Origin of the sequence: Micromonospora sp. NPDC048986, assembly GCF_040649335.1 — a bacterium.
In the GTDB taxonomy this organism is placed as follows: Bacteria; Actinomycetota; Actinomycetes; order Mycobacteriales; family Micromonosporaceae; genus Micromonospora; species Micromonospora alfalfae.
Window position 1 is genome coordinate 94,702 of the sequence record NZ_JBEZFJ010000002.1, and the last position, 113,692, is coordinate 208,393.

At 70.4% G+C, this 113,692-nt stretch carries 102 protein-coding genes and 1 pseudogene (1 of these 103 cut by a window edge); 46 read left to right on the top strand and 57 right to left on the bottom strand.

The annotated features are described in order from the left end of the window. From AB0B94_RS05500 to AB0B94_RS05510, 3 genes and pseudogenes are all read left to right on the top strand, one after another. Positions 1–451 (top strand): hypothetical protein (locus AB0B94_RS05500; protein WP_357268602.1); only part of this gene is annotated, 451 nt, incomplete at its 5' end. 627 nt (positions 452–1,078) lie between these two features. Further along, positions 1,079–1,631, top strand: a pseudogene (locus AB0B94_RS05505) (transposase); the annotation flags it as partial. A gap of 238 nt (positions 1,632–1,869) precedes the next feature. Beyond that, on the top strand, positions 1,870–2,736 hold the full coding sequence (locus AB0B94_RS05510; protein ID WP_357268604.1) for an aldo/keto reductase: 867 nt from the start codon (positions 1,870–1,872) through the stop codon (positions 2,734–2,736). Positions 2,737–2,795: 59 nt separating this feature from the next. Here AB0B94_RS05510 and AB0B94_RS05515 read toward each other — a convergent pair whose 3' ends face one another. Together AB0B94_RS05515 and AB0B94_RS05520 are read right to left on the bottom strand one after the other, a co-directional pair. Next, complete coding sequence (locus AB0B94_RS05515) at positions 2,796–3,968, bottom strand: beta-propeller fold lactonase family protein (protein WP_357268606.1); 1,173 nt, start codon at positions 3,966–3,968, stop codon at positions 2,796–2,798. A gap of 200 nt (positions 3,969–4,168) precedes the next feature. Beyond that, positions 4,169–4,840 carry a class I SAM-dependent methyltransferase gene (locus AB0B94_RS05520; protein WP_357268608.1) on the bottom strand — a complete coding sequence of 224 codons (672 nt, stop codon included), beginning with the start codon at positions 4,838–4,840 and terminating at the stop codon, positions 4,169–4,171. Positions 4,841–4,901: 61 nt separating this feature from the next. Between AB0B94_RS05520 and AB0B94_RS05525 the strand changes: the two genes are divergently transcribed. Further along, on the top strand, positions 4,902–5,540 hold the full coding sequence (locus tag AB0B94_RS05525; protein ID WP_357268610.1) for a helix-turn-helix domain-containing protein: 639 nt from the start codon (positions 4,902–4,904) through the stop codon (positions 5,538–5,540). An 18-nt stretch (positions 5,541–5,558) separates the two neighbouring features. On the opposite strand, the gene AB0B94_RS05530 is transcribed toward AB0B94_RS05525, so the two are convergent. After that, complete coding sequence (locus tag AB0B94_RS05530; RefSeq protein WP_357268612.1) at positions 5,559–6,308, bottom strand: glyoxalase; 750 nt, start codon at positions 6,306–6,308, stop codon at positions 5,559–5,561. Between the two features lie 166 nt (positions 6,309–6,474). Between AB0B94_RS05530 and AB0B94_RS05535 the strand changes: the two genes are divergently transcribed. The 4 genes from AB0B94_RS05535 to AB0B94_RS05550 are packed head-to-tail and all read left to right on the top strand — an operon-like array spanning position 6,475 to position 9,710. After that, a complete protein-coding gene (locus AB0B94_RS05535; RefSeq protein WP_357268614.1) occupies positions 6,475–7,401 on the top strand; it encodes a hypothetical protein in 927 nt (308 codons plus the stop codon). Continuing rightward, complete coding sequence (locus AB0B94_RS05540; RefSeq protein ID WP_357268616.1) at positions 7,398–7,838, top strand: ABA4-like family protein; 441 nt, start codon at positions 7,398–7,400, stop codon at positions 7,836–7,838. Before AB0B94_RS05535 ends, AB0B94_RS05540 begins: the two co-directional genes overlap by 4 nt. 10 nt (positions 7,839–7,848) lie before the next feature. After that, the gene (locus AB0B94_RS05545) at positions 7,849–9,087 is read left to right on the top strand and encodes a histidine kinase (protein WP_357268618.1); all 1,239 of its coding nucleotides are present in this window, start codon (positions 7,849–7,851) and stop codon (positions 9,085–9,087) included. Further along, a complete protein-coding gene (locus tag AB0B94_RS05550) occupies positions 9,084–9,710 on the top strand; it encodes a response regulator transcription factor (RefSeq protein ID WP_357268620.1) in 627 nt (208 codons plus the stop codon). The genes AB0B94_RS05545 and AB0B94_RS05550 overlap by 4 nt, the downstream gene beginning before the upstream one ends. A 3-nt stretch (positions 9,711–9,713) precedes the next feature. Here the strand turns inward: AB0B94_RS05550 and AB0B94_RS05555 are convergent, their stop codons facing one another. Continuing rightward, positions 9,714–10,430 (bottom strand): YoaK family protein, encoded by a 717-nt coding sequence (locus tag AB0B94_RS05555; RefSeq protein ID WP_357268622.1) that lies wholly within the window; start codon positions 10,428–10,430, stop codon positions 9,714–9,716. A gap of 70 nt (positions 10,431–10,500) precedes the next feature. Here AB0B94_RS05555 and AB0B94_RS05560 point away from each other — a divergent pair, with 70 nt between their 5' ends. Beyond that, positions 10,501–11,181 (top strand): GntR family transcriptional regulator, encoded by a 681-nt coding sequence (locus tag AB0B94_RS05560; protein WP_357268624.1) that lies wholly within the window; start codon positions 10,501–10,503, stop codon positions 11,179–11,181. Here AB0B94_RS05560 and AB0B94_RS05565 read toward each other — a convergent pair. From AB0B94_RS05565 to AB0B94_RS05600, 8 genes are all read right to left on the bottom strand, one after another. Then, positions 11,178–12,968 carry a gamma-glutamyltransferase family protein gene (locus AB0B94_RS05565; protein WP_357268626.1) on the bottom strand — a complete coding sequence of 597 codons (1,791 nt, stop codon included), beginning with the start codon at positions 12,966–12,968 and terminating at the stop codon, positions 11,178–11,180. The two genes, AB0B94_RS05560 and AB0B94_RS05565, sit on opposite strands and share 4 nt — an antisense overlap. Further along, entirely contained in the window at positions 12,965–13,966 is a 1,002-nt protein-coding gene (locus tag AB0B94_RS05570) for an oligopeptide/dipeptide ABC transporter ATP-binding protein (RefSeq protein WP_357268628.1), read from the bottom strand. Before AB0B94_RS05570 ends, AB0B94_RS05565 begins: the two co-directional genes overlap by 4 nt. Next, positions 13,963–14,979 (bottom strand): ABC transporter ATP-binding protein, encoded by a 1,017-nt coding sequence (locus AB0B94_RS05575; RefSeq protein ID WP_357268630.1) that lies wholly within the window; start codon positions 14,977–14,979, stop codon positions 13,963–13,965. The genes AB0B94_RS05570 and AB0B94_RS05575 overlap by 4 nt, the downstream gene beginning before the upstream one ends. Then, positions 14,976–15,863: an ABC transporter permease gene (locus tag AB0B94_RS05580; protein ID WP_091399349.1), complete on the bottom strand. Its 888-nt coding sequence runs from the start codon at positions 15,861–15,863 to the stop codon at positions 14,976–14,978. The genes AB0B94_RS05575 and AB0B94_RS05580 overlap by 4 nt, the downstream gene beginning before the upstream one ends. Further along, positions 15,860–16,816, bottom strand: coding sequence for an ABC transporter permease (locus tag AB0B94_RS05585; protein ID WP_357268633.1), 957 nt, complete (start codon positions 16,814–16,816; stop codon positions 15,860–15,862). The genes AB0B94_RS05580 and AB0B94_RS05585 overlap by 4 nt, the downstream gene beginning before the upstream one ends. A gap of 6 nt (positions 16,817–16,822) precedes the next feature. Continuing rightward, positions 16,823–18,499, bottom strand: a complete 1,677-nt coding sequence (locus AB0B94_RS05590) for an ABC transporter substrate-binding protein (protein WP_357268635.1) — start codon at positions 18,497–18,499, stop codon at positions 16,823–16,825. Between the two features lie 117 nt (positions 18,500–18,616). Beyond that, positions 18,617–19,828 carry an MFS transporter gene (locus AB0B94_RS05595; protein ID WP_357268638.1) on the bottom strand — a complete coding sequence of 404 codons (1,212 nt, stop codon included), beginning with the start codon at positions 19,826–19,828 and terminating at the stop codon, positions 18,617–18,619. A gap of 150 nt (positions 19,829–19,978) precedes the next feature. Further along, complete coding sequence (locus tag AB0B94_RS05600) at positions 19,979–20,560, bottom strand: TetR family transcriptional regulator (protein WP_357268641.1); 582 nt, start codon at positions 20,558–20,560, stop codon at positions 19,979–19,981. Positions 20,561–20,625: 65 nt separating this feature from the next. Between AB0B94_RS05600 and AB0B94_RS05605 the strand changes: the two genes are divergently transcribed. Continuing rightward, positions 20,626–21,321 (top strand): NAD(P)H-binding protein, encoded by a 696-nt coding sequence (locus tag AB0B94_RS05605; protein WP_357268644.1) that lies wholly within the window; start codon positions 20,626–20,628, stop codon positions 21,319–21,321. A 65-nt stretch (positions 21,322–21,386) separates the two neighbouring features. On the opposite strand, the gene AB0B94_RS05610 is transcribed toward AB0B94_RS05605, so the two are convergent. Next, positions 21,387–25,415: a discoidin domain-containing protein gene (locus tag AB0B94_RS05610; RefSeq protein WP_357268647.1), complete on the bottom strand. Its 4,029-nt coding sequence runs from the start codon at positions 25,413–25,415 to the stop codon at positions 21,387–21,389. A 161-nt stretch (positions 25,416–25,576) separates the two neighbouring features. Further along, complete coding sequence (locus AB0B94_RS05615; RefSeq protein WP_357268650.1) at positions 25,577–26,143, bottom strand: helix-turn-helix domain-containing protein; 567 nt, start codon at positions 26,141–26,143, stop codon at positions 25,577–25,579. Positions 26,144–26,255: 112 nt separating this feature from the next. Here AB0B94_RS05615 and AB0B94_RS05620 point away from each other — a divergent pair, with 112 nt between their 5' ends. After that, positions 26,256–27,656, top strand: a complete 1,401-nt coding sequence (locus AB0B94_RS05620; protein WP_357268653.1) for an MFS transporter — start codon at positions 26,256–26,258, stop codon at positions 27,654–27,656. A 567-nt stretch (positions 27,657–28,223) separates the two neighbouring features. Here the strand turns inward: AB0B94_RS05620 and AB0B94_RS05625 are convergent. Beyond that, on the bottom strand, positions 28,224–30,158 hold the full coding sequence (locus AB0B94_RS05625; RefSeq protein ID WP_357268656.1) for a Na+/H+ antiporter NhaA: 1,935 nt from the start codon (positions 30,156–30,158) through the stop codon (positions 28,224–28,226). A 205-nt stretch (positions 30,159–30,363) separates the two neighbouring features. Between AB0B94_RS05625 and AB0B94_RS05630 the strand changes: the two genes are divergently transcribed. From AB0B94_RS05630 to AB0B94_RS05650, 5 genes are all read left to right on the top strand, one after another. Beyond that, on the top strand, positions 30,364–30,762 hold the full coding sequence (locus AB0B94_RS05630; protein WP_357268659.1) for a YbaB/EbfC family DNA-binding protein: 399 nt from the start codon (positions 30,364–30,366) through the stop codon (positions 30,760–30,762). Further along, positions 30,749–31,069, top strand: a complete 321-nt coding sequence (locus AB0B94_RS05635; RefSeq protein WP_357268662.1) for a type VII secretion target — start codon at positions 30,749–30,751, stop codon at positions 31,067–31,069. The genes AB0B94_RS05630 and AB0B94_RS05635 overlap by 14 nt, the downstream gene beginning before the upstream one ends. Continuing rightward, entirely contained in the window at positions 31,066–32,349 is a 1,284-nt protein-coding gene (locus AB0B94_RS05640; RefSeq protein WP_357268665.1) for a WXG100 family type VII secretion target, read from the top strand. The genes AB0B94_RS05635 and AB0B94_RS05640 overlap by 4 nt, the downstream gene beginning before the upstream one ends. A gap of 4 nt (positions 32,350–32,353) precedes the next feature. Continuing rightward, the gene (locus AB0B94_RS05645) at positions 32,354–32,584 is read left to right on the top strand and encodes a hypothetical protein (RefSeq protein WP_357268668.1); all 231 of its coding nucleotides are present in this window, start codon (positions 32,354–32,356) and stop codon (positions 32,582–32,584) included. A gap of 169 nt (positions 32,585–32,753) precedes the next feature. Beyond that, entirely contained in the window at positions 32,754–32,975 is a 222-nt protein-coding gene (locus AB0B94_RS05650) for a hypothetical protein (RefSeq protein ID WP_357268670.1), read from the top strand. A 219-nt stretch (positions 32,976–33,194) separates the two neighbouring features. On the opposite strand, the gene AB0B94_RS05655 is transcribed toward AB0B94_RS05650, so the two are convergent. The 4 genes from AB0B94_RS05655 to AB0B94_RS05670 form a co-directional block, all read right to left on the bottom strand. Beyond that, positions 33,195–33,611, bottom strand: coding sequence for a DUF2267 domain-containing protein (locus AB0B94_RS05655; RefSeq protein WP_357268673.1), 417 nt, complete (start codon positions 33,609–33,611; stop codon positions 33,195–33,197). 843 nt (positions 33,612–34,454) lie between these two features. Then, entirely contained in the window at positions 34,455–35,303 is an 849-nt protein-coding gene (locus AB0B94_RS05660) for a hypothetical protein (protein ID WP_357268676.1), read from the bottom strand. Between the two features lie 95 nt (positions 35,304–35,398). Further along, the gene (locus tag AB0B94_RS05665; RefSeq protein ID WP_357268678.1) at positions 35,399–35,650 is read right to left on the bottom strand and encodes a hypothetical protein; all 252 of its coding nucleotides are present in this window, start codon (positions 35,648–35,650) and stop codon (positions 35,399–35,401) included. Continuing rightward, positions 35,647–35,949 (bottom strand): DivIVA domain-containing protein, encoded by a 303-nt coding sequence (locus AB0B94_RS05670; RefSeq protein ID WP_357268681.1) that lies wholly within the window; start codon positions 35,947–35,949, stop codon positions 35,647–35,649. Before AB0B94_RS05670 ends, AB0B94_RS05665 begins: the two co-directional genes overlap by 4 nt. A gap of 230 nt (positions 35,950–36,179) precedes the next feature. Between AB0B94_RS05670 and AB0B94_RS05675 the strand changes: the two genes are divergently transcribed. Both AB0B94_RS05675 and AB0B94_RS05680 read left to right on the top strand, forming a co-directional pair. Beyond that, a complete protein-coding gene (locus AB0B94_RS05675) occupies positions 36,180–37,067 on the top strand; it encodes a helix-turn-helix transcriptional regulator (RefSeq protein ID WP_357268684.1) in 888 nt (295 codons plus the stop codon). Continuing rightward, entirely contained in the window at positions 37,060–37,263 is a 204-nt protein-coding gene (locus tag AB0B94_RS05680) for a DUF397 domain-containing protein (RefSeq protein WP_357268687.1), read from the top strand. The genes AB0B94_RS05675 and AB0B94_RS05680 overlap by 8 nt, the downstream gene beginning before the upstream one ends. A 45-nt stretch (positions 37,264–37,308) precedes the next feature. Here AB0B94_RS05680 and AB0B94_RS05685 read toward each other — a convergent pair whose 3' ends face one another. From AB0B94_RS05685 to AB0B94_RS05715, 7 genes are all read right to left on the bottom strand, one after another. Then, positions 37,309–37,614, bottom strand: coding sequence for a winged helix-turn-helix domain-containing protein (locus AB0B94_RS05685; RefSeq protein WP_357268690.1), 306 nt, complete (start codon positions 37,612–37,614; stop codon positions 37,309–37,311). 80 nt (positions 37,615–37,694) lie between these two features. Further along, on the bottom strand, positions 37,695–38,273 hold the full coding sequence (locus AB0B94_RS05690) for a hypothetical protein (protein ID WP_357268693.1): 579 nt from the start codon (positions 38,271–38,273) through the stop codon (positions 37,695–37,697). A gap of 16 nt (positions 38,274–38,289) precedes the next feature. Further along, positions 38,290–39,060: a hypothetical protein gene (locus tag AB0B94_RS05695; protein ID WP_357268696.1), complete on the bottom strand. Its 771-nt coding sequence runs from the start codon at positions 39,058–39,060 to the stop codon at positions 38,290–38,292. Positions 39,061–39,124: 64 nt separating this feature from the next. Continuing rightward, positions 39,125–42,295 carry a type I restriction endonuclease subunit R gene (locus AB0B94_RS05700; RefSeq protein WP_357268699.1) on the bottom strand — a complete coding sequence of 1,057 codons (3,171 nt, stop codon included), beginning with the start codon at positions 42,293–42,295 and terminating at the stop codon, positions 39,125–39,127. 53 nt (positions 42,296–42,348) lie between these two features. Then, on the bottom strand, positions 42,349–43,554 hold the full coding sequence (locus AB0B94_RS05705; protein ID WP_357268702.1) for a restriction endonuclease subunit S: 1,206 nt from the start codon (positions 43,552–43,554) through the stop codon (positions 42,349–42,351). After that, positions 43,547–45,169: a class I SAM-dependent DNA methyltransferase gene (locus tag AB0B94_RS05710; RefSeq protein WP_357268705.1), complete on the bottom strand. Its 1,623-nt coding sequence runs from the start codon at positions 45,167–45,169 to the stop codon at positions 43,547–43,549. Before AB0B94_RS05710 ends, AB0B94_RS05705 begins: the two co-directional genes overlap by 8 nt. Before the next feature lie 11 nt (positions 45,170–45,180). Beyond that, complete coding sequence (locus AB0B94_RS05715; protein WP_357268708.1) at positions 45,181–47,031, bottom strand: hypothetical protein; 1,851 nt, start codon at positions 47,029–47,031, stop codon at positions 45,181–45,183. Positions 47,032–47,507: 476 nt separating this feature from the next. Between AB0B94_RS05715 and AB0B94_RS05720 the strand changes: the two genes are divergently transcribed. The 12 genes from AB0B94_RS05720 (at position 47,508) to AB0B94_RS05775 (ending at position 60,708) form a co-directional block, all read left to right on the top strand. Continuing rightward, entirely contained in the window at positions 47,508–48,038 is a 531-nt protein-coding gene (locus AB0B94_RS05720; RefSeq protein ID WP_357268711.1) for a DUF4352 domain-containing protein, read from the top strand. A 95-nt stretch (positions 48,039–48,133) separates the two neighbouring features. Beyond that, positions 48,134–49,894, top strand: coding sequence for a DUF6119 family protein (locus tag AB0B94_RS05725; protein WP_357268714.1), 1,761 nt, complete (start codon positions 48,134–48,136; stop codon positions 49,892–49,894). 51 nt (positions 49,895–49,945) lie between these two features. Then, positions 49,946–50,563: a hypothetical protein gene (locus AB0B94_RS05730; protein ID WP_357268717.1), complete on the top strand. Its 618-nt coding sequence runs from the start codon at positions 49,946–49,948 to the stop codon at positions 50,561–50,563. A 38-nt stretch (positions 50,564–50,601) separates the two neighbouring features. Further along, on the top strand, positions 50,602–51,420 hold the full coding sequence (locus AB0B94_RS05735; RefSeq protein ID WP_357268720.1) for an RNase H family protein: 819 nt from the start codon (positions 50,602–50,604) through the stop codon (positions 51,418–51,420). Between the two features lie 93 nt (positions 51,421–51,513). Continuing rightward, positions 51,514–53,967: an AAA family ATPase gene (locus AB0B94_RS05740; RefSeq protein WP_357268723.1), complete on the top strand. Its 2,454-nt coding sequence runs from the start codon at positions 51,514–51,516 to the stop codon at positions 53,965–53,967. Next, positions 53,964–54,365: a hypothetical protein gene (locus tag AB0B94_RS05745; RefSeq protein WP_357268726.1), complete on the top strand. Its 402-nt coding sequence runs from the start codon at positions 53,964–53,966 to the stop codon at positions 54,363–54,365. Before AB0B94_RS05740 ends, AB0B94_RS05745 begins: the two co-directional genes overlap by 4 nt. Positions 54,366–54,483: 118 nt before the next feature. Beyond that, a complete protein-coding gene (locus AB0B94_RS05750; RefSeq protein WP_357268729.1) occupies positions 54,484–55,179 on the top strand; it encodes a DUF6218 family protein in 696 nt (231 codons plus the stop codon). A 14-nt stretch (positions 55,180–55,193) separates the two neighbouring features. Continuing rightward, complete coding sequence (locus AB0B94_RS05755; protein ID WP_357268732.1) at positions 55,194–56,408, top strand: exonuclease domain-containing protein; 1,215 nt, start codon at positions 55,194–55,196, stop codon at positions 56,406–56,408. 125 nt (positions 56,409–56,533) lie between these two features. After that, positions 56,534–57,220: a hypothetical protein gene (locus AB0B94_RS05760; protein WP_357268735.1), complete on the top strand. Its 687-nt coding sequence runs from the start codon at positions 56,534–56,536 to the stop codon at positions 57,218–57,220. Between the two features lie 243 nt (positions 57,221–57,463). Then, positions 57,464–57,940, top strand: coding sequence for a hypothetical protein (locus AB0B94_RS05765; RefSeq protein ID WP_357268738.1), 477 nt, complete (start codon positions 57,464–57,466; stop codon positions 57,938–57,940). A 69-nt stretch (positions 57,941–58,009) separates the two neighbouring features. Next, the gene (locus AB0B94_RS05770; RefSeq protein ID WP_357268741.1) at positions 58,010–59,809 is read left to right on the top strand and encodes a glycoside hydrolase family 15 protein; all 1,800 of its coding nucleotides are present in this window, start codon (positions 58,010–58,012) and stop codon (positions 59,807–59,809) included. A gap of 62 nt (positions 59,810–59,871) precedes the next feature. Further along, a complete protein-coding gene (locus tag AB0B94_RS05775; RefSeq protein WP_357268744.1) occupies positions 59,872–60,708 on the top strand; it encodes an aldo/keto reductase in 837 nt (278 codons plus the stop codon). A gap of 139 nt (positions 60,709–60,847) precedes the next feature. Here the strand turns inward: AB0B94_RS05775 and AB0B94_RS05780 are convergent, their stop codons facing one another. Continuing rightward, on the bottom strand, positions 60,848–62,917 hold the full coding sequence (locus tag AB0B94_RS05780) for a phosphocholine-specific phospholipase C (protein WP_357268747.1): 2,070 nt from the start codon (positions 62,915–62,917) through the stop codon (positions 60,848–60,850). Positions 62,918–63,051: 134 nt separating this feature from the next. Continuing rightward, positions 63,052–63,978, bottom strand: coding sequence for an AraC family transcriptional regulator (locus AB0B94_RS05785; protein ID WP_357268750.1), 927 nt, complete (start codon positions 63,976–63,978; stop codon positions 63,052–63,054). 103 nt (positions 63,979–64,081) lie between these two features. Here AB0B94_RS05785 and AB0B94_RS05790 point away from each other — a divergent pair, with 103 nt between their 5' ends. The 5 genes from AB0B94_RS05790 to AB0B94_RS05810 all read left to right on the top strand — a co-directional run bounded on the left by AB0B94_RS05790 (position 64,082) and on the right by AB0B94_RS05810 (position 68,118). Further along, positions 64,082–64,912 (top strand): NAD(P)H-binding protein, encoded by an 831-nt coding sequence (locus AB0B94_RS05790; RefSeq protein WP_357268753.1) that lies wholly within the window; start codon positions 64,082–64,084, stop codon positions 64,910–64,912. Between the two features lie 93 nt (positions 64,913–65,005). After that, positions 65,006–66,046 (top strand): SEC-C metal-binding domain-containing protein, encoded by a 1,041-nt coding sequence (locus AB0B94_RS05795; RefSeq protein ID WP_357268756.1) that lies wholly within the window; start codon positions 65,006–65,008, stop codon positions 66,044–66,046. Positions 66,047–66,135: 89 nt separating this feature from the next. Next, positions 66,136–66,882 (top strand): metallophosphoesterase, encoded by a 747-nt coding sequence (locus AB0B94_RS05800; protein WP_357268759.1) that lies wholly within the window; start codon positions 66,136–66,138, stop codon positions 66,880–66,882. A 2-nt stretch (positions 66,883–66,884) separates the two neighbouring features. Next, positions 66,885–67,520, top strand: coding sequence for a LysE family translocator (locus AB0B94_RS05805; protein ID WP_357268762.1), 636 nt, complete (start codon positions 66,885–66,887; stop codon positions 67,518–67,520). Positions 67,521–67,614: 94 nt separating this feature from the next. Beyond that, positions 67,615–68,118, top strand: coding sequence for a DUF2231 domain-containing protein (locus AB0B94_RS05810; RefSeq protein WP_357268765.1), 504 nt, complete (start codon positions 67,615–67,617; stop codon positions 68,116–68,118). 59 nt (positions 68,119–68,177) lie between these two features. Here AB0B94_RS05810 and AB0B94_RS05815 read toward each other — a convergent pair whose 3' ends face one another. From AB0B94_RS05815 to AB0B94_RS05865, 11 genes are all read right to left on the bottom strand, one after another. Further along, positions 68,178–71,519, bottom strand: a complete 3,342-nt coding sequence (locus AB0B94_RS05815; protein WP_357268768.1) for a S8 family peptidase — start codon at positions 71,517–71,519, stop codon at positions 68,178–68,180. 102 nt (positions 71,520–71,621) lie between these two features. Continuing rightward, entirely contained in the window at positions 71,622–72,614 is a 993-nt protein-coding gene (locus AB0B94_RS05820) for an LLM class flavin-dependent oxidoreductase (protein WP_357268771.1), read from the bottom strand. After that, positions 72,611–72,937 (bottom strand): TIGR04076 family protein, encoded by a 327-nt coding sequence (locus AB0B94_RS05825; RefSeq protein WP_357268774.1) that lies wholly within the window; start codon positions 72,935–72,937, stop codon positions 72,611–72,613. The genes AB0B94_RS05820 and AB0B94_RS05825 overlap by 4 nt, the downstream gene beginning before the upstream one ends. Beyond that, positions 72,934–73,305, bottom strand: coding sequence for a nuclear transport factor 2 family protein (locus tag AB0B94_RS05830; RefSeq protein ID WP_357268777.1), 372 nt, complete (start codon positions 73,303–73,305; stop codon positions 72,934–72,936). Before AB0B94_RS05830 ends, AB0B94_RS05825 begins: the two co-directional genes overlap by 4 nt. Continuing rightward, complete coding sequence (locus AB0B94_RS05835; protein ID WP_357268781.1) at positions 73,295–74,986, bottom strand: DUF885 domain-containing protein; 1,692 nt, start codon at positions 74,984–74,986, stop codon at positions 73,295–73,297. Before AB0B94_RS05835 ends, AB0B94_RS05830 begins: the two co-directional genes overlap by 11 nt. Then, the gene (locus AB0B94_RS05840) at positions 74,983–76,215 is read right to left on the bottom strand and encodes an amidohydrolase family protein (RefSeq protein WP_357268784.1); all 1,233 of its coding nucleotides are present in this window, start codon (positions 76,213–76,215) and stop codon (positions 74,983–74,985) included. The genes AB0B94_RS05835 and AB0B94_RS05840 overlap by 4 nt, the downstream gene beginning before the upstream one ends. A 14-nt stretch (positions 76,216–76,229) precedes the next feature. Further along, on the bottom strand, positions 76,230–77,201 hold the full coding sequence (locus AB0B94_RS05845; RefSeq protein WP_357268788.1) for an ABC transporter ATP-binding protein: 972 nt from the start codon (positions 77,199–77,201) through the stop codon (positions 76,230–76,232). Further along, positions 77,198–78,175, bottom strand: coding sequence for an ABC transporter ATP-binding protein (locus AB0B94_RS05850; protein WP_357268791.1), 978 nt, complete (start codon positions 78,173–78,175; stop codon positions 77,198–77,200). The genes AB0B94_RS05845 and AB0B94_RS05850 overlap by 4 nt, the downstream gene beginning before the upstream one ends. A gap of 1 nt (position 78,176) precedes the next feature. Beyond that, positions 78,177–79,076, bottom strand: a complete 900-nt coding sequence (locus AB0B94_RS05855) for an ABC transporter permease (protein WP_357268794.1) — start codon at positions 79,074–79,076, stop codon at positions 78,177–78,179. Next, entirely contained in the window at positions 79,073–80,158 is a 1,086-nt protein-coding gene (locus AB0B94_RS05860) for an ABC transporter permease (RefSeq protein WP_357268797.1), read from the bottom strand. The genes AB0B94_RS05855 and AB0B94_RS05860 overlap by 4 nt, the downstream gene beginning before the upstream one ends. A gap of 10 nt (positions 80,159–80,168) precedes the next feature. Then, complete coding sequence (locus AB0B94_RS05865; protein ID WP_357268800.1) at positions 80,169–81,773, bottom strand: ABC transporter substrate-binding protein; 1,605 nt, start codon at positions 81,771–81,773, stop codon at positions 80,169–80,171. Positions 81,774–82,064: 291 nt separating this feature from the next. Between AB0B94_RS05865 and AB0B94_RS05870 the strand changes: the two genes are divergently transcribed. The 5 genes from AB0B94_RS05870 to AB0B94_RS05890 all read left to right on the top strand — a co-directional run bounded on the left by AB0B94_RS05870 (position 82,065) and on the right by AB0B94_RS05890 (position 88,372). Beyond that, on the top strand, positions 82,065–82,601 hold the full coding sequence (locus tag AB0B94_RS05870) for a helix-turn-helix domain-containing protein (protein ID WP_238669543.1): 537 nt from the start codon (positions 82,065–82,067) through the stop codon (positions 82,599–82,601). Between the two features lie 124 nt (positions 82,602–82,725). Further along, positions 82,726–84,609 carry a Xaa-Pro dipeptidyl-peptidase gene (locus AB0B94_RS05875; RefSeq protein WP_357268803.1) on the top strand — a complete coding sequence of 628 codons (1,884 nt, stop codon included), beginning with the start codon at positions 82,726–82,728 and terminating at the stop codon, positions 84,607–84,609. A 1,279-nt stretch (positions 84,610–85,888) separates the two neighbouring features. Further along, positions 85,889–86,548: a C39 family peptidase gene (locus AB0B94_RS05880; protein ID WP_357268806.1), complete on the top strand. Its 660-nt coding sequence runs from the start codon at positions 85,889–85,891 to the stop codon at positions 86,546–86,548. 242 nt (positions 86,549–86,790) lie between these two features. Further along, a complete protein-coding gene (locus tag AB0B94_RS05885; protein ID WP_357268809.1) occupies positions 86,791–87,705 on the top strand; it encodes a DUF1996 domain-containing protein in 915 nt (304 codons plus the stop codon). Between the two features lie 70 nt (positions 87,706–87,775). Beyond that, a complete protein-coding gene (locus tag AB0B94_RS05890; RefSeq protein ID WP_357268812.1) occupies positions 87,776–88,372 on the top strand; it encodes a DUF305 domain-containing protein in 597 nt (198 codons plus the stop codon). 145 nt (positions 88,373–88,517) lie between these two features. Here AB0B94_RS05890 and AB0B94_RS05895 read toward each other — a convergent pair whose 3' ends face one another. The 13 genes from AB0B94_RS05895 to AB0B94_RS05955 all read right to left on the bottom strand — a co-directional run bounded on the left by AB0B94_RS05895 (position 88,518) and on the right by AB0B94_RS05955 (position 103,059). Beyond that, a complete protein-coding gene (locus AB0B94_RS05895) occupies positions 88,518–89,339 on the bottom strand; it encodes a CoA ester lyase (protein ID WP_357268815.1) in 822 nt (273 codons plus the stop codon). Then, positions 89,339–90,526: a CoA transferase gene (locus tag AB0B94_RS05900; RefSeq protein ID WP_357268818.1), complete on the bottom strand. Its 1,188-nt coding sequence runs from the start codon at positions 90,524–90,526 to the stop codon at positions 89,339–89,341. The genes AB0B94_RS05895 and AB0B94_RS05900 overlap by 1 nt, the downstream gene beginning before the upstream one ends. Beyond that, positions 90,523–92,481 (bottom strand): SUMF1/EgtB/PvdO family nonheme iron enzyme, encoded by a 1,959-nt coding sequence (locus tag AB0B94_RS05905; RefSeq protein WP_357268821.1) that lies wholly within the window; start codon positions 92,479–92,481, stop codon positions 90,523–90,525. The genes AB0B94_RS05900 and AB0B94_RS05905 overlap by 4 nt, the downstream gene beginning before the upstream one ends. After that, a complete protein-coding gene (locus AB0B94_RS05910; protein ID WP_357268824.1) occupies positions 92,478–93,416 on the bottom strand; it encodes a ribokinase in 939 nt (312 codons plus the stop codon). Before AB0B94_RS05910 ends, AB0B94_RS05905 begins: the two co-directional genes overlap by 4 nt. Then, the gene (locus AB0B94_RS05915; protein ID WP_357268827.1) at positions 93,413–94,774 is read right to left on the bottom strand and encodes an ADP-ribosylglycohydrolase family protein; all 1,362 of its coding nucleotides are present in this window, start codon (positions 94,772–94,774) and stop codon (positions 93,413–93,415) included. Before AB0B94_RS05915 ends, AB0B94_RS05910 begins: the two co-directional genes overlap by 4 nt. After that, on the bottom strand, positions 94,771–95,940 hold the full coding sequence (locus tag AB0B94_RS05920; protein ID WP_357268830.1) for an ADP-ribosylglycohydrolase family protein: 1,170 nt from the start codon (positions 95,938–95,940) through the stop codon (positions 94,771–94,773). Before AB0B94_RS05920 ends, AB0B94_RS05915 begins: the two co-directional genes overlap by 4 nt. A gap of 4 nt (positions 95,941–95,944) precedes the next feature. Next, positions 95,945–97,237, bottom strand: a complete 1,293-nt coding sequence (locus AB0B94_RS05925) for a sugar ABC transporter substrate-binding protein (protein WP_357268833.1) — start codon at positions 97,235–97,237, stop codon at positions 95,945–95,947. A 45-nt stretch (positions 97,238–97,282) separates the two neighbouring features. Continuing rightward, complete coding sequence (locus AB0B94_RS05930; RefSeq protein ID WP_238667634.1) at positions 97,283–98,122, bottom strand: carbohydrate ABC transporter permease; 840 nt, start codon at positions 98,120–98,122, stop codon at positions 97,283–97,285. A 1-nt stretch (position 98,123) separates the two neighbouring features. Next, positions 98,124–99,059 carry a sugar ABC transporter permease gene (locus AB0B94_RS05935; RefSeq protein WP_357268835.1) on the bottom strand — a complete coding sequence of 312 codons (936 nt, stop codon included), beginning with the start codon at positions 99,057–99,059 and terminating at the stop codon, positions 98,124–98,126. After that, the gene (locus AB0B94_RS05940) at positions 99,056–100,150 is read right to left on the bottom strand and encodes a LacI family DNA-binding transcriptional regulator (protein ID WP_357268838.1); all 1,095 of its coding nucleotides are present in this window, start codon (positions 100,148–100,150) and stop codon (positions 99,056–99,058) included. The genes AB0B94_RS05935 and AB0B94_RS05940 overlap by 4 nt, the downstream gene beginning before the upstream one ends. A 209-nt stretch (positions 100,151–100,359) precedes the next feature. Next, positions 100,360–102,003, bottom strand: a complete 1,644-nt coding sequence (locus AB0B94_RS05945; protein ID WP_357268841.1) for an ABC-F family ATP-binding cassette domain-containing protein — start codon at positions 102,001–102,003, stop codon at positions 100,360–100,362. A gap of 211 nt (positions 102,004–102,214) precedes the next feature. Further along, entirely contained in the window at positions 102,215–102,394 is a 180-nt protein-coding gene (locus AB0B94_RS05950; protein WP_357268844.1) for a hypothetical protein, read from the bottom strand. A 59-nt stretch (positions 102,395–102,453) separates the two neighbouring features. Next, positions 102,454–103,059 (bottom strand): TetR/AcrR family transcriptional regulator, encoded by a 606-nt coding sequence (locus tag AB0B94_RS05955; RefSeq protein WP_238667639.1) that lies wholly within the window; start codon positions 103,057–103,059, stop codon positions 102,454–102,456. A 133-nt stretch (positions 103,060–103,192) separates the two neighbouring features. On the opposite strand from AB0B94_RS05955, the gene AB0B94_RS05960 reads away from it, so the two are divergent. Further along, the gene (locus tag AB0B94_RS05960; RefSeq protein ID WP_357268848.1) at positions 103,193–104,281 is read left to right on the top strand and encodes an aldo/keto reductase; all 1,089 of its coding nucleotides are present in this window, start codon (positions 103,193–103,195) and stop codon (positions 104,279–104,281) included. A 176-nt stretch (positions 104,282–104,457) separates the two neighbouring features. Here AB0B94_RS05960 and AB0B94_RS05965 read toward each other — a convergent pair whose 3' ends face one another. The 4 genes from AB0B94_RS05965 to AB0B94_RS05980 all read right to left on the bottom strand — a co-directional run bounded on the left by AB0B94_RS05965 (position 104,458) and on the right by AB0B94_RS05980 (position 109,419). Beyond that, positions 104,458–105,432, bottom strand: a complete 975-nt coding sequence (locus AB0B94_RS05965) for an alpha/beta fold hydrolase (RefSeq protein WP_357268851.1) — start codon at positions 105,430–105,432, stop codon at positions 104,458–104,460. Positions 105,433–105,507: 75 nt separating this feature from the next. Next, a complete protein-coding gene (locus tag AB0B94_RS05970) occupies positions 105,508–106,404 on the bottom strand; it encodes an acetyltransferase (protein WP_357268854.1) in 897 nt (298 codons plus the stop codon). A 158-nt stretch (positions 106,405–106,562) separates the two neighbouring features. Further along, positions 106,563–107,762 carry a low temperature requirement protein A gene (locus AB0B94_RS05975; protein WP_357268856.1) on the bottom strand — a complete coding sequence of 400 codons (1,200 nt, stop codon included), beginning with the start codon at positions 107,760–107,762 and terminating at the stop codon, positions 106,563–106,565. Between the two features lie 115 nt (positions 107,763–107,877). Further along, a complete protein-coding gene (locus tag AB0B94_RS05980) occupies positions 107,878–109,419 on the bottom strand; it encodes an NAD(P)/FAD-dependent oxidoreductase (protein ID WP_357268859.1) in 1,542 nt (513 codons plus the stop codon). Positions 109,420–109,643: 224 nt separating this feature from the next. On the opposite strand from AB0B94_RS05980, the gene AB0B94_RS05985 reads away from it, so the two are divergent. The 4 genes from AB0B94_RS05985 (at position 109,644) to AB0B94_RS06000 (ending at position 112,678) form a co-directional block, all read left to right on the top strand. Further along, entirely contained in the window at positions 109,644–110,597 is a 954-nt protein-coding gene (locus AB0B94_RS05985) for an AraC family transcriptional regulator (protein ID WP_357268862.1), read from the top strand. A 91-nt stretch (positions 110,598–110,688) separates the two neighbouring features. Continuing rightward, a complete protein-coding gene (locus tag AB0B94_RS05990) occupies positions 110,689–111,072 on the top strand; it encodes a MerR family transcriptional regulator (RefSeq protein ID WP_357268867.1) in 384 nt (127 codons plus the stop codon). Beyond that, positions 111,051–111,398: a thioredoxin gene (gene trxA, locus AB0B94_RS05995; RefSeq protein ID WP_238667652.1), complete on the top strand. Its 348-nt coding sequence runs from the start codon at positions 111,051–111,053 to the stop codon at positions 111,396–111,398. Before AB0B94_RS05990 ends, trxA begins: the two co-directional genes overlap by 22 nt. Before the next feature lie 251 nt (positions 111,399–111,649). After that, on the top strand, positions 111,650–112,678 hold the full coding sequence (locus AB0B94_RS06000; protein ID WP_357268873.1) for a glycoside hydrolase family protein: 1,029 nt from the start codon (positions 111,650–111,652) through the stop codon (positions 112,676–112,678). A gap of 1 nt (position 112,679) precedes the next feature. On the opposite strand, the gene AB0B94_RS06005 is transcribed toward AB0B94_RS06000, so the two are convergent. Beyond that, positions 112,680–113,573: an NAD(P)-dependent oxidoreductase gene (locus tag AB0B94_RS06005; protein WP_357268876.1), complete on the bottom strand. Its 894-nt coding sequence runs from the start codon at positions 113,571–113,573 to the stop codon at positions 112,680–112,682. Positions 113,574–113,642: 69 nt separating this feature from the next. Between AB0B94_RS06005 and AB0B94_RS06010 the strand changes: the two genes are divergently transcribed. After that, on the top strand, positions 113,643–113,692 hold the start of the coding sequence (locus tag AB0B94_RS06010) for a VOC family protein (RefSeq protein ID WP_238667655.1). 361 nt of this gene lie beyond the right edge of the window; only the first 50 of its 411 coding nucleotides appear in the window; the start codon lies at positions 113,643–113,645; its stop codon lies beyond the right edge, outside the window.

The window sequence follows — 113,692 nt, forward strand, 5'->3', positions numbered from 1 at the left end:
GACGTTGTGGGTGCTTCCTTCCACGGGTAGTGCGTTCACCGCACCACAAGCCTGGTGGAGGTCCAGCCCGGGGAATTGGTCGTGGTCGAGCAGCAAAGTTGTCGCTGGGAACTTCACGAACGACGACATCGCCGACGTGGCGATCATGTACGACTACGGCGGCTCCACCACCACGCTGTGGGTGCTTTCCTCCACCGGAAGTGCGTTCACCGCCCCGCAGGCTTGGTGGAGGTCCAACACCGGCAACTGGTCATGGACGAGCAGCAAGATCACCGTAGGCAACTACACCGCCGGTGACACAACGACCGACGTGGCCATCATGTACGACTACGGCGGCTCCACCACCACGCTGTGGGTGCTTCCCTCCACCGGAAGTGCGTTCACCGCCCCGGAGACCTGGTGGAGATCAAACACCGGAAGCTGGTCCTGGTCCAGTAGCAAGACCACCTAGCACCACCCGACACAGGACAGATATCGCTTCCGCTTGAATAGGGGGTGTCGGCCCGGGTGCCCGGGCCGACACCCCCTACCGGACTGACCCTGCCGGTGCTGGCACACCGGGCCACTGTCTGCCGACCCAAAGCGGCGCGGGTGGGCATCCAGGTTGAGTGACGTCGTCAAGATCGACGAGGAACGCCCTCCGACTGCTTCCTCGCCTCGACCGCGAGCGGAACCGTCCGCCACTAGCGCACTGCGGTCGAGCCTGTTGACGCCGCCGCGGGTGGGCCCGGTTCGCTTTCGCTTTGTACGCCTAATGAGCGTGCAAGGGCTGGTCCTGCTGGGCTCGTCCGGAGGTCTCGGGTAGTAGCTGACGCCGGTGAGCGCTTCGACAAGACCGATCCGTCACGGCGGGTCTTGGCCGGGCCGGTCCTTGTGCAGTGGTAGTCCCTTATTGAAGCCGCTCGTGTGGGCCACCTCTGGACAAGGCTGGATCATCGAATCCTTCGAGAAGGTGGAGGGCCACGCGGGCGTCCACGGTCACTGGACGCTGGTGGGATGGTGGACCGAGAGTCCTTTCAGTAGGTCGCGGCGTGATCGTGGCAGGCTTGCCCGAATTTCAGCTCGTCCACGAGGGTTGATGCCTCTGACCGTGTACTGCGGAATCGACTGGGCCGAGGATCGCCACGACGTTGCCATCGTCGACGACAGCGGCGTGTTGGTCGCGCGGCTGAGGATCGGTGATGACGCGGTCGGCTACCGGCAGCTGATCGACCTGCTCGCCGACGCCGGTGACAACCCACAACAGCCGATTCCCGTGGCGATCGAAACCGCCCGAGGCTTGTTTGGTGGCGTGCCTGCGGGCGACCGGTCGACGGGCCTACGCGATCAACCCGGTTGCGGTCGCTCGTTAGCGAGGCCGATACACCGTCTCACGCAGCAACTCCGTCCACGTCGACGCGGTGGTCATGGCTAACATCCTGCGTACCGACGTGGCCGTGCACCGGCCGCTGCCCGACGACCCCGAGCTGGTAAAGGCAATCGCAGTCCTCGTCCGTGGGCAACAGGACGCCGTATGGGACCGCACCCAGGCCCACAACAAGCTGCGCGAGTACTACCCGACGTTCCTGCTGGCCTTCCGCGACGTCCGCGCGGTTGGGGGGATCACCCGTCCCGAAGCCCGTGCCGTGCTCGCCCCACCGCAGCTTGACAGCTGAATGCGTGGGATGCCTTGTCGGCCAGGACTCAGTCGGGGCCTCGTCTTCGGGGCGGCCTGTCGTGAGGCGCGAAACGCGAATGCGGTCAGGATCCGTTTGAACCGCGCGCCGGCAAAGCGTTTCCCACGATAGATAACCTAACAGTGATCCTTCCCGATCGGTATCGGGCAGACGCCCGACTGCGCAGGTCAGCGGCGGTGGCTAGGTTCGCCCAATGCCCACCACCACAATCAGTGCGGTATCCGCTGGTACCTGGACGCTCGGCGATCTCACCGTCAATCGGATCGGATTCGGCGCGATGCGCCTGACGGGTAGCGCCGACGCGGCGAGCGACCGCGCGCGGGTCATCGGATTGCTACGCCAGGCGGTCGACCTCGGGGTGAACCACATCGACACGGCGGCGTTCTACTTCTCCCCGCTCCGGTCGGCCAACGAGTTGATCAACACGGCGCTGTCGCCGTACCCCGATGATCTGGTCATCACGACGAAGGTCGGACCGGGCCGCGACCCCTCGGGCGAGTGGCAGCCGCTGGCCCGGCCGGAGCAGCTGCGTGGGCAGGTCGAGGAGAACCTGCGCCAACTCGGCCGCGACCAGCTGGATGTCGTGAACCTGCGCCAGGACGGGCTGGACTCGGTGGCGGAGCACTTCGGCGCGCTGGCCGAGCTCCGTGACGCCGGACTCATCCGGCATCTCGGCCTGTCCAACATTCGACCGCACCACCTCGGGCAGGCGCAGGCGATCGCCCCGGTGGTCTGCGTGCAGAACACGTACGGTGTGGACACCCGACGGACGCAGGATCAGCTCGTGCGTAGCTGCGGTGAACAGAACGTCGCGTTCGTGCCGTTCTTCGCGATCGCCGGCGACCGACGTGAGACCGGCGGCGTGGCCGCCAACCCGGCGGTGGAGGCCATCGCGCGCACGCACGGCGCGACGCCGGCACAGGTGCGGATCGCATGGACCCTCAGCCGCGGTCCGCACCTGCTGGCCATCCCCGGTACCGGCAACCCCGATCACCTGGTCGAGAACCTGGCCGCCGGGGCGTTGGTCCTGTCGCCTGACGAGTTGGCCAGCCTCGACTAGCGACCTCCGACAGGAGCTGGTCCCGGTCGACGAGCGACCGGGACCAGCGGGTGGCGCGCTCAGGAGGCGGCGATGCCCTCCATGCCGATGCCGTCGGTGAACTTCGGCAGACCCTCCACTGTGGTGACGAGCTTCAGAGAGCCGTCGTCGTTTACCTCGTAGCCCTGCACGTTGCCGGCGGTGGCGTTCTGCACGTACAGGAAGCCGTCGCTGGTGGTCATGTCGATCGACCCGCCGTTGGTGTCGGCGGCGACGTTCTTGACGATTTCCAGCTTGCCGTCGTCGTTGACCCGGTAGGAGCTGATGGTGGAGCTGCCGGCGTTGGCGACGAAGAAGTAGTCGCCGACGCGCTGGATCCAGCACGGCGCCTGCTGGCCGTTGGGCACCGACGGGCCGACCTGGTCGAGTGCGCCGTCGTCCTCCAGCTCGAACCGGCTGACCGCGTTCGCGCCCGACTCGGTGACCAGCAGCGAGTCCTCGCTGTCGAAGGTGAAGCCGAACGGGGTGTTTCCCGCGTCGCTGATGACGGGGTTGCGGGACAGTTCGCCGTGGCGACCGATCTCGTAGCTGAACATGACGTTGGCGCCCTTGGTGGACACCAGCACGAACTCGCTGTCCGGGTCGATCTTGACCTGGGCCGGGGCGGTTCCGAACGCGGGCGGGTTGCCGTTGTGCAGCCCGAGCGACCGGTTGGCGTCCTCGATCCGGGACAGCCGCCCCTTGTGCAGCTCGAAGCCCTGCACCGAGCCCTCGCCGCCGGCGTTGAGCACGTAGACGAGGTCACCACGGGCCGCGACGCTGACCGGCAGGAGACCGCCGGACCAGATGACCTGGAGCTTGTGCAGCCGGGTGCCCTCGACGCGGAAGACCGTCACGGTGTTGCTGCCGGCGTTCACCGCGAACAGCAGCCCCTTGTGGTAGGTCAGGGAACCCTGCGAGGCCAGCGCGTCGAGTGGCGCGCCGATGGTGAAGCCGCCCAGCCCGCCGGTCTCGTACTCGCCGGCCTTGGTGAGACGGCCGTCCTCGTCGCGGTCGTACACCTTGATGGTGTTGCCCTCGGCCTTGTTGGTCTGGACGAAGACCGCTCCCTCGTCGCCGTGGTGGTGATCACCCCCCTTGCGGTCGTCGTGGTACCCAGGGCCGCCGCCATCGGCGAAGGCGGTCCCCGGGATCGATCCGACGCTGGTCAGGCCTGCCAGGAGGGCTGCCGCGAGCGCGACACTGCGCTTCATCTCTGACTCCTTATGCACCCGAAGGGAGGAATACGAGTTTTCCTCTCCTTGGAAAGGTATCGGAGCAGCTAGGCGTGTTGGCCTTACTTACCCTAAAGCGGTAATTTCGTGCCGTTCTGTGGAATCCCCGGACGGGCAGGCGTGCGTTGGCCTAGGGCGAAGCGGACCTTCGGCGCGTCAGGGCGGAATTCCGCAGGGTGCTAGGCGACGTCGCGGCTCAGCGTGAACCAGAAGGTCGGCACCGAGTTGGTGCCCGGCGTGACGTCGATCAGTTCCCAGCCGGTGAACCTGGCCCGGAGCTCGTCGGCGGTGACGCCCGCCGCCCACGAGGTGATCTCGGGGATCGGATTACCGAGCGGCTCGGGGCCGTACCCGAACATCAGCAACAGCGCTCCGGGAGCGGCGCGCCGGGTGAGCCCGGCGGCGTAGGCGTCGCGGCGGTGCAGTGGAACCCCGCAGTAGCAGCTCAGGTCGAAGAACAGGTCGAAGGGGCCCGGCAGGTCCAGCTCGTCGAGGCGGGTGGCGTCTCCGTGCAGCAGCCGTACGGCCACTCCCGCCGCCGCAGCCTTCTCCCTGGCCCGATCGACGGCGCGGTCGATCAGGTCGACGGCCGCCACGTCCCAGCCGTGCCCCGCGAGGTAAATGGCGTTGGTCCCCGTGCCGCAGCCGAGTTCGAGGGCGCGGCCGGGCGGTAGTGCGCCGCGCCCCTCCACCAGGTCGATCAGCTCGGGCGGTGTCACGCCGGTGTCCCACGGTGGCTTGCCGGTGCGGTAGTAGCCCTCCAGAGCGCGGTGGACGGACTCCTCCTCCCTGTCGCGCCGCGTCGAGGCCAGGTCCGGTCCCGGCTTCGGGGTGGCGTGGGGCTGGTTCATCGTCTCCTCCAAGAATTTAGAGTGCAACTCTAGCGAATGACTCTAAAGGTAGGCTCGCAATGTGGACAGAGTCAAGCGGCCTGACAAGCGAGCCGAGCGCTCCCGCCGCACCCGTGAGAAGGTCGTCGAAGCGGCTCGCGAGCTGTTCGTCGCGCAGGGCTACGGGGCGACGAGCCTGCAGGAGGTCGCGGACCGGGCGGGCGTCGCCGTCCAAACTGTCTACTTCGTCTTCCGCAACAAGCGCACGCTGTTCAAGGACGTCGTCGATACGTCCATCGCCGGGGACACCGAGCCGATCGCCACAATGGATCGGGAGTGGTTTCGCGCCGCGTGCGCCGAGCCCACCGCAGCCGGGCAATTGCGCGCGCACGTCCACGGCACCCGCGAGATCCTGGGCCGGGTCGCCCCGATCATGCCGCTGATCGCGGCTGCCGCAGCCACCGACCCGGAGATCGCCGCACAGTGGCCGGACGGTCCCGACCCGCGTTACACGGTGCAGTACGCAGCGGCCGAAGCCCTGGTCGGCAAGCCCGACACCCGTCCCGGCCTCTCCGTCGAGATGGCGGCGGACCTGCTGTTCGGACTGCTCAGCCCGCAGCTCTACCTGATCTTCGTCCGGGACCGCGACTGGTCACCGGACGCGTGGGAAGAGTGGGCCCGCACCGCCCTGACCTCCCAACTCTGCGCCGACGGCGGGTGAGGCGCGGGAGGTCAGGGGTCAGCGCGGGTCGGGCCACCACGGTTCGAGGAGGGTGGGGTCGGCCACGTACTGCGCCACCTGCGTCCGCTGCTCCGGGGTCAGGGACAGCGCCCGGAGCAGGGCACCCCACTCGGGCACCCGGTCGGCCTTGTCCAACGCGGTGGCCAGCTCGATCAGGCCGGCCAGCGCCGTCGCCCGCTCGACCACCGGGGCGTCCTCGGCGCGGCGGCGAATCCCCGAGTCGAGCGCCCGGTAGGCCGCCCGGTCGTCCATCTTGAACTCGCGCAGGATCCGCGCGTTGTCGAGCACCCGGGCCAGCCCGTCAAGCTCCTTCGACCCGCCGTACTCCACCTCCATCGGCTCGTCCCGCTGGATGAAGACGATGGTGTTGCCCGACGGGTCGACGATGCTGAACCGCGACGCCCCGGCGCGGTAGCGGGTCATCCGGGGAAGGCCCTTGACGAGCACCTTGCCGTAGCTGCGGCGCATCGCCTCGGTGAACACCGCGTGGTACGACGCCACCGCGTCCACCATCACCAGGCAGCCGCCGGAATGCTCCTTCGCCGGGTCCAGGTCCTTGGGCGCCGGGCCGTAGTGCAGCTGGAACCCGCTCCAGGTGAAGGCCAGGTACACGTAGGGCTTGAGCTGCTCGTAGGCCACCTCGAACCCCAGCGCCCGCCAGAACGCCAGGGTCTCCTCCGGGGCCGGGCAGTGCAGCAGCGGCACTGTTGTCTCGTTCGGTTGGACACGGTCCGCGTTGGTCGTCATCATCGATCCCCGTCCGGTCGGCAGGCCGGCCATTGTGCCAGCACCAGCGAGCGGCCTCGACGGGTTTCGTCTCCTACCCAGGGAGGAGGCGGGCTCCGACCAGCGGCCGCAACCGGGGCTCGGGGTCGGACGCGAGCAGCGGGCGTGGCTACGAACATCTACAGACATGACTACCGTTGTGCGCCGGGCGACGCGCTGGAACCGCCCACTGATGTTCCTGGTATCCGTGATGGCGGTGCTCGGCGTCGTCGCCGTCGTCGGCATCCTCGTCGACCCCCGCGTCCTGACCGGGGCGCCGATCTGGCTCAAGCCGTTCAAGTTCGCTGTGTCGTTCGTGCTGTACGGCGCCACGCTCGCCTGGATGCTCTCCCTGCTGCCGCGACGCAGCCGGGCCGTCGAGAGGGCGGTCGTCGTCATCGTCGCGGTGGCGGTCGTCGAGAACGCGTGGATCGTCGGTCAGGTGATACGCGGGCAGACCAGCCACTTCAACGACACCACACCCCTGAACACCGCGCTGTTCGCGGCGATGGGCGCGGCGATCATGGTGCTGTTCTTCGCGCACCTCGTCATCGGGATCGTGGTCCTGATCCAGCGGATCCCCGATCGGGTCGCCGCGACCGCCGTCGGCTGGGGGCTCGGCCTGTCCCTGCTGGGCATGCTCGCCGCGGTGCCGATGGCGCTGCCGATGCAGGACCCGGGGATCGAGGGGATCGGTGGGGCGCACAGCGTCGGCGTGCCCGACGGTGGGCCGGGGTTGCCGGTGGTCGGCTGGAGCACCACGGGCGGTGACCTGCGGATCGGGCACTTCGTGGGGCTGCACGCCCTCCAGGCTCTGCCGATCCTGGCGATCCTGCTGAGCCGGTTCGCGACCCGGTTGGACGAGCGCACCCGCGCCCGGCTGCTGGTCGTCGCGGGCGGCGCGTACGGCGTACTCACCGTGCTGTTGACCTGGCAGGCCCTGCGCGAGCAGCCGCTGCTGCGGCCGGACGGCGTCACGCTCGCCGTGGTCGCGGCCCTGGTGGTCGTGACGGCGACCGCGACCGGCCTGGTGCTGGCCCGCCGACGTCGCCCGGAACTGGCGCTGGCCGCGTGACCGCGACGCTGTTCTCCCTGACGTTCGCGGTGGCCGCGCCGTTCTGGGCGCTGATGATCCTGCTGCCGCGGTGGTCGTGGACCGCCCGGATCATCGCCTCGCCGCTGATCGTGGCGCCGGTCGTGGTGATCTACGCGCTGCTGGTGCTGCCGGCGTTCGGCGACGTGCTGCCGGCAGTGGCGTCGCCGACCCTGGCCGGGGTACGCGACCTGCTCGGCACCTCCGCCGGGGCAGCGGCGGGTTGGGCACACATGATCGCGTTCGATCTGTTCGTCGGGCGGTGGGCGTGGTTGGACAGCCGCGATCGGGGGGTGCCGGCGCTGGTGATGGCTCCGGTGCTGCTGCTGACCATCCTGCTCGGACCGCTCGGTCTGGCCGCGTACCTGGCGGTCCGGACCCGGTGGCGGCGGCCGTCGCCACCGGCCCGCAGCGCCTAGGCTGACCACCGTGAGCTGGCCGGGGCGACTGTTCGACATGCGGGACACGCTCGTGCGGATGGTGCTGCTCGACCTCGCCGGGCTGGGCTACCTGCTCTTCGTTCCGCACTCGAGCAGCACGCCCACGACGACACAGTGGATCCTCGCGGTGCTCGCGTTCACCGTGGGGCTGGCGGTGCACCGCTGGCCGGTGGTCAACCTGCTGGCGCAGGCCGCCCTGCTGACGGTCGCGATCCGCCTGGTCGACGACTTCACCATCAACCAGGTTGGCGCGAGTTGGGCACTGCTCGAGATCACCATGCGGGCACGCCGCCCCCGGATTATCTGGCTGTCCGCCGCGCTGCTGGTCGTGGTGGACCTGACCGACTCGGTCGACGACACGGCCCGCCAGGTCGCCTCGGGCGTCGTCGGCCTGGCCCTGGAGGTCGGTGTGCCGGTGCTGCTCGGCCTGGTCATCCGCACCAACCGGGAGCTGAGTCGGCAGGCCGTGGAGCGGGCGGTGGCCGAGCAACGCCAGCACGCCTCGGAGAGTCGCGCGGCCCGCGCCGACGAACGCAGCGCCATCGCCCGCGAGCTGCACGACGTCATTGCGCACCATGTGGCGTCGATGGTGCTGCGGGTCGGCGTGGCCCGGCACGTGCTCACCGACCTGGACCCGCGGGTGGGCGAGGTCTTCGACGACGTGCACGGCACCGGCACCGCGGCCCTCGCCGAGCTGCGCCGGCTGGTCGCGGTGCTGCGCAACCCCGACGGGGTACGCGGCGACGCGGCGCTGACCGCCATCGAACCGTCCGCGCTGCCGGCGGCGATCGGCGCGTCCATCGACCGGGCCCGGCAGGCGGGTGTCACTGTGGAGGCCGATCTCGACCCGGCGATCGGTTCACTCGACGCGGTGCGCGGCATGGCGGTGCTGCGACTGACCCAGGAGGCGCTGACCAACGTGGCCAAACACGCGGGGACGTCAGCGCTCGCGCAGCTCGTGGTCGCTGTCCGGGACGGCGCCGTGCACTGGGAGGTCACCGACAACGGGCGCGGCGGGGTGCCGGCGGGCGTGCCGGCCGGTGGCGGGCACGGCATCACCGGAATGCGCGAGCGGGTCGAGGTCCTCGGCGGCCGGTTGGAGGCGGGCCCGACCGACGCCGGATGGCGGGTACGGACCGTCCTTCCGGCAGTGTCCGCCGCGCCGGTCGGGTCGGTGCCCCGCGAGCGGGAGGCCCCGGCCGGGTCACCCGCGCCGGAGCCGGCGTGATCCGGGTGCTGCTGGTCGACGACCAGCACCTCATCCGGGCCGGGCTGCGCATGCTCTGCGACGCCCAACCCGACATCGAGGTCGTCGGGGAGGCCGACAATGGCCGGGAGGCGATTCCGCTGGCCGGGCGGCTGCTCCCCGACGTCGTCGTCATGGACCTGCGGATGCCCGGTGTCGACGGGATCACCGCGACCAGCCGGATCCTCGCCGAACGCCCCGCCACCCGAGTCCTGGTGCTGACCACGTTCGGCGACGACGACCACCTCTACCCCGCGCTGACCGCCGGAGCGTGCGGGTTCCTGCTCAAGGACGCGCCCCCGACCGAACTGCTGGACGGCATCCGCCGGGCCGCCGTCGGTGACAGCCCGTTCAGCCCGGAGGTGCTGCGTCGCCTCGTGCAGCGCGCGGTGCACGCCCGCCCGGGGTCAGCACCGGCCCTGCCGGGCCTGACCGCCCGGGAACGGGACGTGCTCGACCTGGTCGCCGAGGGCCTGTCCAACACCGAGATCGCCGATCAGCTCCACATCGGTGTCACCACCGTCAAGACCCACATCACCAGCCTGATGACCAAGACCGACAGCCCGAACCGGGTACGCCTGGCCCTGTTCGCTCGCGGCGTCTGACGCTCAGGCCCGCATCCGCGCGGACACGGCGATGACGAGCACCAGCGGCACGATCAGCAGTGCCGGGGCGACGACCGGCAGGTGCACGGCGACAAGGGCGCCGACCGCCGCGCCGACCATGAGGGCCAGCAGCACCTGGGCCTTGGGGCGCAGGCTGGCCCACGGGCTGCGGGCGGCGACCCCGGCGATCAGGCTGGTGAGCGTGCCGGTCAGGTACGTGGAGGACAGGCCGGAGACCCCGAAGCGTTGGATCGCACTGCTCTGCACGCCCAGCGCGACCGCTGACAGCATCAGCAACGCCAGGTGGACACCCGCGTCGGGGGTGTGCAGGGTGACCTCCCAGACAACGGCGAACACCACGAACACCGACAGCTCCAGGACCAGCGCCCAGGTGACCCGCCGGGGCCAGACCGGATCGTCGGGCTGTGCCGAGCCGACGACGCGGGCACCCGCGAGGACACCGACGATGAAGCTGGCGATGGCGCAGCCCGACGTCAGAGCCAGGTCGGCTTCGCCCCGGCCGGCCGAGAGCCCGAGCAGGACCATGTTGCCGGTCATCACGCTGGCGAAGGCGCCGCCGAGGGCGAGGAAACCGAGAGCGTCGGCGCTCCCGGTGAGGAAGGTGAGGACGACGACGAGCGCCTGCCGTCGCCGCAGCAGGCGCTCGTCTCGGCGCGGGGCGACGTGGGGGTGGGTGACGCGGGGCGCTGTGCTCGACACTGTCGGCCACCTTCCAATAATTGTTCTTCGTATACACTTTGTCCGGACACGTTCACGGAGAGGCGACCAGGTGGCTGAAGACCTACGGGACAAGCTCGGCGCGCAGCACCTGCCGCTACGCGATCAGGTCCTCGCCGCGCTGCGGACCGCCATCATCGACGGCGACTACCTGCCCGGGGAACGGCTGACCGAGGACCGGCTCGCCGAGGACTTCGGCGTCTCCCGCAACCCCGTCCGGGAGGCGCTGCGCGTCGCCGAGGCCGAGGGGTTCGTCGTGATCCTCCCCCGTCGGGGAGCGGTCGTCGCCTCACCGAGCAGCGGGACCATCACCGACATGTTCGCCGTGCGCGAGCGGCTGGAGACACTGGCCGCCCGGCTGGCCGCCGAGCGGGCCACAGCGGCCGACGTGGCGTCCCTGCGCGCCCTGCTCGACCAGGGCCGCGAGGCGACGCAGCGCCACGACCTGGCCCGCGTCGCCGAACTGAACAGCACGCTGCACCTGCGCATCCTCCAGATCAGCGGAAACCCCTGGCTGTCGTCGATCGCCAAGTCGCTCTACCTCCATGTCCAGTGGGTCTTCCGGCTCGGGGCGGCCGAACGCGCGCCACACTCGTGGGCCGAACACATCCAACTCGTCGACGCCATCGAGTCGGGCGACGGTGACCGCGCCGAGCGGGCCGCGCTCGACCACCTCGACGCGGCATCCGCGGCGGCGTACGAGAACGCCGAAGGCGGCTACGGCGCCCGCTAACGACCGCACGCGTAGCCCTGCATCCCCCGGGGGTTCGCACCGGCCGCCAGCACGCCCGTCGCCGGGTCACGGGTCACCGCGCAGAGCCGACCGAGGCTCCACCCATCGGTGACCCGCACCTCGTGCCCGTACGCCCGCAGGGCCGCCAGCACGCCCTCGTCGAGCCGGTCCTCCACCACCAGGACACCGGGCTGCATGTCGCGGGGATAGAACGACCCCGGCAGGCTGACCGTGTGCCACGCCGGCGCGTCGATGGCCTCCTGAAGGCTCTGCCCACCGACGAGGTGCCGCAACAGGAACGGCAACTGCCACTGGTCCTGCTGGTCGCCACCGGGGGTGCCGCAGGCCAGCACCGGCTCGCCGTCGCGGTGCACCATGGTCGGGCTCAACGTCGTCCGCGGGCGGCGGCCCGGCGCCAGCGACGAGGCGAGCCCTTCCTCCAGCCAGAACATCTGCAACCTGCTGCCCAGCGGAAAGCCCAGCTCCGGGATCGTCGGGGAACTCTGCAACCAGCCGCCGCTGGGGGTAGCGGAGATCATGTTGCCCCACCGGTCGACCACGTCCACGTGACAGGTGTCGCCCCGGGTGACCCCGTCAGACTGGACCGTCGGCTCTCCCGTGGTGGCATCCGTCGGCCCGGTACGCCGACCGGCACCGGGTCGGACGTGGGCGGGCAGGCGCGGCTGCGCCCCGTCCGGACGCCCCGGCCGCAACTCCGCCGACGCGCGATCACCGATCAGGGCGGCCCGCTCCCTGGCGTACTGCGGCGAGAGCAGCGCCTTGGCGGGCACGTCGGCCCCGTCGCCGTACCAGGCCTCCCGGTCGGCGAAGGCGAGCTTGAGCGCCTCGACCTGGGCGTGCACGCCCGCCGCGGTCGCCGGGTCGTACGCGCCCGGGTCGTCGAGCGCGTCCAGTGTGGCCAGGGACTCCAGCAGCACCGGGCCCTGACCCCAGAAACCGGTCTTCGCCACCGAGTAGCCGTGCCAGTCGAGGGTGGCGGGCGGCTCCCAGCTCGCCGAGTACGCGGCCATGTCGTCGCCGGTGACCAGCCCGGCGTTCGGGCGGCCACTGGAGTCCTGGAACGGCCGCCGGCTGAACGCGTCGATCGCCTCGGCGACGAAACCCGCGCTCCAGGCCCGGCGGGCTGCCTCGATCTGGGCCTCCCGGTCGGCACCGGCCGCCCGTCCCGCCTCGACGAGTCGGCGCAGGGTGTCCGCGTACGCCGGGTTGGTGACCACCTCCCCCGCGGCCGGCGGCCGGCCGCCGCGCAGCCAGAGCGCGGCGGAGGTGGGCCAGTGTTCCTCGAACAACGACCGGACGGCCGCCACCGTGTCACCGACCCGGCCCACCAGCGGGTGCCCGGCGCCGGCGTAGCCGATCGCCGGCTCCAGCACCTCGGCGAGGGTGAGCGTGCCGTGCTCGCGCAGCAGCAGGAGCCAGGCGTCCACCGCGCCGGGCACGGCCGCCGCGAGCGGCCCGGCGCCCGGGATGAGGTCCATTCCGAGGGACCGGAAGTGCGCGATGGTGGCGCCGGCCGGGGCCGGGCCCTGCCCGCACAGCACCTTCGGTCGGGGGTCCCGTGCGGTGGCCACGATGGCCGGCACCTCGCCGCCCGGCCCGTTCAGGTGCGGCTCGACGACGTGCAGGACGAAACCGGCGGTGACCGCGGCGTCGAAGGCGTTGCCCCCGCGTTCCAGGATGCCCATCGCCGACTGGCTGGCGAGCCAGTGGGTCGAGGACACCATGCCGAAGGTGCCCTGCAACGTGGGTCGGGTGGTGAACGTCATGACAACACCTCACTGGGATCTGCGGTACGAACGTCGGGACCGGTGCCGTCCGGCCGGACCAGGTGGCACGCGGCCATGCCGTCGCCGATGGCGGTCTGCGCCGGCACCTCCGTCGCGCACCTGTCGAAGGCGAGCGGGCACCGGGTCCGGAACCGGCAGCCGGACGGCGGGTCGAGTGCGGACGGCAGGTCGTCGCCGAGCAGCACCGGCTGACGGTGGCGCTGACGCACCGGGTCGGCCACCGGCGCGGCGGAGAGCAGCGCCTGCGTGTACGGGTGTGCGGGGCGGGCGAAGATCCGCTCTCGGCTGCCGGTCTCGACCAGTTGACCGAGGTACATGACCGCGATGTCGTCGGCCAGGTACTCGACAGCGGAGAGGTCATGGGTGATGAACAGGCAGGCGAACCCGATGTCGCGTTGCAGGTCGGCGAGGAGGTTGAGCACCGACGCCTGCACTGACACGTCGAGCGCGCTGGTGGGTTCGTCGGCGATGAGCAACATGGGCTCGGAGATCAGGGCCCGCGCGATGCTGACCCGTTGGCGTTGCCCGCCGGACAGTTCGTGGGGGTAGCGGCGGGCCACCTCGGCGCGCAGGCCCACCCGTTCGAGTTGGGGGGCGACGCGGGCGTCCTGGTCGCGCCGGGAGATCCGCTTGCCGGCCAGCCGCAGCGGCTCGGCCACGATCTCGCCCACCAACATGCGCGGGTCCAGTGAGGCGGCCGGGTCCTGGAAGACGATCGACACCGCGCCGCGATGGGGACGCAGCCGCCGTCGGGACAGGTGGGTGACGTCGGTGCCCGCGATCCGGACGGTTCCCGCTGTCGGCTCGACGAGCCGCACCACGCATCGGCCCACTGTCGACTTCCCGGAACCGCTCTCGCCCACCAGGGCCGTGACCCGGCCTCGCGGGATGGTCAGTGACACCCCGTCCACGGCGCGCACCGGGCCGAAGTGCATCACCAGGTCCGCGATCTCCAGGGCGTTCGGGTGCGGCGTCATCGGTTCGCCTCCTGAGGTGCCGTCGGTGCCGTCGTGCAGGGGTGCCAACAGGCCGCCAGATGGCCGGGGCCACCGATCCCCTCCAACGGCGGGGCGGCGGCCCTGCACTGCTCGTCGGCGGCCGGGCAGCGATCCGCGAAGGTACAGGCGTCGGGCTGGTTGGCCAGAACGGGCACCAGCCCGGGGATCTCGGTCAACCGGTCGGTGCCGGCGTGCCGGCCCGGCTGCGGTGACGCCGACAGGAGCCCGGCCGTGTACCGGTGCCGGGGGTGGGCGAACAGGTCGTCCACCGGCGCCCGTTCCACCACCCGGCCCGCGTACATCACGACGACGCGGTCCGCGATGTCGGCGATCACGCCGAGGTCGTGGGTGATGATGAGGACGCTCGTGCCGAGCCGGTCGCGCAGGTCCCGCAGCACCTGGAGGATGCCGGCCTGGACGGTGACGTCCAGCGCGGTGGTTGGCTCGTCGGCCACCAGCACCTTCGGGCCGCAGGCCACCGCCATCGCGATCATCACGCGCTGGCGCATGCCGCCGGAGAGTTGGTGCGGATAGCTGTCGACCCGCTGGGCTGCGGACGGGATCCCGACGAGCGTCAACAGTTCGACGGCGCGGGCCCGCGCCGCCCGTCGGGACATCCGTTCGTGGACCTGGAGCACCTCCGCGATCTGCCGCCCGACGCTGAGCACCGGGTTCAACGACGTCATCGGCTCCTGGAAGATGTAGGCGATCTCCCGACCCCGGACCCGGCGCAGTGCCGACTCGCGGGCCCCGACCAGTTGGGTGCCGTCCAGGCGGACCGACCCGGTGACCCGGGCGCTGCCCGGAAGCAGCCCGGCGAGGCTCATCGCCGTGACGCTCTTTCCGCACCCCGACTCGCCCACCATCCCGACGATCTCCCCGGCTGCGAGGTCCAGGCTGACCCCGTCGACCGCCGAGACGGTGCCGGTCTCGGTCGGGAACGACACCGACAGGTCGCGGATCTCCAACACGGGCGCGGAGGCGGTGGTCATCGCCGGTCTCCCTTCGGGTCGAGGGCGTCGCGCAGGGCGTCACCGAAGACGTTGAACGCCAGCGCCAGACCCATGATCACCACACCGGGGAAGACGGCGGCCCACGGTGCGCGGGCGGCGAACTGCTGGGCGGTGGCCAGCATGGTGCCCAGACTGGGCGCCGGGGGCTGGATGCCGAGGCCGAGGAAGGACAGCACCGCCTCGCCGAGGATCGCGGCCGGGATGGCGACAGTGGCCTGCACCAGGATCACCGAGGTCGCGTTGGGCAGGATGTGCCGGGCCAGCACCCACAGGTCGCTCGCGCCGTCCACGACGGCCGCCGCGACGAAGTCCAACGACTTGAGGCGCAGCGTGTCCGAGCGGACGACCCGGATCACCCCGGGGATCTGGGCGATGCCGATGGCCACCGCGGCGTTGCCGAGGCTGGCGCCCCGGATTGCCGCCAACCCCACCGCCATGATCAGAAACGGGAACGCCAGCAGCAGGTCGGTGAAGCGTGAGATCACCGCGTCCCAGGCCCGGAAGTAGCCGGCGGCCAGCCCGAGCGGCACCCCGATGACCAGTGACGTGGCCACCGCCAGGAGCCCGACCTGCAACGACGCCCGCGCGCCGAGCATGATGCGGGAGAGGACGTCCCGACCGAGGTCGTCGGTGCCCAGCAGGTGCCCGGCGGTGCCCGGAGGCGCGAACGTGCGGGCGAAGTCGGTCTGGTCGACGGAGTAGGGCGCGAGCCAGGGTGACAGCAGCGCGATGACGCCCGCCAGCGCGAGCACGACGAAGCTCACCACGGCGAGCGGGTTGCGCCGCAGCCGCCGCAGCACCCGGGTACGCCGGGTGATGCTGGCGGTGCCGGTCTCCGCCATCGGTACGGTGAGGACGGTCATGCCGGATCTCCCGTCACCCGGATGCGTGGATCGATGACCGAGTAGAGCAGGTCCACGAAGAAGTTGATCACGATGTAGGCGGCCGCGGTTAGCAGGACGACGGCCTGGATCACCGGGTAGTCCCGTTGGAACACCGCGTCGATCGTCATCTTGCCGAAGCCCGGCAGCCCGAAGATCTGTTCGGTGACGACAGCGCCGGAGATCAGCCCGCCGAGTTGGAGACCCACGACGGTCACCACCACGATGAGGCTGTTGCGCAGGGCGTGCCGGGTGATGACGGCGCGCGGTCGCAGGCCCTTCGCCTTCGCCGTGCGCACGTAGTCGGAAGAGAGCGAGTCGAGCATCGCCGACCGGGTCTGCCGCATGATGATCGCGGCCAGGCCGGTGCCGAGGATCACCGCCGGCAGGACGATGTGGTGCAGGTTGTCCACGGGGTCCTCAAGGATCGGCACGAAGCCGGAGGCGGGGAAGAGCCCGGTCGCCACTGACAGGTAGAGGATCGCCAGCAGCCCCAGCCAGAAGTGCGGCACCGACAGGCCGATCAGGGCCAGGCCGTTGGCGAGCCACTCCGCCGGGCGTCCACGACGGACCGCCGCGAGCACCCCGGCGCCGACGCCCAGCGCCGACGCGATGAGGATCGCCAGGACGGACAGCTCGACGGTCACCGGCAGGGCGGTCGTGAGCATCGACGAGACCGGCGTGCCGGTGCGGATGGACACCCCGAAGTCGCCCTGTGCCATGCGCTCCACGTACTGGGCGAACTGCACCGGCAGCGGCTGGTCCAGCCCGTAGTGCCGCCGGATGGCCTCCAGTGCCTCCGGCGACCGGTCCTCGCCGGCCAGGGCGAGGGCCGGGTCGCCGGGCAGCGCCCGTACGCCGACGAAGACCACTATCGTCGACATCAGCAGGGTCAGCGCCGACTGCCAGGCGCGGGTGAGCAGATAGCGGGCCACGACTGCCTACTTGCCGAAGCCGGCGAAGGCCGCCCGGATCACGCCGTCCGGGTAGACCTGCAGGCCCTGGATCTGCTTGCTGACGGCGGTCAGGTTGCGCTGCCGGTAGAGGTAGATCAGGGCGTCGTCCTGCTGGAGCAGCGTGACCGCCTGCCCGTACAGCTTCTTGCGCTCCTCGACGTCGCCGGCCTGCCGGGCCTGGGTCAGCACTGTGTCGAGCTGCGGGTTGCTGTAGCCGGCGACGTTCTGGCTGGCGCCGGTGCCGACGAAGTTGGTGATGTTGGCGTCCGGGTCGATCCGCCCGCTCCAGCCGAGCTGCAGCAGCTCGAAGTTGCCACGGTCCTGCTCGTCGAGGAGCGACGAGTACTCCACCGGGTTGATCTTCAGGTCGAACCCGCCGTCCTTGACCATGGACTGCAACGCCTGGGCGAGGCGCAGCGTGTCGGGCGTGTTCGAGGCGAGCATCGAGACCGGGTACGGCGTCTGCACGCCGGCCTCGGTGAGGAGTTGCTTGGCCTTGGCGGGGTCGTGCGCCGGGCAGGTCTGCGCCTCGGGCGACGAGAACGGGCTGGCGGGTGAGATGGGCGAGCAGGCGGCGGTGTGCACGCCGTTGAAGACCGCGTCGACAAGGGCCTTGCGGTCGATCGCGTGCTCGAAGGCCTGCCGCACCTTGGCGTTCTGGGCGAGGGGTCGGTTGATCGGCTTGGCGGCGGTGCCGACACCGTCGACGTTGCCGACGTTGATGGTCAGGCCCTGGTAGCCGAGCGACTGCGACTGGAGGACGGTAAGCGCCGCGTCCTGCCGGAGCGAGGCGACGTCCTGGGTGGAGACGGAGTCGGCGACCTGGGCGTCGCCGGAGCGCAGGTTGGCGGCGCGGATGCTGGCGTCGGTGAGGATCCGCCACGAGATGGCGTCCAGGTGCACCTTGCTCGCGTCGTAGTAGTTGGGGTCCCGCACCACCTCGATGGAGTTCTGCGGCACCCGCTTGGCGAACTTGAACGGGCCGACGCAGACCGGCGCCGAGGCGAAGTCGTCGCCGAGGCTCTGCAACGCCTTGGCGCTCATGATCATGCCGGCCCGGTCGGCGAGGGCCCCGAGCAGCGGTGCGAACGGCTGCTTCAGCCGCAGGACGACGGTCTGCGCGTCCGGGGTGTCGACGCCGTCGATGGGACCGAGTTCGCTCTTGCGCGCCGACCGCTCGTTGCTGAGGTGGCGTTGCAGTGTCGCCTTCACCGCCGCCGAGTCGAACGCCGTGCCGTCGGCGAAGCGCACGCCGGGCCGCAGCGGAATGGTCACCGTCCGGCCGTCGCCGCTCGTGGTGGGCAGGGCCGTCGCGAGCTGCGGTACGACCTGGGCCTGCTCGTTGACGTCGTAGAGCTTCTGGCACATGGCTTGGAAGACGTAGCGGGAGTAGAGGCTTCTCGACAGCGTCGGGTCCAGCGCGTCGGGCTCGGCGGAGAGGGCGATGACCAGCTTGCCGCCCTGCTTCACGGCGGCGGGGTCGGCGGGCGTACCGAAGGAATCCTGGCCCGCCGCCTGGTCGCCGCCGGACGGGTCGCCGCCGTCGTTCTTCGACACCGGTGAGCAGGCGACGACCGTGCAGACGACGGCGGCCGCCGCCACGGCGGCCCCGAGCACCCGGCGGCGGGGCAGGTTCGTGTCGCGGACGGAGAGGTTCGTCATGGAGAGCTCCTCGAGTGGGCGATTCGGGGAGCGTATGTTGTATACGATGACCGCCGCAAGACCTCAGTGAATGGCCCGCCAGGCACCCCGGGCACCCTGAACAGGCCCGGTCGGTGATCAGCTCGCGGGCCGGGTCCGGCCGCCCCGAACCAGGCTGAGCAGGACGACCAGCGCGAGCACCGCCACCACCGCGCTGAAGACCTCGCCGGCCGGGCGCAGCCCGATCGTCTGGATCAGCAGACCAACCCCGACCGCCGGCACACCGAGCATGGCGAACAGGATGGCGAAGAACGTCGACACCGTCTCGGCCCGGTGCCGCGGTTCGGTCTTCATCGTGATCGTCGCGATGCCGTCGCCGACCGCCACCCCGGACGCGACCCCGATGATCGCCGCGCTGAGCAGCAGCGTCGCCAGCAACGCCACCCACATGCTGAACGCCAGCAGGCCCGCTCCCACCACCAGACCGACGCAGGCGCTGGCCAGCGCGGCGCGCGAGGACAACACCCGGGTCAGCAGCTGACCGAACGCCGCGCCGGTGAACGCCACGAACACCACGAGCGCGGCCAGGGTGTGTGAGGTCTCGTGCAGGACCATGCCGAGGAACAGCCCGCTCACCGACGTGAGCACCCCGAGGGCGGCGAAGCCCGCGCCAGCGGTGATCGCCGAGCGGACGAAGGCGCCGCGGATGCTCGCCGGCACGTACAACCGCTGCACCCGCACCGTCACCGGCGAACGTTCCCGGACCGTCTCCGGCACCCCGCGCAGCGCAACGATCGCGATCAACGCCAGGATCAGCACGATCACCCAGGGCAGCCGCAGCGGTTCGGGTGCCACGTCCGACACGATCCCGGACAGCAGGGTGCCGGTGGCCAGGCCGCCCAGGTTCGCGAAGATCGACACAGTGGCGGCACGCTTCGGGTGCCGAGGGTCGATCAGCTCCGCCAACGCCGCTGTCGCCGTGCCGATGATCAGCGCGGCCGACAGCCCGGCGAGGATCCGACCCACGATGATCATCGCCAGGTCCACGGCGGCGAGGAACACGGCGTCGGCGGCGACCGAGAGCAGCAGCGCGATGAGGATGACCGGGCGTCGACCGATCTGATCGGAGAGCCGACCGAAGACCAGCAGCCCGACGACCACTCCCAGCGCGTACAGCGCGTAGACCACTGTCACCGTCAACGACGCGAAGCCGAACTCCTCCTCGTAGAGCGGGTAGAGCGGCGTCGGCACCGTGGTGCCCACGAGCGTGATCCAGAACGCGAACGCCACCCGCACCGCGCCGGACGTCGACCGAGGCGTCGCGCCCCCGGCGCGGCTCGCGTCGGACATGACCAGTCTCCCCGGGATCGGACCCCTGCCTGCGCGCCGCCGACTCCCGCACCCTCACCGTCGCGGCTCCCTGCCCGCGTACAGCATGGGTCTCGACCTTGGCGGAGATGCGGTAACAGCCCGAAACGACCAGATCAGGTGGCCGCGCGCTCAGCCCAGGGCTCGGCCGGACAGGGCTGCACGCAGCGCCGGCCCGAACACCCGCCGGACGTCGACCGGTGAGAGCCCACCGATCGAACGGATCGGGTTCAGGTAGCGCGTGAAGATCAGCCCACCGAGCACGCCGACAGCGGCGGTGGCGCGTCGCGTGGCGTCGGGCCCGCCGAGAAATTCAGCGACGCGGAGGCGTAGCTCACCGTCCAGGTAGTCCCGCAGGGCGCGCATCGTGTCGTCATCCCGCACCGCCATCCGGCTCTGCACCGGCCCGGTGGCGTCCCACAGGCCGGTGACGGAGTCGAGCAGGCGGTCGGCCAGTTGGTCCCGGTCGCCCCGCAGAGCCTGGTCGAGCGCTGTGGGATCGACGCACAGCAGGTTCAGTGACTGACTGAAGAGGCCCTGCTTGGAGCCGAAGTGGTAATTGATCAACGCCGGGTCGACGCCAGCGGCGGCGGCGATGGCCCGAACCGTCGTGCCCGGATAACCGTGCTTCAGGAACAGCTCGCGGGCGGCCTCGGCGATGCGGGCCTTGGTGTCGGGGTTGCCGCGGGGCCGACCCCGCGTTTTATTCAACACGGTTGAATAATGCTCTCCCCCGCTGGCACGGTCAACGCCGTCAACCCCCAGCGAGGAGCGAACACATGCGCACTGTCGTCTTCGGCGCCACCGGCCCCACCGGCCGTCAGATCACCGGGCAGGCCCTGGCCGCCGGCCACGAGGTCGTCGCGGTCACCCGCCGCCCGCACGCCGTACCACCCCGCCCCGGCCTCACAGTGGTCAACGCGGACGTCGCGGACCCCGACGCCGTCGACCGGGCCGTGGCCGGCGGCGACGCCGTCCTGTCCAGCCTGGGCGTCCCCCTCACCCGAAGGCCGATCACCGTCTACTCCCGGGGCAACGCGAACATCATGGCCGCCATGCACCGCCACGGGATCAAGCGCCTGATCACCGTCAGCTCCAGCGTGCTGGACCCCACCTGGCGCCCGACCGGCGAGTTCTTCTTCAACAACGTGCTCGACCCGCTGTTCAACCGCAGGGCAGGCCGCACCGCGCACGAGGACATGCGGCGGATGGAGTCCCTCGTGCGCGACAGCGACCTGGACTGGACCATCACCCGGCCGTCCGGGTTGTTCGACCACCCGACCGTCACCCGCTACGAGGTGGCGCAGGACGTCGCGGACGGCCTGTTCACGGCGCGCGCGGACCTGGCGGCGAGCATGGTGGCGCAGCTGACCGATGACCGGTACGTCCGGCGGGCGATGGCGGTGATCACCACCGAGGTGAGGCCGAGCATCGCCGGTCTGATCTGGCGCGAAGCCGTCACGAAGAAGAAGTGACCCTCCCCGCCGGTGGGGACGCGGTGGGAAGCGGCCGGCACCGCGCCGCTTCCCACCGCGTACTCCTAGGAGTTGTACGCCTGCGCGGTCACCGTGACCTGGCGGGCGAGGCCCGACCGGGCGGGCCAGGAGATCCGCACCTCGCGGCTCTCCCCCGGCAGCAGCCAGAAGTAGTTGTCGTCGTAGCGGGCCGGCAGGACCCGCTCACCGCGCTGGTCGCGCACGGCGAGCCGCACCAGGGCGGCGACCGTACGACCCTGGTTGCGGACCGTCGTGGTGACGGTGTTGCGCCCGTCCACGACGCGCACGGTGCTCGACGACGTCGACAGTCGGGTGCTCGGCACATCGTTGAGCGCCCGCAACTGCTCGGCCTTGTCGTAGCGCCAGTAGGTGTTCTCCGCCAGCAGCCGGTCCCGGCCGTCCCGCAGCTCCAGTCGCACCAGGTGCAGCCCGCCGCCGTCCGGCGCGGCGAGCGCAAAGGCCGCCGTGGTGGCCGAGCGGGCCACGTCCACCCGCTGCCGCTGGGGCGAACCCAACGACCTGCCGCTCAGGTCGTGGCGTCGGGCGCTCACGGTGACCCCGCTGAGCGGCGCGGCGGTGTGGTTGACCACCCGAACCTGCCAGGTGCCCGGGTCGGCCTGGACGTGCACCGGCTCGCACCCCTTGCGGGCGCCGTAGTAGGCGCCGTTCACGTCGAGGTCGTAGTCGTAGGTCTGCCAGACCGTGCTGTGCCACGCCGGGTGCGACATCCACAGCAGCAGACCGGTGGCGTCCTGCCACAGGTTCGCGTTCCACGCCTCGAACATCGCGCGGTGGCTCTCGTAGTTGACGAACTGCGCCCGGGTGGCGAACTCGTCGAGCGACGCGGACTCACCGAGCCGCGCGTCGATCGCCGCCTGGTACGTGCCGACACGCTGGTTACCGATGGTCGACCAGTCGTGGTAGTTCCACACCTCACCGATCGGCCACTGCGGCGCGTCACCCACGAGGTTGCGCATGCTCTCGACCACCGACACCACCGGCATGCCGATCTCGGTGTGGAAACCGAACGCGCCAGTGTCGTAGGTGTTCCTGTTGTTGTACGTCGCCGGCTCCACCCAGTGGTACGGGCCGTGGCCGCTGACGATGCCGCCGGCCGAGTTGGGGATGTAGAGGATCTCCGGGTGCTCGGTGGCCGCTGCCTGCTTGAGCCCGGCGTCCACGATCGGCGGCGGGTCACCCTCGTTCGCGCCACACCACACCACGATGCTCGGGTGGTGGCGGAACCGCCGGATCGTGTCGGCGGCGATGTCGACGTAGCCGGGCGGGTTGGGCAGGAACGCGCCCGCCTGCCAGAAGTCGTTCCACACCAGGATGCCCTGCTCGTCGCAGGCCTGGTACAGCTCCTCGCGGTTGCTGCTGCCGAGCCAGTTGCGGATCATCGTGAAGTTCATGTCACGGTGCATCTCGACGGTGTCGGCCAGTCGGTCGGGCAGCACCCGACGCAGCAGCTCGTCCCAGCCCCAGTTGCCGCCCCGGGCGAGCACCGGCACACCGTTCACGCTGATCTTGAGTTGGGTGACGGCATTGCTGACCGACTTCACGTCGGTCCACCGCTGCCCGTCGTTCGAGACCTGGATGACGAAGTCGCGGGCGTACGCCTGCTCCCAGACGATGCTGACCTGGTCGAAGCTGACCGGAGCGCCGAGGTCCACCTGGATCCACTGGTTGTCCTCGAACGTCGACGACCAGCGGGTGCGGGGGTTGCCGTCGACGGCCCGGTCCGGGCCGTTCGAGTCGCTGTCGGACGACGACGCGGTGGCCGTCCGGCCCAGGGCCAGGTCGAGGTCCGGCTCGGCCTGCCGCTGCACGGAGAGCGCCCACATGGACACGCCCCACGAGGTCACCCGCGCGCCGGTCTGGATGCGCAGGTGCTGGGCGGTCTGGCTGGCGAACGTCTCGACCTGGGTGGCGCGGCTGCCCAGCGGGGTGTCGTTGCTGACCGACGTCACGTCGGTCCAGGCGTCCCCGTCGGCGGAGACCTGGACGCGGTAGTCCAGCGCGTACGCCTGCTCCCACACGATGGTGACCCGGTCGAAGTCGACAGCCGCGCCGAGGTCGACCTGGATCCACTGGTTGTCCTCGGTCTGCGAGGCCCAGCGGGTCGTCGCGTCGCCGTCCACGGCCTTGCCGGGCCCGTTGCCGTCGTTCTCCGAGGACGACGCGCTGGCGTCGCGGCGCAGGGCGAGATCCGGGCCGGCGCCGTCGGCCACCGACAGCGAGAACATCGAGATTCCCCAACCGGTGGCGCGCTGGCCGGCCTGGATGCGCACGTGCTGGGCGTGCTGCCGGTCGAACGTGACGCTCTGGGTGGCCGCGCCGTCGACGAACTCCAGCGGGGGCTTTCCGGGCGGCGAGATGACGATCGGCTGGTGCCAGTCGTAGGCGAACTCGCGGACACCGAAGCGCAGCGCGCGCCGGTCGCTGACCGAGCGCTTCACGGTGGCGGTGAGCGTGAGGTCGTACAGGTGGGGGTCGCCGTAGCCGTTGGGCCACCAGAGCCGGGGGTTGCGCAGCCGCAGCGCGCGGAAGCGCTCCGGTGTGAAGGTGACTGTGGTGCTTCCGCCGGCGGGGACTGTCACTGTGGACTCGACGCGTACCTTGTCGAACTCCGCGCGGACGGTGACAGTGGTGGCGCTGGCCGCCGCGTTGCGGACCGGCACCCGGATGGTGACCTCGGCGGTGTCGGTGCCGGGCAGGTCGGGCAGCGTGGTCTGCACGTGCGGGTCGCCGATGACCACGGCGCCGGTGCTGCGCAGGCGGACGTGGTCCCAGAGGCCGGTGACCCGGTCACGGACGGCCGGCATCCAGTCCCACCCGGACACCGCCAGGTAGGTCGGTGCGTCAAGGTAGTGGTGGGCCGACTGGAGGAAGGTACGACCGTCGGGGCCCTTGTCGCCGGGGGTGCCCGGGTGCGGCATCGGGGTGACCCGGACGGCGAGGACGTGCTCGCCACGGTGACCGGCCAACGCGTCGGTGATGTCGAAGGCAGCCCGCGCGAACGGGTGCTTGACGTTGCCGACCTGCACGCCGTTGACCCAGGCGGTCGCCTCGTGGTTGATCCCGTCGAACTCCAGCCAGATCCGTCGACCGGCCGAGGTGTCCAGGTCGCGCGGCAGCCGCAGCGCGCGCCGGTACCACCAGGTGTGCCGGGACAGCGCCTCCGGGATGCGCATGTTGTTGAAGCCGGCCACCGGGTCGGGCAGGTGGCCCTGCTCGACCAGGGTGCCCAGCACGGTGCCGGGCACCGTCGCCGGCAGCCAGGACCGGACGTCGACGCCGGCCCGGGAGAGTTCGGCGCCGTCGGCGGTGCCGGCGAAGTCGTCCATCGTCAACGACCAGCCCGACTCCAGCGGCACCGTGCCGTCGGCGGCGACCCTCAGCTCGGGGGCCGGGCCGGTGTTGCCACCTTCCCAACTGGTCCAGCCCTCGGCCTTCGGCCGGCCCGCCAGGGGTACGCCGTAGACCTGGAAGCCGTTGAGGCCCACCGGGTTGCTGTTCGAGCGCTTCGTGGCGGTCATCCGGATCCACCGGGCGGTGACCGGCTCGGGAAGCTTGATGGTCTGCGTGCCGCCCTGGCCGTCGCTGGTCTCGTACACCGACCGCCAGGCACTGCCGTCGGTGGAGACCTCGATCCGGTACGCCGTGGCGGCGCTGGAGAGGATCTCGTCACCGTCGGTGTCGGTGTAGTTGCCGTCGAACGGCCCGTCGGTGAGGGTCGCCTCGAAGACCAGGGAGACGGCCTCGATCCGGCACAGCGCCTGGAGGTCCACCGAGATCCACTGTGGATCGCCGTTGGCGGCGCGCCATCCGCTCCCCCGGACGCCGACCTGCGGCAGGCCGTCCACGGCGAAGGTGGCCGGCGTCGGCGCGTAGTCGGTCGAGGAGACCGTCACCGGGCGGTACCGGGCAAGGTCGGTGGCGGTGGCGGTCGGTGCCGGATCGGCGGCGAACGCGAGGGCGTCCGGGAGGGCCGCGGTCACCCCTACCGACGCCAGCAGCGTCGCGCTGGCGGAGAGGAAGGTACGCCGTGAGATCGGCGATGGCTCGGACATCTTGCCTCCAGAGATGACAACGTTGTCAGATGGCGGGGGTCTGTGACAACGTTGTCAGATGGTGGCCCGATGTTTCCCGAGAGTCAAGGTCCCGAGTCCATCGTGATTCCCTGAACACGTTCCGCGACTGTTCCACTTCGGACATCGACGCGCGGGAGTCGTCACTCCGGCCGCGCACTCAGCCCGTCCAGGGCGACAGTGAGCACGTGATCGCGCTGGTCGGCGCGGGGGAAGTGCCCGGAGGCGATGGCGCTGGCCAGGCGCATGACGTCGTCGATCGTCACGTCGGCGCGCACCTCGCCGGCCCGCTGGGCCCGATCCAGCAGCGGCCCACCGGCGGCGTAGAGCGCCCGCCGACACTCCAGGTAGGCGGTGGACTCCCGGTTCAGGCCGGCGGCCAGGGGTTGTTTCGCCCCGATGTACTCCACGAAGCGCCGCAGCCACGCGTACAGGCCGTCGCGGGGGGCGAGCCCCTCGGCCTCCCCGGCGGTCGCACACACCGCCTCGACCTCGGTGACGTAGACGTTCTCGATCAGCACCTCCCGGGTCGGGAAGTTGCGGTAGAGCGTCGCGATGCCCACTCCGGCCCGGCGGGCGATCTCCTCCAGCGGAGCCTGCGCGCCCTGCTCGGCGAAGGCGACCCGGGCAGCCTCCAGGATCGCGTCGTAGTTGCGGGCGGCGTCGGCCCGGTGCGGGCGGGCCACGCGCAGGTGGGTGAGGGCCGTCACGATGCCGATGTCTCCCAGCGCTAGCAACCGGAGGCCGACTATCACTAGAGTGATAGTGCGCCTCCATTTATTCGGAGGTCTCCTATCAGTCTAGCCCGAAAGAAGGCGGACCATGTCCCCGACTCCCGCTTCCCGACGCGGGATCGCCCTGGCGCTCATCCTCGGCTCGCAGCTGATGATGACGCTGGACACCTCGATCATCACGACCGCGTTGCCGCACGTGCAGCGGCAGTTCGGCTTCTCCCAGTCCGGGCTCTCCTGGGTGCAGAACGCCTACGTTCTGGCGTTCGGCGGCCTGCTCCTGCTCGGCGCCCGAGCCGGTGACCTGCTCGGCCGCCGCCGCGTCTTCCTCGCCGGGATCACGGTGTTCACCGCGGCGTCCCTCGCCGCCGGCCTCGCCCAGAGCGGCAGCTGGCTGATCACCGCCCGCGTCGTGCAGGGTCTGGCCGCCGCGTTCGCGGTGCCCTCCACGCTCGCGCTGCTGGTCGCCGACCACCCCCAACCAGGGGCCCGAGCCAGGGTGATCGCCCTTTACAGCGCGGTCATCGGCGCCGGCGGCAGCGTCGGCATCGTCATCGGCGGCGTCTTCACCGACCTGCTCTCCTGGCGCTGGGGAATGCTCGTCAACGTTCCGATCGGCATCGCCATCGCGCTGCTCGCCCCACGGTTCCTGGTCGAGACCGAACGCCGCGCCGGCACGTTCGACCTCGGCGGGGCGCTGACCTCCACTGGCGGCATGACCGCCCTGGTGTACGGCTTCATCCAGGCCGCCGCGGCCGGTTGGAGCGCACCGGGCACCGTTGTCCCGTTGGGCCTCGGCGCCATCCTCCTGAGCGCCTTCGCGCTGATCGAACACCGGGCAGCGCAGCCGATCACCCCACTGCGACTCTTCCGCAGCCTGGAGCGCTCCGGGGCGTACGCCGGGCGGATCCTCATCGTCGGCGCGACCTTCTCCACCTTCTACTTCCTCAGCCAGTACCTCCAGGAGGTCCTGCACCTCAGCGCCCTCCAGACCGGCTTCGCGTACGTGCCCATCACCGGCATGTTCTTCGCCATGGTGTACGCCATCCGGCCCCTGCAGAACCGGCTCGGCCGGCCTGTCCTGCTGGTGGCGTCCCTCGTTGTCGCGCTGGTCGGCATGGCGTGGCTGTCGCGGATCTCGACCGGCTCCAGCTACTTCCCGGACGTGCTGCTGCCCCTGCTGGTGATCGGAATCGGCCAGGGCCTCGCCATCATCCTGATGACCCAGGGCGGCGTCGCCGGAGTCGAACCGCACGACGCCGGTGCCGCGTCCGGCCTCGTCAACGTCGCCCACCAACTCGGTGGCTCACTCGGCATCGCGATCCTCACCATCGCGTACACCCGTGCCAGCTCCGCCACCGACCCGACGGCGGGCTTCCACGCGGCCTTCACCGGCGCGGACGTCTTCTTCCTGATCGCCCTGGCCCTCGCGGTCGTCGTGGCCGTCGCGGGCCGCCGCGCCAACCGGCCGGCCGCCCTCCCGGTCACCTGACCGCCCGCAGCGCCTGGGCCGCGCGGGCTGTGGCGCGGGCTGCGGGGCCCAGGGCTGCCCGGCCCCGGGCTGCCGGGCTGGGCTGTGGGGCGGGGCTGCCGGGCAGGGCTGCCGGGCAGGGCTGCCGGGCAGGGCTGCCGGGCTGGGCTGCCGGGCTGGGCTGCCGGGCTGGGCTGCCGGGCGGGGCTGCCGGGCTGGGCTGCGGGGCGGGGCTGCGGGGCTGTAGGGCTGGTGCGCTGCCTTTGGAGCTGATGCCGCAAACGAATCAGACCGAATGCCCGCCGCTTCCGCCTCCCGGCTGCAAACCCGCAGTCGGCAGCGCCGCCCGTCGGTGATGTCGCAAACGATTCAGCTCCAAAGGAGCCGACCAACACTCCCGCACCCCGCGACGCCGGGGCGGATCGGAGGGCACGGCGGCGGATCGCGTTGATCCGGCGAGCCGTGACTGCCGGAGGGTGAGCGAGGCGTCCACCCGTACCCGTGATCGTGACGGCACCGCCGACGGCCGGGAGGTGCCGCGGCGCCCGGCGACCACCTGGCCCGGTGACGACCGCACGGACCGCGTGGTCAGCTCGCCGGCCCGGTCTCGCGGCGGCCGGGGTCCCGAGGGTGGTACTCGGGGCGGAGCTTCGCGCTCGCGAACGCCGACTTCACCGCCGCCGAGAGCGCGGTGATGTCGTACGCGCCGTGGTGCCGCCGGCCGTTGATGAAGAAGGTCGGGGTGCCGGTGACGCCGCTGAGGTCGGCGGAGTCGACGTCCTCGGCGATCCGGTCCACGCCCATCCGCTTCACCATGTGCTCCCGGAACCCGTCCAGGTTCAGGCCGAGCTGTTCGGCGTAACCGAGCACGTCGGTGGGGTTGAGCGCGTCCTGGTGGGCGAGCAGCAGGTCGTGCATCTCCCAGAACGCGCCCTGCTCCCCCGCCGCCTCGGCCGCCTCGGCGGCGAGTTGGGCATGCGGGTGAACATCGGTGAGCGGCAGGTGCCGCCAGACGTAGCGGACGTTGGCGAAGTCCGCCAGCAGCTCCCGGACCACCGGCTCGGCCTGCCCGCAGTAGGGGCACTCGAAGTCGCCGTACTCGACCACAGTCACCGGCGCCTCAAGCGACCCCCGCATGTGGTCGCGATCCCCGTCGACCGGCAGCATCAGGTCGACGATCCCCTCGGTGACGCCCAACAGCGCGCGGGTCCGCCGCGCCGGCGAGAGCCGTCCGACGGAGCGGAACACCAGCCAGGTGACGAGTGACGCGCCGAGCGTCGCCACGAGGATGCCGAACTTCGCCTCGTCGAGGGCAGGGCCGCTCAGGGCATGGGTGGCGATCAGGAGCGCGACGGTGAACCCGATGCCGGAGATCGTGCCGACGCCCACGACGGCAACCCAACCCACTGGCGGCCGGAACCGGTTGCCGCTGAGCCGGGTCACCAACCACGCGGTGGCCACGATCCCGGCCGGCTTGCCGACGACGTACGCGACCACGACCCCGAGCGTGACCGGAGAGGTCACGGCCCTGGCCAGCAGGTCGCCGTCGATCACGATGCCGACGTTGGCCAGCGCGAAGAGTGGCACCACCACGTAGCTCGCCCACGGGTGGTAGAGCGTCTGCAACCGTTCGTTCGGCGACAGCGCCGAAGTGAGGCCCGCCCGGGCCATCCGGGCGAGTTGCGGGGTGGGTTGTTCCCGGAAGAGGCGAAACTGGTCGCTGGCCCGCTGCAGGTCGCCTCGGCCGGGAGCGTAGGCGTAGCTCAGCAACCCCATCACCAGGCCCACCGCGACCGGGTCGACACCGGACATCGAGACGGCGAGCCAGGCCGCCACCCCGAGCAGCGCGTAGACCGGGCCGAACCGCACCCCGCAGCCCCGGACGAGCAGTACGACGCCGAAGATCGCCGCCGCGACGATCAGCGCCGTCAGCGAGGGGTGATGCGGGTACGCGATGGCCAGCACCGCGATCGCCACCACATCGTCGACGACGGAGACGGTCAGCAGGAAACCCCGCAGCCGTTCCGAGAAGCGTGGCCCGAATACGGCCAGCGCGCCAAGCGCGAGCGCCGTGTCGGTGGCCATCACCGCGCCCCAGCCCGCCGCCGTGGTGTGCCCGGCGTTGATGGCGAGGTAGATCGCGATCGGCACCAGCATGCCGCCGACCCCGGCCAGCATCGGCAACGCCAGGCGACGCCGCTCCCGCAGCTCACCGATGTCGAACTCGCGGCGCAACTCCAGCCCCGCGACCAGGAAGAAGAACGTCATCAGGCCGCTGTTGATCCAGGTACGCCCGTCATGCTCCACCTGCCAGTCGCCGAGCCGGACCGACAAGGAGGTGTTCCAGACCGACTCGTACGACGATGCGCTGAGGTTCGCCCAGACGAGAGCCGCCACAGCGGCGATCAGCACCACCCGCGCGCCGCCGGTCTCGGTACGCAGGAACGAGCGCAGCGGGGCGTTGAACCGCCTGTCCCAGACGGTCCGGCTGGTCCAGCCCCGGGGCGTGTTGTCGCTCGTCACGGGGACAATCTTCGTCGACCTGACCGTCACGTGGTTCGGATTGAGACTCCTCGGCGAAGACGACACTCCTGTGGCCGCTTCGCTGCACCTGGTGCAAGGTCCTTGGCGTTCCCCCCGTGGGCATGCACGCAGGGCGACCGGTTGGTAGCGTGCCGGTGATGTCGCGCCGGTTGCCGCCGGCGGTGGTCCCCTGGGGAGGGTCGACATGTGGGCGGACGACGCTGCGCTCGACGCGGCGGAGCGCCGACTCGACGAGTGGGAGTCATCGCTCGCCGAGCGGGCCGAACGCGCGAAAACGCTGTCGGCGACGATGCGCGAATTGACCGGCACCGCACACAACGCCGACCGGACTGTCGATGTCACAGTCGACTCGGCCGGCCTGCTGATCGACCTACGGCTCGACGAGCGCGTCCGGCAACAATCCGCCGTGCACACCGCCCGACAGATCCTAGAGACCACCACCGCCGCGCGCGCCGACCTGCTCCGACAGGTCAGCGACGCGGCCACACAGTCATTGGGCGACGACCCGAGCACCCAGGCCATCGTCGACTCGTACCGCAGCCGGCTTCTCCCCGACCAGGGATCGAAGGATGCCCGGCGGTGACGGCATCCAGGTCGACCCGGACGACCTGACCGCCCACGCCGCACGCCTCGATCGCTGCGCCAGCAGCCTCGACACCGCCCAGCAGGCGGGCCAACACGTCCGATTGGGCACCGACGCCTACGGGCAGCTCTGCGCGATGATGCCGGTGCTGCTCGACGGCCTGCAACGAACCCTTGTCGACGGCATCGGCGGCGCCGCCGCGTCGGTGCGGGACACCGCCGGCAGGCTGCGGGTCGGCGCGGACCGGTACCGAGAGTCCGACGCCCACGCCAAGCACCTGCTCGACGGAGTGCGGCAGCGACCGTGACGGCCAACCCGCTCGTCGCCGCCGCTGTGGACACCCCGCCCAGCGCCTGGGCGGGCGTGTGGATCTGCGAGGACATCGAACTCATCGCCCAGGGCGTCCGCACCGGCAGTTGGATCGACGGCAGCCTCGGCGTCGTGAGTGCCAGCCTGGACGCTCTCGCGTTCGTCTCCGACCCGGTCGGCGCCCTGCTCCAGTACGGGATCGCCTGGCTCATCGAACACGTCAAGCCACTCAGCGAGGCGCTGGACTGGCTCGCCGGCGACCCGGCGCAGATCACCGCGCACGCCCAGACCTGGCGCAACGTCGCCGGCTCCCTCCGCGACGACGCCGCCGAACTGGCACGCGCCGTCCGCACCGACGTCGCCGGCTGGGGCGGCAGTGCCGGACCCGCCTACCGAGCCTGGGCCAACGAACAACACCAGGCCATCACCGGGCTCGCCCAGGGCGCCGACACCATGGCCGCGATCACCGAAGGCGCCGCCGGCCTGGTCGCCGCCGTCCGGCTCCTGGTCCGCGACGCCATCGCCACCTGCGTGTCCCGCATCATCGTGTACGCGGGCGAACTCCTCATCACCGGCGGGCTTGCCGCGCCGCTGGTCGTGGAGCAGGTCACGACCCTGGTGGCGTCGTGGGGTGCGCGGATCGCGCGGTTGTTGCGCGGGCTGCTGGCCAGCCTGCGACGGCTGATTCCGGAGATGCGCCGGCTCGGCGACCTCATCGAGAAACTCAAGCAGGCCCTGGGGCGACTTCGCGACAAGCCGCACCCGCGCCCAGGGAGCGCAGGAGATGAAGCGCGAGGCATTCATGGCGGCCACACCACACGACCTCGTGATCTCGCAGACTACGCAGGGCAGGACCGCTGGGCGGAGGAGGCGTACGAGGCGATCCGCCAGCAGGCCGACGCCGACGTCATAGCTGACCACGTCGGAGACGCGCCCCGCCTGGACGGTTCCCGAGGTTTCTCTCGGGAGGAAATCGAGCAGGTCCGCCGGCATGTCTTCTTCGACGCCCACCCGATGGATGACTATGCGGGCGGGGTCATCCATCAACGATACGATCCGAGCCCGCCCATGGCTGAGGCATGGCTGCGTTTGCGACGCGGTAGCCCGTTGCCCGAGGATTACGCACTACTGGAGCACGAGTTGGCAGAATTGCAGTACTACCGCGCGCACCCGCAGGCGGCATACCGGGAAGCACATCTTGCCGCCAACCAGGTGTCCGATTGGGAGGCGTCCATACCCGGGCCGACCTACGAGGACTACTCGAACATTGGAGGCTAGGGACATGGGAATGATGGTGACCGCGCGGCGTATCGAGGCCGCCGCGGACGAGGTCCGATACGAGTTTGGCTTGAATGACAAGTTCGACCGAATCCTGACAATCGACCCACGCACCCTCGACGCCCGCGTCGAAGATGGTGATTTCAATACCGCCGCAGGTGCCATCGCGGCAAAAATCGTAAAAGCGTGGCGGTCCAGCGGCGAGTTCCCGACGAGAATGCTGTTCGCAAGCTGAACCCGGTCCGACTACCCGAGCTACCGTCGGCGGTCGACGTCGTCAGCGACCCTCATGAACTGGTGGACGCAACTGAGGCTATGCGGCTCCGCCACCGCCGGAGCCGGCTGGCGAACCGGTCGATGCGACCATGAGCCCGGAGGCGGTTGGCAGGTATATGCCCCCGGTCGTGACGCTCGATGACCTGACGGCGATGATGGCCGCAGACGAGAACCACCGGTATGAAATCAGCCCCGAGGGAGTCGTCTCGATCATGCCGCCGCCGGGCTACAACCACGCGATCATCGCGACCCGGCTCATGGTGTGGCTTGCCCAGGGTGGAGTCCCGGCAGAGCACATCGCCCAAGCAGTCGGGTTACGCATACCGGGCCGCAACGGCGGCGTGAGGTGACGGACCAGCGGCACCCGGTTGTGCACCAGGGCGGCGTTGATCGCCCGGCTGCACGAGCAGCCCACCTTCGAGCTGTCGTCGGCGGCGGTGAACTGCGCGAAGACGCTGTCGGACATGGGCGTTTCCCCAGGTGGCACGACCAGGGAGAGCCATCCTACTGGTCAACCGGCTGGTGGAGATGGCTCGGCCGTACGACGGCCGCGCTGCCGCCTGGGCGTGCTACCCGGGACGCCGCCGGCTATCGGCACCCACCGGTTCGATCACCTGCCGGAATTCCTTTGGAAGCTGGGCCACCGCGTCGTCGAACTCGTCACGGGAAACAGCCTCACGCAACGTGGTGAGCACCGCGCGGACCCCGGCACCGGCGAGCGCACGGTCGACGGCCGGGTGGTCCGCCACCCGGCGCACGAACTCGTCGAGCCCGTACGACTGGGCTTGTTCCTGCCTTCTGTGCGGTGGCGGTTTGCGCAGGTGATCATCGACCCCATCGGGAAGCTGGTAGGCAAGATCCTCGGCTTGGCCGGCGCTGATCCGGTCCGCCAATGTCTGCAACGTGGCGCTGGTGAGCGTCGCCGCCTGATCGGTCGACACCTTCGCCCGCGTGGCCACTTCGTTGATGAAATCCTCGTATTCCACCTGGTTCTCCTCTCCGGCCCGATCGCCGTCGAACCGCCGGTTAGGTGGGCCTCTGACCTCAATGCGCCGCGTTTCGGTTCGGTGCGTCCTGCCCAGACGTAAGGGTCAACACCCCGCCGTCGACGCTGTTCGGGTCGATGTCGCCTGATGGCGTCACGACGTGTTCGAACTGGCTGGCTCCTGGGTTCCCGGCGGCGGAGGAAGGATTCCCTGGAGTTCCCGCTCCTTGAGCTCGGCCGTGATCCCCATCTGGCTGTCGCGCAGCGCCCTGGTACCTCGACAGCGTGTCGGACCCGAGGGTGACCGTGCCTCATCCCGATCGGGCGAATCAGGAGTGGTGGTTTCAGCACCACCGCAGTTGCGTCCCCGACGCCATCGGCGACCGATTCGGTCTGCTCGGCCCCGGGTCGGCCCACGTCGACCGGCTGCAGGACTCAACGAGATCGAGGTCCACAACTTCGCCGTCTACCTCATGCACGACGACAAGGACAAGACCCTCACCGGGTACGGCAGAGATGTGATCACGCACGTCTAGTGCGTCGCGCACGGCGGTGGGTTGCAACTTCGCGGCGGCGGGAGCGGCGCGGTGCGGTCCTTGACCCGCCAGGGACAGCCTCGCCGATCTTCGTGCCCAGCATGATCAAAGTACCTCGAGGTTCCACTCAACTGCGAGACCGATCTCGTGGCGGAGCTGCGCGGGCGCGGCTACAAGGTGACCCGGGACGACGAGCTCATCAACCTGGTCGACGGCTTAAGCCTGGGCTCGCTGGCCAGCTGAGACGTGTTCACGCGAGCATCGGCGGAGATCGCCGCCGAGGGCGAGCCGCATCCCCTGGCTCGTCTCTACCGGCGGCGCTTGTTCAGACTCGGAAGGCCACCGGACACGGTTCGCACACTGCCGTCCGGGTTACTCCGGCCCGGCTTCTGTAGGGCCTCTGTCACTCGCCTCCCGGCGAGGTCGGAGGCGCTCAGGTTAACGACGACCCGGTCTGGCCGCCGCCAGCTCCGCAGCAGAGCCTGACCTTGCTGGCTGTCGGCGGCGCCCGTCAACGCGCGGATAGCCGGCATCGCCCGGGACGGGTCAGCGAGCAGGAGATGGGCGACTTCGGCTGGGGTCAGATCGCGTGGCGAGGCGTTGCCGGCCGACACGCGCGACCCATGGATCTCCCCATTCTCAAGCCACAGCCACACCGGCCTCCGGCCATCGCCGGCCCGCATCACCGGGGCCGTCGTCGGTGGGACGCTCAGGTTGATGGACGCCTGCCGGGCCGAGAGGTGGGCTCGTAAGGCGGCCGCCAGCTGCGCCTGTTGCCGCGACAGGGCCGCAACGTCGGCCGCCGGGCGGGACAGGGCCACCTGACGCGGCGATGCCACCCCGCGGACTTGCGGCGGCCTGTTCGGTGCGGCTCGCCGTTCCGCCGCTCGCCGTTCCTCCATGAACCAGCCGGCGAACGTCCACTGCTCCCGCGTGAAACTGACCGGGATGACCTCGGTCAGGTCTGGTGCCGACGTGTTCTGAACGGAGAGTTGGGCGTGTCGCTTCGCATGTTCAGTTGCGGTGAACGACCCGATATGGAGGATCGCGGCCAGCGGTAGCCGCCTGACGTAGGCCTTCGGCCACGGCAGCAACCGCCAACGCCGGAGGACAAGGTGCTCCTCCTCGAACCTGGCGTCCCAACGCCGAGCGACCATCCCCGCCACCTCCCGTGCTGCGCACGTTAGCGGCCTGATGATCATCATCGCACTCGGCACAACGGGCAGTTGAGATGCCGGATCGTCTGGTTGTGTCAGCGGCGCAGCCGGCGGGTGCAGTTGCCGTCATGGCCATCGCGGAGTAGGCAGCGTCGGCCGCCCGGCAGCCGCAGGTCGCAGAAGACCCGGTGGCGGAGGAGCTGATGGTCCTCTTCGGAGACGGTGGTCTCCCCCGGGTCCGCCATCGGCAGCACCAGCATCCACCGGCCGATGACCCGGGCCAGGCGTTGCGCGGTAGGCAGGTCGGTAGCAACGACGGGCAGGTGGATGACGTACCGCTGGCTCATTGGGTCTGGCCCCGCTCGTTGCGGGCGCGGGCCTGATCGGTCTGCCAGCGACGCAGCCCGGCCTTGATCCGGGCCGTCTCGCGGCGGCTCTCGGCGAGGGCGGCGTAGACGGCGGCCATGTCGACGGCGACCCGGTCGAGGAAGGCGTACACGTCGTCGGGGTTCAAACCGCGACGTCCGAGCCCGACCGGCGGAAAGCGGCGCTCACGCACCTGCCACGGCAGCAGACTGGTGTACGCGGCAGAGCGGTAGGTCGCACCGCCACTCGCCGTCCCTGGTCGCTGGTTCTTGGCGTTCATGTCTGCCTGCCTTCCTGGCGGAGGGGCGAGGGGTGTTCGGGGAAGCACGGCGGCCGTTCGGGGGGACCGGGCGGCCGCCGTGCTGTGATCAGCCTGCGACAGTCCGGAGTGGAAACGCAACGTTCTAAACCGCAATTTCGCTGTTGTGCATTGACTTTCTTTGCCGAAACCCGTAGGAGTTGCAGGAGCAGGTCACGCAGTGTTGCGCCATGGAACCAGGGAGTGTGCGGATGCCCGATGACATCGGATCGACAGTGCCGCGCCGGCAACTCGGTCGGCTGCTACGGCAGTTCCGCAACGAGGCCGGGGTGACACTCGACGCGGCCGCCGAAGCCCTCGAATACAGCCGGCAGAAGATCTGGCGCGTCGAATGCGGCCAGGGCTCCGTCCGGGTGCTCGACGTCAAGGCGATGTGCGAGCTCTACGGGGTGTCGCCCGAGATGACCGAGGCGATGCGCGGGCTGGCTGCGGAGACGAAGTCCAAGGGCTGGTGGCACGCGTACGGCGATGCGGTGCCGAGCTGGTTTGAGCTGTACGTGGGGCTGGAATCCGCCGCTTCGCGGCTCAGAGGCTTCGACGAGTCTCTGATCCCCGGCATCCTGCAGACTAAGGGCTACGCCGACGCGCTGATCCGGCGCGGCAGGATCCTCAGCGACGAGGAGAGGGAGCGGGCCGTCCAAGTAAGGCTTCAGCGGCAGGCGCTACTCGTCCGGCGGCTTCCTCCGGCGCCACGGCTGGAGTCGGTGTTGTCAGAGGCAGTGCTTCGACGCACGGTCGGCGGCCCCAACGTCATGACCGCGCAACTCGACCACCTACTCAGGGTGTCAGAGCTACCGAATGTGTCCGTCCGAGTGCTACCACTGGCTGCGGGGCCACACCCCGGCGCGGTCGCCGGTACCGTCATGATCCTCGACTTCCCGCCCACCAAGGGCGGCAGAGCAGCCCCGGAACCGTCGGTCGTCTATAGCGAGTCGCTGACCGGGGCGCTCTACCTCGACAAGCCTGACGAGTTAGCCGCGTACGAACGCGTCTGGGGAGGGCTGGATGCGATGGCCCTCGGCGAGGCAGAATCGAAAGACATGATCAAGAGGATCTCCGGGGAGATGCGGCATGACTGACCTGACCGGCGCCGTCTGGCGCAAGAGCACCCGCAGCGGCGACAACGGCGGCGCCTGCGTCGAGGTCGCCGACAATCTCGTGGGTGTCGTCGGCGTACGCGACAGCAAGGACCCCACGGGTCCGACGCTGGCGTTCCCACCGCCAGCTTGGGCCGCCTTTGTCTCGGACCTCAAGATCAGCGTTGTCACGCCCTGATCGGCGAACTCCCTACGAGTAGCTCGCGCGTCTCAGTCGTGGCCACTACCGAGAAACCTGCCGGTGCAAAGTCCAACCCCGCTCAGTGAGGGCCCATCGCCCACGTCCCGCCTTCTGCATCGGCAGCAGTAACCCCTCCCGAACCATCTCGCCGCGCTCGAATGACGTGCGGTTTTCCCAGTTGGACTCGAAAGGTCGCTTGGGCGGCGAGCGCCAGTCGTCGTCAGTGAACTGGTCCTGGAACGCCTTCGCCATCGCACGCAAAGCCAATCGCCGCTCCGCCGATCCACCCAGATCTCCCAGCGTCTGGATGAGCCAAAGGCGAAGCTGCGATTGTGGCGTCAGTGCCATGGAAACCTCCGTAATCAGGGGATACGCCGGGCTATGGCCGACGCGAGACGACAAGAGGAACCACTGGAAGCTTGCCCAAGCTACGGCCCTTCCCAGTCCGGAGGCAGCGCCGAGGCCCAGGGATGGCCTGGCGGCAAACCGACACGAGGCTCTCCTGCACGCTTCCGGACCCAATGGGGAAGTAGCACCGGCACGGAGGTCGCTGAGTGTTCCAGCAGATCCCAACGGCCCTCGTAGCCGCTCCAGACCTCTGCGGTGATCCGGGCCTGCGCAAGCTTCGTGTTTCGGGTCCCGGGCTGCGCGTCTGGATGGGTAAGCCAGTTGCAATGAACAATCCACGTTGCTGCTGCCACGTGGAACCGCGGAACGATGTAGCAGGTGGGGGCGTGCGTCAGGTCGCGCGTGAGAGCGATGAAGACGTACCACTCGTGGTCGAATGCTGGCGTGAAGGCCTTCGCTCCAGGCATCCACGACACCTTGCCGGCTGGCGCGGCAGCCTTCACTTGAAGTTCGACCATACGGCGGGAGACGGTACTCACGGCGAGGATGTCCGTGCGCTCAAGTCCTTCCCGGGTGAGGGTTGCGACCCAGCCCTGACGGGCCAAGGCATAGCAGACGTAGTGTTCGCCACTTGCTCCGGTCAGCCTGCGATCAGCCACTCTGCTCCTCCGCGCGCTACCGGAACTGGCGCTGCTGGGCGATTCGGATCCGCTCGCGCCATTCGGCCGATAGATCGACGACTAGAACGTCAACGTGGTGAGCCTTTAGCGCAGCCGCGTACCAGGTCCGCGCCTCGGGCTGGAAGGACCGTGCCGCCTGCTCATCACTGAAGCAGAGAATCAATTGGTGATGGCCGCCCAACTCCCTACCGACGTGAATGAGCTTGAGCGCGTCCGCCAGGATTTTATGCTTCTGCCCGCCCTTGGGCGGCCCCTGGTGCGCCCATGCCTCCACAAGAGTCGGTGGGGCATGGCTGACGCCATCTACGTCCACGTATTCGCCACCAGCAAGGTGAAGTCGCGCCGGGATGACCTTGTAGCCCAACAGATCGGCGAGCCCGTCCAGGATCGCCGTCTCTGCCTGCCGCTGCACACTGCTGCTTCCGGCGGGAACCTCCGGGAGCGGCTCTTCGTCACCACGAGTGGTATTACTGGTTCCCGCAGTGAGCGGGGCCACCGACGTCCCAATCCGCTGAGCCATCTCGACAAGGCGGTAGCGCCCGCCGCCGTGGCGGGTCAGGTCAGGGTAGCGGACAGCGTGGTGGGCTGGAGCATCCACGCACATACGCGAGACGACGTGAGTCCGTATCGTGCTTTCTGCGAAGGTGCTTCCTCGGCCGATGATCAGGCGTACGACTTCCTCCGCCGTGAAGCTGCCGTCGGCGCTTCGGACAGCCAGCTCATGGGCAGCCTCGAGCACCTCATCACGACAGGTTCGGGCGAGCATGCCGTCGACCGTATCTTCGGAACACCAACAGGTATACAGCCTGCAGCACGATCTCTCATGACCGCTACGCCTGATCTTCTACGTACGTACGGGTCTGCTTGAGCACCAACTCGACGGCCTCAGGACGCGCGTCCGGTGGGTAGCCGTACCGGGCCAGCAGACGCTTGACCTTGCTGCGCACCAAGGCTTGAGCCTGCTCCCGGATCCACCAGTCAATCGGAAGGTCCTGAAGCTCGCGAACGAGATCCTTGGCAATTTGTCCAAGCACGACATCGCCGAGCAGCTCAGTTGCCGACTCGTTCTGGGCAACAGCCGTGTAGAAGGCGTACTCGTCCTCCGTTAGGCCCATCTCGGCGGCCTTGCCCCGGTCGGCCGAGACCTCCTTGGCCAGCGCAACCAGCTCCGCAATGATTTCGGCTGCGGTGAGACCGCCGGAGGTGTAGCGCTGCATCGTCTTCAGCAGTTTGGCGGTGAACCCCTCTTGAGCGACGATGTTGTGGGGGTGGGCCGACCGGACCTCGCGCTCAATCGCCCGACGCAGCGCCTCGATGGCCAAGTTGGGCCGCTGGCTTTCGCGCATTCGACGCATGAAGTCTTCGTCCAGATGCGACAGGTCGGGGCGCTGGATGCCAGCAGCCTCATAGATGTCGACCACCTCATCCACCGCGATGGCGCTCGCCGTAAGCTGCCGGATCGCCAGCTCCACGTCCGCCGCAGTCGCGAGCCCTCGCTCCGCCCGCTCCTCGGCCCTCAACTTGGCCAGATACAGGCGTACGGCTTCGAAGAACTCCAGGTCCGTCCGTAGTGGCCGAAGCTTGTCCTCACGTGGGCAGTTGCTGTAGGCGCGAGCGATCTTGCGGGCGGTGTCGACGTAGCGGTCGGCGAGGGTCGGCTTGCCCTCTTCCAGGTCCGGTTCAGGGTTGCGGAGGTAATCCACGACGTCGAGCGCGGCATGGTAAAAGGCACGGGGTCTGCCCGAGTCGCGCTTGGCCTTCCAGTTAATGCCGTGAAGCTGGCTGCCGATCACGCCGTGTAGCTCAACCACCATGTCGACTGCCGCGCTGATGTCCTTACCGATCGGCTTCTCGTCGATATCGGTCCGGGTGTACTCGGCGAGCGCCTTGGTGAGGTCGTCGGCGATGCCAAGGAAGTCCACCACCAGACCGCTGGGCTTCTCGCCCCAGCGACGGTTGACTCGGGCGAGGGCCTGCATCAACGCCGCCCCGCGCATCGGCTTGTCGAGGTACATCGTGTGCAGCGGCGGCGAGTCGAACCCGGTGAGCCACAGCGACTGGACGATCACCAGCTCGAGCGGATCGTCGGCATCCGTGGCCCGGCGCTGGATCTTCTTGATCGCGCCGGGCGAGCGGACGTGGGTGGCAATGGGCTCCTGGTCCTTGGCGCTGCCGGTGTAAACCGCCTTGATCAGGCCTTCGTCGTCGTCTTCCCGGTGCCACTCCGAGCGCATCGCGGTGATCTCCTTGTAAAGGTCTGCTGCGACCTTTCGGGAGTAACAGACGATCATGCCCTTGCCCGGCTTGCCGGTCAGCTTGACCATCTCGGTCCGACGCCGTTCCCAGTGCTCGACGATGTCTTGGGCGAGCGTCCGTACCCGATCAGCGTGGCCGACGACGTCCTCGTACTGCGCGAACGCCCGTCGGACACGCTTAATCTCCTCCTCGTCGAGGTCGACGGTCAGGTCCTCGGCCTCCTCGTCCAACTCCACCGGGTTTACGCCGTCGGGGAGGTGCACGGGAATGTGCCGGTTCTCGTAGTAGACCCGCACCGTGGCGCCGTCGCGGACGGCGCGTGTCAGGTCGTACACGTCGATGTAGTCACCGAAGACCGCCCGGGTGTTCGCCTCGGCTCTGGAGATCGGCGTGCCGGTGAAGGCAATGAACGCCGCGTTGGGAAGCGCGTCGTGCAGGTTCTTGGCGTAACCGTCAAGGAAGTCGTAGTGGCTGCGGTGCGCCTCGTCCACGACTACGAGCACGTTGCGCCGCTTGGACAGCAGGGGGAAGTCGATGTTCGCTTCCTTGTCCGCCTTGGAGCGGTTGAACTTCTGCAGCGTCGTAAAGATGATCCCGCCGGATGGCCGATCCAGCAGGCGCATCAACTGCTCCTTCGTGTCCGCCTGCACGGGTGTCTCAGGCAGTAGGTCACTGGCGGCGAAGGTGAGGAAGAGCTGGCTGTCCAGGTCGATCCGGTCAGTGAGCACCACGATCGTCGGGTTGCGCAGCGCCGGCTCTTTCATCACCTTCGCGGTGTAGTACGCCATCTCCATGCTCTTGCCTGAGCCCTGCGTGTGCCAGACGACGCCGATCTTGCCGTCGCCGCCCACAGCGGTGATCGTCTTGTCGACCGCGGTGTTGACCGCGTACATCTGGTGGGCTTTCGCCAGCCGTACTGTGTCGATGGCGCCACCCCGTTCTCGCGAGAAGGCGGTGAAGTTGACCAGCAGGTCCAGGAAGACCTTGGGGTCGAACGCCCCACCGATCAGAGTCTCCAGTGCTCGGCCGTCGCTGACGTCAACGGGCTCGCCGCGCTCGTCGATGTCCCACGGCGCCATGTGCTCCCACGGTGTGAACAGCGTCCCGATTCGAGCTGTGATGCCGTCGCTAGCGACGGCAAAGACCGGCACCGCAAGGGCGGTCGCACCAAACTCACGCCGATAGGTCATGAGCTGGTCGTACGCCTCGCGGGTCCCGTCGGTCGCGCCGGCCTTCTTGAGCTCGAACACCGCCAGCGGCAGACCGTTTACGTAGGCCACCGCATCCAGCCGGCGTTTGCGGCGGGCATCCTTGATCGTCACCTGGTTGGCCGCGATCAGATCATTACCGTACGGGTCGAGAAAATCGATCACCCAGGCCGTGTCGGTGCGGTTCTCCCCCGACGCCGGATCGACGTAGCCGACCTTTACCCCGCGCGTGAGCAACGTGTGCAGGCGGTGCCGCTCTGTGAACGCGTCGGCCGACGTCCGCTTCTCGAACTCGGCCACCACCTCATCCACGGCGTCCAGCGGCAACTCAGGGTTGATCCGCGCGACCGCTTCACGAAGGCGCCCGTAGAGAACCAGGTCGTTCCAGGACTTCCGCGCGCCGTCACCTTTGCGCGACGGCGCCAATTCGGCGCCGGTCATCGGCTGCCACCACTCGCCAAGTTGATCCTTGACATAGTGCTCCCACTCAGCCTCGGACTCGTCATGCGGGTAGGCCGGATCGTCGAACTGGCTCATCGTCACTCCTTGCGGTACTGCGAAAGATGGGAGGCATGCCCCAAGCGTATTGGTCAGACGGCGTCGGAAACTTGGCGCTCAACGTCCTTGACCCGCAACTCACCGGAAGCCAACCTTGGCAGGAGCGTGTCCCGGAGTCTGGACAACACGCCGTTCTCTTCGACCCGCGAGTTCGATGCATCTATCAAGGTCCGAGCAGTCGCTGCCCAGGCAAGCCGGTTCTCTGCGGGAGGCATCGGAACCTCGTGGGTCAGCACCGCGTCACGAGGAAGTGAGGCGACGGTCGTGCCCGTAGCGAACGTCACGGCCCGCTCTCTGAATGCAGTGGAGCGGAGCGCTCCATACAGCCAGAGCAGTTCGCGATCGTCATTTGCGGCCGGCCGCACAGCGAAGACATGGTGAGAGAACAGAGCGCGGTCGGAGCCGGCCGCCACGAGTGCCGGCTGCCCCAGGATCTCCCGCCGCTGAGTCAGGTCCGTGTTTGCCAGGACGAGGTCGCCGCTTCGAACCCAGTGCTGGTCACGGGCTTCACCCGAGTAGTATTTCAGCTGGGAAGCTTTGAATCGACCATCAACGCCGAAGTTCGCAAGATTGACAAGGGGGGCCCCGTCGCCCAGCCATTGCCCCTTGTATGAGAGCCCCTTCTCAATCGTGGCGAGGTCGGAAAACGGTGCCATTTCGATCGAGCCTGCGGCTGTGGACTGCCACATCGACTGCATCAACTCGAAGGCTGTGGCAGCGATCCGCTCGTTGACCGCAATCTTATCGTCCAGCGCTCCGAGTACTTGACCGATGGCCGACTGTGTTGACCGTTCAGGAACTCGAACGATGAAGCGCCCGAATTGCGTCTTGTTGATGATCGGAGTTGCAGAGCCAGAGGCAATCTGCACTATCTCATCAGCGCAACTCTTCAAGAGGTAGTAAACAAACCGACTGTCCGCGACTTCCGGATCGGGAAGAATCGAATTGATCTGCTGATTGGTAACAGTGGGGCGGGAAACCAGCGAGACTTTGCCGATTGTCGAACCAATGCAGGTGAAGCAGATTGCGCCCGGCGGAAGTAATCTTTGCGACAGTCGGGCCGCCCCGACTTTCGATAACCTGCGCGCTGGTTTCGCATCCCGCGAATCCTCGCGTTGATCAGTTGGAGTAAGAAAGTCTATATCGTCACCCCAGGAGTCGTATTCTGCGGCTCTCGGCGTGCCGCCCGTAACGATTTCGCCCAGCTGGCCAATCGCGACATTCCGCCACTCAGACATCGATCCTCCCGAGCTGCTCGCGGACTACGGCCTCCAGCCGGGCAGAGTCGTCGAAGTGGGCGAAAAGTTCCTTTGTCAACCTGGCGATCTTCTCCTCCGTCGGTTCGTCGCCGCTGGTGTCGATCTCGGCGGCGCCGACGTATCGGCCGGGCGTGAGGATAAAGTCGTGTTCGCGGATCTCGTCCAAAGCGGCTGACTTGCAGAAGCCGGGCACGTCTGCGTACTCAATGGTTTTGTCCGTGCCGCGCCAGGCGTGGTAGGTCTCCGCGATGCGGCGAAGGTCGTCGCCGGTGAGTTCGCGCTCGGTGCGGTTCACCATCACGCCCATGTTGCGGGCGTCGATGAAGAGTACGTGGTTGGTGCGGTTGGCGAGCCGCTTTGACCCCTGTGGGCTCTTGTCTCGAGAGAGGAACCATAGACAGGCCGGGATCTGGGTGGAACGAAAGAGCTGACCGGGCAGCGCGACCATGCACGCGACGAGGTCGCCTTCCACCATGGCGCGACGGATGTCGCCCTCGCCAGACTGCTTGCTGGACATGGAGCCGTTGGCGAGGACGATGCCAGCGCGCCCCTTCGGCGAAAGCTTGTGGGCCATGTGCTGCAACCAGGCGTAGTTGGCGTTGCCGACCGGTGGAATGCCGTACTCCCATCGGGGATCCATGACGAGTCGGTCGCCGCCCCAGTCGGAGATGTTGAAAGGCGGATTGGCCATGACGACGTCGGCGCGCAGGTCGGGGTGCTGGTCTTCGTGGAAGCTGTCTGCCCACCTGGTGCTCAGGTTGGCTTCGATGCCGTGGATGGCGAGGTTCATCTTCGCCAGCCGCCAGGTGTTCTGGTTCAACTCTTGGCCGAAGACGGAGATGTCGAACGCCTTGCCGCCGTGGGTCTCGATGAACTTCTCGGCTTGAACGAACATGCCGCCCGAGCCGCACGCCGGGTCGTAGACGCGCTCGCCTGGCTGTGGTTCCAGGATCTCGACGATGAGCTTGACGATGCTCTTGGGGGTGAAGTATTCGCCGCCTCGTCGACCTTCGGCGAGCGCGAACTTCTCCAGGCAGTACTCGTAGACCTCGCCGAGAACATCGCGGGCGCTGCGGCGCTTGCCGTCTGCGTCGAACTGGTCGCGAAAGCGGAGCTTGTGGATGAGGTCGACGAGTTCGCCGAGGCGCCGCTCGTCGACGCCGCGGCCGTTGTAGAGGCCCTGCGGCAGGGCACCTTTGAGGTCGGGGTTGGCGTCGCCGACGGCCTTCATGGCGCCGTCGAGGAGCTGGCCGATGCTGGTCTGACCAGCCGCGGTCTTGGCGCGATGCGCGAGAGACTCCCATCGGGCGGCCTGCGGCACCCAGAAGACGCCGCGGCCGGCGTACTCGTCCTGGTCCTCCAGCAGTGCGGGCCGGTTCGCCTCGGGGATACCTTCTGCTTCCAGCTCGGCCTCGATCTGCGCCCGCCGCTCGTCGAAGGCGTCCGAGGTGTACTTGAGGAAGATGAGGCCGAGCACGAAGTGCTTGTACTCGGCGGCGTCCATGCTGCCGCGCAGCTTGTCGGCCGACTTCCACAGGGTGTCTTTCAGGTCGGCCGATTGCGGCTCTGCCGGCTTGCGCGCCCGTGGGGGCATATCTCGTCTCCTCAGATATTCGTGTTCGACGTGTTGGGCTTGAAGCGCAGGTTCATCGCCCCGTCGGCGACGCCGGCGGCGATCCGCTGACGGACCAGATCCAACGCCGCAGCCTGGTTGCGGGCTAACTCTGCCAGGTCGTTGAGCATCATGGACGCCTGATCGAGGTGGCCGTAATCGACGGCGGTCAGCACAGGGATCTCCAGCTGGTGCAGGGTCACGCTGCGCACGCGTGGACCGGTGCGGGCCGCGTTGCGCGCCGCGCCGAGCAGGGCCGCTAGCGCGTACGGCCCGATCCATGCCTGCTGGGGTTCGTCGCGGTACAGCGACGAGTGTTTGACGTAGCCGGGGATGCGCAAGCCCTGAACGGGGGTGAGCAGAACGCTGCCGCCGATAGCGTCGACCATGACGCGAAGCTGGTCGCCGGCCATGACGACCACATCGCCCGATTCGGTGATCGCGGCAGCGGCGTACTGCCCGAGTGTCAGAACGTCGATGCGACGCTCGCCGACGGGCACTTCTCCTAGCAGCTCTTCGCGACCCAGAACCCGTTGTCCGCTGCGACCCAGATCAGCAACGGGTATGCGATGACCCGGCAGACGGATGAGCTGCCGGCCGCGCAGCAGCTCGCCGATCGTGCGGTATGCGATGCCCTGCGCGCGGATGGTCACCCCGATCCGTTCCAACGTGGTGTTCGCGTCATCCGCGCCCATTTTGAAAGTTGCCGCCGCGGACTCACGTGCCCGCACCGCCTCCACCACGTAGTCCTCAGGTGCCGCCTTCGGTGCCAACAGATGTGACGGCAGGAGCGACCGACTGCCCATTAGCTCGGACACGGGAATCGCCGTGCATGGCTCAGCTCCGCGCGACTCCCGCGACCCGCACACGAGCCGCGTCGTCTGTTCTATCCATGACCCGCCGTACCGGGACCGGACCTGGTCGGCGTCGCAGACAACGACGTCTCGCGTCGTGTCGCCCTCGTCGGGTGCCAGCACCAGCAGCACAAGGTCCCTGCCGCCGATGAAGCGGTGAATGTGGCGGGGCAGTTGGATGATCGCGCGGACGCAACCTCGACGCACGAGTTGCTCGCGTACCCACGTCACCGGAAGCCGACGCGAATTGCCCGTGCGCGTCAGTGTCCATTCCGGCACGACGGCGAACCCAATGCCCTCGTCGCTGAGGCACTCCACCACTCGAGAGGCCCAGGACAGCGGGTGTTCCTCATGGTGTTCCTGCTCGCCGGGCTGGAATGGCGGGTCGACAAAGACAAGGTCCGAGCCCGAGAGAGTGCCCGTGTCCTGTCCGTCGGTGAGGACCGTAATCATCTCGTGGCCGTGGCAGAAGGACCTCAAACGCAGCCACCTTGCCGCCACCGGGTCTGCCTCGGCGCACCGGATCTCGCGCGGGCGGCCGGCGGCCATCATGCCGGTGAGCATCTTCCCTGGGCCCGCCGCGAGGTCAGCCACGGCAAGCTCGGTGAGATCTCCCAGCATCTCGTTCGCCAAGCGCAGGATCAGGTCGCAGATCTCGGTGGGCGTCTCAGCCGGACCGCCGGACCAGCCACGACGACCAGCTGCGGAGAGCACCTCCTCGGCCGCGGCCGCCGCACCAAGCTCTGACACCAGACGCTCGACATCGTCAAGCATCGACAATGCCGTTTGACCGCGAGCGCCGACATTGCTGAGCAGGCCGACGAGATCGGGGTACTCAGCCTCGGCTCTGACGCACAGCTCCGCGAGAGCGGCGAGGTCGGCGGGTAGCGGGCGTTGATGGGCCACTCGCAGCGCGATCAACTCGAGCGCGACGTCCGCGAATGTGTCGGGATCGAGCTGGGTCTCATCGAGACTGCCACCACGGTCCATGCTTGCCCGGAATCTGTCTCCGTAGGTGATAGCCGCCAAGCCACCCTCACGCGGAGCCGGCACCGGCCGATGATCCAGCCACCGGGCTACTTCATCCGCATCAAAGAGTGGCTGCCCAGGTGAACCACCTACCGGGTCAGGAAAGTCAGGATGCCGGCGCCTCCAGTTGCTAACGCTAGGACGACGCACCTGGGCAAACCTGGCAATCTGCCCCAGCGTGACTGTTGACGACATTTGTCCCCACCTCCTCCCACCCGTCCGGTTGTCCGCGCCGCGACACTACGGACGAAGGACGGCCTTGAGCAAGTCTCGCTCGGTGATAAGGGGGGTTATCTGACGTGGACGCAAAGGCGCTGATAGCTGGGTTTCTCACGAGGTGTTGTCGCTTGTCTGCGGGCCTGCCGCTCTTATGAGATGGGGCACCGGGGCGGCCACCAGCCCCAGCCGACGCCATCAGACACGTCAAGGAGAACAGAATGCGCAAGACCACCACCCTCGCCCTGATCGCCACCGGCCTCGTCGCGTTGGGTTGCGGCTCCGGCACCACCGACAACGCCAGCAGCTCCGGCGGCGGTGAAGGCGCCAAGGGCGACGACAAGCCCGCCAAGACCGCCAAGATCGGCGAGCCGGCCCGGGACGGGAAGTTCGAGTTCACGGTGAAGTCGTCGAAGTGCGGCGTCGCCAAGATCGGCAGCGACCTGCTCGGTGCGAAGGCGCAAGGCCAGTTCTGCCTGGTCACGCTCAACGTGAAGAACATCGGCAAGGAAGCGCAGATGCTCGACGGCAGCAGCCAGAAGGCGTACGCGGCCGACGGCACCGAGTACTCGGCCGACACCGGCGCGGCGATCTACGCGAACAAGAACGCCGAGACGTTCCTCAACGACATCAACCCCGGCAACCAGGTGAACGGCGTCGTGGTCTTCGACATCCCGAAGAACGTCAAGCTCACCAAGCTCGAGCTGCACGACTCGATGTTCTCCGGCGGCGTCACCGTCGCCCTGAGCTGACCGCTGGCGCCGAGGGCGGGACCCGCGAAGCCCGTCCTCGGCGCACCCCTCCCCCGCACCACCGCCACCCCGATTCTCAACGCGAGGAGATCGACGTGCGCCGTGCGAGCCAGCCGACCACGACCAGACCGACCAGCCGCCGTGTCGTCCGCAAGGACGTCACCCGTCCGCCGTACGACGCACCCACCCTCTTCGACCTCGACCTGCCGGAGCGACCGGAGGGCACCTATCTGACGTCGGTCTACCAGCTCGAGCGGGTAACGCCGACGATCGAGGGACTGCACGACGCGGTCAACCACCGCTACGTGCGACAGCACGACTTCATGATCGAGGAACGCCTGGTCGCCGGTGCGCCGGCGCTGCTGATGCACGGGACGGTGCCGCGCGAGCGGGCCGACTGGTGCGATGTGCTCGCCTCGTTGACCGGGGAGACGATCGACCTGGGTTTCAGCAGTGGCGGTGCCGCGCTGCTCGTCGCGGTCGACGACCACGTCTACGCACTCGCCTACGGCACCGTCGGCCGCCACATGGTCGACCTGGACCTGGCCAACTCGGTCTTCGGGATCGGCTTCGCGGTGCGCTCGCTCGCCCCCGACGAGATCAAGCAGGTACGCCGGCGGGTGTTCGGCACCACCGGCCGCGTCGACCGCAACATGGTCCCGGGCGGTCAGCACATCCGGATGTACGGCATCGACAAGTGGGGCGAGATCGTCGGCCAGGTCTGCGGGCGGACGTTCAACCCGAACCTGACCGTCTGCCGGTCCACGGGTAAGGCCACCCCGGTTGAGGGCAGCGACACCCTGCGCATCCACCTCGGTGTCGAGCCCGCGAGTCTGCTCGCCGACCTGCGGGAGATCGACCGGGTTTGCAAGCAGGAAGCACCATTCGCTGACCTGGAGTTCATCACCCAGATCCGACCGGTGCCGGCCCGGGATCCCCGGCTGTCGACGGTGGAGGAGGAGCTGGATCGGCTGCTCAGGTTGCCGGATCCTGCGGAGGTCGGGCTGGCCGTACCGGGCCGGGTCTTCGGCGAGATCGAGCGGATCCGGTCGTACAAGCTTCGGGTGCCGAAGTCAGGCCTGGCCCCGGCACGCCTGGCGGAGCTCACGCTGGCGGACGTGCTCGCGCAGACCGAGGGCGTTCCGGACGGCGAGCGGTGGACGTCGCTCTGCAATGGGCGCGTCACCCTCTACGCGGACTCGGCGGGCGAGGAGGAGATCGGCTCCACGGCCGCGTCGCGATGGGTCACCGCGCAACTCCCGCACGGAGATAGTCAGCTCCTACTGCACGAGGGCGGCTGGTACGAGATCGGTGACCAGCACCGCAAGTTCCTCCGCGACGAGATCGAGCAGATCCTGGCCGGCCCGGCCAGCTTTGCGCTCCCAGCTTGGACCGCCGATCTGACGGACGAGGCGAAGTACAACGTCCGCGCCGCGGAGGTCTGCGGTCTGACTCTGCTGGACCGGAAGCTGTTGCGGACGAAACAGCACCCCCACCCTTTCGAGGCCTGCGACCTGCTCGGCCCCGGCGACGAGCTGATCCACGTCAAGCGCGCCAAGGGCAGCTCGGCGTTGAGCCACCTGTTTGCTCAGGGCGAGGTGTCTGTCGATGCACTGCGGTACGAGGCTGACGCCCGCGCCGCGCTGGTCGAGATGGTCAAGCGGCAGCCGTCTGGACGGGTCATCGACCTGGCCTTCCAGCCCCGCAAGGTCATCTACGCGATCGCTCTCGGCTCCGGCAAGCCGCTCACTGCGGACTCGCTCTTCACCTTCGCCCAGGTCGCGCTCTACCGGGCCATGAAGTCGCTGCGCAACGAAGGCATCGAGGTCGAGGTCATCGGTATCCCGTCGACCTGATCCGTCTATGACATCAGCTCCACAGCTTCCCACTCAACAGAGGAGAGAACCATGACCGAGCCTCACCACCAGCCGGACCCGCCGGCCGAGACCCCGGCTCAGCCCGAGACAGTGGGCGCAACGAGCCCGCAGCCCGTCATCCGCAAGAGGTCCCAGGTCCGGTGGGTCATCGCCGGCGCTGCCGTTCTGGTGCTGCTGCTCTGCTTCGGCGGCTGCGGCGTGCTGCTGGCCACGATGAACGGTGAGGAGTCGCCCGATCAAGGGAAGGCTGCCCCCACTGCTACTTCCCAGTCGCGGGGCGGCACGTCCGCGCCGACCAGTGCCGCCGCACCGACTTCCGCGCCCGTGACGGCGGTGCCGCCCGCACCCGTTTACGACACTCACACGAAGGGCGACTTCAAGCTCAAGGTCAAGACGCTGCGGAAGCAGTGCTTCGGCAGCGCAGGCTGCAACATCACCTACCGCATTGACGTCACCTACACCGGCGACGGCCTCGACCCGTCCAGCACCTACGAGGTGACGTACGAGGTCAAGGGCGCCGAGGACCCGATCATCAACACCTTTGAGGTGACCGGCGACTCCGCCTCCGTCCAGCAGGAGGAGACGGCCAGCACGAAACGCTCCGGCGACAAGCTGACCGCCGTCGCGACCGACGTGTCGGAGCTGTGAGATGAGCCTGTCCCCATCACAGGACCTCAGGAGGCGTCGTGCGCCCCGATGAGTTCCTCCGCGCCATGACCCAGCTCCCCCCGCCCCTGCACGACCGCGTCCTCATCCTTCGTCCCTACACCCGCGCGACCCGTTGCGACGACTGCCAGAGCATCGGTGATGCGGTCCACCTCGCCCTCACCGCCGCCCACTACGACGAGCTGACCTCCGCAGGCGAGCTGCTCGACACCGCCGAGCGCCTCGCTGATGCGCATGCCGAGCACGCGCCGCCGCGCCCGGACCAGCAGCGCGGGCGCGGCCGGGTGCTGCGCTGGGCGAAGGCGGCCGGTCCGCTGGTGGCGGCGACCGACGCCAGCTGGAAGGGCCGCGCCGGTGGCATCGGGTACGTGGTCAGCGATGGCCACTACGGCCTGCTCGGGCGGGGCACCGGCCGGCTCGACCCGACCGGCAGATCCCGAGTGCTCGTCGACGAACTGCGCGCGGTCGACTACCTGCTCACCGGGTATGACGAGGTGCCAGCGGGCCTGACCGTGCTGCTGGACAGCCTGACGGCCGTGCGGTACCTGCACCGCTGGCAGGCCGGTGAGACCGACGCGATACCCGCCGGCTACAGCCTGCGGCAGCGCCGCTGGTCAGACAAACCGACTCTGGTCCGGCTCGCCGAGCAGGTGGCCCACCGCCCCGACCTGACGTTCGCGCACGTCAAGGGGCACAGCGGCCACGCCCTCAACGAAGCCGCCGACGGCCTGTCGCACATGGCCCGCCGCCGGCGGGAGGAGTCCTTCGACCTGCGTCCTCGGGCGCACGCCCTGGTCGACGCGTTCCTGCGCGACTGGCACGCGAACGCCACGGTCTGACCGCGCGACAGCGGTAACCCGCACTTCCACCGCTCACCCCGGGCGGGCCGACATGCAGTCGGCCCGCGGACACCACACGCCTGGAGACGACAAATGACCCAGCCCGCACAGACCGCCGCCCCGCTGATCGAGCTGATCTTCGACCGACTGGCCGCCGCTGACGGCGTACCGACCGAGACCGCCGAGCTCGTCCTCGCCGCCCTCAGCGGCGAGGAGGACCTGACCGCCGCGCTCGCCGGTACTCCGACCCGGCTCGCCCCCCGCTCCCCCGCCGATGAGGGTCCGGCGGAACGGATCTGGTTGAAGTCGGTGACCGTCGCCGGGTTCCGTGGCGTCGGCCCGGAACGGACCATCCAGATCGGCCCCGGGCCGGGCTTCACACTGGTCGTCGGCCGCAACGGCTCCGGCAAGTCCAGCTTCGCCGAGGCCGCCGAACTCGCCCTCACCGGGGACAGCGCCCGGTGGGCCGACAAGACGAGCGTCTGGCGTACGGGGTGGCGCAACCTGCACAACCCGGACCCCTGCTGGGTGGGCGTGGAGCTGCGCGTCGACGGGGTGTCCACCCCGACCCGGGTCAACCGGGCCTGGCCGGTCGGGGCCGAACTGGCCGACGCGGAGGTGACGGTCACCAGCGCCCAGGGCCGGCACGCGGGCCTCTCCGAGCTGGGTCTGGCCCGCCCCCTGGAGCTGTACCGGCCGTTCCTCACGGCGGCCGAGCTGGGCAAGCTCGCCGCCGGCACGCAGAGTCAGCTCTTCGACGCGCTCTTCGCGATCCTCGGGCTGGACGCGCTCACCGACGCCGACCAGCGTCTGCTGCGCGCCATCCGGCCGCACGAAGCGGCAATCAAGGAGGTACGCGCACAGCGCGCCACCCTGGTCGCCACGCTCGACGGGATCGCCGACGACCGGGCCCGACGGACCGCCGCGCTGCTGCGTGGCCGGGGCGCTGTCGACCTCGGCGCGGTGACGGCGATCCTCGACGAGCCGGACGAGGCGACCACCGACCGGGAGGTGCTGCTCTGTCGGGAGCTCACCGCCCTCGCCCCGCCGCCGGTCGACGAGGCGACCCGGCTCGCCGGTCAGTTGCGGGACGCGGCGGTCGAGGCCCAGCGGTACGACGGTGGTCGGTCCCGGGCCGCGCTGCGGAGCGCCGAGCTGCTTCGCCTCGCCCTCGAACATCACCAGGACGAAGGCGACGGGTCGTGCCCGGTCTGCGCCACCGGCACCCTCGACGGTGGCTGGCGTGCCGCCGCCGCGCAGTCGCTCAGCGACCTTCGGCAGCGCAGCGTCGCCGCCCAGACGGCGACGACCCGGCTGACGGCCCTGCTGCGGCAGACGCACCACCTGATCGATGACCTGGTTGTGCCCGAGGGCACCGGGTCGGAGCCGACGGTCGGGGCGCTGCGTGACGCCGTTGCCGCGCTGCGGCGCGTACCTGGGGAGCCGGCCGAGCTGGCCGACCACCTGGCGGCGCGGTACCCGGCGGTGGTGGCGGCGGTCGACGCGGCCCGCGCGTACGCCGAGGGGTTTCTGCGGCAACGCGACACCGGCTGGCGGGCGGCGGCGGCCGAGGTGCGCGAGTGGGTGGCCACCGTCGGCGCACTGCCGGCGCGGGGAGCGACAGTGGCCCGGTTGAAGGCCGCGCGCGCCTGGCTGAAGGACGCCGGTACGGAGATCCGCAACGAGCGGGTCGCGCCGTTCGCCGAGCACTCGCAGCGAATCTGGGCGCAGCTGCGGCAGGAGAGCAACGTCGAGCTGGGGTCGATGACGTTGGAAGGCGCGAACACCCGACGGCGGGTCGTCTTCCCGGTCAGCGTGGACGGCGCCGACAACGGCACGGCGCTGGGTGTGATGAGTCAGGGTGAGATGCAGGCGCTCGGGCTGGCGACGTTCCTGCCCCGCAGCTGCGCCCAGGAGAGCCCGTTCCGGTTCATCGTGGTCGACGACCCGGTGCAGAGCATGGATCCGTCGAAGGTGGACGGTCTCGCGCGGGTGCTCGCGGAGCTGGCCGAGCAGCGGCAGGTGGTCGTCTTCACCCACGACACCCGGCTGCCGGACGCGGTCCGCCGACTCGATCTCGGCAGGGCGCGGATCATCGAGGTGACCCGCGCGGAGAAGTCGGTGGTGACGCTGCGGTCCGGCTCCGACCCGGTGACCCGCTATCTGAACGACGCGTACGCGTTGGCGCGCAACGAGGAGATCCCCGCAGAGGTACGCGGGCCGGTGGTAGCGGAACTGTGCCGCTCTGCTGTCGAAGCGGCCTGCCACCGCTCGGTCTGGCGGAACCGGGTGGCGCGGGGTGTCCGGCACGCCGACATCGAGGAGGCGATCGAGGACGCGTCCCGCCGGGTCGCCACCACCGTCGCATTGGCGGTGTTCGATGACGCCGAGAAGGGTGGTGACGTGCTCGGCTGGCTGGGCCGCCGGCACGGACGACGGGCGGTGAACGCGTACCAGGCATGCCGGGAAGGCGTGCACGGTGCGTACCTGGCGGACCTGCCCGGCCTGGTCGCGGACGCCCGCCTCCTCGCGGCGGCGCTGTCGTGACCGCGCCGACGCCACAGCGCTGCCTGGCGGCGGCCGATCAACTGCTGCGCGGCTCCGGTCTGCTCGGCGCCACTGCCGTGACCGCTGGTTGGTGGCCGCGGGCCTGCGCCTGCCTGATCCGGCTCGCCCTCGAAGGCGGGATCGACGCCTACTGGCGGCGGGTGAAGCCGACCGTGGCGGCGTGCCGGCAGGGCCGCGCGAAGCAGTTGATGCTGCGCGGCCGGCTCGGTCCGGGCGGCGAAACCGCCCGCCGGGTGGCGTTCGCCTGGGCGACGCTCTCCGCCGCCACGCACCACCACTGCTACGAGCTGGCCCCCACGGCTGCGGAGCTGCGTCGCCTGCACTCCGAGGTGAGCACCCTGCTCGCGCGACTTGAACCGCTCACCCCGCGCGTGTGATCTGTTCAGACACTCGCGTCTGGACGCTACGCGCAATGAGGTGCCGCTCCGGCTGAGCCTGGGTGAGCACATTGACACCTACTGTGATGCTCCCGATGTCGATCATGAAGGACGTGGGATGGCAGAACCTGAGGAATCCGAGAGCGAACTGGCCATTTCCGTTGACTACGTGCCCGGTGCGCGTGGACATGCTGTTCTCGCCGTCGGCCCCGACGCGGTCGGCGTCGAGGCGGTAGCGGTGTGGCGGCTCAGCCCGACCGGACGCGCCGGCGGGGCGTGGCTGGTACGCCTCGATGAAGTCGCGCAGGACGACCAACTTGTTCGCATCATGTGGATGTTGCAGGGGCGGTGCCTGGTGGGGTGGAACCGGGAGGCTCCGGTCGCGATCCTGGAGAGAATCGCTCACGTACTGCCACAGGAACTGGTCAACATGCTGCGGGGGAACGTGCTGACCGTCTCCGACCTACTCGCGGAGATCACCGAGCACCGGTCCGCCTACAGCGACGCGGTCGACCGGCAGCGTGCGGTGTCCAAGTCGAAGCTAGCCCCGCTCGCCTGGCCCAGCGAGGTGCCGGACCACGAGGATCTGGCGATCCGGCTCGCCGTGCAGCCCCGCGCCGCATCGCCGGTCGCGGGGTCGGCGCTGGCCCTGACGTCGGCTGTCGCCATGACCGCTCAGCTCTGGCAGGACACGGAACAGGCACGGTATCGCCGAAAGTACCTGCGCGCTCTGGGCGAGCCACAGCCGTTGCCTCCACGGTGGCTGGCCTGGTTGCGTGCTGCCGCCGACAACTCCGCTCAGGCCTCGATCTAGGGAGTCGACCCGACGTGTACGCAGTTATCGACCTGGAGACGACGGGCCTGCGCACCAGTTGGCACGACCGCGTGGTCGAGGTCGCCGTCATCCACCTTGACGACGCCGGGCAGGTGACGCACGAGTGGTGCAGCCTCGTCAACCCCGGCCGGGATCTCGGTCCACAACTCATCCACGGCATCTCGGCCGCCGAAGCACGGCGCGCACCGGAGTTCGGTCGGCTCGCAGGTCACGTAGCCAGCCTCCTTCGCGGGAGGGTGCTGGTCGCTCATAACCTGCACTTCGACGCCGCATTCCTCATCGCGGAGTACCGCCGGTTGGGGATCGAGCTGCCGATCAGCCTGGCCGAGGGGCTGTGCACCATGCGGCTGGCCGGGCACTTCCTCCCGTCGGCCGGCCGCAGCCTGCACGACTGCTGTCGCGCGGCGGGGTTGCCGCCGCACCAGGCCCACTCCGCTCTGCATGACGCGAGGGCAGCCTCGCAGCTTCTGGCCCGCTATCTGCGGGACGTAGGAACGCCACCGCCGTGGACGTCCGTCATTGACGCCGCTGCGGCTGCGCCTTGGCCACCCTTGGCTACCGAAGCAGTGGTGCCGGTGCCTCGCCGAGAGCCTGGGCACCGGGAGGAGCACTTCCTGGCTCGGCTGGTGGACCGGCTCCCGCGGCTCCGTGAACCACAGGGGGACGCGTACCTCGATCTGCTCGACCAGGCACTGCTTGACCGGCATATCTCGGCCAGCGAAGCGGACGCGCTCGTCGCCACGGCCGAAGAGCTCGGCCTCGCCCGAGTCGACGTCGACCACCTGCACCGCACCTATTTGGCGAGTCTGGCGGCCGTGGCGTTGGAGGACAACGTCCTCACGTCGGCCGAACGCCACGACCTGGACCAGGTTGCCTCGTTGCTCGGGCTACAAGCCTCCGACGTCGACCATGCCCTCAAGGCCGCTCGTGACGTCGGCACGGCCCGGCCTCAGACCAAGAGTTGGCGCCTTCGCCCCGGCGACGTGGTGGTCTTCACCGGGGCGATGGAACCACCGCGGTGGTCCTGGGAAGAAGATGCTCGGGCGGCAGGGCTCCAGGTCGGTGACAACGTCACCAAGAAGACCCGCCTCCTGGTGGCTGCTGACCCCGACTCGATGTCCGGCAAGGCCAAGAAGGCCCGCCAGTACGCCGTTCCGGTCGTGCACCCCATCGCGTACCAGCGCATGCTCGCCGACCTCGCTCAGTAATGCGCCTTGAAGGAACGAACTCGCCCACCCAGTAGGGCGTCCACCGGTCAATGAGGTGACGCAAGATCCGATCGGTTGGTCGAGTGGCAGCCCAGTTGAGACGTGACGACCAAGGAGTTCAAGGCATGGCAGACGACGCCCTCGATTTACCGGCGCCGGAGGCGGGCGCACGTGGGCAGCGGGTCCTCGACCTGCTGGACAAGGCAATCGCCCTGCAGACCCCACTGGTGCAGAAGAACCTCGCCCGGGCCCGCCAGCGCAACCCGGAGGCGACGCCAGCCGAGGTGATCCGCAACCTGGAGCGGATCTACGTCAGCGCGTTGACCGGGGCGGGCGCCGCCGTCGGCGGAACCGCAGCGGCACCGGGCGTCGGCACGGGCGTCGCACTGGCGCTGACGGCCGGCGAGGCTCTGTCCTCACTTCAGCTGAGCGCGCTCTTCGCGCTCTCGATCGCTGAAGTCCACGGGGTCCGCATCGACGAGGTCGAGCGCCGCCGAACGATCGTGATGGGGATCATGCTCGGCGGGTCCGGCTCCGCCACCATCACGAGGGTCGCCGAGCGCACCGGGCAACACTGGGGACGTCAGGTTGTCGCCAAGGTGCCTGTCGCCACGTTGCGCCAGATCAACGCGGTCCTGGGGCGGAACTTCATCACGAAGTACGGAACCAAGCAGGGAATCATCGTTCTCGGTCGAGTGGCACCGTTCGGTATCGGTGCGGTGATCGGCGGTGGCGCCAACGCTGCCCTCGCTGCTCTGGCCGTGCGGGCCAGTCGTCGCGCATTCGGCCCACCACCGCCGTCCTGGCCGTGACCGACGTGCAGCGCACCGCCGGCATGGTGGAGCGCCTACCTGAGGCAGTGGCAAGGCACCAACCCGATGTCAACTCGTCAAGGGACATCTGGGCGAGCGGGTCAGCGCGGCAGGTTCGTGGGCTTATGGTGAGAAACCGGGCACCCGGGGGGCGGGTGTCCGGTCCGGGCCGTGGGATTCGCGTTGTTCAGCCGGAGGGTGGACCGATGACCGAGTACGCCCGCGGCGTCGACGACTGCTGAGATGGACTGGGCCGGATGGGCGTTGTTCGGGTTGGTCGCCACCGCGGCGCTCACCGCGGCGATGATCTCCGCTCAGCTGGCCGGTCTCACTCGGCTCGATCTTCCCCTGGTGCTCGGGGCCTTCGTCACCGAGGATCCCGATCGGGCGCGGGTCGTCGGGTTCTTCCTGCACCTTTGTGCCGGGCAGGGTTTCGCCCTCGGTTATGCGGCCACGTTCGCGCTGTTACACCGCGCCACCTGGTGGATCGGGGCACTGCTCGGGATCGTGCACGTCGGGATCGCGCTGACGGTGATTCTTCCGCTGCTTCCTGGTGTCCACCCGCGGATGGCCTCGCAGCGGGCGGGGCCGGCCAGCACGGCGGTGTTGGAGCCGCCCGGGCTGTTCGCCGTCAACTACGGCATCCAGACGCCCCTGGTCACGGTTGTCGTCCACGTCATCTACGGGGTCTTTCTCGGGCTACTCCTCCAAGCCCGGTGACCCACGTCCGACTGTTGTCCCCGCCCGACGCACGCTGTTCGCCAGCCCGGCTCGTCATGAGCGATCTCGATGACTGACGGGCCGCCGATCAGCGACTACGGTCTGCTGGGCGACACTCGCACCGCCGCCCTGGTCGCGAGTGACGGCGCGATGGACTGGCTCTGCGTACCGCGTTTCGACGGCGATCCCCTGTTCGGCCGGCTGGTCGGGGGCCCGGAAGCCGGAACGTTCCGGGTCGGCCCGGCCGGGCCGGCCACTGTCGTCGAGCGACGGTACCGGCAGCACACCGCCACCCTGGAGACCACCTGGGCGGTGGGTGGCGGCCGGCTGACCCTCACCGAGGCGATGGTGGCCGAGGTCAGCGGTCGCCTGCTGCCCGCGACACTGATCGTGCGACGGCTGTCGGCCGAGCAGGCGCCGGTCGACGCGGTGGTGGAGTTCGATCCCCGCCTCGGCGCACGGCACCGCCGGCCCCGAGCCCACCACCGGAGCCAGGCCCTGGTGTGTGAGTGGGGGGCGCTCGCGGTCGCGTTGGACAGCACGCCCGCGTTCGGCATCGAACCGGGTCGGCCCAGCTCGATCACCGTCCGGCCGGGCCGTCCGGTCACCCTCGTGCTGGCCGTGGCCCACCGCGAACCGCTGATCCACGTCGAGCCGACGGCCGCCTGGGACCTGCTGGTTGAGGACGAGAGCCGTTGGCGGGCCTGGACCGCGGAGATCGACGAGCGGCTGCCGTTCCGGGAACACGTCGTACGAAGTCTGCTCACCTTGCGGCTGTTGACCTACTCGCCGTGCAAAGCGCCGGTGGCCGCACCGACCACGTCACTGCCCGAGGATCCCGGTGGGGGACGTAACTGGGACTACCGCTACGTCTGGCCCCGAGACGCCAGCATCGGCGTCAGCGCCTTCCTCAGTGTCGGCAAGACCGACGAGGCCCGTGGTTTCCTCGCGTGGCTGTTGCACGCCAGCCGACTGCAACGGCCACGCCTGCCGGCGCTGCTCACAGTGCACGGCAGGCAGGTGCCGGCGGAGCGAGAGCTGCCCGGTTGGCCCGGCTACCTCGACAGCCGTCCGGTACGGATGGGCAACGGCGCCGCCGGTCAGCACCAGCTCGACGGCTACGGCTGGGTGATCGACGCCGCCTGGGCGTTCGCTCAGGGCGGGCACCGCCTCTCCGCCGAGACGTGGCGGGCGGTGCGCGGTTTCGCCGACGTGGTCGCCGGTTGTTGGCAGCAGCCCGATGCCGGTATCTGGGAGGTGCGGGAGCCCGACCAACACGTCCATTCCAAGCTCATGGGCTGGCTCGCCCTGGATCGTGCCCTGGCCATCGCCGACACGCACCCCCTGCGGGAGGGTCAACGTCGACGCTGGCAGAACGCCCGTGCTGCCATCGCCGCCGAGGTCCGGACGCGCGGCTTCGACCCGACGGCGGCCAACTACGTCCGCAGCTACGGCTCCTCGGATCTCGACGCGGCGCTGCTCGTCCTGCCGCTGCTGGGCATGGACCGGGCCGAGTCACCCCGGGTACGCGGCACCATCGACGCCATCCGGGACCGGCTGTCCGCCGGCGGTCCGCTGCTCTACCGCTACCCGCCCGGACGTGACGGCCTCCCCGGCACCGAGGGCGCATTCCTGCCCTGCTCGTTCTGGCTCGTTCAGGCCCTTGCCCGCACCGGGCGTCGCCGTGAAGCCGTCGAGTTGTTCCGGGCCATGGCCGACCACGCCAGCCCACTTGGCCTCTACGCCGAGGAGGTGAACCCGGCGACTGGTGCCCACCTCGGCAACTACCCGCAGACGCTGACCCACGCCGCGCTCATCCAGGCCGCACTCGCCATCAGGGACGCCCCCGCTGGTGACGGGGCCCCCTGAGGGGCCGTCCGGGTGGAAGAGACCGAGCCTGCGAAACGGCTGGCGCGGGTAGGGTTCCGATCATGACGATTCCCCATCTGACGGCAGCCGACGGCACCACTCTGCCGGCGATCGGGCTCGGCACGTACCGGCTGAACGGCTCGGCGGGTGTCGACGCGATCGGTCAGGCGATCCGGACCGGCTACCGGTTGATCGACTCGGCGGTGAACTACGAGAACGAGGGCGCTGTCGGCCGGGCGGCCCGGTCGGCCGGTGACGTGCGGGACGAGCTGATCGTCACCTCGAAGCTGCCGGGGCGGCACCACGGCTACGACGAGGCGCTCACCACCATCGAGGAGAGTGTGTTCCGCACCGGCCTCGACCGAATCGACCTGTACCTGATCCACTGGCCGAACCCCAAGCAGGACCTGTACGTGCAGGCGTGGCGGGCGTTGGTCGAGGCGCGTGAGCGTGGGCTGGTGCGGCACATCGGGCTCTCCAACTTCCTGCCGGAGCACATCGAACGGCTGGTGGCCGAGACCGGGGTCGCCCCGGTGGTCAACCAGATCGAGGTGCACCCGTACTTTCCGCAGCAGGAAGCGCTCGACTACCACCGGGAGCACGGCATTCTGGTGCAGGGGTGGAGCCCGCTCGGCCACGGCAACGACCTGCAACAGCATCCGGTCGTCGTGGAGATCGCGACAGCGCACGGCGTCAGCCCGGCGCAGGCCGTCCTCGCCTGGCACGTGGCCCGTCAGGTGATTCCGCTGCCCAAGGCCGCCTCCCCGCAGCGGCAGGTCGAGAACCTTGACGTCTTCGGTATCACGCTCACCGACGCGCAGGTCGAGGCCATCACCGCGCTGGGCCGCCCGGACGGGCGGCTTTCGGACCAGGACCCGGCGGTGTACGAGGAGTTCTGACCGAGCCGACGTACGAGCGTGATGACTCTGCGGCATCGATATGCCTGTGAGTCATCACGCTCATCCGCACATCCGCCGCCGATCGCGGCGCCGAGCCGCGTCACCCGGGCCGTCGGCGACCCGGGTGACGCGGTGTCGCTTAGACGAGCCCGCCGAGGGCCGGGTCGCTGATGCTGTCCTTGCCGTTCTCGACGTGACCCGCGCAGCGGTACGCGAAGTCGGCGTCACCGGCGACGTGGACCGTCAGGTCGTACCAGCCGTGGGTGCGGGCGAGCGCCCACGTGGCGCGCTCGGTCTCGCCGGGGCGCAGCGACAGCGTGACCGGTCGAGCGTTGTACCCGTCGCGGACGGTCACCTCGACCCGCTTCGACAGGCGGTTGGTGAGCGTGAGGGCGAGTTTGTAGTCGTGCTCGTCGTAGGCGGTGGTGACGTCGAGGTGGGACCGGCCGTCGACGAATCGGCGGAAGAACCCGTTCGGCCCGTGCACCGACAGGTCGTACCCGGAGGTGACCGGCCAGGTGTCGGTCAGGTGCTTGCCCGGCTCGACCGTGTAGCTGCGCGGGGCGTCCGCGCGGCCCGCCTGGCGGACCTGGAAGACAGCGGCGGCACCGCCGGAGTTGCGGAAGTCGATCCGGAACGAGTCGTCACTGCGGTGCCCGTCGGCGTGCAGGGTGTACGGGATCGGCCGCGCCGGGCGTACCCCGTGCTCCTGCTTCGGCAGCCGCTGGTCGGCCGGCGGGACCGGCACCTCGTCGGGGTGCCGGACCAGCTCCTCGGGCTTGAAGTCGTCGGTGTCGGGCAGCCTGACCTCGCGCGAGCGGTTGGGGTGCTGGAAGTCGAACGCCGTGGTCAGGTCGCCGACGACGGCTCGCCGCCACGGGGTGATGTTCTGCTCGATCAGGTCCGGCCGGCCGGGCCCGAACCGCGCCTCCAGGAACTTGATCAGTGAGGTGTGGTCGAAGACCTGCGAGTTCACGTAGCCGCCACGCGTCCACGGCGAGACGATGACCATGGGAACCCGGATGCCGAGGCCGTACGGTCCGGCCGGGTGGTCGGCGTCGCCGGGGAAGATCTCGTTGGTGGTCGGCACCGTCGACTGCCCGTGCTCGCGGGTCGGCGGGGGCGTCGGCGGGACCACGTGGTCGAAGAAGCCGCCCTCCTCGTCGTAGGTGATGAAGAGCGCCATCTTGCTCCACACCTCGGGGTTCGCGGCGAGGATGTCGATGACCTGCGAGATGTACCAGGAGCCGTAGGCGGGCTCCCAGTTCGGGTGCTCGGTGTACGCCTCGGGTGCGGTGATCCAGGAGACTTCCGGCAGGCGTCCCGCCTCGACGTCGGCGCGGAAGTCGGCCAGGAGCGCCTCCGGGTCGCGCCCCTGGGTGCTGATCTCGGTGCCGGTCTTGGCCTTGTCCGCGAGGGGCGTCCCGGGCTGCGCGTTCTGGTACTGGTGGAAGTAGAGCAGCGAGTTGTCGCCGTAGTTGCCGATGTACGGGTCGTTGGTCCAGCCCCAGGAGCCGGCGGCGTTGAGGCCGGTGCCGACGTCCTGGTAGATCTTCCAGGAGATGCCGTTGCGCTCCAGCCGCTCCGGGTAGGTGGACCAGTCGTAGCCGGCCTCGGCGTTGGTGATGACCGGGCCGCCGCCCTTGCCGTCGTTGCCGACCCAGCCGCTCCACATGTGGTAGCGGTTCGGGTCGGTCGGGCCCATCAGCGAGCAGTGGTAGCTGTCGCAGACGGTGAACGCGTCGGCGAGCGCGTAGTGGTACGGCAGGTCCTGGCGGGTGTGGTAGGTCATCGCCGTGACGCCCTTGTTCGGCACCCACTTGTCGAACCGGCCGTCGTTCCAGGCGGCGTGCCCGTCGTTCCAGCCGTGCGGCGGGTCCGGCAGGAAGGTCCGGCCGAGGTCCTTCACCTCGGGGCGGAAGGGCAGCAGCTCGTCGGTCCCGTTGGGCTGGTGCCACACGTCCTTGCCCGACGGCAGTGTCGCCGGATGGGGGTCACCGAATCCGCGTACGCCACGCATGGTGCCGAAGTAGTGGTCGAACGAGCGGTTCTCCTGCATCAGGATGATGACGTGTTCGACGTCCTCGATCGAGCCGGTCCGGTTGTTCGCCGGGATGGCGAGCGCCTTGCTGAGGTCCAACGGAAGCGCCGCGCCGATCGCGGGAACTCCCATCGCCTTCAGGAACGTACGGCGATCCACAGTGCCCATAATTCCGCCTTTGTGCGACCTGGTCGGGAAACTGGCGACCGGACGCTACCGACGACGGGTTGACGGCAGATGACAGTGGTTAGTTGGTTTTGCGACCACTCGTCGACCGGCTCTGGGCCTGGACGAGTAGCCGCTCAGGCCGCCGTGGCGTCGACCCGGGTGAGCCGTCGATGCCGGCTCGGGCTCATGCCGTGCACACGTTTGAAGGCCGCGCTGAAGCCGAACGCGTCCGCGTACCCGAGGTGACGTGCCACGGCGGCGACAGTCGCGCTCGATTCGGACAGCATGTCGGCGGCCATTGTCATGCGCCAGTCGGTCAGGTAGCTGAGCGGCGGTTCGCCCACCAACGCGGTGAACCGTTTGGCCAGCGTCGACCGGGAGACTCCGGCCTGCGCGGCCAGGCTGGCCAGGGTCCACTGGCGACCGGGAGCGTCGTGCATGGCGCGCAGCACCGGGCCGACTGTGTCGTCGCTGAGCGCGCGGTACCAGCCGGGGGCCTCGGCCTCCGGTTGGTCGAACCAGTCCCGCACAGTGCACACCAGCAACCAGTCCAGCAGGCGGTCCAGCACCACCTGTCGTCCGGGCCGCCCCGCGTCGAGTTGGGCGTCCAGGTAGTCGCGCAGCGCCGCGCAGTCCTGGTCCTCGGGCACCACGAGCACCGGCGGCAGCGCCCCCAGCAACCGCTGGGGGACCCGACCCCGGACGTGGTACACCCCGACCAGCAGCACGAGACTGTCGGTGTGGTCCGCGCCCACCGGGTCGACCGGGCCGGTCTGGCCGCGCCGGACGTCGCGCAGTTCCCCGGGCTCGAAGCTCGAGCGGGGCTCGGCGGCGAAGACGAACGGCGCCGGCCCGCGCACTGTGGCCGCCTCGCCGACCCGGACCAGGCGAGGCTTGTCGCTCTCCGGGTGGGAGATCCAGCCCTCGCCCCGCATCGGGACGCAGAGCGTCAGCGGGGCGCCGTCGGTGAACCGCAGCGCCGACGGCGGCGTCAGCACCGACCGGCCGAAGGCCGCGCCGTTGGCGTGCAGACCGCGCAGCAGATTGTCGAACGGGTCCATGGCACCGACGATAGAGCGCGGAGGATGGACCGCGGACGATCGGACATGCCCGGTGTACGACAGGACATGTCCCGCCCTCGACCGGGCGCGTTGACTGGTGGTCATGACGACGCACGCATCTTCGACACTCGTGATGGCAGGCACCGGCAAGACCGGTCGTCGGCTGGTCCAGACGCTGCGGGCCGCGGGTCGGCCCGCCCGGGCCGCCTCTCGCTCCGGTGAGGTGCGCTTCGACTGGTCGCGGCGGGACACCTGGCAGCCGGCCCTGGCGGGGGTCTCCGCGGTCTATCTGCTCGCTCCGGAGGACCCGGCGCTGGCCAGCGACTTCGTGGCCCAGGCTGTCGACTCGGGTGTCGGCCGGATCGTGGCGCTCTCCGGCCGGGGGATCGACCGGGTCGCTGACTTCTCCCCCGGCATGCTCGCCGCGGAGGAGGCGGTGCGCACATCCGGCATCGAGTGGACGATCATCCGGCCGAACAACTTCAGTCAGAACTTCAGCGAGGACCTGTTCCGCCAACCGCTGCTCGACGGTCGGCTGGCCCTGCCGATGGGCGCCACGCCGGAGCCGTTCGTCGACGCCCAGGATGTCGCCGACGTGGCCGCGACGCTGCTCACGTCGCCCGGTCACCACGAACAGGTGTACGGCCTGTCCGGTCCTCGTGCGCTCACCTTCGCGGCGGCGGTGGCGACGGTCGCCCGGGTGACCGGCCGGTCGATCCGCTACGAGGAGCTCACCCCGGAGCAGTACCACGCGCAGTTGCTCGCCGAGGGTTATCCGGCGGAGGCGGCGGCGGCGCTGAACGCCCTGTTCGCCGGGATGCGGGCTGGTCATCTCGCCGAACCGACCGACGGGGTACGGCGAGTTCTCGGACGGGAACCGCTCGACTTCGACACCTACGCCGCTCAGGCCGCGGCGGCCGGCGCCTGGTCGTAGTCCGGGCCTGCGGGTGGCAGAAGGCGCGGCGTGAGAGCCGCGTAACAGGTGATCTGCCCGCATTCCGCGCGTACCCCGACGTACCGTGAGATCGTGCCGACGAGAGAGACACTCACCAAGGCCGACCTCGCCGAACTTCGCCGCTCGGCGCTCGGGAACGCCGATCCGCTCGGTGTCGCCGCCGACGTGGCGGAGGCCGCCGAGCAGGGCCGGCTGGAGGACCCGGACGACGCCGGGGACGCGTTCACGCTGGCCGCCGAGATCGCCGAGATCCGGGCCAGGCCCGAGGCCGCGCTGCGCTACGCGGAGCAGGCGCTGGCGGCGTACCCGTCCAGTGATGACCCTCGGGCCGGGTTCGCCCGCGCGCTGCGGGCCCGCGCGCTGTTTCGGGCCGGCGGCCACGACGACGAGGCGATGGCGGAGTTGACGGCGTTGCGCCCGTTGCTGCTCGTGCAGCCCGACGCCCCCGCCTACGTCAGTGCCGCGCTGGATGCCGGTGGGCGTTCGGCGACCGCCGAGACGTGGCTGAGCGAGGCGGTCGACACCGTGCTCGAAGGTGCGACCGCCTCGGCCGGGCCGGCCAGCACCGCTGTCGACCCGGTGGTCGAGCTCGGTCCGCCGGACGCGCCGGGTGTCGCCTTCTTCCTGCTGCAACAACGGCATCGGGTACGCCGCAATCTGAACCTGCCGCACGACCGGCAGGACGACCTGGCGGACCGGCTGGAGACCCAGCTCGTGCGTCGGGCCGGGGAGCGTCGGGACGCCGAGTCGGATCTGCTCTTCTGGCCGCGGGCCGAGTTCGATCGACTGCTCGCCGAGCACCCTGCCCTCACCCAGGTGTACGGGCCGGACTGGGACGCGCACCGGGGCCGGCTGGAGACGGAGTTGGTTCGGCTGAGGGAAGCAGGTCAGGCCGGGTTGGGCGTGTTCGGCGCGACAGTGGCCGGGTTGACCGCGTTCGCCGGTCGACGTGGCGGCGATCCGGCCGACGCGGCGGTCCGGGCCGGCTACGCGGCCGAGGTGTCGGCACGGCCCAGCGCACGGATCGCCTGGCCGCCGGAGCGCAACGACGCCTGCTGGTGCGGTTCGGGCCTCAAGTACAAGAAGGACTGCCTGCCGCGTTCGCGGAGCTGACCTCGACGGACACCACGCCGCGGCGGCCGACCTGGCCGGGAGTAGTGTCCCCTGACGGCTTGATGTTGGTAGCCGTTAGGAGAGCCCCTGTGCTGGTCATCGCGCATCTCAGTGACACCCACCTCGACAGCCACCCCCGGTCGGCCGAGCGGACCGCCCGGGTCATGGACTACCTGCACGGCCTGCCACGGCCTGTCGACGCGATCCTGATCACCGGGGACATCGCCGACCACGGCGAGGTGGCCGAGTACGAGACCGCCGCGAAGCTCTTCGACTCTCCGTTGCCGGTGATGCTCTGCCCCGGCAACCACGATGTGCGTGACGCGTACCGCAAGGGTCTGCTCGGTGACGAGGGCGGCGGCACCGGCCCGATCAACGCCCGCCACGACGTGGCCGGGGCGGTCTTCCTCCTCGCCGACTCGTCGGTGCCCGGTGCGGACGACGGTCACCTGGACGAGGAGACGATGGCCTGGCTCGCCGACGAGCTGGGTTCGGTGCCGGCCGGGACGCCGACGTTCGTCGCCCTGCATCACCCGCCGGTGGTGCTGCACCACCCGGTCATCGACCCGATGCGGCTGCTGCCGGCCGACCCCCTGGCCGAGCTCGTCGCCGCCCACCCGCAGGTCGTCGCCGTGCTGACGGGACATTTCCACACCGCCGCCGCGAGCACCTTCGCGGGCCGTCCACTGCGGATCGCCCCGGGTGTGGTCTCCACACTGCGGATGCCCTGGGAGGGTGAGGGCCCATTGGCCACCCAGACCCAACCACCCGGTGTCGCGTTCCACGTGTACGACGACGCCGGGCTGTTCACCACCCACTACCGGGTGGTGGTCTGAGCATGCACGGGGTCGCGGTGCTCGGCTTCCTGCTCGCCGTCGCGCCGATCACCGCCACGCCGGGCGCGAGCCTGACCCTGGTCATCTCGCGGGTGGCCGCCGGCGGGCGGCGGCAGGGCTGGTGGGTGATCCTGGGTACGGTGACCGGGCTCTACGTGCACGCCACGCTGGCCGCCGTCGGCCTGGCCGCGCTGGTGCTCCGCTCGTCGCAGGCGTTCTGGGTGGTCAAGCTGGTCGGGGCCGGTTATCTGGTCGGGCTCGGGCTCTGGATGCTCTGGTCCGCGTCGCGCCGCCGCACGGAAGCGGAACGGCGACCGACGGTTTCCGCCCGAAGGCTGCCCTGGCGCGTGGACCACCCGTACCTGCAAGGGTTGCTCGGCAACGTGCTGAACCCCAAGGCCGCCGCCATCTACCTCACGTTGGCACCGCAGTTCCTCGAACCGGGCCGACCGGTGCTGATGCCGATGGTGCTGCTCGCCACGGCGCACGCCGCGCTGCACACCTGTTGGCTCGCCGGCTGGACCGTCGTCTCCGGCGCCGCCGCCCGGTTGCTCCGCACCGCATCGGTGCGACGAATGCTCGATCGACTGACCGGCGTGATCCTGGTTGGCCTCGGCGTACGTGCGGCGGCGACCTGAGGCCGCATTGCGGTGCGACAGGTGAGTGATCGACGGGGATGACACGCCCGCGTGGTACCGATAGCGTCCCGGTGAACGATCAACGTCCAGGCTGATGTCCCCGGAGGAGACGCCGATATTCGAGGAGTTCATGGGCATCCCGGCCCACCCTCTGCTGCTGCACGCCGCTGTCGTGTTCGTGCCGCTGCTGGCTCTGCTGACTGTCGGTTACGCGTTCGTACCGCCGATCCGGCCGCACACCCGGTGGGTGCTGGGGCTGCTGGCGGTGGGTGCGCCGGTCGCCGCCCTGCTGACGAAGCTCTCCGGCGACGCCTTCCTCGAGCGGATGCGCGCCGCCAACCGGGTCACCCCCGAGTTCCTGCCGAAGCTGGAGGCGCACCAGGAGTTCGGTGACATCACGCTCTACGCCAGCATCGGGTTGGGGGTGGTGGCCCTGGCACTGGTCCGACTCGTTCCGCCGCGTCCCGCCGCGGCTGCGCGCCCCCGACTGCTGACCCCGGCGTTGCAGGTGTTGTCGCTGGTGGCCGCGGCCGTCACCGTGTATTACGTGTTCCGTACGGGCGACTCCGGGGCGAAGGCGGTCTGGGAGGGCCAGTGACGGTCCGGCACCTGGTGGTGCGACCCGGCCGGAGCCGGGTCGCACCACGGTGTCGACGGTCAGCCGGCGTGGTACGCCCGGATGATGGTCTGCTCGATTCCGCTACCACCCTTGGCGGCGGCCTTCACCCGCAACGACACGGGTTGCCCGGCGGCGGCCGTGGGCAGCGCGACCCGGTAGCTGTCGCCGCTGCCGGTGACCCGGGCCGACTTCCAGGTGGCCCCGTCGTCGGTCGAGGTCCAGACCTGGAACGACGTCACCTTCTGCGCCTTGATGCCGCGCATCTGCCGGACGGCCAGTTCCGCCGTTCCGCCGGTGGCGTGGTTGTTGGTGTCCATCGGCAGCGCGTAGTCCACAGCGAGCAGCGGCAGCGGCACGCTGCCGGTGCCCTCCGGCCCGGCCGACCGGAACGTCCACGACGTGTTGACCCTGGTGGAGATCGGCAGGATCAGGCTCGTGTCGACGTCGAGGGTCAGCCGGTAGTCGGCCACCTGCTGCGGCACTGTGAAGTCAGCGAGCGGGCGGTCCCGCTCCTCGACCAGTTTCCCGTTGCGGTACAACGACAGCTTGCGGTTCACGCCGATCGAGGCGCCCTGGAGGCAGTCGGCCCGCTGGTGCTGGTCGGTCAGCGACACCAGGTCGATGTGCAGGTTGCCCCGGGTCCGTGACGGCGCGGTGGCGCAGCTGTGGTCGACGCCGGCCGGGTCGTCGTACCAGCCGGAGTGCAAGGGCTGCCGGGCCCAGACCTTGGTCTGCCGACTGCCCGGCTGGTAGGTGTGGGGGGCCTCCTGAGCGGACAGGCCGCCGTAGACACCCTCGTCGGCCCAGCGGTAGCCGGCCGAGAGGTAGTCGGTGCGGTACGGCGGCAGGTTCCCCTCGTGGGTCTGCGTCACCGGCACCCCGTCCGCGGTGAAGCCGCTGCGGATCAGTTGGGTGACCATCCCCTCCGAGTCCACCTGGTGGAAGCGCTCCTCGATCCGGGCGAGCTTGGCCTGCTCGGCCTTGTTCACCCGGAAGGCGGGGTCGGCCGGCACGCCGCCCGCGTACTCGTGCACGAGGTTGTAGCGGTACGGGTTGGTGGTGCCGGCCGGCGAGTCCAGGTTGACAGCAGCCCAGGTGCGCCGGGAGCCGACGGTGGGCGTGGGCAGCGCTGTGGTGCGGACCGTCGTTCTGGCCCCGTACCCGCTGATCTGGTGCCACCAGGACAGGCCGTTCGGCGCGGTCTGCACGTTGGTGAGGTCGGTCCGGGTGGGCGTGGTGGGCACGCCGTCGACAGTCGCCGTCACCGGCTTGGCCCGCGCCGGGTCGAGCGTCACGCTCCGGGCGCCGCGCACGTCCAGGTCGGCCTCGGCGGCGAGCGTCGTCTCCAGCACGTCGCTGTCGACGTAGTAGGCGACGGACGAGCCGAGGATCGCGTACCGGCCGGCCGGCACCCGCAGCGTGAAGGTGTCTCCGGGCGCGCCACCCGCGCCGCCGTAGTAGATCACCGGGTCGGTGAGGTTGGTGACCATCAGGTTGATCCAGCTCTCCGCGCCGTCCTTCAGGCCCGGCATTGGTTTCGTCTGGATCGTCAGGTCGTAGCTGGGCTGCTCGACGTAGAAGCTCACCGGGGTCGTCGCGACCAGCCTGCGGCCGGAACGGGCGGTGACGGTGGCCAGGTAGAAGCCCGGTCGGGCGGCCAGCGCCGCGCGGTTGACCCGCAGGGTCGCCGAGGCGGTGGTGCCGTGCTTGAGCGTCAGCCGGCTCGCCGACAGCGACGCCGCGCCGCGCGGCACCGGCTGGCCGTCGTGGTTGACGATCGACACGTCGAGGTCGAGAACGGCCGTCGACTCACCGGTCCAGCTCAGCTTCGTCTCGCTGGTCCCGGACTGCGGGTGGGCGAAGGTGCCGAGGTTGACCACCGGCTGGTTGCTGGTGGGGCCGCCGAGGGCCCGGGCCGCGTTGAGCCGGCCGGCGCCGACGGCGTACGGGTCGATGCCGGTGAGCGGGTCGCTGGCGCCGACGAGGGCGGCCTTGAGTCGCTCACCGGTCCAGTCCGGGTGGCGCTGGACGAGCAGCGCGGCGGCGCCGGCCACGTGCGGGCTCGCCATCGACGTGCCACTGATCGCCTCGTAGTACCTGTCGATCGGGTCCTGGAGGTTGGTGCCGGCGGCCCGGGCGGCGACGATGTCGACGCCTGGCGCGACCAGTTCCGGCTTGGCCACGTTGCTGGTGACCAGCGGCCCGCGGCTGGAGAAGTCGGCGAGCTTGTCGTCGCGGTCGACAGCGCCGACGGTCAGCGCGCTGGCCGCCGAGCCCGGTGAGGAGATGGCGCCGCCGCTGTTGCCGGCGGCGATGACGAAGAGCGCGCCGGTGGACGTGCTCAGCGCGTCGACGGCGAGCGACAGCGGGTCGCTGCCGTCGTCCGGGTCGCTGCCGCCGAGGCTCATGTTGATGACGTCGGCCCGGGTGGCGGCCCACTCCATCGCGGCGATGATGCCGGAGTCGTCGCCGTAGCCGTGGTCGTCGAGAACCTTGCCGATCACCAGCTTGGCGTCCGGCGCCACGCCGCGACGCTGGCCGTGGGCGGCAGCGCCGGTGCCGGCGATTGTCGACGCGACGTGCGTACCGTGGCCGTTGTGGTCGACGGCGTCACCGCCCTCGACGGTGAAGTCGGCCCGCTCGGCGACCCGGCCGACCAGGTCCGGGTGGGTGAAGTCCGCGCCGGTGTCGAGCACGGCGACCCGGACGCCCCTGCCGGTGTAGCCGGCCTTCCAGGCGTCCGGCGCGGCGATCTGGCCCAGGTTGCGGTCCAGGCCGGCCGGTCGTCCGCCGTCGGTCAGGGCGGTGGCCCGGACCTTGCGGTCGAGCCAGACCTTCTTCGCGCCGGCGAGCAGCGAGTTGGTCGCGAGCTTCGCCGTGGTCGGGCTCTTCTTGGGTACGCGGCCGGCGACCGCACCGATGCTGGGCAGCGACAGCACGTCACCGAGCGCGGCCACCCGGGCGGACGCGGTGGCGGGTTGCACGATCAGCGGCAGCTCGGTGGAGTTGTCGTCGTCGTAGCCGTCGGCGATCAGCGTGGTGACGTCGAACAGGTCGGGGTCCAGAACCGGGCCGATCTGGGACGCGACGCGGGCGGGGATGACGTGCAGGTGGCCATCGGGGCCGCAGCTCTGGTGGATCACCGCGTTGTCGTCCGCCGGCCGAATTGTGGCCTGGGGGCAGCCCGGTCCGGTGTCCCGTACGGTCACCACGTCCCCGGTCAGCAGGGTGACGGTGCGCGTCTTCGGATCGGCAGTGGCCGCGGGTGCGCCGGTCTGACCGATGTCGCTGGGTCCGGCCGTGGCAGCGCCGCCCGGTAGGGCGGTCAGCGTCGTGGCCGTGACGGCGACGGCCAACAGCCATCGCGTTTTCCTGAGCATGTCGCTCCTCGTCTAATGTGGACGAAAACCGCCTCTTCGGGCGACTTCCCGCAAGATCATATGCAGGAATGCGTGATCTTCGAGGCCCTTGATGAGGAGTTTTCAGCCGCGTAACAGTGGGAGCACCCGCCGGCCGAGCAGGTCGATGCCGCCGTGCGGCGTCAACCCGTGCGGGGTACCGAACTCCACCCGGCTCGCCCCGGCGTCGAACACCGCCGCGGCCTGCCCCGCGACGTGCTCGGGCGTGCCGGAGAAGGCGAACAGATCAAGCAGGTCGTCGCCGATCAGCGCACCGGCGAGGTCGTCCTCCCGGCGGCCGACGTGCCGCTGGATCCGGGCCAGCAACTCCGGGTCCACCTCGATCGTCGGGTCGAGGGCGGCGACCACCGCCAGGTACATGGCCACCTCCCGGCGCGCCACCCGACGTGCCATCGCACCGTCCTCGTCGACGACTGTGACAGCGCCGAGCACGACACCAGTGCCGTTCCGGCCCGCGACCGCAGCGTCGTCCAGCCAGGCGCGCATCATCCGGGCCATCGCCGGGTTGGCCGACCCGCCGACCTTGACCTCGCCGGCGAAGCCGGCCGCTGCCCGGGCGGTCTGCCGCCCCCAGGTGCCGACGAGGACCGGCACGTCGGCACGGGCCGGCGTGTACCGCAGCGACGTGCCCGGCGCGACTGTGAACTCCCGACCCTGGAAACCGCTGTCGTCGCCGGCGAGCAGCAGCCGTACGACGGCGACCGTCTCGACGATGCGCCGGATCGGACGGACCTGCGGCACACCGACCTCGTTGAGCCAGGTGCCCCGGGCCAGGCCCAGGTAGGCCCGACCCCGCGAGGCCAGGTCCAGTGCGGCCACCTGACCGGCGACCTCCACCGGGTGCATGGTGAACGGGTTGAGGCAGGCCGCGCCCAGGCGGATCCGCCGGGTGTGCCGGGCCGCCACCAACAGCGGGAAGATCGGCGGTTGGTACATCAGGTCACCGAAGACCGACAGCACGTCGAAGCCGTGCCGCTCGGTCAGTTCGGCCAGTTCCGCGTACTCGTCGGCGGACTTGTCGGACTGTAGGCCGATGCCGACCAGCCCAGCGCTCACGTCAACTCCTCGGTGGGGATGCGCTGAAGGCCGGTCCGTTCGATGCGCATGATGAGCCGCTCGTCCGGGTCCGGACAGGCGACGTGGCTGTCCCGGGCCATCCAGTCGCCCTCGGCCAGCGCCCGCTGCTTCGCCGGCAGCAACGGCAGGCACGCCGCCAGGGCGTACAGGCAGAAGTGCCCCCCGGCCGGGATGGTGAGCCGGTTGGAGCCGGTCAGGTCGATGTGGTCGCCCGGTTTCAGACCGCACACCGAGCGACCCTCGATCCGCTCCACCACGACCCGCAGGTCGTACAGATCGGTGGTGGGTTCCTCGGCGCTCATCGCACGGCCTCCGCGTGGTGGTGCACGATGCGCCAGGAGCCATCCTCGCGGCGCAGCACGTCGGTCACCCGGAAACACTCGTCCGGGCGGGCGTCGGCGAAACGGGCCCGCAGCACGTAGCGGACCAGACCCGTGTCGCCCCAGGCATCGGCGCGCAGGTCCTCCGGCGCCACCGAGATCGGCGCCGACCCCGTCGCCCGGGTCGCCCGCCGGTCCCGCAGGTCGTCGAGCGCGGGCAGGCCGGACAGCAGGCCGTCCGAATCAGACTCCCAGAACGTCAGGTTGGGGTGCAGGTGCGCGTCGAAGGCGGGCCGGTCGCCGAGGGACCGGTACAGGTCGGTGATGGTGGTGCGGAGCTCATCGCTCATCGGCTGTCACTTCCGATCGGGTACGGCGGTGCCGGGGGCAGGGCAGGTCGGCCAGACGGGCGCGCAGCGGATCCAGTCCCATGGGTCCGAGCGCCAACGCGGTGTGGTGGAAGCGTTTCCGGTCGAAGGCGGCGCCCTCGCGGCGCTCGGCGTCCCGGCGGGCCTGCTGCCACAGCCGCGCGCCGACCTTGAAGGCCAGGGCCTGCGCCGGCCAGCCGAGATACCTGTCGACCTCGAAACGGGCGGTCTCGGCGTCCAGGCCGACAACGCGGGTGAGGACGTCCACCGCGAGCGCTGGCGTCCACCGGCGCTCCTCGGTGAACCCGTTACCGGCCGGGATCGGCAGCCCGAGGTGCAGGCCCAGGTCGATGACCACCCTGGCGGCCCGCCACAGCTGACCGTCGAGCATGCCGAGCCGCTCGGCCGGGCCGGCGTACAGGCCGATCTCGTCGGCGAGGCGCTCGGCGTAGTGCGCCCACCCCTCGGCGTACCCGTGCACCTGGCACAGGGTGCGCTGCCACGGGTGCAGGGCGGCGGTGGTGAGGGTGACGGCGTGCTGGAGGTGGTGGCCGGGCAGCCCTTCGTGGCAGAGCGTGCCGACGTGCCGCCACACCGGCACCGTCGACTCGCCGGTGGGCACCGACCACCAGATCGCGCCGGGACGCGTCAACGCCGGGTCGGGCGGCGTGTAGTACATGACCCCGGACGTGGCGGGGCTGATCCGGCACAACACCTGGCGGGTGGCGGACGGGATGTCGAAGTGGGTGCCGTCGAGGGCCCGGGTCAGCTGTTCGGTGCGCTGGCGCAGCCACTCCTCCAGGGCAGGCCCGGCCGTCACCCGAGCGGCCGGGTCGGCGTCCAGGGCCGTCCGCGCGGCAGTCACCCGCGAGTGGCCCAGCTCGCCCGCGACGGTCCGCAGCTCGGCGGCGGTGCGGTCCAACTCCGCCCAGCCGTACTCGTACACCTCGTTCAGGTCGACTGTCGCGCCGAGGAAGCTGCGGGCGGTGACCCGGTACAGGTCGCCGCCGACACCGTCCACGGCGGACGCCGCGGGTGCCAGCTCGGTGCGGAGGAACGCCGCGAAACCGGCGGTGGCGGCGCTCGCCAGCCGCGCGCCCCGGTGCAGCCGAGCGGCGAGCGGGCCGCCGGGACAGCCGTCGACCAACCGCCCGTAGAAGTCGGCGGTGGTCCAGGAGGTGCACTGGTCGGCGACCACCAGCACCTGGCGGCGGGCGACCAGTTGTCCTTGCTGTGCCGACCGGCGCAGCGTCGCGGCGTACCGGTCCAGGGCGTCGGGCACCTGGTGCAGGTGGTCGGCCACCACCGCCCAGTCGTCCTCGGTGTGCCGGGGCAGATTGTCGAAGAGCTGCCGGAGCAGGTGCACCGGCGTGGCCAGCGGGGCGAGCAGTCGGGTGGTGAACCCCGCGTCGTACAGGTCGACCTCACTGGCCAGCCGGTCGAGCAGGGCATCGGCCAGGGACCGCTCGCCCGGGTCGTGGGTGGTCGCCGCCGCCGCGGCCGTCGCGGTGCGCCGGGCCAACTCCGCACGGGCGTCGAAGCCGTCCGGCGAGAGGTCCGGGACGTGCGATCGAGGGGTACGCCCCACCGCCTCGGCCGCCTGCGGGTCCAGCTCGGCGAGCGCGTCGAGGTACCCGTCGGCGACCTGCGTGATGCTGCTCATCGCGGCACGCCGAGCCGGCCGTGGTCGTCGCGGTACGCCACCCCGCCCTTCATCACCGCGTGCAGGGTGCGCAACGCGGAGACCGAGCGGGTCGGGTCGTCGCGCAGCACCAGCAGGTCGGCATGCTTGCCGACCTCGACGGCGCCGAGGGTGTCGGCACGTCCCAGCCACTGGGCGGGGCGGGTGGTGGCGGCCTTGAGCGCGTCAGCGACGGGCATCCCCGCGTCCACCATGAACTCCAGCTCGCGGATGGTCGCCGTGGTCTCGTCGTAGCCGGCGTGCGGGGGCATGTCGCTGCCCAGCGCGATCGGCACGCCGTTGCGGATGGCGTGCTGAAGGCTCTCCCAGTGCCGGGGCCCGGCCGCGAGGGCCCGGTCCATCAGCCAACCGGGCACCCCGGAATCGCGGAAGAACTGCTCGCAGCGGCTCACCACTATCGTCGGCACGTACCAGACACCCCGCTCGGCCATCAGTCGGGTGACGTCGTCGGTCAGCTCGTACCCGTGCTCGACACAGTCGAGGCCCAGCTCGACGGCGCGGCGGACCGAGTCGGCCGGGCCGGCGTGCGCGGTGACCTTGCGCCCCCAGTCGTGCGCGACGCGGATGACAGCGGCCATCTCGTCGTCGAGCAACTGCGGGGTGTCGATCGCCTCGTGCTGGCCCGCGATCCCACCGGAGATGCAGACCTTGATCAGGTCGGCGCCGGCGCGGAGCTGTTCGCGGGTGGCCCGCCGGAACCCGTCCGCGCCGTCGGCCTCCAGGGCGTCGGCGTCCCAGCCGTGCCCACCGGTGCAGCAGAGCGCGTGCCCGGCGGTGAAGATGCGCGGGCCGTCGACAGCGCCGGCCTCGATCCCCCTGCGCAGGGCGAAGTCCGCGTACCGGCTCTCCCCGACGAGGCGGGCGGTGGTGACACCGGAGTGCAGGGTGCGCCGGGCCGAGTCGGCCATCAGCAGCACCAACTCGGCCAGGTTCGCGCCGTGCACAGTGTCGGCGAGGTGGCCGGGCAACCCCAGCGAGAGGTGGACGTGCATGTTTGTCAGACCCGGCATGACGTGCTCGCCGCCCAGGTCGACCACCCGGGCCGCGCCGGCCTCGGCGAGGACGTCGTCGACCTGACCGACGGCACGGATCATCCCGTCGGCGTCGATCCAGATGCCGCGATCGGGCTGGAGGGCGTCCTGGACACCGTCGTAGAGGGCGAGGTTGACCAGTACCTGTTCGGTGGGCATGCGCATGGGTGTCCTCAGAGTGAGCGCGCGACGGTCGGGGCCGTTGCGGAGTCGGTGAGCCAGCAGGCGACGCTGCGGTCGCCCAGGTCGACTGTGGGGGGCTGCTCCCCGCAGGGGGCGAACGCGTGCGGGCAGCGTGGCCGGAAACGGCACCCGGTGGGCGCGTTGGCCGGGTCGGGCACCTCCCCGGCGAGGATGGCGGGCAGGCGCGGGGTGGGCCCGATCTGCGGCACCGCGTCGATCAACGCCCGGGTGTACGGGTGTCGGGGCTCGCGCCACAGCTCGCGGGTGGGTGCGGCCTCGACGATCCGGCCCAGGTACATCACGGCTGTCACGTCGGCGATCTCGTGCACCAGCGCCAGGTCGTGGGAGATGAAGAGCATGCCCATGTCCAGGTCGCGGACCAGCCCGACGAGCAGGTTGACCACCTGCGCCTGGGACGAGGCGTCCAGCGCGGTGACCGGCTCGTCCGCGATGATCATCCGGGGTTCCGGGGCGAGCGCGCGGGCGATCGCCAGACGCTGCCGCTGACCGCCGGAGAACTGGTGCGGATACCGCTGGGCGGCGCTGGTCGGCATGGCCACCCGTTCGAGCAGCTCATGTACCCGGGCCCGGCGGGCCGACCCGGTGACCGCGGCCGGCACGCCGTCGAGGAGTTGGGAGCCGATGGTGCGCCGGGGGTTCAGCGAGGCGTACGGATTCTGGAAGACCATCTGAAGGCCGACCTCGGCACCGGATCGGGGCCGCCAGCCCAGCGGGGTGACCGGTCGGCCGGCGTACTCGACGGTGCCGGCGCTCGGTGCGCTGAGCCCGACCGCGACGCGGGCCAGTGTGGATTTGCCGCACCCGGACTCGCCGACCAGCCCGACGATCTGGCCGGGTGACACCTCCAGGCTGACCCCGGCGACGGCCCGTACCCGCCCACGTCCTCGGGAGCGGTACTCGACCTCGACGTCGGTGAAGGACAGTCGCGCGGAGGTGTTCACGCGGCCACCTCCAGGTGCGGACGGACCACGCAGGCCACCGACCGGTCGACGCCGGCGGGGGTGAGCGGGGGCGGGGCCTCGCCGCAGGACGGTTCGGCGTACCCGCATCGGGGTTGGAACGGGCAGCCCGGCGGCGCCTCACCGGGTGCCGGCGGCGCGCCCGGGATGGGCCGCAACGTCCCGCCGGTCTGGGTGCCGTGCGGTCGGGCGCCGAGCAGCGCGGCCGTGTACGGGTGGGTGGGGGCGGTGAGCAGCGCGCCGGTCGGACCGGTCTCGACGACCCGCCCGGCGTAGAAGATGTAGCCACGGGTGGTCAGGGCGCTGAGCACCCCGAGGTCGTGGGTGATGAACGCGACGGCCAGCCCGGTCTCGGCGCGCAGCCGTTCCAGCAGGGCGAGGATGCCGGCCTGCACTGTGACGTCGAGGGCGGTCGTCGGCTCGTCGGCGATCAGCAGTCGGGGCCGGGCGGCCAGCGCGATGGCGATGGCCACCCGCTGCCGCATCCCGCCGGAGAACTGGTGCGGGTAGGCGCGCAGCGCCCGCTCCGGGTCCGGGATGCGCACCTGGTCGAGCAGTTCCACAGCGCGGCGGCCGGCGGCGCGACGGTCCATCCGCAGGTGCACCCGCATGTGCTCGGTGAGCTGCCGCCCGACGGTGAGCATCGGGTGCAGGGCCGCGCTCGGGTCCTGGAAGACCATGGCGATGCCGGCGCCACGGACCCGCTGCCAGCCCCGGGCGTCCAGGCCCAGCAGGTCGGTGTCGGCGTACCGGGCCGAGCCGGTGACCGCCGCCCCCGGGGGCAGCAGCCCGAGCAGGGTCTGCGCGGTGAGGCTCTTGCCGCAGCCACTCTCCCCCGCGATGCCGACCAGTTCACCTTCGTCGACTGTCAACGACACGTCGTGCAGGATCGGCAGCGGGCCACGCGGTGAGGGCAGGGTGACGGCCAGGGATTCGACGTCGAGTAGCGGTGCCACCTCAGCGTCCCTTCGTGTAGCGGGGGTCGAGCCGGTCGCGCAGCGCGTCGCCGAGCACGTTGAAGGCCATCACCACGGTGAGGATGGCGAGGCCGGGAAAGACGCTCACCCACCACATCGACAGGTCCTGCGCGCCGAGGGCCACCATCGAGCCCCACTCGGCGGCCGGCGGGCGGGGGCCCAGGCCGAGAAACGACAGGGCGGCGAGCAGCAGCACCGCGTTGCCCAACTCCAGGGTGGCCAGCACTATCGCCGGGCCGATGCTGTTGGGCAGCACGTCGCGGCGCAACGCCCGGATCGGCCCGACCCCGAGCAGGCGGGCGGCGTTGAGGTAGTCGTCGCCGCGCATGCTCAGCACCGCGCTGCGGATCACCCGGGCGTAGACCGGCCAGGAGACGATGACCAGGGCCAGCACGGCGTTGCGGGTGTTCGGGCCGAACGCCGCAGTCACCGCCATGGCCAGGATGATCTGCGGGAACGCGAACACCAGGTCGGTCAGGCGCATCAGCGCCTCGTCGACGAACCGGCCGACGTACCCGGCGACCAGCCCGAGCAGCCCGCCGACCAGCAGGGCCAGCGAGACGATGGCCAGGGCCAGCGGAATGGACAGGCGGGCGCCGTGGACGACCCGGCTGAAGATGTCGCGCCCGAGCGAGTCGGTGCCGAACCAGTGCGCCCCGGAGGGCGACGCGTACGTGTCGGCGCTCTGCGCCAACGGGTCGTACGGTGCGAGAACGTCGGCGAGCAACGCCAGCAGCAACCATCCACCGAGGATCGTCAACGCCACCACAGTGATCGGCTGACGCCAGACCGGTCGGCTGGTCGAGCCACCGCGCAGTCGGCCGAGCCAGCGGCGTCGGCCCAGGGCCCGCTCCGCCTTCGGGTCTGCAAGTGTGGTCATGACAACCGGATCCTCGGATCGATGAGCCCGTACAGCAGGTCGACGGTCAGGTTGACCAGCGTGTAGACCAGCGCCACGAACAGGCTGACGCCGAGGATCGCGGGCAGGTCCAGCGCCGTGGCGCTGCGGTAGGCGTACTGGCCGACGCCGGGCCAGCCGAAGATGCTCTCGACAAGCACCGTCCCGGAGAGCAGCGAGGCGAACGCCAGGCCGGAGACGGTGACCACTGGGACGAGGCCGGCGCGCAGCAGGTGCCGGCGCAGCACCACCCGGGTCGGCAGGCCCTTGGCGTACGCGGCCCGGATGTAGTCCTGCTGGAGCACCTCGAGCATCGCCGAGCGGACGAAGCGGACCAGCATCGCCACCGTCAACGAGGTCAGCACCAGCACCGGCAGGGACAGGTGCTGGGCGGCGTCCCAGGCGACGTCCCACTGCCCGGCGAGCGCCCCGTCGAGCGTGTACATGCCGGTGACGGTGGGCGGCGGACTGAAGTCCGTGGAGAGTCGCCCGCCGCTGGGGGCCAGGCCGAGCTGGTAGAAGAAGACGTAGAGCACGACCAGGGACAGCCAGAACGGTGGGGTGGAGAGCCCGAGCAGGGCGCCGACCCGGACCAGTTGGTCGGTGAGCCGGCCGTTGCGGACCGCCGCGAGCATGCCGACCCCGGTGCCGATGAGCAGCGCCAGCACCATGCTCGGGAGGGCCAGTTCCAGGGTCGCCGGCACGTAGTGCAGCAGGTCGTCCAGGACGGCCCGTCCGGTCTGCTGGGAGTGACCCAGGTCGCCGTGCAGCAGGTTGCCCAGGTAGTGCAGGTACTGGGCCCAGAGCGGCTGGTCCAGGCCCCACTTCTCGCGGAACGCGGCCACCGCGGCGGGGTCGTTGAGCGCCTGGTCGGAGAGGTTGGCGGTGACCGGGTCACCGGGGACCACGTTGACCAGACCGAACGTCACCACAGTGACGCCGAGCAGCAGGCCGGCGGTGACCGCCACCCGTTTGGCCAGGAAGGTCAGCAGCGGGTGGGCGACCCGGGGCCGGGACGCGGTCGTGGCGACCGCGCCCGGCTTACCGTCGTTGACTGTCGTCATGTCGTCGGGACTACTTGCGGCCGACCGCTGCGACGTCCACCTGCCAACCGGCGGCGGTGTAGTCCGCCCCGGTCAGGTCCGTGGTCGCCACGACGATGGAGGAGTTGCTGGCCAGCACGAGGTACGGCGAGGACGCGTTCATCAGCCGCTGCCACTCCTGGATGGCGGTGGCCCGACCGGCCAGGTCGAGGGTCGCGGTGACCTTCCTGCCGGCGGCCACCACAGCCGGGTCGGCCCGCTCGACGGTCCAGCCGGAGCGCAGCGCCGTCGCCTGGCCCGGTGCCATGTTGTTGATCAGTGAGTCGGCGACCGGGTAGTTCAGGCTCTGCGGGGTGAATCCGAGCGGCGACTTCCCGCCGCGCATCTCGTCGAGGAACGTGGTCAGCGGCTGCGGGTTGAGTTCCAGCTTGATGCCGGCCTCGGCGGCGTCGCCCTGCACCTTGGTGGCCACCGTGCCGAGGTCCACGCCCTTGTAGGTGATGGCCGGGTAGGTGAACTTCACCGTCGGGTTGGTCAGGCCGGCCTCGGTGAGCAGGGCCTTGGCCTTGGCCACGTCCCGCTTGGACTCCTCGCCGGCCGGCAGCGCGCCCGGGAAGGCGGGTGCGACCAGCCCGGCGCCGGGGGCGGCGCCCTTGCCGTACAGGGCGGCGATTCCCTGGTAGTCGATGGCGGCGCGCAGGGCCTGGTTGAACTTCGGGTTCGAGGTGACCGCCGAGACGCCCGGGTCGGCGTTGAGGAACAGGAAGTAGACGGTGTCCTGCACGCCGGAGGTCTGCAGGCTGCCCGGCAGTCCGTCGAGGAGCTTGCCGGAGATGTCCAGGGAGATCTCGGCCGCCTCGGCACGCTGCATGGTCAGTTTCTGGGTCTGCACGTCCATGTTGCGCAGCACCACCCGGGAGAACTGCGGCTTCGTGCCCCAGTACTTCGGGTTGGCCTCCAACACCACCTGCGACGAGGGGTCGTAGGACTTCAGCACGTACGGGCCGCTGCCGACGGAGTTGGTGTCCAGGTACTGCTGCGCGGTGTCGCCCTGGGCGGCGTCGGCGCCGTCACGGGCCCCGTGCTCCTTGGCGGCAGTGGAGTTGAGCACCGCTGTCGACGGCATCGACAGCACCACCGGGATGTTCGGGTCCGGGGTGGCCGAGGCGACCACGACGGTGCTGTCGTCGGTCTTGGTCACGGTCAGGCCGCTGACTGTGACAGCGGGGCTGCCCTTGATGTTCTTCAGCCGGTTGAGCGAGAAGACGACGTCGTCGGCGGTGAGCGGGCTGCCGTCGGCGAACGTCACGCCCTGCCGGAGCTTGAAGGTGAACGTCTTGGCGTCCGGCGACGCCTGGTACGACTCGGCCAGCGCGGGGACCGGCTTACTCACGTCCGAACCCTTGAAGGTGAGCAGGGTGTCGTAGAGGGCGTGCACGGCGGTCAGACCGGTGGCCTCGTAGACCCGGCCGGGGTCGAGGGTCTTGAGCACGAACGAGGTGTTCACGGTGAGGGTCTTGGCCGTACCGTTCGCGTTTCCACCACTGCCGCCGGCGCTACAGGCGCTGACGGAGAGGACGGCCAGCGTCGCCAGAGCGGACGCTCCGGCGAGGAGCCGGCGGGGAGACACCGACATGCTGTTCCTACCTTCGTATCGCGCGGCCCGTTGTGCGGGATCCGCGGGGCGTCGACGCCCGGCGGGCGACACCACGCGTCGGCCGGGCCGATGGGAGGACGGGCGTCGCGGGCTTCTCGGGGGCGTCGTCTCGGGGTTGGATGTAGACCGGGCGGCAGACGTCCGGTTCGCGCCTCGGTGCGGCTTGTTCGCTTGAACTGAACATGGCCGCCTGATGTTTAGTGATCCTAAACATGGTCGTATAGTTTGGTCAATCAAGATTCAGCCACACTGTATTTGGAACGAGGACACATGCTCGGTGACCGCCTCCGCGACCTGCGTCAGCAGCACTCCCTCACGCTGCGTCAGCTCGCCACAGCCGCCGACGTGTCCCCCGCGCTGCTCAGCCAGATCGAGAACGGCGCCACCGACCCCAGCCTCTCCACACTGCGAAAGCTCGCCCAGGTCTTCGACACCTCGATCGCGGAGCTGTTCTCCGAACCGGAAGCGCCACCCGTGCACGTCAGCCGCGTCGGCGCCCGGACCAGGCTGGCCGCGCCACCCGGCCAGATCACCTACGAACGACTCACCCCCGGCCGCGGCGACCTGGAGGTGCTCCAGGCCCACCTCGCACCCGGCGACGCCAGCTCGGCCGAACCGTGGGCGCACCCGTCGACCGAATGCGCGATCGTCATCACCGGTGAGGTTGTCGCCGAGATCGGCGGTGAGTCGTACACCCTCACCGCCGGTGAGTCGGTCACCTTCGACTCGCGCCTGGCGCACCTCTACCGCAACGCCAGCGACCAGCGCTCCCACCTGATCATCGCGGTGACACCACCGACTCCCTGACCGGCCACAGTGGACAGCCGATGGGATCGACGGGACGCCGCGGCGGACCTAGCATGGCGACGAATGGATCTTCGAGATTGGCCAGTGCCTACCCGGCAACCAGCCCAACCGAAGGGAGACGCGCATGCGTCGACCCCGTCATCTGGCACTCCTGAGCGTCGGCATGTCCGGCGCCCTGGTCCTCAGCGCAGCCCCACCCGCGGCTGCGGCTCCGCCCACGCCCACCACGCCCACCGGCATCGTGGTCAGCGACGGCATGACCCAACCGGTGTTCTCGCTCGCCGACGCGATCGAGGAGCGGGTGTTCGTCCAGACCCCAGTGGACACCGACCACGACGGTCGACCCGACCGGGTGGCGATCGACATCTCCCGCCCCCGGGAGACCGCCACGCAGGGCTTCAAGGTGCCGGTCATCTTCGAGCACAGCCCGTACCGCAAGGGCACCTGGGGTGACGTGCCGTACCCGAGCGTGCTGGTCGACGACCTGCCGCAGAACGGCCTGACCGACCGCAACGGGCGTCGCGCCCTCGACGCCGGCGCACAACGGGCCCAGGCGAAAGCCAACCTGCCCGGCTCGCTGGACGACTACTACGTGCCCCGCGGGTACGCGGTGGTGCTCGGCCAGAGCGTCGGCACCGGCGACTCGGACGGCTGCCCGACCAGCGGAGACCAGGCCGAGACGCTCGGCACCAAGGCGGTCATCGACTGGCTCAACGGCCGGGCGAAAGCGTACGACGTGAACGGCGCCCCGGTCACCGCCGGCTGGACCACCGGCGCGGTCGGCATGACCGGTGTCTCCTACAACGGGACGCTGCCCAACCAGGTGGCCACCACGGGCGTCAAGGGGCTCAAGACCATCGTGCCGGTCTCCGCGATCAGCAGCTGGTACGACTACTACCGGGCCAACGGCCTCGTCGTCGCGCCCGGCACCTTCCAGGGCGAAGACCTCGACATCCTGGCCCAGTACACCGCCGGGCAGGCACGCGCCGAGGGGCAGTGCGCCGACGAGCTCGCCGAGATCACCGCGGAGCAGGACCGGGTCACCGGCGACTACTCGACGTTCTGGCAGGACCGCGACTACCTCGACGCCCGTGACGTCAAGGCCAGCGTCTTCGTCGTGCACGGCCTCAACGACTGGAACGTGAAGACCGAGCACTTCGCCGGCTGGTGGGACCAACTCGCCAAGCGCGACGTCCCCCGCAAGATCTGGCTGCACCAGGGCGGCCACGGTGGCCCGGGCAGCAGCGCGTCGGTGACCCTGCCCAGCGGTCAGACGTGGACGTACAAGCAGACCGAGAACCGCTGGTTCGACTTCTGGCTGTGGAACGTCCGCAACGGCATCATGGACGAGCCGACCGCGGTGCTCCAGCGCGAGGACCGCGCCTACACCACGTACGCCAACTGGCCCGACCCGGCGGCACGGCAGGTCGGCCTGCGCTTCGCGGCCACCGACACCACAGCACCCGGCTCGCTCACCACCGGCAAGCCGCCGAAGGCCAAGATCGAGCAGAGCTTCGTCGACGAGGGCCGGACCATCCACCCGGACACCCTGGTGGCCAACCCGGACACCGCGAGCGCCAACCGACTCGCCTACCGCTCCCCCGAGCTGACGCAGAGCGTACGCATCTCCGGGCGGCCGGAGATGCGACTGCGGATGGCTGTCGACAACAAGCCGGACGCGAACCTCACCGCGTACCTTGTCGACTACGGTCGAGCCGGGTCGACCGCCGCCCCGACCGTGGTGACGCGAGGGTGGATGGATCCGCAGAACCGCAAGAGCGCCGCGCGCACCGAGCCGATCAAGCAGGGCAAAATGTACGACTACCGGTGGACCATGGAGCCGAAGGACTACATCTTCCCGGCGGGACACCGGATCGGCGTTGTCGTCTTCTCCAGCGACCAGGAGTACACGCTCCTGCCGTTGGGCGGCACCGAGCTGCGGGTCGCACCGAACGACAGCGAACTGCGACTGCCGGTGGTCGGCGGGCGGAGCGTCCTCGGGTTCTGATCTCGTGTGTGCGCTCCCCGGGTGGGGCAGTCCGACGCGTTCGGGCTGCCCCACCCGCACGTCGGAACCGCTCCGGCCGCGCCGTGCGAGCTTGCCGGTGCCCTGCCCACCCGCACGTCGGGACCACCCCCGCCCGTGCCGCCCCGCGAGTGCCGCCTCGCCGGTGCTGCCCCGCTCGTGCCGCCCTGCCCGGTCGAGGCGATCATGGAGTTGTGGTGCCCGGTTTGGTCACGACTGAGAACCTTGTCCCCCACCACAACTCCTTGATCGACGCTGGCCCGGCGTTGACGAACAGCCGCTCTCCTCGCGCGACGGCGTTCAGGCCGGGGATCGGGCGAGCTTTCCGGTGCCCTGCCCAAAGTCCGCAAGGTCGTGCTCGATCCTTGATGTAGTGGTCTCGTGGCACGAGGAAGGCCCTGTTTCCTGGATCAAGCACGATCTTGCGCCGGGTTCGCACTCCGCTGAGCTGGGCCAGGCCGCACCAAACGAGGCGGCAACCTCAACCAGGGCCCCACCGCACCACCCGCAACCTCGACAAGGCCCGGCCACCGGGCGCGGAAACCGCTACCAGACGCGGCCGGACCACTCGGCCGACCCCAACCAGGCCCGACGCGCCGCTCAACCTCAACCAGCCCTACCGCCTCACACGGCAACCCGATCAGGGTCGACCTCACGACGCGCCGACCTGCCGGTCAGTCGCGGTCCGGCGCGCGCGAACGGCGCAGACAGGCATGATCCACTCGGCTTTCTTGAAATCGGGGTATCCCCGGCACTCGGACACCGCGACTTTCAGGAACCCGAGTCGATCACGTGGTTGTGGGCGTCGTGTCGGGTTCGCCAGGTCGACGGGCTGGGTGGGTTGTCGGGTTTGGCCTGGGGTGTCGGGTGGTCGGGGCCACCCCCGTGGTGGAATCGGCGGCCGGGCGGGGTCGTTATACCTGGCAGACCACCGCGACCGTCGAGTCGCAGGGCGCGGGCAGCGGCCCCCGGGAACACCCGGTAGGCCGCCTCGGTTACATCCCCGCACGGCCGAGCACCACAACGGCCGGGCCGCCGCCGGGAACACCCGGGCAGCCCACTGCGGTCGCATCCCCCGCACGGCCGAGCACCCCAACGGCCAACCCCCGCGGGGAGGTGGAATGACCCGCCGCCGCGAACGGTTACACCCTGTCCCGACGCCGACCCCCTCGTTGCGGGTCGCCGGGCAAGAACTCCCCCGCACCACCACCCACCCCCCAGGTGGTGCGGGCACACCCCCGATGCAGAGGAGCACGCCATCATGCGTACCGATCTGATCCGCAAGACCACTCTGACCGCCGCCGGCCTCGCCTTCACCGGCGGCGCCATCGCCGGCCCCGTCACCACCGCCTTCGCCGCCCCCACCACCAAGCCGGCCACCCAGACCCAGACCGACCGCAAGGGCCACGGTGAGCGGGAACTCGGCGTGCGCTACGAAGCCCAGCCGAACTTCTACTACTGCGGGCCCGCCGCCACCCGAAACGCCCTGTCCGTGCAGGGCAAGAACATCAACGTCGACGACATGGCCAAGGAAATGGGCACCACCGAGGCCGGCACCAACTCCATCAACGACATCACCCCCGTGCTGAACAAGGAAACCGGCAAGACCAACGCCTACCGGTCGGTGGAGATCAGCACCCCCGACGCCAACACCACGCAGACCGACACCCTGCGCGCCGACATCGTCCGCACCGTCGACGACGGTCGGGCCGTGGTCGCCAACATCGCCGGCACCAGCACCGACACCGACGGTGTGACCCACTCCTACGAGGGCGGGCACTACATCAGCGTCGTCGGCTACCACGACAACGGCAACACCGTCACCATCGCCGACTCCGCCGACCCCAACCAGGCCGCCTACCAGATCAGCGTCGAACACCTCGCCGACTGGATCGCCACCCGCGGCTACGCCACCAGCTGACACCCACACACCCTCAGCACAGCGAAGGGCCGGACCCCACCAGGGTCCGGCCCTTCGGCGACTTTTCCACCAACTGCGGCACGTATTGACAATTGTCGACTTCGGCGTGAGGCTGGGGAGCAGTGAGAGCGCTCTCTCGCACCGGCCCCAACCGGCCACCACCCAGTCTGGCCAGGCACAACTCCGATGCCTTCGGCGGCGGCGCCGGAGCTGTCCCTGACCCGTCCCCGACAGGAGTCACGATGGACAGGGCCGCACCCCTCTCCGGCATCCCCCGCCGACTGCGCCTCGCCACGGCGATCGGCGCCCTGCTGGTGCTACTCGGCACGTACCTGGTCTCCGCCACCGACCGGGCCGACGCCGCCGCCGGCCGAGCCGGCGCTGACTTCGGCGCCAACGCCATCCGGGTCGCCGAATTCCCCGCCGACTGCACCTACAGCCACCGGCTGCCGGACGACCCGATCGTCTTCCCCGGGCTGCCCGGGGCGTCGCACATGCACAGCTTCTTCGGCAGCACTGTGACGAACGCCAAGACCACCCTCCCGGACCTGGTCAACTCCCCCACCACCTGCGACCCGCGGGTGGACGTCTCGTCCTACTGGGTGCCGACCCTGTACCGGGACAACGTCGCGGTGGAGCCGGCGATCGCCACGTTCTACTACCTGGGTGAGGGCGTACGCGCCGACGTCGTCGCGAACACCCAGCCGTTCCCGCAGGGGCTGCGGCTCGTCGCCGGCAACGCGAAGGCCACCGGGCCGAACGACAGCATCGCCCGCTGGTCCTGCCTGCACGCCGGGCACGTGCCGCCGTCGAAGGACTTCGTCAACTGCCCGTCCGGCACGATGCTGGAGTCGTACCTGGACTTCCCGCAGTGCTGGAACGGCCGTGACCTCGACTCACCGGACCACAAGAGCCACCTGGCGTACCCGGTGAACCAGGCCTGCCCGAGCACCCACCCGGTGCACGTGCCCAAGTTGCGGCAGGTGCTGCGGTACCCGGTCACCGGTGACCCGGCGCGGTTCCGGCTGGCCTCCGGGCCGGGCTACACGATGCACGGCGACTTCTTCAACGCCTGGCCGGTGGCCGAGCTGGCCCGCCGGGTCCAGGACTGCATCCGCCCCGTCATCAAGTGCGGTCACGACGGCCGACCGATCTGAGCGACAGCTCCACACCACGCGGCGGGTCCGGCCACCCGGGCCCGCCGCCCTGGTTGGGAAGGAAGGTCGGATGCGCCAGCCCACGGCGTTCACGGTGCTCATCGGCGTGCTGCTCGTCGCCGGCTGTGGCATCGGGCAACGGGACGCGGCCAGCACCGCCACCCCACCCGTGACCGCTCCACCGGCGACGACCGCGCCACCGGCGCCCACTGGTACGGCGTTCAACCCCACCGACATCGCCTGGCTGCAACTGACTGTGGCGATGACCGAACGCCTGCTGCCCGTACTCGATCTGGTGCCGGCGCGGACCACCGACCCGGCCTGGCGGCAGACGGCCACCCAGGTGGCGACCACCCGGCGCGCCGATCTGGACCGCGCCCGCCGGCTGCTGGCCGATGCCGCCGCCCCGACGACGAATCCGCACGAGGGGCACGACATGCCGGGCATGGTCACCGCGCCGGAGATGACAGCGCTGCGGGCGGCCAGCGGGCAGTCGTTTCACCGCCTGCTCGCCGGGCACCTACGGGCGCATCTCGCGCAGTCGGTCCGGGTCGCCACCGCTGAGCAGCAGAGCGGAGTCCAACCGGCGACAGTGGCGCTCGCGGCGGCAGTGGTCCGGTCCGGCACCACCGACCTCGCACGACTCGATCATCTCGACCCCGGCTAACCGTGCGCGCTCGATCTCGTCGGCAGCACGGCCAGCCCGGCCGGACGGGACAGCAACGGTGAGTGGCGGGATTCGGTCCGCCGGGCACTGCTGCCCCGCCCGGCCATCCCGCTCACCGGCGAGCTGGAAGAGCGGCCGGCGAGGCTCAGGCGGCGTAGCGGGCGGCGAGGTCCACGACGCGCCGGGCGGCGGCCACCATCGCCCGGTCGGCGAACCGGCCGTCGGGCAGCACCACGGTCCCCGAATCCCGCTGGTGGGCGTCCGCCACGGCGGCCAGCAGCTCGGCGGCGCGGGCCACCTCCCGATCGGCCGGCCGGAACGCGTCGACGATCACCGGGAGCTGGCGCGGGTGGATCGCCGCACGGCCGAGGAAGCCGAGCCGTCGGCCCGCCGCACAGGAGGCGGCCAGGCCGGCGAGGTCGACGACGTCGGCGTACACCGACATTGCCGGCGGGGCCAGACCGGCCGCGCGGGCCGCGACCACCACCCGGCCGCGCGCCCAGAGCAACCCGTCGTCGTCGCTCACCCCCAGATCGGAGCGCAGGTCGGCCTCACCGAGCCCGATCGAGGCCACCGCCGGGTGGGCGGCGGCGATCGGGTACGCGGCCTCCAGCCCGACCGCCGACTCGATCAGCGGGTGCACTGGTACGTCAACCCGCTCGGCGAGGGCAGCCAGCGTGGCGGCCGACTCGACCTTCGGCAGCCGGAGCCCGGCCAACCCGGGTCGGCCGGCAACCGCCGCCAGGTCGGCGTCGAGGTCCGGGCCGGTCAGCTCGTTGACCCGGACCTGCACGGGCATCGGGTGCGTCTCGGCGAGGAACTCGGCGACCGCGTCCCGGGCGTACGCCTTGCGTCCGGCGACCACTGCGTCCTCCAGGTCGAGGATGACCGCGTCGGCACCGGAGGCGACCGCCTTGGCGAACCGGTCGGGGCGGTCGCCGGGCACGTAGAGCCAGCTCAACAGCATCAGAGCACTCCCCGCTCGCGCAGCGCGGCCAGCTCCTCGCCGCTCAGGCCGAGCGCGCCGAAGACCGCGTCGGTGTCCTGGCCGTGTCGTCTGCCGGCGTGCCGGATCTCGCCGGGTGTCTCGGCGAGGCGGAACGGCACGTTCTGCATCCGTACCTCGCCCAACTCCTCGTCGGGCACTGTGCGCACGGTGCCCAGCGCGGCGTACTGCGGGTCGGTGAGGATGTCGCGCACGTCGTAGACGGGCGCGACGGCGGCCTGTGCCTGCTCGAACGCGGCCACCACCTCGTCGCGGTCCCGTTGCGCCACCCAGGCGCTCACCGCCGCGTCCAACTCGTCGGCGTGGGCGGCCCGGCCGCTGCCGGTGGCGAACCACGGCTCGTCGACCAGCTCACCGCGGCCGACCAGCCGCAGCACCCGCTCGGCGATGCTCTGCGCGCTGGTGGAGACCGCCACCCAGCGCCCGTCGGCACAGCGGTAGGTGTTGCGCGGGGCGTTGTTGTTGGACCGGTTGCCCAGCCGGGGCTGGACGTAGCCGAGTTGGTCGTACCAGGTGATCTGCGGTCCGAGCATCGCCATGATCGGCTCGATGATGGCGAGGTCGACGACCTGCCCGGTGCCGGTGACGTCGCGGGCCCGCAGGGCGAGCATCACCGCGTACGCGGCGGCGAGCGCGCTCACCGAGTCGGCCAGCCCGAACGGGGGCAGTGTGGGTGGCCCGTCCGGTTCCCCGGTGGCCGCCGCGAACCCGCTCATCGCCTCGGCGAGGGTGCCGAAGCCGGGCCGGCGGGCGTACGGGCCGACCTGCCCGAACCCACTGATCCGGGTGATCACCAGCCGGGGGTTGACGGCGTGCAGCTCGGCCGGGCCGAGCCCCCACCGCTCCAGGGTTCCGGGGCGGAAGTTCTCCACCAGCACGTCGGCGTCGGCGAGCAGCCGGCGCAGCAACGCCGCGCCGTCCGGGTCGGACAGGTTGAGGGTGACTGTGCGCTTGTTGCGGCCGAGCACCTTCCACCAGAGCCCGACGCCGTCGCGGGCCGGGCCGTGCCCCCGCGACGGGTCCGGCTTGGCCGGATGCTCCACCTTGATCACGTCGGCGCCGAAGTCACCGAGGAACGCCGCAGCCAGCGGACCGGCGAAAAGGGTGGCCAGGTCAACGACAGTGACGCCGTCCAGTGGCGCGGTCACCGGGTCGCCTCCGCCGCCTCCGACAGGTCGGCCGCACAGCGGAAGCCGACCTGTCCGGAACGGGCCAGACCAGCGCCGGTGAGCAGCAGCTTCACCGACACGTCCGCCGGTTGCGGGCCGCCGTCGACATACCAGTCGGAGCCCTCCGCCCGGTACTGCGCGCCGCCCTTCAGAATGGCGAAGCGGGTACGACCGTCGGAGTGCTCGCTCTCGGTCAGGTTCCACACCAGTGGTTCCCGCCGCACGAGCAGCCCCGCCTCGGCGGCGACCTGCCACTCGTCCTCGGTGGGCAGGCGCAGCCCGGCCCACGCCGCGTACGCCCGCGCGTCGGCCAGCTCGACCCCGGTCACCGGGGCGTCGGCCGGACCGGAGCCGGCGGTGAACCGCTCCGGACGCACCGGCCCGTAGCCGGTGGCGCGCAGGAACTCGGCGTACTCGCCGTGGGTGACCTCCTGCACGGCGATGGCGAACCGGCCGAGGCGCACACTGCGCCGCAACGTGCCGGGGTGGTGCAGCCGGGGCGGCAGGGGCTTCCACTCGTCGACGTAGGGCGCCTCGCCGTACAGCCCGGTCTCCCGTACCCGGTGCCGGACGACCAGGTCGTACCGGCCGCTCTCGACGGCGACCAGGCCCGGCGGCACCTGCGGTCGGGGCGCCCACGGCGTACGGACGCGCACCGCGGCCCGGGCCGGGAAGGACTTGTCGCCGGTCGGCGGCTCGTGCCGGTGAGCGGAGGCGACTCCGCGCGCCACGGCCGCGATCGCGCCGGCCGGGAGCGGGCCGCCCACCGCCAGTCGACCGTCGGCGGTCTCGGTGACTGTCAACTTGGCACCGGTGACCAGGTCGACGAAGTGCCGGTCGACGTCCGGGTCGGTGACCAGCCACGGGCCGTCGTGGTCCGCGCCCCGGTTCACCACGGTCCACAGCGGCTCGTCGTCGTGCGTCCAGCGGGACGCGTACACCTGGCCGTCGCCGGGATGGTCGGCGAGCGGCACCCAGTCCTCGGCGCGCAACCACGCCGCGTGGCTGGCCTGCACCCGGCGCATCGCCCGCAGCACCGCGCGGTCCCGCTCGTTCCAGCCGACCCAGACGCCGAAGACGTTCTCCCAGACCAGCACGCCGACGCCGTTGAGCCAGGCGGAGTGCAGCTCGTCGAGGTGGTCGCGGTGCCAGCGCCGGGTGTGGTGCAGCACGTGCCGTCGCTCGAACCACTTCGCCCGCAGCACGCCGGGCACCTCGGAGTCGGCGAACCACTGCGCCCAGGACATCGCGTGGTCGGCGATGCGGGCCAGCGGCACCCGGCTCTCGCCCTCCAGGACCATGCCGGGGCGCACCGCGTCCAGCGCGGCGCGCAACTCACCGGCGCCCTCCTTGAGGGTGTCCAGGAAGACCCCGTCGACGCCGAGCTTGCCGGCCAGCGTGGCGACCTCCTCGGCGTCGCTGCCCGGCTCGCGCCGGGTGCCGGTGTCCCACGGGTTGTAGTCGACGAAGACCCGCACCCCACGCTGCTGGAACGCGCGCACCACATCGGGCAGCTCCGGCACGTCCCGGTACCAGTCGAACTGGTTGCGGTCGTCGAGGCCGATCACCGGGTACGCGTGCCAGAGCACCACCCCGTCGAAGCCGCCGAAGTCCCGCCCGGCCGCGTCGAGGAACTCGTCGACGGTGAAGACGCCGCGTTCGTGGTCGTAGAGCGTCTCGTCCCAGAGCCAGGCCAGGCAGACGCTGAAGCAGTCACCGGTGATCTCGTCGTAGTGCTCGCCGACGTAACCGATCCGGTCCCGGGCGTCGACCCGCCACCGGGCGATCTGCTCCCGCCAGGCCGGCCAGTCGGCCCTGTCGGCCGGGGCGGCGAAGATCTTCGCCTCGTCCAGGGTGCTCAGGTCGGCGTGCCCGCCCAACGGCACCTCGGTCGGCCTGTCGATCGGGCGTGGGACGTACGGGTTGAAGCTCACTGTGCACCTCGGTAGGTCGCGTCGTAGAGGGCGTCGATGGCCGGCCGGGCGGGCAGGGCGGTGGACGCCCCGGGCCGCTGGGCGCAGGCCGCGCCGGCGGCGCAGGCCCAGCGCAGGCTGGCTGTGACGGTGTCCTCGCTGCTGGCGCCGCCGCGTTCGGCCCAGCCCACGGCGAGCGCGCCGGTGAACGCGTCACCGGCGGCGGTGGTGTCCACCGCGTCGATCTGCGGCGCCGGGACCGCGAGACGCAGGCCGCGTCGATCGGCGTACGCGGCACCGCGCGCGCCGAGGGTGAGCACCACCCGGGGCACCAGCTTCAGCAGGGCGTCGAGCAGCACCGGTGGGTCGTCGGAGGTGACCTCGGCGACGACCGCCGCCTCATGCTCGTTGACCACCAGCACGTCGACCAGGTCGAGCAGTGCGGTGGGCAGCGCGGCGGCGGGTGCGGCGTTCAGCACCACTGTGGTGCCGTCTGCCCGGGCCCAGTGCGCGGCCTGGAGCACGGCGGTCAGCGGCACCTCCAGTTGCAGCAGCAGCACGTCGGCCGCCGCGATCGTCGCCCGGTCGTCCGCGTCCAGCTCGGTCAGCGTGCCGTTGGCGCCGGGCGCTACCAGGATGAAGTTCTCCGCGTCCCGGTCGACGGCGATCAACGCGACGCCGGAGGGGCCCGCGGCGGTCCGCAGACCACTGACGTCCACCCCGGCGTCGACGAGGCTCGCCCGCATCCGGGTACCGAACTCGTCGTCGCCGACCGCGCCCACGAAGTCGCAGGCCGCTCCGGCCCGCGCGGCGGCGACGGCCTGGTTGGCGCCCTTGCCGCCGGGCACGGTCCGGAAGTTCTCGCCGAGCACCGTCTCACCGGGGTGGGGCAGCCGCGACGCCGTGACCACCAGGTCCAGGTTGCTGCTGCCCACCACCGCCACCCGCGCGCTCATGCCACGCTCCCTTCCGTCGCCGGCTGCGCCAGAGCGAGGGTCCGCTCGGCCAGCTCGTCGAAGCCGATCCCGTCGAAGCCGGCGATACTGCTGGCCAGCCGATTGCGCAGCGGGGCCACCCAACGCCGCGGCAGCCCGGACGCGCCGGTGAGCGCCCCGGTCACCGCGCCGACAGTCGCGCCGGTGGAGTCGGTGTCCCAGCCGCCGCTGACCACGGCGGTGATCGACCGTTCCAGGTTCCCCCGCCCGTACGCCAGGGCGGCGGCCACCAGCGCGGCGTTGTTGCGGACGTGCACCCAGTGCAGGTGGCCGTGTCGTGCGTACAGCTCGTCGACAACGCGTTCCCAGTCGTCGGTCCCCGCGCCGAGCTCACGCGCCTGCCGGACCGTGGCGGCGAACCGGCTTCCCGGCGGCAGCACCGCCTCGGCGGCGTCCAGCACCTCGTCCACCGTGTCGGCCACCGGGGCGGCGGCGGCCAGCGCCGCCGCCCAGAGCGCGCCGTGCACCCCACCCCGGACATGGCTGACCGTCGCGTCCCGCACCGCCAACTCGGCGGCACGGTCCGGTCGGCCGGGGTTGACCCAGCCGTACACGTCGGTGCGGATCTGCGCGCCGATCCACTCCCGGAACGGGTTGTGCCGGCGGGCGCTTCGCGGTGGCGGGTACCCGAGCAGCAGGTTGCGGTAGGCCACCCGCTCGGCGGTGAAGACCCGCCCGCCGGGCAGCCAGTCCAGCCACGCCTGCGCCACGTCGGCGCTGGTGAAGCCCCGACCGTGCGTCTCCAGCACGCGCAGGGCCAGCAACGCGTAGTTCAGGTCGTCGTCCTCGGGCATCCCGTCGATGTTCTCGGCGAGGCTGCTCGGCGCGCTGCGCCGGTTCCACGGCCAGCGGGCGGCCACGTCGGCCGGGAGTCCCTTCGCGGTGAACCAGTCGCGCAGTGGCCACCGGTCGGTAGCGGTGAGGATCTCCCGGATGCCCTCGCGGGGAATCTTCTCCACCGGCTTGCCGAGCAGGCAGCCGACCGCCCGGCCGAGCCACCCGCCGTGCAGCCGGTCGTACGACACCTCGGTCGGCAGCGACCAACTGGTCGGCCATCCGGCGCGCAGCGTGGCCAGGTCGTCGGCCTCGTCGACGCTGTCGACGGCGGGCAACGCGTCGGCGGCGTCCAGCAGCTCCGTGGCGAGGGCCCGCAGCCCCGGCGACGCCGGGGTCACCGACGCCCCGCTGACCGGTGGGGTCAGGTCCCCGCCGGCCGCCGTCCACCGCTGGGCGATCGCGGCCACGTCGCGTCCCTCGTCCCGGCTGGCCGCCAGCTCGTGTGGCAGCAGGTCCTCCGGCTGAACCCAGGTGATCCTCACCGGGTCTCGCCCCCAACCCCCCGGGTGGCACCGGCGGCCAGCCCGGCGAACCGCTCCGCCCGGCGGGCGAACCGGGCCTGGTCGCGCTCGAACACCTCGCCGGCCACCGTCGCGAGGACCCGGGCCGGCTCCACAAGGTCGGTCCTGGAGGCGGTGGCGACAACGTCGGACCACTCCGCCGGCACCGCGTCGGCGCCACCGAGCGCCCCGGCGATGGCGGCGGCCATGGTGGCTGTGGAGTCGGCGTCCCGGCCGTAGTTGACCGAGCCGAGCACCGCGGCCCGGAAGTCGCCGCCGGCCACCACGAGCATGCCGAGAGCCACCGGCAGCTCCTCGATGGCGTGCAGCCGGCTGGGCCGCCGCGCGCCGAGGCCGGGGCTGCGGTACTCCTCCCCCACCGTGTCGTAGGGGGCGACAGCGGCCCGCAGCGCCGGGATGGCCTGCTTCCAGTCGTGGTGGCCGCGGGCCTCCTTGACCACCGCGTCGATGGCCGCGCGGGTGCCGTCGCGGGCCAGGTCCAGCGCCGCCACGACGACGTCCTCGACAGCCGCGCCGGGCGTCGCGGCCGCCGCGACCGCTGCCGCGAACACGGCGGCGGCCTCCCGACCGTAGCTGTGCTGGTGCGCGCCGGCGATCTCCACCGCCTCGGCGTACGCCCCGGCCGGGTCGCCGGCGTTGACGATGCCGACCGGGGCCATGTACATGGCCGCGCCACAGTTGACGATGTTGCCGACCCCGGCCTCGCGCGGATCCGCGTGGGCGTGGTGCAGTCGGGTGACCAGCCACCGCTCGGCGGCCGCGAGCCGGTGGAAGGTCACCCCGTCGCGCTCCAGGTCGGGGATGTACACCACCCGCTCGATCAGGTCGGGAACCAGCAGCTCCACCACGTCGTACGCGTCGAGGTGGTCGCGTTTGGCCGCGTACGCGCGGACCAGGGCGTGGGTCATCAACGTGTCGTCGGTGATGTGCCCGTCGCCCTTGTGGTACGGCGCGAGGGGCCGTGCGGTGGCCCAGTCGGCGTGGTACGGGGGCACGATGCCCTCGACCCAGCCGCCGAAGCGGGTGCGGATCTGCTCGGGCAGCGCCGTCTCGGTGGCGCCACCCAAGGCGTCTCCGACCGCTGCGCCGACCAGGCAACCGACCGATGTGTCGAGCAAGAGTGACATGTCGTTACCTCAGAACCTGCTTGCCACCGTCGACCAGCTGCGTGCCGAGCTGATCGAGGGTGATCTTGTTGGCGAAGTACTGCTGGAGGGCCGGCGTGGCGTACTTGGTCTTCCACTCCGGGTAGCCGTCGGCCTGCTGGAACGGGGCGACGGTCAGGTCCGTGGCGCTGTCCGCGGCGACGTCCCAGCCCTGCTTGCCGGCGGTGAGCTTGACCAGTTCCTCGTTGGCCTGCTTGCCGGTCGGCACCAACCAGTCGCCCTTGGCCAGGGCCGCCATGTTGGTCGGGTTCAGGAAGTACTCCAGGAACTGCGCGGCCTGCTTCTTGTGCTTGCTGTCCTCGGAGATGGACAGCGTCTGCGGGTTGGCGGCCTGCTTGCTGGAGAGCCCCTTGATCGGGGGCAGTGTGACCCACTCGAAGCCGGCCGGCGCCTGCTCGACCATCTGCTGACGCAGCGACACCGAGCCGGGCAGCATCGCGTACTTGCCGCCGAAGAAGCCGGGCAGGGTGTCCGCGCCGCTCATGCCGAGCGCCTCCGGGGAGGCGGACTTGGCGGTGTAGAGCATGTCGTGGATCCGCTTCGGGATCTCCTTCTCCGCGTCGCCGACCTTGACCTCGGTGCGGCCACCGTCGCCGTAGAAGAATTTGCCGTCGTAGTTGAGCGCCAGGTTCAGCACCCGGTTGGTCGGCGACTTCAGCGCCCAGGCCGCGCCGTACTGGCCGGGCTTGGTGAGCTTCTGCGCGTTGGCCTGGAACTCGTCCCAGGTCCAGCCGCCGTCGGCCGGCGGCACCGCGACACCGGCGGCGTCGAGCAACTTCTTGTTGGCGATGACGACCTGCGACTCCAGCAGGAACGGCACACCGGTGACCTTGCCGTCGACGGTGGTGGTGTCCCAGATGCCCTTGTCGATCTGGCCCAACAGGTCGCCGGAGACCAGGTCGGAGAGGTCGGCCAGGTAGCCCTGCTTGCTGAACTCGCCAATCGAGGACGCCTCGTAGTGCACGATGTCCGGCGCGTCGCCGCCCTCGAACGAGGTGAGCAGCTGGTCGTGCACCGAGTTCCAGTCACCCTGGACGTACTCGACCTGGATGTCCGGGTGCTCGGCGTTCCACTTGGCGACCAGATCCTTGTTGACCTGCAACGACTCCTTCTGCCAGGCGAGGCTGAGGAAGCGCAGCTTGGCCGGGCCGGAGGTGGCCTCGTCGTCGCCGCCGGCACCGCACGCCGTGAGCGCGCCGAGGCCGATGACCGCGACCGCGGCGCCCGCCGCGAGTCGACGGAATCGGGTACGGAACATGGGGGTTACCTCCTTGGTGGTGGTGGTGGTGGTTGGGGGGACGGGTCAGCCCTTGACCGCGCCCGCGAGCGACCCGGACGAGAGCCGGCGCTGCATGAACGCGAAGAAGATCAGGCTGGGCAGCGTGGCCAGCAGTGAGCCGGCGGCCAGGGGTCCCAGCCGGGCGGTGCCCTCGATGCCGACGAACCGGGCCAGCGCCACCGGCAGGGTGGCCAACTCCGGGGTCTTGATCAGCACCAGTGCGAAGAAGAACTCGTTCCAGGCCGAGATGAAGGAGAACAGCGCGGTCGCGACCAGACCCGGGGCGAGCAACGGAAAGACCACCCGCCGCAGGACCTGCACCCGGGTGGCGCCGTCGACCGAGGCGGCCTCCTCCAGCTCCCTCGGGATGTTGCGGACGAAGCCCTGCAACATCCACAGCGCGAACGGCAGCGCCCAGACCACGTAGATCAGCACCAGCCCGGCGTGCGTGTTGGCCAGGCCGACCTGCCGCAGCACCAGAAAGATCGGGATGATCAGCAGCACGAACGGGAAGAGCTGGGACAACAGCACCCAGCCCAGCGCGGCGGTGCCGAGCTTGGAGCGGAACCGGGCGAGGGCGTACGACGCCGGCATGGCGACCAGCACTGTCAGCACCGCCGAGGCGAGGGAGACCTGGAGGCTGTTGAGCGCCGCCCGACCCAGCTCCTGTTCGGTGAACGCCTGCACGAAGTTCTGCAGTGTCGGGTTGTCCGGGATCAACGTCGGGTGCAGGCGTACCAGCTCGCGCGGCGGTTTGAACGCCGTGGAGAGCAGCCAGACCAGCGGGAACCCGAGGAAGATCAGGTAGCCGGCGAGCGCCAGGTACTGAAGCGTCCGGCTCGTGCGGCTCGGTTTTCCGAACATGTCAGTTCGCCTCCCTGAGCCGGCGACGGAGATAGACAGCGAGCAGCGCGATGATGATCACGACCATGACGTTGCCGAGCGCCGCCGCGTAGCCGTAGTTGCCGTAGCGGAACGCCTCCTCGTACGCGAAGAGCATCGGCAGCATCGTCTTGCCGCCCGGTCCACCGGCGGTCAGCACGTAGACCAGGCCGAACGAGTTGAAGTTCCAGATGAAGTCCAGCGAGGTGATCGCCACGATCACCGGCGCCAGCGCGGGCAACGTGACGTGCCGGAACCGGTGCCAGGTGCTCGCCCCGTCCACCGCCGCCGCCTCGTGCAGCTCGCGACCCACGCCCTGCAGGCCGGCGAGCAGGACGACCGTGGTCTGCGGCATGCCCGCCCAGACCCCGACGATGATCACCGCGGGCAGGGCGGTGCTGAAGTCGCCCAGCCAGTTCGTCCGCAGTCCGTCAGCGCCGATGCGGTGGAAGAACTCGTTGATCAGGCCGGCGTCGGGGTGGTAGACGAGCTTCCACAGGATGCCGACCACGACGGGCGGCATCGCCCACGGCACGACGGCCAGCACCCGCGCCACACCTCGGAACCGCAGTTGCTGGTTGAGCAGCAGCGCCAGCCCGAGGGCGAGCAGGAACTGCAACACCGTCACCCCGACCGCCCAGAGCAGGCCGATCTTGAACGAGTTCCAGAACAGCTCGTCGCCGAGGAGTTCCCGGTAGTTGGCCAGGCCGGTGAAGCTGACCTCGACGTTGCGCCCGGCGCGGGCGTCGGTGAAGCCGAGGTAGATGCCGCGCAGCAGCGGGAACACCGACAGCACCACGATCGGCAGCAGCGACGGCAGTAGCAGAAGGTAGATGGTGGTGCGGTCGGAGCGGAACCGATTGCGCCGGCGGGCCGGCTCGGCCCGCTCGACATCCGGCCGCTCGGCCAGGGTGGTCATGCGGTCACCCCTTCGCTGGACGGGTGGGTGGTCGGTGGGCCGGCGGCGGGTCGAGGGGCCGGCACCGTCGCCGCGCTGGACGCGCGGACGACGAGGTTCGGCGGCACCTGCTCGCGTCGCGGCGGCAGTGTGGCGTCGGCAATGCGTTGCAGGAGCAGTTCGGCGGCTCGGCGACCACGCTCGGTCGAGCCGAGCGAGACGCTGGAGAGCTGGGGAAACATCATCCGGGCCAGTTCGGTGTCGTCCATGCCGACCAGTGCCACGTCCTGCGGCACCCGACGACCGGCGGCCAGCAGGGCGTGCAGCGCGCCAACCGCGATGAGGTCATTGGCGCAGACCAGGGCGTCCGGGTCGGCGCGGGCGAGCAGCCGCTCGGTGGCGGCGCGGCCGGCGGCGTACTGGAAGTCGCCGACCTCGATCAGCGCGGCGTCGAGCGGGATGCCGTGTCCGGCCAGGGCGGCCCGGAATCCGGCGTCGCGGGCGGCGCCCGGGACGGTGTCGAGCGGGCCGTTGACGAAGCCGATCCGCCGTCGGCCGGTGGCGACGAGATGGTCCACGGCCAGCGCCACACCGTGCCGTGAGTCGGTACGCACGTTGTCGATCAGGGCGTCCGCGCCGAGCTGGCCGACGACCACCACCGGCACCGGACTGTCCACCAGCGCGGTGAGGTGGTCGTCGGTGACCCGGATCGGCGAGACGATCATGCCGTCCACGTAGCGGTTGGCCAGCCGACGCAGCAGGGCGGTCTCGTTGTCGATCCGCCCGCCGGTGGCGTGCACCAGCAGTTGCCGCCCGGAGGACGCGACAACTGCCTCGATGGCCCGCATCATCTCCACGTAGACCGGGTTGCCGATGTCCTCCACGGCGAGCGCGACGAGGCCGGTGCGCTGGGACTGCAACGACCGGGCGATCGCGTTGGGCACGTAGCCGACCTCGGCCGCCGCCTCGCGAACCTTGCGGATCGTCTCGGGGCTGCCGCCGACGCCGTTGAGCACCCGCGAGGCGGACGCGATGGAGACGCCGGCGCGGGCGGCGACGGTGTGCACCGTGGGCCGACCGTCCGCCGGTTCCTGTAAACGTTTACGACCCACGTCCGGCACCTCCACCCGATAGCTGTAAACGTTTCCGGGGAGTCTGCTCCGCAAGCGCCAGAGAGGTCAACCCCCCGTTACGAAAACGTTTCCAACCACCCCACGCGCACCCCACGCGCACCCCACGCGCACCCCACGCGCACCCCGTTGATCATGAAGTTATTGCCACGACACGCCGCCGCGGAGGGCAATAACTTCATGATCAACCGTCAGGGCAGGGGGGGTGGGGTGGGGTGGGGTGGGGTGAGGGGGAGGTGTCGGGATGGCCAGCGGGAGCGGAGTCTGCGGTCGTGGCTGGCCACCACGATGGCGCCCGGGCCGGTGCCCAGGGCGTCCTCCAGTTCGTCGCTCAGCGTCGGCGACAGGTGGTTGGTGGGCTCGTCGAGCAGGAGCAGTTCCGGCGGATCGGCGACGAGCACCGCCAGGGCGAGCCGTCGGCGCTGTCCCACCGACAGGTCGGCCACCGGGCGGTCGAGGTCCGCCGGGGCGAGCAGCCCGAGAGACGACAGCGGTACGACAGCAGCCCGCTCCACGCCGACGGCCGCGGCGAAGACCTGCCGGGCCGTGCGCCGCGCATCAGCGAAGACGGTGTCCTGGGTGAGCAGGCCGACCCGCAGCTCCGGTCGCCGCCAGAGCGCTCCGGCACCGGTCAGGTGGCCGGCGAGCACGGCGAGCAGGGTCGACTTGCCTGTGCCGTTGGGGCCGGTCACCAACAGCCGGTCGCGGGACCTGATCTCCAGGTGCGCCACCCGCAGTCGGCCGGGAACCTCCAGCCGGTCCACAGTGACGATGACCCCGTCACTGTCCCCGACGGCGAGCGCCGACGCGTGGAAGCGCAACGGATCCGACGGCACCGGAACGGGGTCGCGCTCGATCGTCTCCAGTCGACGGACGGCGTCGCGGACGCGACGGGAGATCTGGTTCTGTACGCGGCCGGCGGTGTGCCCGTACCCCATCTTCTCGCTGTCACGCGGGCCTCGGCCGTGGGCGACCTGGTGCCCGGTCACGGCGGCGGCCTCGCGCAGGTCGGCGAGGAGCGCCTGCTCGTCGTCGTAGCGCCGACGCCACCGTTGCGCCTCGGCGCGCTTCGCCGTCAGGTACGCGGTGTAGCCGCCGCCGAAACGGACCGGCCCGTCGACCGCCGGGTCCAGGTCGATGAGATCGGTGCAGACCGCGTCCAGGAACGCCCGGTCGTGACTGGCCACCACGACCACCCCCGGCATGGCGCGGAGCTGGTCCTCGCAGAACGCCGCCGCCGCGTCGTCGAGGTGGTTGGTGGGCTCGTCGAGCAGCAACGCGCTCGGCCGGCGGATCAGCACCGCCGCGAGGGCGAGCCGGCCGCGTTGCCCGCCGGAGAGCGCGCCCAACGTCCGGTCGTGGGGCAGACCGCCGAGGCCGAGGCCGTCGAGGACCGTCCGGGCACGCCGGTCGGCGTCCCAGGCGTCGCGGTCCTGTGCCCGTTCCAGAACCTCGCCGTAGGCAGCCAGCAGCCCGTGGTGCTGCTCGGTGCCCTCCGGCGAGTCGGTGAGCGCGACGCCGATCCGGTCCAGTTCGGCGAGGTCGGCACGGGCCTCGCACAGCGCGTCGTCGAGGACCGCGGCGATGGTGCTGGATGGATGGAAGGGCAGCTCCTGGTGCAGGAAGCCGACGTCCGGCGGGCGGGTCACGGTGCCGGAGTCGGGTACGTCGACGCCGGCCAGGACCCGAAGCAGCGTCGTCTTGCCGGTGCCGTTTCCACCGATCAGGCCGATCCGGTGGCCGGGTGCGGCGGTCAGGGAGAGGCCGTCGAGCACCCGGTGGTCGCCGCGGACCCGCACGAGGTCATGGGCGATGAGAGCAGGTCGAACAGACATGGGGGACCTCGGAGAAGGAGGACCCGGGGCGCACACCGGCACCCCGGCGGAGCAGGACATAACGACGGAGGCCGCGGCGACAAAGGCGCGATCACGCGCCCGTCGGCGGCCGGTCCGGGTGCTCACCCGGAGATGTCGTCGTCACCTGCCACGCCTGCTCCGATCTCCGACAACTCGGGCGCAAGAATAACTCGGCGTCGCTGGCTTCGGTTCAGCTCCCGCCCATGCTCGACGAGCTGTTGTCCGACGAGTTGCCCCGGCGGGACGTGTATCGGCCTGCCAGTCGCCCGGCCCGAGCGCGACGCCCCAGCACGCCGATGATCAGCAGCAGCAGGCCGGCGAAGATCACGACTCCGCCGCCCACCAGTGCCGCCGCCGTCCCTGCCGACATGACCGACCGCCTCTCTCCGACTGTGACCGGTACGGCCAGACGAGCAGATCCTGACACGGTCAGGCCGTTCGGGCACCGGCCCGCAGCGAGTCGATGGTGAGGTCGAGGACGGCTTCGAGGTGGTCGGTCTTCCCGGTGGAGAGCAGCAGGAGCACGCCGCCCTGGATGCCGGCGAGCAGCGCCGCGGCGGAGCGGTCGGCGTCCACCTCCGAGGCGATGTCCCCGGTCGACTGCATGTGCCGGATGCCGTCGACGATCGCGTTCTGCCAGCGCCACATGAGCCCGGTCACGATTGCCTGCGCACCCGGCGCCCGCCGCCCGGTCTGGCCGAGAAGACCGTTGAGCGGACATTTCACCCCCTGCGCGCGGTAGCGCTCGATCAGCCGCTCGCGCCACGCCAACCAAGCCGGCCAGGATGTCAGGTTGCTGAGCATCGGCTCCTGGTCGAGCAGGACCTGGTCGGCCTCGTGCTGGGCCACCGCGAGCAGCAATCCCTCCTTCCCATCCGGGAAGTAGTGGAAGAGCTGGCCCTTGCTGGTGCCGGTGTGGGCCATCACGTCCTCGAGGCGGACCTCGTCGACGCCGCGCTCACGGATCTCGGCGGCCGCACCGGCGACGATCCGCGCCCGGGTTGCCTCGCCCTTGCGGGTCAACGCCCGTGTCATGAGAACTCCTGTTCTGGATCTGGGGAGTCCAACCCTACGCCGGGTTTTGGACTTGCAGGTCCATTTTTGCCGAGCAAAGGTCTGGAACGCGCGGTCCGCAGCGGGCCGACACCACGATCGAGAGGGCATTACCGTGAACCACTACTACCTGCTCGGGCGGTCCGGTCTGCGGGTGAGCCGGCTGGCGCTGGGCACCATGAACTTCGGCGTCGACGGGTTCCACGCCGCGTACGGCAAGACCGAGGAGGAGTCAGAGCCGATCTTCCGCCAGTATCTGGAGGCGGGCGGGAACTTCATCGACACGGCGGACTTCTACACCGCCGGAGAGAGCGAGAAGATCCTCGGCCGCCTGATCGACCGGGCCGGCGTACGCGAACGGCTCGTACTCACCAGCAAGTTCACCAACACCGTCGACCCGTCCGACCCGAACGCCAGCGGCAACGGTCGCAAGCACATCATGCGGGCCGTGGAGGCGTCGCTGCGCCGGCTCGGCACCGACTACATCGACCTGTACCTGCTGCACACCTGGGACCGGATCACCCCGGTCGAGGAGGTCGTGCACACCTTCGACGACCTGGTGCGCTCCGGCAAGATCCGGTACGCCGGGCTCTCCGACGTACCGGCCTGGTACGCGGCCCGCGCGCAGAGCTACGCCGAGGCGCACGGCCTGGCCCCAATGATCAACGTGCAGCTGCCGTACTCCCTGGTCGCGAGGGACATCGAGGCGGAGCACGTGACGATGGCCCAGAGCCTGGGCATGGGGCTCACCGCGTGGAGCCCGATCGGCGGGGGTCTGCTCAGCGGCAAGTACCGGCAGACCGGCGAGGGCATGAGCGGGACCGGCCGGTTGACGAACCCCGACGCCGCGGGTCGGGAGATCAGCCCCGGCGACTGGCAGGTGATCGAGGCGCTGGAGAGCGCAGCCGCCGAGGTGGGGCGCAGCATGGCGCAGGTGGCGATCAACTGGGTGGCCACCCAGCCCGCCGTCGGTTCGGTGGTGATCGGAGCGAGCAGCCCCGAACAGCTCGCCGGCAACCTCGGTGCGCTCGACTTCGAGATCCCGGCCGACACCCGCCGCCGGCTCGACGAGGCGAGCGCCCCGACGGTCCCGCTGCTCTACTCCATGTTCACGCCGCAGTACCAGTCCTGGGTGGTGAGCCCCGGCCTCGGCATCGGCGACAAGCCGGCCGGCTACGCCCCTCCGGTGTTCAACGGCAAGTAGAACCTCGCCAAGCAAGATCGCCCCCACCCCGCCCCCACCCCACCCCACCCCTGCCCCGCCCTCCGCGCCGCGATCTTGCACTTGCTGTCCCGACATAAGGGGCATCCCACCCATGTCGACAACCACAAGCGCAAGATCGACGGAGCGGGGGCGCGGGGCGGGGCGGGGGGCGGGTGCTATCTGTGGGTCGGCGCGTCGGTCGTCGGCGCTGGCTCACCCTCGTAGAGCGCGACGTACCGCCTGCGCCACTCGTCGCCGTCCGCGCCGAGGGCGGCGAGGTTGAGGGTGTTGTGTTCGACGCCCAACGTCTCGGGCAGGGTGCACACCCGCAGCGGTATCGCGTTCGCGTCGGCGATCCGGCGTGGCACGTCGACCGCTGCCCTGAGGTCCACCACGCCGTCGAGCGGGCTGATCGCGACCGCCGCGGTCCGCAGTCCGGTCCGCCGGGGCGGATTCGGCAGGGTACGGGCGATCGTCAGGTACTGGGTGACGGCGGCGAGCGAGTATCCGCGCGACGTGACGCGGTCCCGGAGAACGCGACGCCCGTACAGCACGATGAGCGGCTTCACCGCGTAGGCCGGCGCCTGTCGCGGGTTCGGACCGAAGAACGGCGACAGCAACAGCAGGTGCCGTACGACATTGCCCGGCACCTGGGCCAGCCAGGCGGCCAGCACGGCGCCCCCGGAGATTCCCACGACGCCGACCTCGTCTCCGAGGGCCGCCGCGACGGCCCACCCCTGCGCGGCGTACGTCGTCAGCTCACCGGCCTCGACCCGGTGGTGGGCCCGCCGGTCGACGGTCCCGTGCTGGGGCGCCCGGGGGATCCAGACGTTGTATCCACTGTCGAAGAACTCCTCGGCCAACCCCGCGTACTGCTCGGGCGCGAGGGTGTACCCGTGCAACAGCAGTACGGCCCGGCCGGTACGAAAGCCGTGGCTCAGCAGCCGGCTGCGCGACTCAGGCCGCACCTCCGGATCGGCCGTCTCGGCGGCGATGACGGCCGCGGCGGCACGGGTGGCGGTGTCGAAGTCAAGCGGTCGGGGCGGCGCGACAGGTAGCCCGCGGCGGCCCACCGGCCAGAGATAGAGCCCGGTGACCGCCGCCCCGACGAGCGCCAACCCGCCGACGAGGAGCGCGATGATCTCCGGCATGGTCAGATGCTGACAGGGGCGGCGCTCGGCGCTGGCTGAGGGGGTGCGCCCGGGTGACCGGGCGCACCCGGTCAGCTATTCCTGGCTGTTCGGCGGCGCGAAGACGACCCGGGACCGCAACTGCCGAAAGCCGGTCCGCTCCAACTCCGCCAACACCGTCACCCGGTGCGATTCCACGTCGGCGATGACCTCGCGGGCACCGCCGGCGGCCAGCACCCGGACCGCCTCGGCGAGCAGTTCGGGCCGGGCCGCCTCGTCGAGCAGGCCGAGATAGGCGATCAGCGGAAAGCAGGCGTCGCCGGCCGTCCCGGCCAGGCCCACCGGCTTACCCGCGTCCACCGCGACGCGCCACGCCTCGGTGGCGTCGCCCAGCCAGGCGAGCGGGTCGGTGGCCAGGTCGACGCCGCCAACCGCTCGTGCGTTCTCGACGCCGGTCAGCACGTCCGGCTCGGCGATCCTGGCGACCAGGGCGTTGATCTCCGCCACGTCGACTGGTGCGCGGAAGTCGTACCGCCCGGAGGACGCCGGCAGGGGGGTGCCCGTCCAGGAGCAGCGCAGCCGCTCCCGCCGCTCGACAAGCCCGGCGAGCCGGGCGGCCTCCATGGGCGCCCGCACCACGGCCAGCACCTCCGGCCGACGCCGCCAGTGCGCCGGCAGCGCGGCGTAGTACAGACCGGGACCACCGAGCGCCTCGTGGGCGGCGCGCAGCAGCTCGGCGCCCACCTCCGGCTCGGCGTCCAGGTCGAACCGTTCCAACCACGGGGCACCGATGGCACCCGGCGGGAGGACCCAGGCTGCCCGACCGACCACCCGGCCGGCACGGAGGGCGACCCAGGTGTTCTCGGGACGGTAGCCGCCACTGGCGATCCCGTCGGCGTACCCGACCTGGCGCAGTTGGGGCAGCGGATCAGGCATGGAGTCGAACAGGTTTTCCTCGCCCGCGACGAGCGGACGGATGACCAGATCAGTCATGGGTTGGACCTCCGGGAAGCGCGCGCCCCGGATCAGATCCGCGCGGACGCCGGAGCGCGGAGGGGGCGCAGAACATCGGACATTGTTCTGACCTCCTTCCCGCTCGACGGCGTGCCCGACGACCATACGCGGACGGGTCGCCGGCGCGCAACGGATCGTCACAGCGTCGGGTTGGTCTCCGACCCACGCTTGTGTGCACGCTGGTCGTACGCGGTGATGCCGGCCAGGATCACCGCCGCGACGGCCGCGACGGCGACCGGCGGGAGCAGCACCATCGGCGGGGCCGCCACGGCCAGCGCCACCATGCCGTAGTACAGCGCCCGGCAGCGCGGCGCGTCCCGGCTGTCCTTCTCCAGGAAGCTACGCCCGATCAGGAACAGCACCGGGCCGCCGAAGACGATGGCCACCAGGGCCCAGTCGATCGGCGGGTGCGGATCCTCGATGATCTGTCCGAAGCCGACCGCTGTGCAGATGATGCCGCCGACGATGAGCAGCAGGCTGTAGCTCGCGTACCGCGACAGTTGGATGCCCTCCCCGCTCGGGGTGGCGGCGCGACCGGATCTGACGTGGTAGAAGTAGATCCTCCAAAACGAGACGACCGCGACGAACGAGGCGACGAGGGTAATGGTTCCCTCGGTCGAGAAGCCCGGGAAGCTGACCGCCGCGCCGGCTTCGAGCACCACCTCGGCGAGAGCGATCATGAAGAACTGGTTGTACCGCTCGGCGAGATGCGCCTGCGAGACGCTGACTCCCAGGGAGGTGAGCTGCGGCCCGCCCATCCGGGGCAGCGGGTAGGTGGTGGCGGCGCCGATCATCTCGATGGCGAGCGCGATGGTCCAGAAGACGCCTCGACCGAGACCCCCGCTGATGCCACCGCTGATCCAGAGCACGCCGGAGGCCACGTGCCAGGTCAGCACCCGGAGCGAGAACGTGTGCACCGCGTGGCCCCGCAGGGCGAACGCCAGGAAGAGCGGTCGGCCGACCTGAATGACCACGTAGGTGCAGGCGAAGATCACGCCACGTTGCCCGAACGCCTGCGGCAACGTGACAGCCAACACCAGGGTGCCGAACATCGTCACCAGCAGGAATGCCTGGATTTCGGGACGGCGAGGGTCGTAGGTGCTGGACAGCAGGGCGTTGAGCGACCAGATCATCCACAACGCCGTGAAGAACAGGACGGTCTGGCCCGCCTCGGACAGCAGGGTGTGCCGGACAATGGTCAGGTCGTCAGCGACCCGCCCGGCGAGGCGGGCCAGTGCGAAGACGTAGACGATGTCGAACAGCAGTTCCAGGACGGTCGCCGAGCTCGGGCTCCTGCTGTCCCCGAGGCCACGGAAGAACTCGGCGCGCCTCAGCACGGACGTCGAGACAGCTCAGCCGGCCAGGGCCGCCGGCACGGGCACCCCATGCTGGTGACCCTGATGGCCTGCCATCGTCCCCGACCCTCCCTCGCCTGCCGGTCCGCCTGATCCGCTATCTACGCATTTTATCCATCTTTATCGGACTCTCGTCGCTGATGGCGGATACCGGGTCGGCGGTACGCCTGATCATCTGTGCGGTCACTCTGCGGTACGAGCCCGGGTCGACGGGGAACAGCCACTGCCGGGCCCGGGTCAGCGGGCCGACGTTGAGCCCCAACTCGTCGAGCACCTCGTCGACGTTGTGCATCGAGAACGGGATGATGTTCGTGCCGCGCGCGTGCCGCCCGTTGGTGCGCGTCGCCATCCAGAACAGCCGGGCGCGCACCTCGTCGCGCATCCGGACCTCGGTCGGCAGCGTGATCCCACCCCGCAGGTACGCGGCCGTCCAGACCGCCGCCATCTCCGCGCTGAGCGGGCTGAAGAACGACGAGTTGTAGCCGGCGAATGTCAGCCGCGGCACGCCGATCGGCAGGATCTGCCGGTAGAGCATGAAGTTACCGGCGTCGTCCTGGAGCCGGGCGTGCAACGCGTCGTCGAGGAACGGCACGTGCTGGCGGAAGCCGGTGCCACAGATCACCAGGTCGGCGGGGAGCACAGTGCCGTCGGCCAGGCGGGCGGCGGGTCGGCCACCGTCGACAAGCAACTCGGTGATCACCTGTTCCCGGTGCACGGCGATGCGGCCGTCGGTGACCCGCTCGAAGAAGCCCTCGGTGCCGAGGCTGACAGTGCTGCGGGCGATGTCCTCGAAGTTGCCCCTGGGCACGAGACCCAGCTCGCGCAGCTTGAACTGCCGGGTCGCGACAGCGCCGACGCTGTCGACCATGCGTCGGCGCAGACCGTTCCCCGGGCCGTGCAGGAACCGCTCGAAGCCCCTCAGGTGCAGGTAGCGGAAGAGCGCCTCACCCATCCGGGTGAGCAGCAGGTACTTGTAGTTGAGCGCACCGCCGAGCTTGCGGGGCATCTTCCAGAGCAGCTCGCGCGCCACCACGTGGGTCTGGGCGGCCACCTCGCTCACCGGGACCGCCACGTCGCAGGACGACTTGCCGTACCCGACCACGAGGACGTTCTTACCTCGGGCCGCCTCGAGGTCGTGGAACTCCCCCGTCGCCAGTACGCGCCCACCGGCTTCGGTGAAGCTCGCGTGCCCGTCGAAGGACGGGACGAACGGGTCGGAGAAGATGCCGTTGGCCACGATCAGGTGGTCGTACCGTTCCACTGTCAGCGGGGCCTGCGCGCCCGCCGGCCGCGAGGTGACCAGCCACCCGGTCTCGTCGTTGACGAGCTCGGCCGAGGCGACCTCCGTGGACAGGCGCAGCGCGCCGGCCAGGTCGAACTTCTCCACGTAGCTCTCCAGGTACCGCTGGACCTGCTCTCCCGACGGCCACTGCGGGTAGTCGGCGGGCATCGGCAGGTCGGAGAGGTGGTAGGTGCCCTTGTCGTTCTGGGTGTGCAGGCCGGGGTATCGGCGGGTACGACTCCACACCCCACCGACGTCTGGCGCGCGTTCGAACACTGTGACGTCGAACCCGCTCTGCCGCAGCACCTTCGCTGCGCTCACACCGGCGAATCCGGCACCGACGACGGCAATCCTCATGATCTCCTCCGAAGGACGTACGAACCGTGCCGGCGCTGACCGCCCGCGGTGGTCGCACGCTAGCGAGCGGATCGGGAAGGTCGCTATCCGCGCGGCGCGGGCGCTGTCCGCAGTACGCGGCCGGACCCATTTCCTGTCGGGTCGGCGGCTTTCGGGTCGGGTCCGGGCCGGTCACGCCTTACGGTCAGCGCGACGGGACGCCCGGGAGGTGTCGGATGGATGCGGTGACGGTCCGGACGGACGACGTCGACCGGGCTCGCGCCGAGGTGGGTCGGGTCTTCTGTCCACACCGGCTCACCCCGCAGGCGGGCGTGCACGCCGTGCGACTGCGAATGGCGGCTCGTCGGGCGGGCGGGGTGGGCGTCATCGACCTGGACTACGGGCAGGCGGTGCGGATCCAACCGCCCGCGCTGGAGACCTTCTACCTCGTTCAGATCCCCAGCGCCGGCAGCACGATGGTCCGGCACGCCGGTCAGACGGTGACCTCGACCCCGGACGTCGCCTCGGTGCTGTCCCCGTACGACTCCTCGGACATGCGGTGGTCCGAGGGATCACCCCACCGGATCTTCTACGCCGACCGGCGCGCCGTCGACCGTGAACTCGCCCGCCTGCTGGGCCACCCGGTGGACGACCCGGTCCGCCTCGACGTCGGCATGCTCATGACCACGCCGACCGCGCAGGCGTGGGCGCGCGGGGTGGCGTTCCTCGCCGACGAGCTGTCCCAACCGGCGGACGCGTCCCTGTTCGACCACCCGCAGGTGGCCGCCCGTTTCGAACAGGGGCTGATCGGCAAGCTGTTGCTGGCCCATCAGCACAGCCACTCCCACCTCCTGGCCGAGCCGGGCCGGCACGCCCACCCCGGGCGTCTCGTCCGGCGGGCCTGCGCCCTGATCTCCGAGCACCACGGCGAGGCGCTGACCGTCGGTGACGTCGCCGAGGCGCTACGGGTGAGCGTACGAACGCTGCAGGACTGTTTCCGCCGCGAGTTGCAGACCACCCCGACCGCGTACCTGCGGGCCTGCCGGCTCGACGCGGCGCACCGCACACTCCGCTCGGCCGCGCCGGGGGTGTCCGTGACGACGGTCGCCCTGCGACACGGCTTCGTGCACCTCGGCCGGTTCGCGACCGAGTATCGGAGCCGGTTCGGCGAGTCGCCGTCGACGACCCTGCGCCGCTGACTTCTGCCAGCTACCGCGCCTCGTCCGGTCCTTGCCTTGACGCTGACGACAAGGTTTAGCGTTGTCGCGACGGGCCGATGGAGGAGGTCGGATGCTCATTGGCGAGCTGGCTGAACGGGCCGGCACGAGCCCTCGCACGCTGCGCTACTACGAGGCGCACGGATTGGTACGGGCGCAGCGCTCCGCCAACGGCTACCGCGTCTATGACGAGACGGAGCTACGCGTCGTGCGGGAGATACGGGCGCTGCTCGACGTCGGTTTCGGCCTCGACGATGTCCGCCCGTTCGTCGCCTGCCTGCGGGCCGGCAACACCTCCGGCGACGTCTGCCCGGACTCGGTGGTGGTGCTGCGGCGCAAGATCGCCGAGGTCGACGTCGTCATCGACCGGCTCGGCGCGGTGCGGGAGCAACTGCACAGTCAACTCACCCACGCGATCGCACATCGGGAGAAAACATGCCTCCGAAGGCAGAAGTAGGCTCGCTGGTCACTGTCACCGACGACACGTTCACGGAGCTGGTGCTGGCCAGCGACCGGCCCGTGGTCGTCGATTTCTGGGCGGACTGGTGCCCGCCCTGCAAGGCCATCGAGAAGAGCCTTGCCGAACTGGCCCAGGAGTTCGGTGACCGGATGGTCGTGGCGAAGCTCAACTCCGACGAGAACCCGAGAGCGACCCGTAGCTACCGGGTGATGTCCCTGCCGACGCTGCTGGTGTTCCGTCAGGGCGAGGTGGTCGGCTCGACAGTGGGGTCCAGGCCGAAGACGTACCTGCGACAGACCCTGACCGCACAGGCCGGCTGGTGACAACCAGCAGCGCCGGTTGGCGCCGTCGGAGAACCAGGTGGTGACCGACGGCCAACATCAGCTCCGGAAATCGTTATCCCGGTCCGGTCGGCCAGTCTCCTGAGGGGAGGCAGCTGGCGATCTTTCGTCATCGCCTGCATCAGGTAGCGGTACGACCAGGTGAGGGAGTCGAGACGATGCGCGCAACCGGCCAGGGTGAAGCGGACGCCGCGAGGGGAAACCGAGGCGTCCACGCGCAACCCCGACGCGGGATGCTCGGCCGCCTCCCGATCGGTGCGCGGCGACTGCTGTGGCCGCTCGTCGTGGCCGCCGCGGTCGCCGTACTGGTGACCGGTGTGATCGTCGTGGTGCAGCCGGCCGGGCCGACGCCCGCCCCGGCGGCGACGCAGGCGCTCGACGCGCCCCCGCCCGCGAGCCCACTGCCGGGCACACCCGGCGCGACCACGCCCGCCCCCACCACGAGCCCGGTGGGGGCGACCCCGACGCCGACGCCTACCGCGAAGCCGACGACGGGGCGTCCGGTCGCCCCGGCGGCCCCGGTGGTGACCTCGAAGCGCAAGGGCGTCGGGGTGTGGACCTTCGACGGCGTCAGTCAGGCGCTGGCCAACTCCGGGGCGAGTTGGTACTACACCTGGGACGTGGCCCATTCGGGCATCACCAGCCCGAGGGGCGCCGAGTTCGTCCCGATGATCTGGGGGGCGAAGAGCGTCACCGCCACCAACCTGCAACAGGCCAGGAAGAACGGCCGCTACCTGCTCGGGTTCAACGAGCCGGACCTGAAGGGTCAGGCGGAGATGACAGTCGAGCAGGCGTTGGAGCTGTGGCCGCAGTTGCAGGCCACCGGTCTTCCGCTGGGCAGCCCGGCGGTGGCCTGGGGCGGCGACCGGCCGGGCGAATGGCTGGACCGGTTCATGGCCGGGGCGAGACAGCGCGGCTACCGCGTCGACTTCATCGCCCTGCACTGGTACGGCGGCGACTTCACCACCGCGAACGCTGTCAACCAGCTCAGGTCGTACCTGCAGGCCGTGCACGACAGGTACCAACTGCCGATCTGGCTCACCGAGTTCGCCCTGATCGACTTCTCCAACGGCGTCCGCTTCCCCACCCAGGCACAGCAGGCCGCCTTCCTCACCGCGGCGACCCGGATGCTGGGTGGGCTGTCCTGGCTACAGCGGTACGCGTGGTTCGGCCTGCCCGCCACCGACAAGGACCAGACCGGGCTGTTCCGCACCGGCGGCACCGCCACCACCGTCGGCCGCGCCTACCAGGCGGCGCGCTGACCTACAGCACGTCGACGTGGTCCCGCCAGGAGTGCTGCGGCTCGTACCCCAGCACCCGGCGGGCCTTGTCGATGCTGAGCAGCGTCTCGTGCTCACCCAACTCCTTGCGGATCTCGACACCCGGGTAGACCTCGGCCATCAGGCTGGCGCTGGACCTGCTCATCACGGTGTCGGCGTTGGCGATGACGAAGACGTCGGCACCGGGCCGGCCGTGGGCGAGGGCGCGCTCGACCGCCTGGGCCCCGTCGCGGGCGTCGATGTAGCCCCACAGGTTCCACCGGCGCAGCCGCGGGTCGGCGTCGAACGAGGGGAACGGCGCGTAGTCCTCGACGTCCATCACGTTGGAGAAGCGCAGACCCACCATGACCAGGTCCGGGTCCCACCGGCAGAAGTGCCGGGCCATCTCCTCCTCAAGGGCCTTGTTCAGCGAGTACGTCGACTCGGGCCGGGGCGCGTACTCCTCGTCGACCGGCGCGTACGGCGGCGGGGTGTCGAACGGCAGCCCGAGCACCGTCTCGCTCGACGCCCAGACGACCCGCTTGATCCCGGCCGCCCGGGCCGCGGCGAACACGTTGTACGTGGCGGCGGAGTTGTTCGCGAAGGTGGTCGCGTTCGACATCAGCCCCGGGGCCGGGACCGCCGCCAGGTGCACTACCGCGTCGACGCCGCCCGCGTGCTCGTCGGCGCCCCCGGTGAACGCCTCCACCACCTGCCCGTAGTCGGTCAGGTCGACCAGCAGGAACTCGCCGTTGACGTCGCGCGGGTCGCGGCCACCGGCACGGTCCACCGCCAGCACGTCGACGCCCACGGCGCGCAGGTGGGCGACCACGGCACGGCCGAGCTTGCCGGTGGCACCGGTGACGACGACACGCCTGGGCAGTGCGGATTCGCTCATGACCACATCTTCGCCGGGGGCAGACGGGGACCCACACGCGGGTACGGCGCTACCAATAGCATGATCGACATGGACATCACGATTCACACGTGCTCCCTGCCGCACACCGACCCGGACGC

What these genes read in the sequence shown, in the direction of transcription:
- AB0B94_RS05760 (WP_357268735.1), top strand. Translation starts at nt 56,534, where the DNA reads ATGGCAGACGACGCCCTCGATTTACCGGCGCCGGAGGCGGGCGCACGT.
- AB0B94_RS05705 (WP_357268702.1), bottom strand. Translation starts at nt 43,554, where the DNA reads ATGTCTGAGTGGCGGAATGTCGCGATTGGCCAGCTGGGCGAAATCGTT.
- AB0B94_RS05980 (WP_357268859.1), bottom strand. Translation starts at nt 109,419, where the DNA reads ATGAGGATTGCCGTCGTCGGTGCCGGATTCGCCGGTGTGAGCGCAGCG.
- AB0B94_RS05630 (WP_357268659.1), top strand. Translation starts at nt 30,364, where the DNA reads ATGTGGGCGGACGACGCTGCGCTCGACGCGGCGGAGCGCCGACTCGAC.
- AB0B94_RS05720 (WP_357268711.1), top strand. Translation starts at nt 47,508, where the DNA reads ATGCGCAAGACCACCACCCTCGCCCTGATCGCCACCGGCCTCGTCGCG.
- AB0B94_RS05805 (WP_357268762.1), top strand. Translation starts at nt 66,885, where the DNA reads ATGCACGGGGTCGCGGTGCTCGGCTTCCTGCTCGCCGTCGCGCCGATC.
- AB0B94_RS05780 (WP_357268747.1), bottom strand. Translation starts at nt 62,917, where the DNA reads ATGGGCACTGTGGATCGCCGTACGTTCCTGAAGGCGATGGGAGTTCCC.
- AB0B94_RS05660 (WP_357268676.1), bottom strand. Translation starts at nt 35,303, where the DNA reads ATGGTCGCTCGGCGTTGGGACGCCAGGTTCGAGGAGGAGCACCTTGTC.
- AB0B94_RS05620 (WP_357268653.1), top strand. Translation starts at nt 26,256, where the DNA reads ATGTCCCCGACTCCCGCTTCCCGACGCGGGATCGCCCTGGCGCTCATC.
- AB0B94_RS05580 (WP_091399349.1), bottom strand. Translation starts at nt 15,863, where the DNA reads ATGACCGTCCTCACCGTACCGATGGCGGAGACCGGCACCGCCAGCATC.
- AB0B94_RS05815 (WP_357268768.1), bottom strand. Translation starts at nt 71,519, where the DNA reads ATGCTCAGGAAAACGCGATGGCTGTTGGCCGTCGCCGTCACGGCCACG.
- AB0B94_RS05730 (WP_357268717.1), top strand. Translation starts at nt 49,946, where the DNA reads ATGACCGAGCCTCACCACCAGCCGGACCCGCCGGCCGAGACCCCGGCT.
- AB0B94_RS05860 (WP_357268797.1), bottom strand. Translation starts at nt 80,158, where the DNA reads ATGACGACAGTCAACGACGGTAAGCCGGGCGCGGTCGCCACGACCGCG.
- AB0B94_RS05890 (WP_357268812.1), top strand. Translation starts at nt 87,776, where the DNA reads ATGCGCCAGCCCACGGCGTTCACGGTGCTCATCGGCGTGCTGCTCGTC.
- AB0B94_RS05710 (WP_357268705.1), bottom strand. Translation starts at nt 45,169, where the DNA reads ATGCCCCCACGGGCGCGCAAGCCGGCAGAGCCGCAATCGGCCGACCTG.
- AB0B94_RS05685 (WP_357268690.1), bottom strand. Translation starts at nt 37,614, where the DNA reads ATGGCACTGACGCCACAATCGCAGCTTCGCCTTTGGCTCATCCAGACG.
- AB0B94_RS05675 (WP_357268684.1), top strand. Translation starts at nt 36,180, where the DNA reads ATGCCCGATGACATCGGATCGACAGTGCCGCGCCGGCAACTCGGTCGG.
- AB0B94_RS05510 (WP_357268604.1), top strand. Translation starts at nt 1,870, where the DNA reads ATGCCCACCACCACAATCAGTGCGGTATCCGCTGGTACCTGGACGCTC.
- trxA (WP_238667652.1), top strand. Translation starts at nt 111,051, where the DNA reads ATGCCTCCGAAGGCAGAAGTAGGCTCGCTGGTCACTGTCACCGACGAC.
- AB0B94_RS05965 (WP_357268851.1), bottom strand. Translation starts at nt 105,432, where the DNA reads ATGCCGGAGATCATCGCGCTCCTCGTCGGCGGGTTGGCGCTCGTCGGG.
- AB0B94_RS05515 (WP_357268606.1), bottom strand. Translation starts at nt 3,968, where the DNA reads ATGAAGCGCAGTGTCGCGCTCGCGGCAGCCCTCCTGGCAGGCCTGACC.
- AB0B94_RS05950 (WP_357268844.1), bottom strand. Translation starts at nt 102,394, where the DNA reads ATGTCGGCAGGGACGGCGGCGGCACTGGTGGGCGGCGGAGTCGTGATC.
- AB0B94_RS05910 (WP_357268824.1), bottom strand. Translation starts at nt 93,416, where the DNA reads ATGAGCGCGCGGGTGGCGGTGGTGGGCAGCAGCAACCTGGACCTGGTG.
- AB0B94_RS05970 (WP_357268854.1), bottom strand. Translation starts at nt 106,404, where the DNA reads ATGACTGATCTGGTCATCCGTCCGCTCGTCGCGGGCGAGGAAAACCTG.
- AB0B94_RS05835 (WP_357268781.1), bottom strand. Translation starts at nt 74,986, where the DNA reads ATGAGCAGCATCACGCAGGTCGCCGACGGGTACCTCGACGCGCTCGCC.
- AB0B94_RS05885 (WP_357268809.1), top strand. Translation starts at nt 86,791, where the DNA reads ATGGACAGGGCCGCACCCCTCTCCGGCATCCCCCGCCGACTGCGCCTC.
- AB0B94_RS05855 (WP_357268794.1), bottom strand. Translation starts at nt 79,076, where the DNA reads ATGACCACACTTGCAGACCCGAAGGCGGAGCGGGCCCTGGGCCGACGC.
- AB0B94_RS05700 (WP_357268699.1), bottom strand. Translation starts at nt 42,295, where the DNA reads ATGAGCCAGTTCGACGATCCGGCCTACCCGCATGACGAGTCCGAGGCT.
- AB0B94_RS05920 (WP_357268830.1), bottom strand. Translation starts at nt 95,940, where the DNA reads ATGTCACTCTTGCTCGACACATCGGTCGGTTGCCTGGTCGGCGCAGCG.
- AB0B94_RS05840 (WP_357268784.1), bottom strand. Translation starts at nt 76,215, where the DNA reads ATGCCCACCGAACAGGTACTGGTCAACCTCGCCCTCTACGACGGTGTC.
- AB0B94_RS05645 (WP_357268668.1), top strand. Translation starts at nt 32,354, where the DNA reads ATGGGAATGATGGTGACCGCGCGGCGTATCGAGGCCGCCGCGGACGAG.
- AB0B94_RS05955 (WP_238667639.1), bottom strand. Translation starts at nt 103,059, where the DNA reads ATGACACGGGCGTTGACCCGCAAGGGCGAGGCAACCCGGGCGCGGATC.
- AB0B94_RS05665 (WP_357268678.1), bottom strand. Translation starts at nt 35,650, where the DNA reads ATGAGCCAGCGGTACGTCATCCACCTGCCCGTCGTTGCTACCGACCTG.
- AB0B94_RS05785 (WP_357268750.1), bottom strand. Translation starts at nt 63,978, where the DNA reads ATGGACCCGTTCGACAATCTGCTGCGCGGTCTGCACGCCAACGGCGCG.
- AB0B94_RS05680 (WP_357268687.1), top strand. Translation starts at nt 37,060, where the DNA reads ATGACTGACCTGACCGGCGCCGTCTGGCGCAAGAGCACCCGCAGCGGC.
- AB0B94_RS05610 (WP_357268647.1), bottom strand. Translation starts at nt 25,415, where the DNA reads ATGTCCGAGCCATCGCCGATCTCACGGCGTACCTTCCTCTCCGCCAGC.
- AB0B94_RS05775 (WP_357268744.1), top strand. Translation starts at nt 59,872, where the DNA reads ATGACGATTCCCCATCTGACGGCAGCCGACGGCACCACTCTGCCGGCG.
- AB0B94_RS05895 (WP_357268815.1), bottom strand. Translation starts at nt 89,339, where the DNA reads ATGCTGTTGAGCTGGCTCTACGTGCCCGGCGACCGCCCCGACCGGTTC.
- AB0B94_RS05670 (WP_357268681.1), bottom strand. Translation starts at nt 35,949, where the DNA reads ATGAACGCCAAGAACCAGCGACCAGGGACGGCGAGTGGCGGTGCGACC.
- AB0B94_RS05750 (WP_357268729.1), top strand. Translation starts at nt 54,484, where the DNA reads ATGGCAGAACCTGAGGAATCCGAGAGCGAACTGGCCATTTCCGTTGAC.
- AB0B94_RS05870 (WP_238669543.1), top strand. Translation starts at nt 82,065, where the DNA reads ATGCTCGGTGACCGCCTCCGCGACCTGCGTCAGCAGCACTCCCTCACG.
- AB0B94_RS05880 (WP_357268806.1), top strand. Translation starts at nt 85,889, where the DNA reads ATGCGTACCGATCTGATCCGCAAGACCACTCTGACCGCCGCCGGCCTC.
- AB0B94_RS05535 (WP_357268614.1), top strand. Translation starts at nt 6,475, where the DNA reads ATGACTACCGTTGTGCGCCGGGCGACGCGCTGGAACCGCCCACTGATG.
- AB0B94_RS06005 (WP_357268876.1), bottom strand. Translation starts at nt 113,573, where the DNA reads ATGAGCGAATCCGCACTGCCCAGGCGTGTCGTCGTCACCGGTGCCACC.
- AB0B94_RS05595 (WP_357268638.1), bottom strand. Translation starts at nt 19,828, where the DNA reads ATGTCCGACGCGAGCCGCGCCGGGGGCGCGACGCCTCGGTCGACGTCC.
- AB0B94_RS05590 (WP_357268635.1), bottom strand. Translation starts at nt 18,499, where the DNA reads ATGACGAACCTCTCCGTCCGCGACACGAACCTGCCCCGCCGCCGGGTG.
- AB0B94_RS05770 (WP_357268741.1), top strand. Translation starts at nt 58,010, where the DNA reads ATGACTGACGGGCCGCCGATCAGCGACTACGGTCTGCTGGGCGACACT.
- AB0B94_RS05830 (WP_357268777.1), bottom strand. Translation starts at nt 73,305, where the DNA reads ATGAGCGATGAGCTCCGCACCACCATCACCGACCTGTACCGGTCCCTC.
- AB0B94_RS05570 (WP_357268628.1), bottom strand. Translation starts at nt 13,966, where the DNA reads ATGACGCCGCACCCGAACGCCCTGGAGATCGCGGACCTGGTGATGCAC.
- AB0B94_RS05930 (WP_238667634.1), bottom strand. Translation starts at nt 98,122, where the DNA reads ATGTTCGGAAAACCGAGCCGCACGAGCCGGACGCTTCAGTACCTGGCG.
- AB0B94_RS05875 (WP_357268803.1), top strand. Translation starts at nt 82,726, where the DNA reads ATGCGTCGACCCCGTCATCTGGCACTCCTGAGCGTCGGCATGTCCGGC.
- AB0B94_RS05945 (WP_357268841.1), bottom strand. Translation starts at nt 102,003, where the DNA reads ATGTCTGTTCGACCTGCTCTCATCGCCCATGACCTCGTGCGGGTCCGC.
- AB0B94_RS05935 (WP_357268835.1), bottom strand. Translation starts at nt 99,059, where the DNA reads ATGACCACCCTGGCCGAGCGGCCGGATGTCGAGCGGGCCGAGCCGGCC.
- AB0B94_RS06000 (WP_357268873.1), top strand. Translation starts at nt 111,650, where the DNA reads ATGCTCGGCCGCCTCCCGATCGGTGCGCGGCGACTGCTGTGGCCGCTC.
- AB0B94_RS05740 (WP_357268723.1), top strand. Translation starts at nt 51,514, where the DNA reads ATGACCCAGCCCGCACAGACCGCCGCCCCGCTGATCGAGCTGATCTTC.
- AB0B94_RS05605 (WP_357268644.1), top strand. Translation starts at nt 20,626, where the DNA reads ATGCGCACTGTCGTCTTCGGCGCCACCGGCCCCACCGGCCGTCAGATC.
- AB0B94_RS05575 (WP_357268630.1), bottom strand. Translation starts at nt 14,979, where the DNA reads ATGACCACCGCCTCCGCGCCCGTGTTGGAGATCCGCGACCTGTCGGTG.
- AB0B94_RS05635 (WP_357268662.1), top strand. Translation starts at nt 30,749, where the DNA reads ATGCCCGGCGGTGACGGCATCCAGGTCGACCCGGACGACCTGACCGCC.
- AB0B94_RS05520 (WP_357268608.1), bottom strand. Translation starts at nt 4,840, where the DNA reads ATGAACCAGCCCCACGCCACCCCGAAGCCGGGACCGGACCTGGCCTCG.
- AB0B94_RS05925 (WP_357268833.1), bottom strand. Translation starts at nt 97,237, where the DNA reads ATGTTCCGTACCCGATTCCGTCGACTCGCGGCGGGCGCCGCGGTCGCG.
- AB0B94_RS05565 (WP_357268626.1), bottom strand. Translation starts at nt 12,968, where the DNA reads ATGACGTTCACCACCCGACCCACGTTGCAGGGCACCTTCGGCATGGTG.
- AB0B94_RS05715 (WP_357268708.1), bottom strand. Translation starts at nt 47,031, where the DNA reads ATGGACCGTGGTGGCAGTCTCGATGAGACCCAGCTCGATCCCGACACA.
- AB0B94_RS05695 (WP_357268696.1), bottom strand. Translation starts at nt 39,060, where the DNA reads ATGCTCGCCCGAACCTGTCGTGATGAGGTGCTCGAGGCTGCCCATGAG.
- AB0B94_RS05765 (WP_357268738.1), top strand. Translation starts at nt 57,464, where the DNA reads ATGGACTGGGCCGGATGGGCGTTGTTCGGGTTGGTCGCCACCGCGGCG.
- AB0B94_RS05530 (WP_357268612.1), bottom strand. Translation starts at nt 6,308, where the DNA reads ATGACGACCAACGCGGACCGTGTCCAACCGAACGAGACAACAGTGCCG.
- AB0B94_RS05825 (WP_357268774.1), bottom strand. Translation starts at nt 72,937, where the DNA reads ATGAGCGCCGAGGAACCCACCACCGATCTGTACGACCTGCGGGTCGTG.
- AB0B94_RS05865 (WP_357268800.1), bottom strand. Translation starts at nt 81,773, where the DNA reads ATGTCGGTGTCTCCCCGCCGGCTCCTCGCCGGAGCGTCCGCTCTGGCG.
- AB0B94_RS05790 (WP_357268753.1), top strand. Translation starts at nt 64,082, where the DNA reads ATGACGACGCACGCATCTTCGACACTCGTGATGGCAGGCACCGGCAAG.
- AB0B94_RS05990 (WP_357268867.1), top strand. Translation starts at nt 110,689, where the DNA reads ATGCTCATTGGCGAGCTGGCTGAACGGGCCGGCACGAGCCCTCGCACG.
- AB0B94_RS05810 (WP_357268765.1), top strand. Translation starts at nt 67,615, where the DNA reads ATGTCCCCGGAGGAGACGCCGATATTCGAGGAGTTCATGGGCATCCCG.